97 protein-coding genes, 2 tRNA genes and 1 pseudogene (2 of these 100 running past the window's edge) are annotated in these 115,343 nt (G+C 42.9%); 56 read left to right on the top strand and 44 right to left on the bottom strand.

From position 1 onward, the window contains the following. From ACEN82_RS19755 to ACEN82_RS19740, 4 genes are all read left to right on the top strand, one after another. A protein-coding gene (locus ACEN82_RS19755) for an RNA polymerase sigma factor (RefSeq protein ID WP_090534056.1) crosses the window boundary here: on the top strand, window positions 1–475 show its 3' portion. 110 nt of this gene lie to the left of the window's left edge; 475 of the gene's 585 nt are visible here — the last part of the coding sequence; its start codon lies off the left edge, out of view; the stop codon is at window positions 473–475. Window positions 476–548: 73 nt separating this feature from the next. After that, the gene (locus ACEN82_RS19750) at window positions 549–1,505 is read left to right on the top strand and encodes a family 43 glycosylhydrolase (RefSeq protein WP_413322006.1); all 957 of its coding nucleotides are present in this window, start codon (window positions 549–551) and stop codon (window positions 1,503–1,505) included. A gap of 277 nt (window positions 1,506–1,782) precedes the next feature. After that, window positions 1,783–4,230: a bifunctional YncE family protein/alkaline phosphatase family protein gene (locus tag ACEN82_RS19745; RefSeq protein ID WP_413322007.1), complete on the top strand. Its 2,448-nt coding sequence runs from the start codon at window positions 1,783–1,785 to the stop codon at window positions 4,228–4,230. A 372-nt stretch (window positions 4,231–4,602) separates the two neighbouring features. Then, complete coding sequence (locus tag ACEN82_RS19740) at window positions 4,603–5,784, top strand: acyl-CoA dehydrogenase (protein WP_413322008.1); 1,182 nt, start codon at window positions 4,603–4,605, stop codon at window positions 5,782–5,784. Between the two features lie 280 nt (window positions 5,785–6,064). On the opposite strand, the gene ACEN82_RS19735 is transcribed toward ACEN82_RS19740, so the two are convergent. Beyond that, complete coding sequence (locus ACEN82_RS19735; RefSeq protein ID WP_413322009.1) at window positions 6,065–6,979, bottom strand: PfkB family carbohydrate kinase; 915 nt, start codon at window positions 6,977–6,979, stop codon at window positions 6,065–6,067. Window positions 6,980–7,295: 316 nt separating this feature from the next. On the opposite strand from ACEN82_RS19735, the gene ACEN82_RS19730 reads away from it, so the two are divergent. Then, window positions 7,296–7,369, top strand: a tRNA-Asn gene (locus tag ACEN82_RS19730). A 155-nt stretch (window positions 7,370–7,524) separates the two neighbouring features. Here ACEN82_RS19730 and ACEN82_RS19725 read toward each other — a convergent pair. From ACEN82_RS19725 to istA, 5 genes and pseudogenes are all read right to left on the bottom strand, one after another. Then, the gene (locus ACEN82_RS19725; protein WP_413322010.1) at window positions 7,525–9,216 is read right to left on the bottom strand and encodes a recombinase family protein; all 1,692 of its coding nucleotides are present in this window, start codon (window positions 9,214–9,216) and stop codon (window positions 7,525–7,527) included. A 267-nt stretch (window positions 9,217–9,483) separates the two neighbouring features. Next, window positions 9,484–10,719, bottom strand: a complete 1,236-nt coding sequence (locus tag ACEN82_RS19720; protein ID WP_413322011.1) for a hypothetical protein — start codon at window positions 10,717–10,719, stop codon at window positions 9,484–9,486. Between the two features lie 132 nt (window positions 10,720–10,851). Next, window positions 10,852–11,600 (bottom strand): annotated as a pseudogene (istB, locus tag ACEN82_RS19715) (IS21-like element helper ATPase IstB). A gap of 20 nt (window positions 11,601–11,620) precedes the next feature. Further along, the gene (locus ACEN82_RS19710; RefSeq protein ID WP_495644006.1) at window positions 11,621–12,169 is read right to left on the bottom strand and encodes a Mu transposase domain-containing protein; all 549 of its coding nucleotides are present in this window, start codon (window positions 12,167–12,169) and stop codon (window positions 11,621–11,623) included. Further along, entirely contained in the window at window positions 12,126–13,154 is a 1,029-nt protein-coding gene (istA, locus tag ACEN82_RS19705; RefSeq protein WP_495644005.1) for an IS21 family transposase, read from the bottom strand. The genes ACEN82_RS19710 and istA overlap by 44 nt, the downstream gene beginning before the upstream one ends. Here istA and ACEN82_RS19700 point away from each other — a divergent pair. The 3 genes from ACEN82_RS19700 (at window position 13,153) to ACEN82_RS19690 (ending at window position 15,596) form a co-directional block, all read left to right on the top strand. Next, window positions 13,153–13,449: a hypothetical protein gene (locus ACEN82_RS19700; protein WP_495644004.1), complete on the top strand. Its 297-nt coding sequence runs from the start codon at window positions 13,153–13,155 to the stop codon at window positions 13,447–13,449. The two genes, istA and ACEN82_RS19700, sit on opposite strands and share 2 nt — an antisense overlap. Window positions 13,450–13,983: 534 nt before the next feature. Then, the gene (locus tag ACEN82_RS19695) at window positions 13,984–14,730 is read left to right on the top strand and encodes a type IV toxin-antitoxin system AbiEi family antitoxin domain-containing protein (protein WP_413323107.1); all 747 of its coding nucleotides are present in this window, start codon (window positions 13,984–13,986) and stop codon (window positions 14,728–14,730) included. After that, on the top strand, window positions 14,730–15,596 hold the full coding sequence (locus ACEN82_RS19690) for a nucleotidyl transferase AbiEii/AbiGii toxin family protein (protein ID WP_413323108.1): 867 nt from the start codon (window positions 14,730–14,732) through the stop codon (window positions 15,594–15,596). Before ACEN82_RS19695 ends, ACEN82_RS19690 begins: the two co-directional genes overlap by 1 nt. 144 nt (window positions 15,597–15,740) lie before the next feature. On the opposite strand, the gene ACEN82_RS19685 is transcribed toward ACEN82_RS19690, so the two are convergent. Together ACEN82_RS19685 and ACEN82_RS19680 are read right to left on the bottom strand one after the other, a co-directional pair. Further along, the gene (locus tag ACEN82_RS19685; RefSeq protein ID WP_413323109.1) at window positions 15,741–16,457 is read right to left on the bottom strand and encodes an abortive infection system antitoxin AbiGi family protein; all 717 of its coding nucleotides are present in this window, start codon (window positions 16,455–16,457) and stop codon (window positions 15,741–15,743) included. A 33-nt stretch (window positions 16,458–16,490) separates the two neighbouring features. Next, the gene (locus tag ACEN82_RS19680; protein ID WP_413323110.1) at window positions 16,491–18,350 is read right to left on the bottom strand and encodes a DUF262 domain-containing protein; all 1,860 of its coding nucleotides are present in this window, start codon (window positions 18,348–18,350) and stop codon (window positions 16,491–16,493) included. 244 nt (window positions 18,351–18,594) lie between these two features. Between ACEN82_RS19680 and ACEN82_RS19675 the strand changes: the two genes are divergently transcribed. From ACEN82_RS19675 to ACEN82_RS19660, 4 genes are read left to right on the top strand one after another with little or no spacing between them, the layout of a single operon-like run. Continuing rightward, window positions 18,595–20,505, top strand: a complete 1,911-nt coding sequence (locus tag ACEN82_RS19675; RefSeq protein ID WP_413323111.1) for an N-6 DNA methylase — start codon at window positions 18,595–18,597, stop codon at window positions 20,503–20,505. A gap of 2 nt (window positions 20,506–20,507) precedes the next feature. Further along, entirely contained in the window at window positions 20,508–21,749 is a 1,242-nt protein-coding gene (locus ACEN82_RS19670) for a restriction endonuclease subunit S (RefSeq protein ID WP_432329360.1), read from the top strand. Beyond that, entirely contained in the window at window positions 21,740–22,291 is a 552-nt protein-coding gene (locus ACEN82_RS19665) for a uracil-DNA glycosylase family protein (protein ID WP_413322013.1), read from the top strand. The genes ACEN82_RS19670 and ACEN82_RS19665 overlap by 10 nt, the downstream gene beginning before the upstream one ends. A gap of 27 nt (window positions 22,292–22,318) precedes the next feature. Beyond that, window positions 22,319–25,594, top strand: a complete 3,276-nt coding sequence (locus tag ACEN82_RS19660; protein ID WP_413322014.1) for a type I restriction endonuclease subunit R — start codon at window positions 22,319–22,321, stop codon at window positions 25,592–25,594. Window positions 25,595–25,819: 225 nt separating this feature from the next. Here the strand turns inward: ACEN82_RS19660 and ACEN82_RS19655 are convergent, their stop codons facing one another. Then, window positions 25,820–27,061 (bottom strand): tyrosine-type recombinase/integrase, encoded by a 1,242-nt coding sequence (locus ACEN82_RS19655; protein WP_413322015.1) that lies wholly within the window; start codon window positions 27,059–27,061, stop codon window positions 25,820–25,822. 588 nt (window positions 27,062–27,649) lie between these two features. On the opposite strand from ACEN82_RS19655, the gene ACEN82_RS19650 reads away from it, so the two are divergent. The 4 genes from ACEN82_RS19650 to ACEN82_RS19635 all read left to right on the top strand — a co-directional run bounded on the left by ACEN82_RS19650 (window position 27,650) and on the right by ACEN82_RS19635 (window position 34,446). After that, the gene (locus ACEN82_RS19650; RefSeq protein WP_413322016.1) at window positions 27,650–28,756 is read left to right on the top strand and encodes an acyltransferase family protein; all 1,107 of its coding nucleotides are present in this window, start codon (window positions 27,650–27,652) and stop codon (window positions 28,754–28,756) included. A 225-nt stretch (window positions 28,757–28,981) separates the two neighbouring features. Next, window positions 28,982–29,791 (top strand): 3-keto-disaccharide hydrolase, encoded by an 810-nt coding sequence (locus ACEN82_RS19645; protein WP_413322017.1) that lies wholly within the window; start codon window positions 28,982–28,984, stop codon window positions 29,789–29,791. A 342-nt stretch (window positions 29,792–30,133) separates the two neighbouring features. Continuing rightward, window positions 30,134–34,282 (top strand): hybrid sensor histidine kinase/response regulator, encoded by a 4,149-nt coding sequence (locus ACEN82_RS19640; protein WP_413322018.1) that lies wholly within the window; start codon window positions 30,134–30,136, stop codon window positions 34,280–34,282. An 87-nt stretch (window positions 34,283–34,369) separates the two neighbouring features. Further along, window positions 34,370–34,446 (top strand) — tRNA-Asn (locus ACEN82_RS19635). A gap of 175 nt (window positions 34,447–34,621) precedes the next feature. Here ACEN82_RS19635 and ACEN82_RS19630 read toward each other — a convergent pair. From ACEN82_RS19630 to ACEN82_RS19620, 3 genes are all read right to left on the bottom strand, one after another. Then, window positions 34,622–35,563 carry an NAD(P)-dependent alcohol dehydrogenase gene (locus tag ACEN82_RS19630; protein WP_413322019.1) on the bottom strand — a complete coding sequence of 314 codons (942 nt, stop codon included), beginning with the start codon at window positions 35,561–35,563 and terminating at the stop codon, window positions 34,622–34,624. An 18-nt stretch (window positions 35,564–35,581) separates the two neighbouring features. Next, window positions 35,582–36,652, bottom strand: coding sequence for an alkene reductase (locus ACEN82_RS19625; RefSeq protein ID WP_413322020.1), 1,071 nt, complete (start codon window positions 36,650–36,652; stop codon window positions 35,582–35,584). Window positions 36,653–36,730: 78 nt separating this feature from the next. Beyond that, the gene (locus ACEN82_RS19620) at window positions 36,731–37,714 is read right to left on the bottom strand and encodes a helix-turn-helix transcriptional regulator (RefSeq protein WP_090534044.1); all 984 of its coding nucleotides are present in this window, start codon (window positions 37,712–37,714) and stop codon (window positions 36,731–36,733) included. Window positions 37,715–38,349: 635 nt separating this feature from the next. Between ACEN82_RS19620 and ACEN82_RS19615 the strand changes: the two genes are divergently transcribed. Then, entirely contained in the window at window positions 38,350–38,766 is a 417-nt protein-coding gene (locus ACEN82_RS19615; protein ID WP_112657540.1) for an acyl-CoA thioesterase, read from the top strand. 150 nt (window positions 38,767–38,916) lie between these two features. On the opposite strand, the gene ACEN82_RS19610 is transcribed toward ACEN82_RS19615, so the two are convergent. Continuing rightward, window positions 38,917–39,312: a DoxX family protein gene (locus ACEN82_RS19610; RefSeq protein WP_413322021.1), complete on the bottom strand. Its 396-nt coding sequence runs from the start codon at window positions 39,310–39,312 to the stop codon at window positions 38,917–38,919. Between the two features lie 421 nt (window positions 39,313–39,733). Here ACEN82_RS19610 and ACEN82_RS19605 point away from each other — a divergent pair, with 421 nt between their 5' ends. Together ACEN82_RS19605 and ACEN82_RS19600 are read left to right on the top strand one after the other, a co-directional pair. Beyond that, window positions 39,734–40,525: an alpha/beta hydrolase gene (locus ACEN82_RS19605; RefSeq protein WP_413322022.1), complete on the top strand. Its 792-nt coding sequence runs from the start codon at window positions 39,734–39,736 to the stop codon at window positions 40,523–40,525. A gap of 32 nt (window positions 40,526–40,557) precedes the next feature. Beyond that, window positions 40,558–40,698 carry a hypothetical protein gene (locus ACEN82_RS19600; RefSeq protein WP_413322023.1) on the top strand — a complete coding sequence of 47 codons (141 nt, stop codon included), beginning with the start codon at window positions 40,558–40,560 and terminating at the stop codon, window positions 40,696–40,698. Window positions 40,699–41,102: 404 nt separating this feature from the next. Here ACEN82_RS19600 and ACEN82_RS19595 read toward each other — a convergent pair whose 3' ends face one another. Beyond that, a complete protein-coding gene (locus ACEN82_RS19595; protein ID WP_413322024.1) occupies window positions 41,103–42,164 on the bottom strand; it encodes an alpha/beta fold hydrolase in 1,062 nt (353 codons plus the stop codon). 328 nt (window positions 42,165–42,492) lie between these two features. Here ACEN82_RS19595 and ACEN82_RS19590 point away from each other — a divergent pair, with 328 nt between their 5' ends. The 3 genes from ACEN82_RS19590 to ACEN82_RS19580 all read left to right on the top strand — a co-directional run bounded on the left by ACEN82_RS19590 (window position 42,493) and on the right by ACEN82_RS19580 (window position 46,900). Further along, the gene (locus ACEN82_RS19590; RefSeq protein ID WP_413322025.1) at window positions 42,493–44,784 is read left to right on the top strand and encodes a GH92 family glycosyl hydrolase; all 2,292 of its coding nucleotides are present in this window, start codon (window positions 42,493–42,495) and stop codon (window positions 44,782–44,784) included. A gap of 446 nt (window positions 44,785–45,230) precedes the next feature. Continuing rightward, window positions 45,231–46,349, top strand: a complete 1,119-nt coding sequence (locus tag ACEN82_RS19585; protein ID WP_413322026.1) for a Gfo/Idh/MocA family protein — start codon at window positions 45,231–45,233, stop codon at window positions 46,347–46,349. A gap of 284 nt (window positions 46,350–46,633) precedes the next feature. Beyond that, window positions 46,634–46,900 carry a DUF4342 domain-containing protein gene (locus ACEN82_RS19580; protein ID WP_090534028.1) on the top strand — a complete coding sequence of 89 codons (267 nt, stop codon included), beginning with the start codon at window positions 46,634–46,636 and terminating at the stop codon, window positions 46,898–46,900. Between the two features lie 52 nt (window positions 46,901–46,952). Here ACEN82_RS19580 and ACEN82_RS19575 read toward each other — a convergent pair whose 3' ends face one another. After that, a complete protein-coding gene (locus ACEN82_RS19575) occupies window positions 46,953–47,840 on the bottom strand; it encodes a dienelactone hydrolase family protein (RefSeq protein ID WP_413322027.1) in 888 nt (295 codons plus the stop codon). 332 nt (window positions 47,841–48,172) lie between these two features. Between ACEN82_RS19575 and ACEN82_RS19570 the strand changes: the two genes are divergently transcribed. Further along, window positions 48,173–49,210: a hypothetical protein gene (locus ACEN82_RS19570; protein ID WP_413322028.1), complete on the top strand. Its 1,038-nt coding sequence runs from the start codon at window positions 48,173–48,175 to the stop codon at window positions 49,208–49,210. 36 nt (window positions 49,211–49,246) lie between these two features. On the opposite strand, the gene ACEN82_RS19565 is transcribed toward ACEN82_RS19570, so the two are convergent. The 7 genes from ACEN82_RS19565 to ACEN82_RS19535 form a co-directional block, all read right to left on the bottom strand. Beyond that, window positions 49,247–49,849, bottom strand: a complete 603-nt coding sequence (locus tag ACEN82_RS19565; RefSeq protein ID WP_413322029.1) for a DUF1684 domain-containing protein — start codon at window positions 49,847–49,849, stop codon at window positions 49,247–49,249. 532 nt (window positions 49,850–50,381) lie between these two features. Next, window positions 50,382–50,783, bottom strand: a complete 402-nt coding sequence (locus ACEN82_RS19560) for a nuclear transport factor 2 family protein (protein WP_354486263.1) — start codon at window positions 50,781–50,783, stop codon at window positions 50,382–50,384. A gap of 17 nt (window positions 50,784–50,800) precedes the next feature. Continuing rightward, the gene (locus ACEN82_RS19555; RefSeq protein WP_354486264.1) at window positions 50,801–51,340 is read right to left on the bottom strand and encodes a carboxymuconolactone decarboxylase family protein; all 540 of its coding nucleotides are present in this window, start codon (window positions 51,338–51,340) and stop codon (window positions 50,801–50,803) included. A 20-nt stretch (window positions 51,341–51,360) separates the two neighbouring features. After that, window positions 51,361–51,933: a DUF417 family protein gene (locus ACEN82_RS19550; RefSeq protein ID WP_413322030.1), complete on the bottom strand. Its 573-nt coding sequence runs from the start codon at window positions 51,931–51,933 to the stop codon at window positions 51,361–51,363. Window positions 51,934–52,000: 67 nt separating this feature from the next. Further along, complete coding sequence (locus ACEN82_RS19545) at window positions 52,001–52,858, bottom strand: helix-turn-helix domain-containing protein (RefSeq protein ID WP_413322031.1); 858 nt, start codon at window positions 52,856–52,858, stop codon at window positions 52,001–52,003. A 417-nt stretch (window positions 52,859–53,275) separates the two neighbouring features. Continuing rightward, window positions 53,276–54,478: an aminotransferase class V-fold PLP-dependent enzyme gene (locus ACEN82_RS19540; RefSeq protein ID WP_413322032.1), complete on the bottom strand. Its 1,203-nt coding sequence runs from the start codon at window positions 54,476–54,478 to the stop codon at window positions 53,276–53,278. 5 nt (window positions 54,479–54,483) lie between these two features. Beyond that, the gene (locus ACEN82_RS19535) at window positions 54,484–54,951 is read right to left on the bottom strand and encodes a GNAT family N-acetyltransferase (protein ID WP_413322033.1); all 468 of its coding nucleotides are present in this window, start codon (window positions 54,949–54,951) and stop codon (window positions 54,484–54,486) included. A 91-nt stretch (window positions 54,952–55,042) separates the two neighbouring features. Between ACEN82_RS19535 and ACEN82_RS19530 the strand changes: the two genes are divergently transcribed. Together ACEN82_RS19530 and ACEN82_RS19525 are read left to right on the top strand one after the other, a co-directional pair. Further along, the gene (locus tag ACEN82_RS19530; RefSeq protein WP_413322034.1) at window positions 55,043–56,488 is read left to right on the top strand and encodes an aminotransferase-like domain-containing protein; all 1,446 of its coding nucleotides are present in this window, start codon (window positions 55,043–55,045) and stop codon (window positions 56,486–56,488) included. A gap of 178 nt (window positions 56,489–56,666) precedes the next feature. Further along, on the top strand, window positions 56,667–58,949 hold the full coding sequence (locus ACEN82_RS19525; RefSeq protein ID WP_413322035.1) for a histidine kinase dimerization/phosphoacceptor domain -containing protein: 2,283 nt from the start codon (window positions 56,667–56,669) through the stop codon (window positions 58,947–58,949). A gap of 6 nt (window positions 58,950–58,955) precedes the next feature. Here the strand turns inward: ACEN82_RS19525 and ACEN82_RS19520 are convergent, their stop codons facing one another. Genes ACEN82_RS19520 through ACEN82_RS19510 form a run of 3 tightly spaced genes read right to left on the bottom strand, consistent with a single transcriptional unit; the run spans window position 58,956 to window position 61,290 of the window. Continuing rightward, on the bottom strand, window positions 58,956–59,378 hold the full coding sequence (locus ACEN82_RS19520) for a DUF1801 domain-containing protein (RefSeq protein WP_413322036.1): 423 nt from the start codon (window positions 59,376–59,378) through the stop codon (window positions 58,956–58,958). 41 nt (window positions 59,379–59,419) lie between these two features. Beyond that, window positions 59,420–60,160: a LytR/AlgR family response regulator transcription factor gene (locus ACEN82_RS19515; protein ID WP_413322037.1), complete on the bottom strand. Its 741-nt coding sequence runs from the start codon at window positions 60,158–60,160 to the stop codon at window positions 59,420–59,422. Next, a complete protein-coding gene (locus ACEN82_RS19510) occupies window positions 60,157–61,290 on the bottom strand; it encodes a sensor histidine kinase (protein WP_413322038.1) in 1,134 nt (377 codons plus the stop codon). Before ACEN82_RS19510 ends, ACEN82_RS19515 begins: the two co-directional genes overlap by 4 nt. 772 nt (window positions 61,291–62,062) lie before the next feature. Here ACEN82_RS19510 and ACEN82_RS19505 point away from each other — a divergent pair. Further along, window positions 62,063–64,528 (top strand): TonB-dependent receptor, encoded by a 2,466-nt coding sequence (locus ACEN82_RS19505; protein ID WP_413322039.1) that lies wholly within the window; start codon window positions 62,063–62,065, stop codon window positions 64,526–64,528. A 60-nt stretch (window positions 64,529–64,588) separates the two neighbouring features. Here the strand turns inward: ACEN82_RS19505 and ACEN82_RS19500 are convergent, their stop codons facing one another. Then, entirely contained in the window at window positions 64,589–65,485 is an 897-nt protein-coding gene (locus ACEN82_RS19500; RefSeq protein WP_413322040.1) for an AraC family transcriptional regulator, read from the bottom strand. Between the two features lie 239 nt (window positions 65,486–65,724). On the opposite strand from ACEN82_RS19500, the gene ACEN82_RS19495 reads away from it, so the two are divergent. The 4 genes from ACEN82_RS19495 to ACEN82_RS19480 all read left to right on the top strand — a co-directional run bounded on the left by ACEN82_RS19495 (window position 65,725) and on the right by ACEN82_RS19480 (window position 73,791). Further along, complete coding sequence (locus ACEN82_RS19495) at window positions 65,725–66,759, top strand: aldose epimerase family protein (RefSeq protein WP_495644003.1); 1,035 nt, start codon at window positions 65,725–65,727, stop codon at window positions 66,757–66,759. Window positions 66,760–66,823: 64 nt separating this feature from the next. Then, window positions 66,824–68,209 (top strand): sugar porter family MFS transporter, encoded by a 1,386-nt coding sequence (locus ACEN82_RS19490; protein ID WP_262892461.1) that lies wholly within the window; start codon window positions 66,824–66,826, stop codon window positions 68,207–68,209. A gap of 14 nt (window positions 68,210–68,223) precedes the next feature. After that, window positions 68,224–71,562: a DUF5107 domain-containing protein gene (locus ACEN82_RS19485; protein ID WP_413322042.1), complete on the top strand. Its 3,339-nt coding sequence runs from the start codon at window positions 68,224–68,226 to the stop codon at window positions 71,560–71,562. A gap of 15 nt (window positions 71,563–71,577) precedes the next feature. Next, complete coding sequence (locus ACEN82_RS19480) at window positions 71,578–73,791, top strand: alpha-galactosidase (protein ID WP_413322043.1); 2,214 nt, start codon at window positions 71,578–71,580, stop codon at window positions 73,789–73,791. Window positions 73,792–74,019: 228 nt separating this feature from the next. Here ACEN82_RS19480 and ACEN82_RS19475 read toward each other — a convergent pair whose 3' ends face one another. Continuing rightward, a complete protein-coding gene (locus ACEN82_RS19475) occupies window positions 74,020–75,021 on the bottom strand; it encodes a hypothetical protein (protein ID WP_413322044.1) in 1,002 nt (333 codons plus the stop codon). Between the two features lie 298 nt (window positions 75,022–75,319). Between ACEN82_RS19475 and ACEN82_RS19470 the strand changes: the two genes are divergently transcribed. Then, the gene (locus tag ACEN82_RS19470; protein WP_090533985.1) at window positions 75,320–76,108 is read left to right on the top strand and encodes a helix-turn-helix domain-containing protein; all 789 of its coding nucleotides are present in this window, start codon (window positions 75,320–75,322) and stop codon (window positions 76,106–76,108) included. Between the two features lie 19 nt (window positions 76,109–76,127). On the opposite strand, the gene ACEN82_RS19465 is transcribed toward ACEN82_RS19470, so the two are convergent. Continuing rightward, complete coding sequence (locus ACEN82_RS19465) at window positions 76,128–76,622, bottom strand: DUF6265 family protein (protein ID WP_495644002.1); 495 nt, start codon at window positions 76,620–76,622, stop codon at window positions 76,128–76,130. 212 nt (window positions 76,623–76,834) lie between these two features. Here ACEN82_RS19465 and ACEN82_RS19460 point away from each other — a divergent pair, with 212 nt between their 5' ends. After that, window positions 76,835–77,269, top strand: coding sequence for a pentapeptide repeat-containing protein (locus ACEN82_RS19460; protein ID WP_413323186.1), 435 nt, complete (start codon window positions 76,835–76,837; stop codon window positions 77,267–77,269). A 220-nt stretch (window positions 77,270–77,489) separates the two neighbouring features. Here ACEN82_RS19460 and ACEN82_RS19455 read toward each other — a convergent pair whose 3' ends face one another. Beyond that, complete coding sequence (locus ACEN82_RS19455) at window positions 77,490–79,367, bottom strand: M1 family metallopeptidase (RefSeq protein ID WP_413323185.1); 1,878 nt, start codon at window positions 79,365–79,367, stop codon at window positions 77,490–77,492. A 147-nt stretch (window positions 79,368–79,514) separates the two neighbouring features. Between ACEN82_RS19455 and ACEN82_RS19450 the strand changes: the two genes are divergently transcribed. Then, the gene (locus tag ACEN82_RS19450) at window positions 79,515–79,751 is read left to right on the top strand and encodes a hypothetical protein (RefSeq protein ID WP_090533977.1); all 237 of its coding nucleotides are present in this window, start codon (window positions 79,515–79,517) and stop codon (window positions 79,749–79,751) included. Between the two features lie 157 nt (window positions 79,752–79,908). Here the strand turns inward: ACEN82_RS19450 and ACEN82_RS19445 are convergent, their stop codons facing one another. Then, window positions 79,909–80,916, bottom strand: a complete 1,008-nt coding sequence (locus ACEN82_RS19445; protein ID WP_495644001.1) for an IS110 family RNA-guided transposase — start codon at window positions 80,914–80,916, stop codon at window positions 79,909–79,911. A 313-nt stretch (window positions 80,917–81,229) separates the two neighbouring features. Between ACEN82_RS19445 and ACEN82_RS19440 the strand changes: the two genes are divergently transcribed. The 5 genes from ACEN82_RS19440 (at window position 81,230) to ACEN82_RS19420 (ending at window position 85,153) form a co-directional block, all read left to right on the top strand. Beyond that, a complete protein-coding gene (locus ACEN82_RS19440) occupies window positions 81,230–81,808 on the top strand; it encodes an NUDIX domain-containing protein (protein WP_413321418.1) in 579 nt (192 codons plus the stop codon). Between the two features lie 39 nt (window positions 81,809–81,847). Further along, window positions 81,848–82,579 carry a lysophospholipid acyltransferase family protein gene (locus ACEN82_RS19435; RefSeq protein ID WP_413321419.1) on the top strand — a complete coding sequence of 244 codons (732 nt, stop codon included), beginning with the start codon at window positions 81,848–81,850 and terminating at the stop codon, window positions 82,577–82,579. A gap of 553 nt (window positions 82,580–83,132) precedes the next feature. Beyond that, window positions 83,133–83,606, top strand: a complete 474-nt coding sequence (locus tag ACEN82_RS19430; protein ID WP_090533971.1) for a ribonuclease H-like YkuK family protein — start codon at window positions 83,133–83,135, stop codon at window positions 83,604–83,606. A 59-nt stretch (window positions 83,607–83,665) separates the two neighbouring features. Further along, complete coding sequence (locus tag ACEN82_RS19425) at window positions 83,666–84,502, top strand: sulfurtransferase (protein WP_413321420.1); 837 nt, start codon at window positions 83,666–83,668, stop codon at window positions 84,500–84,502. A 177-nt stretch (window positions 84,503–84,679) separates the two neighbouring features. Continuing rightward, window positions 84,680–85,153, top strand: a complete 474-nt coding sequence (locus ACEN82_RS19420) for an SRPBCC family protein (RefSeq protein ID WP_413321421.1) — start codon at window positions 84,680–84,682, stop codon at window positions 85,151–85,153. Between the two features lie 32 nt (window positions 85,154–85,185). Here the strand turns inward: ACEN82_RS19420 and ACEN82_RS19415 are convergent, their stop codons facing one another. Next, window positions 85,186–85,935, bottom strand: a complete 750-nt coding sequence (locus ACEN82_RS19415) for a DeoR/GlpR family DNA-binding transcription regulator (protein ID WP_413321422.1) — start codon at window positions 85,933–85,935, stop codon at window positions 85,186–85,188. A 66-nt stretch (window positions 85,936–86,001) separates the two neighbouring features. Between ACEN82_RS19415 and ACEN82_RS19410 the strand changes: the two genes are divergently transcribed. Continuing rightward, window positions 86,002–86,562: a 5' nucleotidase, NT5C type gene (locus ACEN82_RS19410; protein ID WP_413321423.1), complete on the top strand. Its 561-nt coding sequence runs from the start codon at window positions 86,002–86,004 to the stop codon at window positions 86,560–86,562. 81 nt (window positions 86,563–86,643) lie between these two features. Here ACEN82_RS19410 and ACEN82_RS19405 read toward each other — a convergent pair whose 3' ends face one another. From ACEN82_RS19405 to metK, 13 genes are all read right to left on the bottom strand, one after another. Further along, window positions 86,644–87,492: a hypothetical protein gene (locus tag ACEN82_RS19405; RefSeq protein WP_413321424.1), complete on the bottom strand. Its 849-nt coding sequence runs from the start codon at window positions 87,490–87,492 to the stop codon at window positions 86,644–86,646. 20 nt (window positions 87,493–87,512) lie between these two features. Next, entirely contained in the window at window positions 87,513–88,889 is a 1,377-nt protein-coding gene (locus ACEN82_RS19400; protein WP_495644000.1) for an acetylxylan esterase, read from the bottom strand. Then, window positions 88,864–90,096 (bottom strand): acyltransferase family protein, encoded by a 1,233-nt coding sequence (locus ACEN82_RS19395; RefSeq protein WP_413321426.1) that lies wholly within the window; start codon window positions 90,094–90,096, stop codon window positions 88,864–88,866. The genes ACEN82_RS19400 and ACEN82_RS19395 overlap by 26 nt, the downstream gene beginning before the upstream one ends. A 396-nt stretch (window positions 90,097–90,492) precedes the next feature. Then, complete coding sequence (gene mnmL / locus ACEN82_RS19390) at window positions 90,493–91,443, bottom strand: tRNA modification radical SAM protein MnmL/YtqA (RefSeq protein WP_413321427.1); 951 nt, start codon at window positions 91,441–91,443, stop codon at window positions 90,493–90,495. A gap of 478 nt (window positions 91,444–91,921) precedes the next feature. Continuing rightward, a complete protein-coding gene (locus ACEN82_RS19385) occupies window positions 91,922–92,713 on the bottom strand; it encodes a DUF5995 family protein (RefSeq protein WP_413321428.1) in 792 nt (263 codons plus the stop codon). Between the two features lie 562 nt (window positions 92,714–93,275). Further along, window positions 93,276–93,509 carry a hypothetical protein gene (locus ACEN82_RS19380; RefSeq protein WP_413321464.1) on the bottom strand — a complete coding sequence of 78 codons (234 nt, stop codon included), beginning with the start codon at window positions 93,507–93,509 and terminating at the stop codon, window positions 93,276–93,278. Continuing rightward, entirely contained in the window at window positions 93,410–93,820 is a 411-nt protein-coding gene (locus ACEN82_RS19375) for a transposase (RefSeq protein WP_413321429.1), read from the bottom strand. Before ACEN82_RS19375 ends, ACEN82_RS19380 begins: the two co-directional genes overlap by 100 nt. Before the next feature lie 255 nt (window positions 93,821–94,075). Continuing rightward, on the bottom strand, window positions 94,076–94,525 hold the full coding sequence (locus ACEN82_RS19370; protein WP_413321430.1) for a hypothetical protein: 450 nt from the start codon (window positions 94,523–94,525) through the stop codon (window positions 94,076–94,078). Window positions 94,526–94,564: 39 nt separating this feature from the next. After that, complete coding sequence (locus ACEN82_RS19365; protein ID WP_413321431.1) at window positions 94,565–95,095, bottom strand: hypothetical protein; 531 nt, start codon at window positions 95,093–95,095, stop codon at window positions 94,565–94,567. Window positions 95,096–95,102: 7 nt separating this feature from the next. After that, complete coding sequence (locus ACEN82_RS19360; RefSeq protein ID WP_413321432.1) at window positions 95,103–96,695, bottom strand: hypothetical protein; 1,593 nt, start codon at window positions 96,693–96,695, stop codon at window positions 95,103–95,105. Between the two features lie 221 nt (window positions 96,696–96,916). Beyond that, complete coding sequence (locus tag ACEN82_RS19355; RefSeq protein WP_413321433.1) at window positions 96,917–97,993, bottom strand: AAA family ATPase; 1,077 nt, start codon at window positions 97,991–97,993, stop codon at window positions 96,917–96,919. Window positions 97,994–98,572: 579 nt separating this feature from the next. After that, complete coding sequence (locus tag ACEN82_RS19350) at window positions 98,573–99,091, bottom strand: hypothetical protein (RefSeq protein ID WP_413321434.1); 519 nt, start codon at window positions 99,089–99,091, stop codon at window positions 98,573–98,575. 454 nt (window positions 99,092–99,545) lie between these two features. Further along, complete coding sequence (gene metK, locus ACEN82_RS19345; RefSeq protein WP_188834572.1) at window positions 99,546–100,796, bottom strand: methionine adenosyltransferase; 1,251 nt, start codon at window positions 100,794–100,796, stop codon at window positions 99,546–99,548. A 217-nt stretch (window positions 100,797–101,013) separates the two neighbouring features. Between metK and ACEN82_RS19340 the strand changes: the two genes are divergently transcribed. From ACEN82_RS19340 to nuoH, 17 genes are all read left to right on the top strand, one after another. Then, complete coding sequence (locus ACEN82_RS19340) at window positions 101,014–101,901, top strand: diacylglycerol/lipid kinase family protein (RefSeq protein ID WP_090533934.1); 888 nt, start codon at window positions 101,014–101,016, stop codon at window positions 101,899–101,901. A 5-nt stretch (window positions 101,902–101,906) separates the two neighbouring features. Next, window positions 101,907–102,242, top strand: a complete 336-nt coding sequence (locus ACEN82_RS19335) for a translation initiation factor (protein ID WP_129571484.1) — start codon at window positions 101,907–101,909, stop codon at window positions 102,240–102,242. A 431-nt stretch (window positions 102,243–102,673) separates the two neighbouring features. After that, on the top strand, window positions 102,674–103,507 hold the full coding sequence (locus tag ACEN82_RS19330) for a MotA/TolQ/ExbB proton channel family protein (protein WP_274986920.1): 834 nt from the start codon (window positions 102,674–102,676) through the stop codon (window positions 103,505–103,507). Between the two features lie 87 nt (window positions 103,508–103,594). After that, window positions 103,595–104,218 carry an ExbD/TolR family protein gene (locus tag ACEN82_RS19325; protein WP_112654858.1) on the top strand — a complete coding sequence of 208 codons (624 nt, stop codon included), beginning with the start codon at window positions 103,595–103,597 and terminating at the stop codon, window positions 104,216–104,218. Window positions 104,219–104,224: 6 nt separating this feature from the next. Next, entirely contained in the window at window positions 104,225–104,770 is a 546-nt protein-coding gene (locus tag ACEN82_RS19320) for an ExbD/TolR family protein (protein WP_091175771.1), read from the top strand. A 40-nt stretch (window positions 104,771–104,810) separates the two neighbouring features. Then, window positions 104,811–105,641, top strand: coding sequence for an energy transducer TonB (locus tag ACEN82_RS19315; RefSeq protein ID WP_090533925.1), 831 nt, complete (start codon window positions 104,811–104,813; stop codon window positions 105,639–105,641). Window positions 105,642–105,644: 3 nt separating this feature from the next. After that, window positions 105,645–105,875 carry a hypothetical protein gene (locus ACEN82_RS19310; RefSeq protein WP_090533924.1) on the top strand — a complete coding sequence of 77 codons (231 nt, stop codon included), beginning with the start codon at window positions 105,645–105,647 and terminating at the stop codon, window positions 105,873–105,875. Then, on the top strand, window positions 105,865–106,785 hold the full coding sequence (locus ACEN82_RS19305; protein ID WP_413321435.1) for a PstS family phosphate ABC transporter substrate-binding protein: 921 nt from the start codon (window positions 105,865–105,867) through the stop codon (window positions 106,783–106,785). The genes ACEN82_RS19310 and ACEN82_RS19305 overlap by 11 nt, the downstream gene beginning before the upstream one ends. A gap of 23 nt (window positions 106,786–106,808) precedes the next feature. After that, complete coding sequence (locus ACEN82_RS19300; RefSeq protein WP_223266286.1) at window positions 106,809–108,497, top strand: tetratricopeptide repeat protein; 1,689 nt, start codon at window positions 106,809–106,811, stop codon at window positions 108,495–108,497. 176 nt (window positions 108,498–108,673) lie between these two features. After that, on the top strand, window positions 108,674–109,045 hold the full coding sequence (locus ACEN82_RS19295; RefSeq protein ID WP_090533920.1) for an NADH-quinone oxidoreductase subunit A: 372 nt from the start codon (window positions 108,674–108,676) through the stop codon (window positions 109,043–109,045). Between the two features lie 123 nt (window positions 109,046–109,168). Next, window positions 109,169–109,711, top strand: a complete 543-nt coding sequence (locus ACEN82_RS19290) for an NADH-quinone oxidoreductase subunit B (protein WP_090533918.1) — start codon at window positions 109,169–109,171, stop codon at window positions 109,709–109,711. Next, window positions 109,711–110,214 carry an NADH-quinone oxidoreductase subunit C gene (locus tag ACEN82_RS19285; RefSeq protein ID WP_413321436.1) on the top strand — a complete coding sequence of 168 codons (504 nt, stop codon included), beginning with the start codon at window positions 109,711–109,713 and terminating at the stop codon, window positions 110,212–110,214. Before ACEN82_RS19290 ends, ACEN82_RS19285 begins: the two co-directional genes overlap by 1 nt. Window positions 110,215–110,352: 138 nt before the next feature. Beyond that, window positions 110,353–111,564 (top strand): NADH-quinone oxidoreductase subunit D, encoded by a 1,212-nt coding sequence (locus ACEN82_RS19280; RefSeq protein ID WP_413321437.1) that lies wholly within the window; start codon window positions 110,353–110,355, stop codon window positions 111,562–111,564. Beyond that, window positions 111,557–112,081 carry an NADH-quinone oxidoreductase subunit NuoE family protein gene (locus ACEN82_RS19275; protein ID WP_413321438.1) on the top strand — a complete coding sequence of 175 codons (525 nt, stop codon included), beginning with the start codon at window positions 111,557–111,559 and terminating at the stop codon, window positions 112,079–112,081. Before ACEN82_RS19280 ends, ACEN82_RS19275 begins: the two co-directional genes overlap by 8 nt. A 3-nt stretch (window positions 112,082–112,084) precedes the next feature. Next, window positions 112,085–113,443, top strand: a complete 1,359-nt coding sequence (nuoF, locus tag ACEN82_RS19270) for an NADH-quinone oxidoreductase subunit NuoF (protein ID WP_413321439.1) — start codon at window positions 112,085–112,087, stop codon at window positions 113,441–113,443. Between the two features lie 113 nt (window positions 113,444–113,556). Further along, a complete protein-coding gene (locus tag ACEN82_RS19265) occupies window positions 113,557–114,546 on the top strand; it encodes an NADH-quinone oxidoreductase subunit G (RefSeq protein WP_413321440.1) in 990 nt (329 codons plus the stop codon). Beyond that, on the top strand, window positions 114,546–115,343 hold the 5' portion of the coding sequence (nuoH, locus tag ACEN82_RS19260) for an NADH-quinone oxidoreductase subunit NuoH (protein WP_413321441.1). Its footprint extends 234 nt past the window's final position; the window shows 798 of its 1,032 coding nt (coding positions 1–798); the start codon lies at window positions 114,546–114,548; its stop codon lies beyond the right edge, outside the window. The genes ACEN82_RS19265 and nuoH overlap by 1 nt, the downstream gene beginning before the upstream one ends.

Below are 115,343 nucleotides of genomic sequence, written 5' to 3'. Positions count from 1 at the left end.
CTATAAAATTATCAAAGATGAGGATGCAGCCCAGGATGTTTTACAGGAACTGTTTATAAAAATGTGGGAGCGGAGGATAACATTTGGGCCTATTAAAAATGTTAAATACTATTTCTTTAAATCGGCACGGTCACTTGCCATTAATTTTTTAAAGGCCTCGCGGCCCGAGTTTGTAGGCTTATCCGCAAGCCATGATATCGATATTGTTTTTTCGAGGGAAGATGTGCTTGTTTTGGAAGAAACCGGGAGAGAAGTAGAGCACATGCTTGCCCTTGCCTTGAATACCTTGCCAAAGCGCCAAAAGGAGATGATCTTTTTAAGATATTTTGATAATTGGAATTACGATCAGATTGCTGAAGTAACGGGGTTACAATATCAGTCGGTAGTTAATCATGTACACAGGGGTATCAATCAACTGCGTATTAAACTTTCTGAAGGCAGCAAGATAGCCACAACCGAACTGGTGCTTTCATAAAAACATTATATAAGATTTCCTGACTTTCAAAAAACACCGAATGATTAAAAAAATACTTTTAAAAAGAATAACCATGGCTGTTATGACTTTGCTGATTACAGGCCAGGTATATGCACAGCATCAAAAAATCATAAACCCCGGAGAAGTTTGGCCCGATAACCGGGGAGAACATATTCAGGCGCATGGCGGAGGGATTATAAAAATAAAGAACACATACTATTGGTACGGCGAAGAAAGACGTCGGGGGCTGGATTCAAATAAACGTTATGTTAGCTGTTATGCGTCAAATGACCTGACGAACTGGGCATTCAAAGGTGATGTTGTTCAGATGACCGATCCCGAAAACCTGGGGCAGCGCTGGGTACTGGAAAGGCCCAAAGTTTTCTACAGCAAAAAGAGCCGGCAATATGTTATGTATTTCCATCTTGACAATGCAACTTATAAGTTTGCCCGGGTTGGCATCGCCGTAAGCGACCGCCCCGATGGTAATTTTAAATACCTGAAAAGCTTTAGGCCCCTGGAGCATGAAAGCCGCGACATTGGGCAGTTTATAGATGATGATGGTACGCCATATCTTGTTTTCGAAGACCGTCCGCTCGGGTTTCATATCGTCCGGCTTTCGGAGGATTGCCTCAGCATTGACCGGGAAATGTGCCTGATAGCTGAGCATATGGAAGGGGGGGCTATAGTGCATTATAAGGGCCTTTATTACGCAATAGGCTCCGCGCTTACCGGATGGAAGCCCAATCCTAACCGGTATGCCACAGCAAAAACCCTGCAAGGCCCGTGGTCGGAGTTTAAAGACATAGCGCCGAAGGAAAAAAACACATATGGTTCGCAATCTACCTTATTGCTCAAAGTTAGCGGGAAGAAGGATACGACAGTATTGTTCCTGGGGGATATCTGGAAGCCGAAAGAACAATGGGATTCCCGGTATTTATGGATGCCTGTTCAGATCGGGGATGGCAAGCTTTGGCTTCCTGAGCCGGCTCCGTTTAAGATCGACGTGAAAAACGGCATTGCAAATTAATCAGGCATTTTCATGCAATTCATTCTTCATAAGGTTAGTTAATAGATTAAGGGGCAGGGGTGCCCCTTTTTTCGTTCCATCAGGGTGTCTCGCAGATTTAAATGGACTTCACATTACCCGGTACCAATACCGCGCCGTTTTTTGATCGGTAAAGTTGGTACCGGTTAGCGCCCGCTGATTTCCATTCATTTTGTTACAATCAAGCTGGTGATCTTCGCGCATGATTTAATAATGTATTAATATTGGTGGTCTACTTTTACCGGCATATCATTATCTTATGTCACTAAAAAAAATGCTCTGCCTAATCGTTTTGCTGCTTATCTGCAACAGGTTCGTTCGGGCGCAAGACCTTGCCGCTATTGAAAATAAACGGGTAAAATTGCCCAATGGGTGGTCATTAACGCCTGTTGGCAAGAGCCTTCCCCTGGGCGATCTGCCGCTGAATATCGCGGTGAGCAAAAGTCATCATTATGCCGCGGTTACCAATAATGGGCAGAGTGTTCAAACCATTCAGCTTTTAGACGCACGTACAGATCGTGAACTGGACAAAGTACTGATCAGCAAAGCCTGGGGAGGCCTGGTTTTTAGTGCAGACGAACAATCACTCTACGCTTCGGGAGGTGACAATAACTGGATTATTCGTTACGCCATCAATAATGATAAGCTGCTGGCGGCTGATACCATAAAACTGGGCGAAGCATGGAGCAAAAAGCCTAATTCGGCGTCCATTTCACCTACCGGGCTGGCGCTTGACGATAAGCGCGGTGTTTTATACGTGGTTACCAAACTGGATAACAGCCTGTACCTTATCGATCTCAAAACAAAAACAGTCATGCGGCAGGTTAAATTGGGCACAGAGGCTTATACCTGCCTGTTGTCGCCCGATATGTCAAAATTGTACATCAGTCTTTGGGGTGGCGATAAGGTAGCTGTATTTGATACAAAAGAAAATAAACTCACAGATGCAATTGCGGTAGGGGATAACCCCAATGACTTGTGTATTTCCCGGAATGGAAAATACCTGTATGTAGCCAACGGCAACGACAATACAGTATCGGTAATTGACGTGCGCAAAAGTAAAGTACTTGAAACCCTGAACACGGCAGTATCACCTACGCAGCTTAGCGGTACCACCAGTAACTCGGTAGCCCTGAGTAAGGATGGCAAAACATTATACATTGCCAATGCTGATAATAACTGCCTGGCCGTGTTTAATGTAACAAAGCCAGGTGCCAGTCAATCGCTTGGTTTTGTGCCCACGGGCTGGTATCCCAGCGTTGTGCGTGTTATTGATGATAAGTTGTACGTAGCCAATGCTAAAGGCTTTTCGTCGCTGCCTAATCCGCATGGGCCTAACCCCGCAGCCAAAAGTCAAACCGTTGTACTGCATGGAGGCGATCCGTTCAGGCCCGCGCGTACAGAATATATCGGCGGCGGTTTATTAATGGGTACTTTGAGCATCATCCCCACGCCAACAGACAAGCAACTGGCGGTTTATTCGCAGGCAGTAGTTCGTAATACACCTTATCACCGGGAACAGGAAACAGGGGCTTATAGCGAAGAGGGCAATCCCATTCCGGCTAAAGTAGGAGCTGCATCGCCAATAAAGTATGTTTTTTATGTTATCCAGGAAAACCGGACCTATGACCAGGTACTGTCAGATATGCCGAAGGGCAATGGCGATACAAGCCTGCTGCTGTTTGGCAAACGGATTACGCCCAATCACCACGCTTTGGCCGAAAACTTTGTGTTGCTGGATAATTTTTATGTAGACGGCGAGGTTAGCGCCGACGGGCATAACTGGAGCCTGGGCGCGTACGCTACTGATTATATGGAAAAAAACTGGCCTACCAGTTATGGCGGCCGCGGTCCGGGTGCTGTAGGCCTCACTGCAAAAAATAAGCTCTACATCTGGGACCAGGCCAACCGGTTCAACGTAACTTTCCGTACTTACGGCGAGTTTATCAATGCAGATAATACGCCGCAGATACCTATCCTGAAAGACCATTTTACAAAAGCCTATCCCACCCGCGACCTGCGTGACCCTGACACCTTGCGGTACCAGGCCTGGGAACATGATTTTGACTCGCTGATGCACAACAATGCCTTGCCGCGGCTAAATACCATCCGGATGCTATCAGATCATACGGAGGGCACCACTCCGGGCAGGCCGACACCCTTTGCCCATGTGGCGGATAATGATCTTGCTGTTGGCCGGCTGGTGGAGCATATCAGTAAAAGCCCGATATGGGAAAACAGCGTGATTTTTATACTTGAAGATGATGCACAGAATGGTCCTGATCACGTTGACGCTCATCGTTCGCCTGCCTATATGGCGGGGGGATTTGTAAAACGTAATTTTGTTGACCACACCATGTATTCCACTTCGTCGGTTCTGCGTACTATCGAGCTGATTCTCGGGCTGCCGCCTATGACCCAGTATGATGCATCGGCTACAGCCATGTGGCGTTGTTTTAATAAAACGCCCGATACCAAACCATTTAACAGCCTGCGTTCAAATATTAACCTTAATGAACTTAATCCTAAGGGCACAAAGCTTGCAGCAATGGCCAGGGGGCTTGATTTTTCGGCAGTTGATCGGGTACCCGACCAGATCATGAACAACATGATATGGAAAGCGATTAAAGGAGAAAATACAATTGTGCCCACGCCGGTACGGGCAGCCTTTGTAAAGGCCGTTCAAAAAGCAGACGATGATGATTAACATAAGAAAAGCCTGATAAGGATGAATGAAAAAATTGTCCAGTCATTTTTATCAGGCTTCCCGCCTCATCAGAGGTTGGAAGATTTAAGTTAGCTCATAAAAATTGACGGTATTTCACCTGCAAAGTGATTTACCACCTGGCCTGTCGGTTGACTTAAAGCTTCAAAAGCCCCGATGGAACTGCCAGGTTAGTCCCTCCTCCAACAATTCCTGAAAAATATTTTTCATCAGTTTCCTCTCCCCCGAAACCACTCTATTTTAACTAAACCTATAATTCATACCCAATACCAAACTGTTCTTGATTTGCAGGCTTTTACGGGCAAACCAATCTCGTTTTTTATGCGTTATTTTGTAGTAACCAATTATAAATGTATGGATACTTTGTTAACCGATACCCCCTCAACAGGTGGGTATGATTTTGCTATGAACGAAAATCAGCAAATGGTTGGCCAGATGGCCAAAGACTTTGCCGAACGTTATATCAAACCTCATGTAATGGAATGGGACGAAGCCCAGGTTTTCCCTATCGACTTATTTAAACAATTGGGCGAGCTTGGCATGATGGGCGTTTTTGTGCCCGAACAATATGGCGGCTCCGGTTTCGGATATTTTGAATATGTAACCGTGATCAGTGAAATAGCCAAAGTTTGCGGTGCTATAGGTTTATCAGTTGCCGCCCATAATTCACTTTGTACGGGACATGTCCTTGCCTTTGGCAATGAAGAGCAAAAGCTGAAATGGCTGCCCAAACTGGCCACTGCCGAATGGCTTGGCGCCTGGGGATTAACCGAGGCCAACACCGGTTCGGACGCGCTGGGCATGAACACCACCGCCGTTTTGGATGGCGACCATTATGTAGTGAACGGCTCAAAAAACTGGATAACCCATGGTAAATCGGGCGATGTGGCGGTAGTGATGGTGCGTACAGGGAACAAGGGCGATTCGCATGGGATCTCGGCGCTGGTGATTGAAAAAGGTACGCCGGGTTTTACTCATGGCAAAAAAGAAAACAAGCTGGGTATGCGTGCCTCAGAAACCACGGAGCTTATTTTTGATAACTGCCGTGTGCCAAAGGAAAATTTGCTGGGTGTTGAAGGAGAAGGCTTTAAACAGGCTATGAAAGTGTTAGACGGCGGCAGGATCTCGATAGCGGCGCTTTCGTTAGGGATTGCAAAAGGTGCTTTTGAAGCGGCGGTTGCTTACGCCAAAGAACGCCGCCAGTTTGGGCAACCCATTGGTAATTTCCAGGGGATAGCATTTAAACTGGCCAATATGGCTACCGAAATTGAAGCAGCCGAACTGCTGATCATGCAGGCAGCCGATCTGAAAAATCGCCACTTGCCGGTCACAAAACAATCGGCTATGGCCAAATATTTTGCCTCAGAAACGGCAGTGCGTACGGCCACAGAGGCTGTTCAGATCTTCGGAGGATACGGTTATACCAAAGATTTCCCTGTTGAGAAGTTTTATCGTGATGCCAAACTTTGTACCATAGGCGAAGGCACGAGTGAGATCCAGAAGATAGTGATTAGCAGGGAAGTGTTGAAAGGATAGGGAACCCGGTTATTCTGCCTGTAGTTATTGATTTACAATTATATTATTTGTAAACCCTCTGTATGTAAAACATATAGAGGGTTTATTTTTTGTATTTTAGAGATTCTTCTGAACATACTCTAAAATGCTTTATAAAAGTTCTTTTTTGTAGAGACGCATCACATGCGTTTCTCATAGGGCAAGCTGCTTTTAAGAGCGTTACTATTCATCTTGAATTGCAAAGGGAGACGCATGTGATGCGTCTCCACATTAAAAAAATTGATGTTTTTAAGCAGCTATCTTACAATTCAAATTTAGATAAGCCTACAAACTCCTGGATCCGGGCGGCTATTTCCTCTTCGCTAAGGTTTCTTAATCTTTCTGAACCAAATTTTTCAACACAGAATGAAGCCAGGGCCGAGCCAAAAATGATGGCGTTTTTCATGTTGTTGAAATTAATAGTGCCTACTTTGGCCATGTAGCCAATAAAGCCACCTGCAAAAGTATCGCCCGCGCCTGTGGGGTCAAATACTTCAGCCAACGGAAGGGCGGGGGCACTAAAGATCTTATCTTCATGGAACAGCAATGCACCGTGCTCGCCTTTTTTAATGATAATGTATTTAGGGCCCATGGTTAATATTTTGCGGGCGGCTTTAACCAATGAGAATTCGCCGGATAACTGGCGGGCTTCGGCATCGTTAATGGTTAACACATCCACCAGTTGGATGGTTTTTAAAAGCTCATCACGGGCAATATCCATCCAAAAGTTCATGGTGTCCATTACAATAAGCTTAGGACGGTTTTTAAGGCGCGCTATAACAGTTTGCTGCACTTGTGGAGAAAGGTTGCCCAGCATCAGGTATTCGCAGTCCTGGTAACTGTCAGGGATAATTGGATCGAAAGCTTCCAATACATTAAGCTCAGTTACCAGGGTATCGCGGCTGTTCATGTCGTTATGGTAACGCCCGCTCCAGAAAAATGATTTCTCGCCCTGTTTTACCTGCAGCCCTTCGGTATTAACGTTGTGCTTTTGAAGGTCCTCAATCTCGTGCTGCGGAAAATCATCGCCAACAACCGCAACAATTTTTATTTTATCATAAAAGTAAGAAGCGCCCAAACTTGCAAAGGTTGCAGAGCCGCCTACTATTTTATCGGTTTTACCAAAAGGGGTTTCAATGGCATCAAACGCCACAGTGCCAATAACTAACAAACTCATGTAAAGATATTTATATTTTTTGCCGCAAATATTGTGAAAATTAAGGGATAATCATTCATTGATGCCGGTTTGCGATGCCAATTTTCATTGGAGAAAACATAAATTAACCAGTTTCAGAAACCTGGCGGCGGAAAAAAGGGGCTCTGCAGAAAGAATTGCCATCGCTAAAAAAATGCCGCAATGTGTCTTTGGATTTTAAGTAGCACGTAATCAGGGGCTAAAAAAGCCTGTGAAAAATATTTTAAATTTTTTTTAATAAAAATTGTGAAATATCCGATGAGTTTTTACCTTTGCCCCACTCCAAACCGGATTAGATTCCTGAGTAGCTCAGCCGGTTAGAGCATCTGACTGTTAATCAGAGGGTCGCTGGTTCGAGCCCAGCCTCAGGAGCTTAAGGAAACGCAAATATCACGCGTTTCCTTTTTTTATGCCCGTAACTTTTTGGCAATAAGATAGTTAGCCAATTCTAAAATCGGTTCGATAATTTCCTTTAAGATTTACCCTTTCATTGACTTCAAACCTCAAAAATGCTGATTCTACGTAATCTATGCACTTTTTCTGCGGTTCGATTTTTCGTTAAAGGTTGAAGCACTTTCTGAGTCATCCAGGCTGTTGTAGGCAGTAGCGATTTGATACAGAAAATTCAGTATAGTAGATGCCTCTTCATCATCTACTTCAATCTCGTTTTTGGCTAATATGGCCACTGCTCTTTTTATAGAAACTCCCTTGTCTTTAAAATTACGTGGCGTGTAGATTGTTTCCTTTATCTGAAAATATTTTGATTCTTTTTGTATTAATATTTTTGACAGGGTTTTATTTAAGATCAGGGAAAAATCTCCTGTATAAGTATCGATACTGGATGGTTGGATATGATTGATGATATGCTTTTTATCAGCAATGTCCAAATTTGAGAATTTCTGAAAGATTTGTGTAATCGGTCTATTTGCAAATTTCGACTGCCTATCAATACTTTTTAGTTTATTAATAACGGTGTCCAGTTCCTTTTGAAGATATCCGGTACTTGTTCCGTGTTCTTTTTTTATTTCCCTGTAGTCATCATATTTCAGCACATCAGTTACAAATAGCTTTCGAGCTTTGGCTATAAATAGTTTTTGCTCGTCCATTTGTTTCAACAACAATTGGCGCTCGCTCAAATAATCGATTTTCCGGATATTAATATTGATATCATCCAAAATTAGGGAAAACAACTCAACAGCTTTAGGTGACAGCGCCAGGTGTTTGAGTTTGTTTTTATAGACGTTATTGACTGCATCTGCTTTGAATCTTATTTTACATTTGCTTGAGCAATGATAATAAGGATATTTCTTATGTCTACCCTGAGAGTAGCTTCCGCAAAGTTTACGGCCACAAACCGGGCATATCAAATAGCGTTTAAGCGGGAACAGGTCATTGGAATCCGTGCGTTGCCCCACAAGTCTTTTCTTTGTGTTAACGATGTCTTGTACTTCGTCAAATAAATTCTCCGGTATGATCGCTTCATGCAATCCCTTTATTAATTGTACCTCTTCCAGACTGGATTTGAGCCTGACGAAACCACAGTAAACAGGGTTGCGAATTAGTTTCCAAAAATTGGCTCGCGAACATTGTACACCTTTAGCGTTAACCATTTTTCTAACTTCTTCCACCCGGTATAAATTTTTTGAAAGAAGTTGAAAGGCCCATTTTACAATATCAGCTTCGGGTTGTTTAGGAACAATACGTTTTCTACCATCCAAATCTGCTGAGTTAGTATATCCTAATGGTGCTTTGTTAGGATATCTGCCCATTTGTTTGGCTCTGCGGATACCATTAGCTGTGTTTAGTCCTCGTCGTTCGTTCTCGGCTTCAGACATCGATAAGTAAATGGAAAAAATGACCGTGTTTTCTGGGATAGAAAAATCGATAGGTTGATCAATCGCCGCTACTGTTGTATTATACTCACGCAGCAAACCAATCATCTCGTAAGCATATCCGATGTTACGACTAAAACGGTCCCATTTCACAAATAAGATATTGTTATCCTCTTTTGCCTTCTGTGCTTTGATTAGCGCAATTAACTTTTTCCATTCGGGCCTGTTGAAGTTTTTAGCCGAGTGATCTTCCCGAAAGATGCCTTTGACTGCTATCCCATTATAATGGCAATATTTTAATAGCCGATCCTCCTGTTCAGGAAGCGAATAGCCTTTTCTTTTTTGTTCGTCTGTACTGACTCGGATGTATAAATAAGCTGTTTTCATAAATTAGTATGTTTTTTAATTTGAACATCTAATTTACTTAACGAATAGGACTGTTTATTCAGGTGCTATCTTGTCACATAAGCTTCGTTACGATTATAATAAATAGTTATCTAGTGTTGGTTATTAATATCAAGATATAGCTTGGCACTAAAAGAATATCATTTATTTGTTGTCTTAAATGAAATTTTCAGAAAAAAAAGTTGATGCCAGTTAAAATGAGCAGAAGATTGTGAGTGGTTGAGTTAGTTCGGATGGGCAACTGTATGATTAGGGGTTATTTTCTATATATAATTGTTTGAATTGGTGATTTCCGAGTATTACTAACTTATTTACAATGTTGTTGGCGGCCTCTTTTTCACCGTTTTCATATAACATCATAATTAAAGATTTAAGCTGATCGATGTGATAAAAAGTGTTGTAATTTAATTCTTGGGAAAGGCTCGCTGTTTGCTTAATTGATTCTGTATTTTTATTTAACCTAATGAGTTGTTTGATAATGAAGTCGCCACGTCCATGCGTAAGATCAACGTTAAGCGTTTCTTTTAAAACTTGGGCTGTGCGCGTGTCCAATGTCTGGAATGCGGTGATAAATCGAACAATGCCTTTTAAAGGTTCGCGATCTTCATCGTTGGCTGCACCAGAAAAAAGTTTCAATAGATGTTCCCAAATTTGTGTGAGCTTTGTTGTAAGCCTGAGGTGTTCATCGCCTTCCAGATCGTATATTGATTTTGCTTGGGTGTTGAGAAATTGAACGAGGGAACGGGCATATTGTATCGGGTAACGGTCGATTAGTTTATAGAGGAAAGTATTTTTATAGTTCACCTCATAATCCCAAAAATAAAATGCAACAAAATGCCGTAACAAGCCCTGCTGATAATGAAGGTCAATGATATTTTCATCCAGCGCGCGCTGGTAGTGTGGTTGCATTAGTGGGTAGTATTCGCCGGAGATAGGTTTGCCAAACGCCACACCAGCCATGAATGCTGTCCAAGGTAGTTTAACTAACTTTTCATGCTCTGTAATTTCATTTTTTAGCCAGGCGTCATCCAAAAACATAAATTGAGATAGATACATGCCTTGTAGCGTATAACCATCAAATATTTCCGGCTGTAGTTTGGCAGCAAAAGCAGTTTTAAGATTCGGTGACCAATTTTGCCCTCTTAGCGGTGCATTGGCGTCGCGGGCAGTTTGTAAAGAACAATCCAGAACAGCGCGGAGGACTTTGCCTTGGGTGGTATTAAGCGAAGACATGACGAAATCCGGGGTGGGTTCGTTTGGAACGTGCTCATTTTTAGTTAGGCTTGCCGCCAATGTTTCTACGATTTTGATTGCCTGTTGTAAATCATCTTTATCAAAACCAAGTGTTTCGTTACGGGTACCTTCTGAAATTAGATAGGCAATTTGGCCGGCAACAATATCTCGGGAGGTTCGCATATCATCTTGTGCCGTGAGCTTGTCAGCAATAAAGTCAGGATGCTGAATATAAGCGATGGTAAAAGCCAAGACTTGCTGTATATTATGGAGATAGTGACCACCCTATTTCGGGCCAAATTGACCCAGGGGTTAGCTGACTTTTGGGTTGCAGCAAATGCTATAAAAGCACGTACAAAAATAGTTATTTAAAAGGTAATTTCATTAGTGGCTGTTTTCCGGTTCTACGTTACGTTTTCTTCTCATAGATTCTCCCTTTAGCTCGATACGGTGTGCATCATGAACGATCCGGTCCAGGATAGCATCAGCAATCGTTTTTTCACCGATCACCTCAAACCATTTACTGACCGGCAGCTGCGAAGTAATGATCAGCGAGGTCTTTCCGTGCCTGTCTTCAATGATCTCCATTAGTGCCGCCCTATTTTGTGCATCAAATGGCTGGATACCAAAGTCGTCGAGTATGAGCAGTTGCTGGCGTTCGATCTTAGCCAGCTCTTTCATATAGGAGCCGTCGGCCTTGGCCATCTTGAGCTTGGCAAATAGTTTGGGCGTACTGGTGTACAATACCCGGTAGCCCAATACACAGGCCTGGTAGCCCACAGCAGAAGCAATATAGCTTTTACCGATACCTGTACTCCCGGTGATCAGCAGGTTCTCGAAGCGGTCAACAAACGTACAATCCGCCAGGCGCATGATCTGGTTGCGGTCAATACTTCGGTCAGCATGATAGTGAACATCTTCAATTGAAGCTTTATAGCGGAACCGGGCATATAGGATGGTGCGTTCAATACGCCTGTTCTGCCGGTCGTCCCATTCTGCATCTACCATAGGTGGGCCAGCAGTTCATCTGCCGTGTAATCGTTTGTTTTACCGGTTTCCATGCTGCTTTTAAAGGCATGGAACATGCCGAAGAACTTCATCTTCCGCAGTTTGTCTAAGGTGCTTGTGTTCATGTTATTGTTGTTTTAAATGGTTATTTGTAATAGTCTTTTCCCCGGATATTACCATGATCAGGCATGGGCAGCTCATCGGCAAATATGCTTTCCTCATAGTTGTCCATCTTGTTTTCCAATATGGTTTGTATCGTTTTATAGCTATAAAGGCCATAACTGAGCCCTCGCTGACAGGCCATTATTAACCGGTCGTTCCCTGCTTTTTTTGCAAAGCCAAGTACTCCCTGGCAGGACTTGTAAGCCTGTTCGGGGTGTTGTTTACGCTCCAGTATCTGAAGGATATATAACCTGACATCCTCGTGGATGGAGGCCGCCCAATTGAGGAACATATCTGGCGTCCAGTCGCTTTTGAAGCGGTGGGCACTGGCCATGTGTTCTTTGTCGGTCGTATAACCATAGGGGTTCTTTTCGCGCGGGTGCAAAGCGATACGCTCATAATTGGAGTAGATCTCTACAATGGTACGGGAATATAACAGCTTAACCCGCTTGCCAATAAAGCGGTAAGGCACACTGTAATAGTGCTTATCAGGGCCGAGATTGACATGGCCGTTTTTGATCACCCTTAGCATAGAAGTGCTTTTTGAACTGGTAACGCAATACCGGCAGCGGTGCTAGTGTCTGGCGCTCGATCTCTTCAAACTGTAGTTTCCTGCTGTAATTGCGCCCCTTGAGCAACTGGCTGTTATGAACTTCCAGAGCTTGCCGGATCGCCGTATTGAGTTCTGATAAAGAATGATAGATATGCTTGTTTAAAGGGGCGTATACCTTGGTATAAATGATCTTAACGGCGCCTTCTACTAATGCCTTGTCACGCGGGCGGTACGCCCGCGCTGGTAATATGGTAGTCCCATAATGGTCGGCGAAGTCCTCAAACGTTTCGTTAAGGGTTGGTTCATAGCGGCTGCTTTTGGTTACAGCCGCTTTCAGGTTATCCGGTACAATGGCGGCAGGAACGCCGCCGATAAAGTGCAAAGTATTCTCGCAGGCCGCGATAAAGTCTTCCTTTTGCTGGCTCATAACAGCCTCTACGTAGGTGAGCTGGCTGGCACCAAGGATTGCTACAAAGACTTCTACTTCAATGACTTCACCGGTTTCCTTGTCCGTATAGTTCATCTTTTCACCCGCAAAATCGACGTATAGCTTGTCCCCGGCCTTGTGATCCATGTGCATGGTCGGGTTGACCCTGGTCTTCCATTGGTTGTAATACGTGCAAAACTGGGTATACTTATAGCCGTCGGGAAACTCTTTGATATAAGCTTCCCACAGGAGCTGCCGGTTCATGCCAGTCTTTTTGAGCTCTTTATCGACGTGTGGAAAGCAGCGCAGCATGGATTGCATACGGCTGCTTGGCTGGTTGTTTTCCCTGGTCTTGCCGAAAAGGTCTTCCAGTTCCTTATCATTCAGGTTATTAACTTCTTCAAAGGTAAAGCCGCTCTTCTTAAGGACCGCCAGGTACTTTCTTACGGTATTCCGGGATGATTCAATCTGGGCAGCTATAAATCGCGTGCTGCGACCCTGGCTGTTCATCCTTAAAATCTTTCTAATCTTACTCATGCTGATTGTCAAATTGGCCATCTTAGAACGGGTCTTTTGCCCTCAAAAGATGGTTGCTTCTACAGCATTTGCTATGCGTTTTGGTGGGTCAGTTTGCCCCGAAATACCATGGTCAGTTTGCCCCGAAACAGTGGGTCAGCTTGCGCCGAAATGGTGTGGTCTCATTCATCATAATCTCCAAACCAAAATAAAGGGGTTAATTGAGGCAAATATTGAAAAAATTGCTTCGGAGTTGGGTCATCGAAACAATACAGAAGGCAAGATTATGGCATTATCACAGCCAGTCTTTCTGTAAGGCCCAAAACAAACTTTACAAAGTTTGCTATCTTGCGGGCTGCAAATTATATTGCAAATATAATAATAGGTTACTAATAAATTTCAGTAAAATTATTGTAATGGTAAATTTTGTGTCAATTTATTTTAATATCACTCCAATTTAAAACCGATATAAATAAGTTATTTAAAAAGCTAGGTCAAATAATAGGGATGTCTGGGGTCAGATGCTAAAAAAACTAAAATCGGACTTTTCAGTCATGGTTGTTTTGTAACTATACTCGCTGGCTATGTGGCAATTGCCCTATCACCCCTATGAGGTTTCTTTTGCCCCTATAGAAGGTGTAATATATCGCCTGAGTAACAAGCAGTCACAAAAGCGGCAGCTTATTATCAATGACTTCTCTAAATAATGTTTGGTATTTAAAAGAACTTTGTATATTTACTTTTAATGTAACGATAAGACCCATTTTTTAGGTCTTATAATGACACTAGAAGTAATATGGCACATAGCGTTTACATATCATCCAACCTTACGCAGCAACAACTTGAATTTATGAAGTTGCTGGATGACTATGAAATTGAGCTATTTCAATTTGATGAAATTGAGGGTCAAATCAATAGAAAATTTGCTAACCTCAATGAGGTTCTTGAAAATTTAGTTCATAAAGAACTGCTTTCCCGAATAGAACGGGGGAAGTTTTGCAAGGCTAATTTCCGGGATGAAAATGTGATCGGCACGTTTGTGGTAAAAAACAGTGCAGTTGCTTATTGGTCGGCTTTAAATCTACACGGGTTAACCGAGCAATTTTCTAACACAATATTTATCCAGACCACGCAGAGGAAAACCGATAAGGCCCTTTTAGGAACCTCTTATAAATTTGTCACAATAAATCCTGGTAAGCGTACTGGCATTATGTACAACGGCTATGGCAATACAAAATATCCTATAACGGATATTGAAAAGACCATCATAGACTGTTTCGATCAACCACAATATTCCGGTGGTTATGCTGAACTAATAAGGGCTTTATCTCAGGCAGAAATTACTGCTGATAAGATGATCAATTATTGCCGACAAGTTGGCAATAATGCTGCTACTAAAAGAATAGGTTTTTTGGTAGAGCTATTTGAAAAGCCGTTGATGGATAAATTTATTGATTTCGCAAAAGAACAAATCAATGATAAGTATAACCTTTTTGATCCGCAGGGAACAGAAAAAGGCGAATTTGTAGCAAGTTGGAGGCTGAGATTAAATATCAGCAAAGATGAATTACTTAATCTAATAGACAAACAATATTAATGATACTAAAGAAGGAAATAGAGAAAATTGCGCTGCATGAGAATGTATCCCGTAGTACGGTGGATAAGGATTGGGTATTAGGTCATTTCATTGATGCCATATTCTCTATCCCATTATGCCGGGATAGTCTCGTATTTAAAGGCGGCACTTGTTTGAAAAAGTGTTATATACCTGATTATCGATTTTCAGAAGACCTCGACTTTACGTCTGTAAACCCTGACTTTGTATTAGACCGGGAATTATTACGGGAAATAACCGAACTGATAACACAAAGGACAGAAATTCCTTTATTTATTGATTATATAAAAGAATTGAAACATAAGGACATGCCTACCGGATATGCAGCGATCATTAAGTTTTGGGGTGCAGATCATTTAAAGAACCAGGCACCACCTCCCCCGGAAAGATGGGCAACCAGTGTAAAAATAGAGATCATTCTATATGAAAAAATGCTATTTCCGGTTAGCTTTCGGCCTATAACACATACGTATTCTGATAAATTGGCTTTGGCGGATCAACCCATTCCCTGTTATGATTTGCAAGAAGTAATGTCAGAAAAATTGAGAGCGTTAATACAACGTTCCTATTCTGCACCCCGAGATTATTTTGATATATGGTATCTATCCCATAAGCTTACAGCTGTTGAATGGCCAGTAATAGTTGGTGCATTTCATGAGAAGATGAAATTTAAAAATTTGGAATTTACCGGCATAGACCAATTTTTAAATGATGATGTAGATAAAAAACTTACAGGAGCCTGGAAAAATAGCCTTGCTCATCAAATACCACATGAACAATTGCCGCCATACAATCAGGTGAAAGAAGAGTTATCATTGCTGTTTAAAAGAATATTTAATATCAATTGAAGCCAAGTGGCTGCGGCAGGTGGCTTCATTGCACCACGCGCTACCGCGCCGGGTTCCATTCCGCCGCCAGCCTCGCCGCCCTTGCAGGAATGAAATTCGCTATCGCTCACATCATACCTTTTTTGAGAAACATCGTTATACTATCTAAAAATCTGACTTTATCTGCTTCGAGGTGATAATACGAGATGTCAATATTTTGACATCATTTTGGTTATCGGATAAGTAATTACTTTCAAAATATTCTATAATTTCTAAAATCTCATCATCGTCTTTTACTATTATGTAAGAAATGTCTTTAATTGAAAACTTTAGTCCTAAAAAAAGAAGTCGCTCATTAACTAATTGCTTATTATCCCTGTAGTAATGAGTATTATGAATAATCAATTCATTTTCTCGCAAATCTGTTCTTTTAGGGCAAAAGCGCCATTCTCTCTCATCATGAAATCTATATTTCTTTTGCGTAACATGATTTTCCCTTATTAATTGCCCCTCGTAGTTCTTTGTGTAACGTAAAAATTCCTGTACGACAGGATTATTGCTACCATCAAATTTGGCTTTTATCAATACGTCGTTTAAAATTGTTGAATGCTTTTCCAAATATAAAACAGGATTTAACCCCCTTCTTTTGGCCCAACGCTTATGCAAACCAATTCCATATCCACCATATTTATCTATATGACTTGTAACTTGGGATAAAGGTATATCGCAAAATGACACCATTGGAACAGCATATTGTATTACGCCACTTTTAGATTCAATTTTTTCGATGCAGTATTTAATCCGAAAACTCGAAGCCAATATGCTCTTAATAGATTCTATACTTCTTGTAAAATGGAATACCGAATTAGTACTTAATGGCATGTTAGAATATTTAAAAGGGATAATTTATCAGAATTATGATGGCCATATTTTTTTTGCCATTTCGTATAATAGAAAGTGTCTTTCTTCAATTTCTTCCTTCCCGAAGGTTTTATAAGCTTTAAAATTTAATCCCTCTTTTTCTATAAATCTTGAAAATGCCACCTTTTTATGATACATATCAGGTAGTAATGTTCGGGCGAAATATGTTCCAGTAACGTTATATGTTTTTAGCTTCTGTGAATACAACTCCATACCGGAGGATTGATTATCCCGCCCTTTAAGCAATAATAAACCACCTAATCGATTGCGTTGAAAATTGAAATCCTCTTCATCCTCAAAAATTTTTAAGTTCTTTTCGTTATTTGTAATTATATGCTCTATGTGGTATACATCGCCGCCTCTTGACTGTACAACAAGTTGATAATAATTTGCATACTCACTTAGATCAGAAGAGTCACTTATATAGTGATCTATACGAGCGAAAAAGTATCGTAAAAAGCTATTTCCCAAATTGTTATAGCCAACATTTTTAAAAAACTCATATTTAAATGCCTCATCAAGAGTGTCTCTGTCATACTTCTTTTTTAATATGCTTAACAACTGCTTGTTAAAAGCATCCTGGGCATCACCTATCTCAATATGCCTTACAATAGGTGTTAACGTCATCACATTCACGTTAAACTCATTAGACTTATAACTGCTTGTAAGATTTACTAGAGAAAATAAAGCATCAAAAAATTGCGGAATTTTTTTCATTTTTTCAATGCGATTCGGATCATTTAATTTTATAGACGATAGTGTCAATACAAATTGACCATCCATGTTATTTAATTGATTGAAATATATTGATTCAAAATCCTCTCGGTAATTGTTATAATAATCAAGCATTTCAACATATACATCGGTAAAATACGGCAATGTTTGTTCAACAAAAAATCTTGCATTTTGCTCGTTATCTTTCAATTCTATCCTGGCATTATACTCTTCTAAAAATATTGTTTTATGATAGCGATTCTTATCTAGCTTGGTATAGTGTTCGGCAGTGTCCGCGTATTTACTCCTAAAATAAAACCCGAAAAACTCATCAATCTCATTTTCGCCATAGGCTTGAATTTTTTCAATTTGAGCTTCCCATATATTTATATACTTTTCCCTATCTGCTATATCAATCTGGCTAAGAATTTTACCCTTTAATATTTCATAGGGTTTCAAAGGAATACCCCTGTCATTTATAACTTCAAATACCATAGCAACGTCCTTGTCCTTATCAATCTCTACCTCAATAAGGTAAATTCTATGTCGGAAATATGAAATAAAAGTCTGTAGCTTATGTGGAGTTGGTAATCTGGCATCTAGCTGTTCAAGTATAACTGCATAGTTTTTATGAATATTTCGTTCTGAAACATTTTCTGGAGAATGCTTAAAATCAACACTATTAAAGAGTACATCATTTAGCGCATTATGGCGGTCCTTAAAGCCCATCCAAAATGTTTTTCCAAACTCCGTGTTGCCTACAATAGAGTTCTTTAGGGCATCCACCAGATGATCTGCCAAGTCATGTTTTAAGCTCAGATGATAAAGGCCTATAGATATTAGTGTTAAAGTGGTGAGGCGTTGTTGGCCATCAACTATGTATTTTTTACCTTTAATTAAGTTGGTCATGAAGGTATTTAAATAATACCATTCTAGTTTATCCGTACTTTCTTGATTAATTTCCTGAGATGGATTATACTTTTCAAGATCAAACCGGTAAAAAATATCCTTTAATAAGGATGAAACTGGTTTATATTCTAAATCATCGTTCCATTTATATTCTCGTTGATAAAAATCAACATCATATTGGATGTTATTAAATATCTGACTGATTTTTCTGTCATAAGGTTTTAGTCCCATTGTTAAATTGAATGATTGTAAATTAAATCGGTTGTTTGCTTAACTCGTAATACATTCAATAAAAATCAGCGATAAAATTCCAATCGAAATATTCCTTGATTGAATTTTGGGGGTGATTAGATTGTACATTCGAGTGATAAGGTTTATAAATGTACAATATCTAATATTTAATTCAATATTTTTCATTGCATTCCGCCCTTCTAAACAAGTAATCTTTTTGTTTAACTTGGTATCCTAAATATTTATGACAGCAGAGCAACTTAAACAACTGGAAGACAGCCTTTGGCAAGCAGCCGATAAACTACGTGTAGACAGCGGATTGAAGGCAAGTGAGTACGCTACACCCATTTTGGGTTTAATTTTTCTTCGCTTTGCCTCAATTAAATACAATAAGGTAAAACCTGCTATTGAGCAGGAATTGCTAGCGCAGCAAAATAGTCGGAGACAGAGAGAAAAGCCGGAGATAGCTATTGAGAAGTGTGGCTTTTATTTACCACCCGAGGCCGAGTATGATTACTTACTTAACCTGCCGGAGAAAGAAGATATAGCCAAAGCCATTAAAACGGCAATGGAGAAAATTGAGCTTTACAAGCCTGAACTAAAGGATAGCTTACCTAAAGACGAATACTTTAAGCTGGTTAACGACAAGGATAAAACCCTACCTAAAACGCTTTTGAAGTATTTTAAGGATATACCAGAAGATGCTACTGGCGATGTATTCGGTAAGGTGTACGAGTATTTCTTGGCTGAATTTGCATTAGCTGAAGGGCAAGGTGGCGGCGAATTCTTTACACCTGTCAGTGTAGTAAAGCTGATGGTGGAGATCATAGAACCTTACCGTGGACGGATACTCGACCCTGCCTGTGGTAGTGGCGGTATGTTTGTGCAAAGCTCCTACTTTGTTGACCGTCGGCGTGAAGAGTTGCATGATACCGATAGTAAAGATCTGGTAGTTTATGGTGTTGAGCGCACGCCGGAAACGGTAAAGCTTGCCCGGATGAACCTTGCGGTAAACGGTTTACGTGGAGTAATAAGCCCTGCTAATAGTTATTATGACGACCCACATGATAGTTTTGAGAACTTTGATTTTGTGATGGCCAATCCGCCTTTCAACGTGAATGATGTAAATCTGAACCGGGTAAAAGATCAGCGGCGTTTTAACACCTATGGCATACCTCAAAACAAAACTAAAAGCAGCAGTAAGCAAAAAGAAAAAGAAGTAGATACAGTACCCAACGCAAATTACTTATGGATTAGCTTATTTGCATCTTCATTAAAATCACAGGGAAGAGCTGCGTTGGTTATGGCCAATAGTGCCAGCGACGCGCGTAATAGTGAGGCTGACATACGGCGAAATTTGATAGAAGACGGCGTGATTGACTGTATGCTAACGCTGCCTAAAAATATGTTTTACACCGTTACCTTGCCGGCAACGCTTTGGTTTTTCGACAAGTCTAAGCAAGGTGCTGAAGCAAAAGTGTTGTTTATTGACGCCCGAAACATATTCAGGCAGGTTACCAGGGCATTGCGGGAATTTACTGAAGAGCAAGTACAAAACATCGCTACAATTGTAAGGCTTCACCGAGGTGAAACGGAGCGATTAACGGAACTGCTGGCCAAATACCAAAAGCAGGTAGAAGATTTCGGTGCACAAGCGGATGACTTAGCACCATTAGTAGCAGATGCTGTAGAGGTATACGAGGAAGCTAAACAAGTGTGGAATGACCTACAGGAACAGATATCGGCAGGTGTAGGTGATGCTAAACGGTTAAAAGCGGATTTAGGTAAAGCAGGCACTATACTCACTAAAGCGCAACGGGAAAAAGAAGAAAAAGAAAAGGCCTATAAAGAATTGACAGACAAAGCCGGGTATTATCAAAGCCATATCATCTGGTTAAATGAACGTTTTCCAAACGGTGTGTATGAAGATGTAATTGGTCTCTGTAAATCTGCTAGCTTGGAAGAAATTGCAGAGCAGGATTACAGTTTAAACCCAGGGCGTTACGTTGGGGTGGTAATTGAGGAGGACGGACTGACCGAAGAAGAATTTATGGCTGAAATTAAAAAAAGACATAAGACATTGGAAGCTTTGAATCACCAGGCTAAAGATTTAGAAAGTTTGATTGATATTAACATTCTATCGTTATTTATTTAGGTATGCAGTCACAAGAAAAGCTCGGTAACAAATGCTTAGTCGGTGATGGTGCACATATTAGCATTAAAAGAGTCACTGAAGGTATTCCATACTTGTCCTCAAAAAATTTCAAGCAAGAAGGAATAGATTTAACGTCGGTAAATTATATATCAGAATTTGACTATCAGAAGTACTTTAAGGCATCTTCGAAAGCATTGACTAAACCAATGCCAGGAGATTTAATATTAAGTATTATAGGTTCAATTGGCGCTCCTTACTTAGTTACTGAAAATGACAAATTCGGAATTTCAAGTAGCGTAGCTATTATAAGACCTGACGAAGAAGTTGATTCACATTTTTTATACTATTATCTGAAAACTGATGCAGTACAAAATTATGTGGACGCAATAAAAGGAGGCTCTGCACAAGGTTTTTTAAGTTTAGAAATGATTCGGTCAATTCCGCTCAATTATCCAGATAAAACAGCACAGGAAAGTATAGCATCTATTTTACGTTTTTATGATAACTTAATCGAAGTCAACAACCAACGCATACAATCCCTTGAAAAAACAGCACGGGAACTTTACAAAGAATGGTTTGTGAGAATGCGATTTCCTGGTTATAAATCAACAAAGTTCGAGAAAGGTATACCTGATGGCTGGGAGATAAAAAAGGTTTCTCAAGCTTTTGACGTTGTCGGTGGAGGCACTCCTTCAACGGATAAAGAAGAGTATTGGAACGGAACTGTCAACTGGTTTACCCCAACAGATATTACCAGTTCTAACGGCATTTTTTTAGAAAGATCTAAAAGCACTATTTCAGAAAAGGGATTGAAAGGAAGTTCAGCAAAGCTGTTTCCCCCATACTCTATAATGATGACGAGCAGGGCAACAATAGGTGCTGTTGGGATTAACTCGTCTGCGGGATGTACAAATCAAGGTTTTATTACCTGTTTACCCAATGATAGGATACCTTATACTTTTTTATACCACTGGATTGTTTCAAATAAAGAGACGTTTGAATTACTTGCCAGTGGGTCAACTTTTCTCGAAATTACTAAGGGGACATTTAAAAAAATAAATATTCTATTGCCTAAAAAAGATATCCTTAATCGATTTCACATTATTGTAAACCCAATATTCAAACAGATTGAAAACCTACTGCAAAAAAACACTCAACTCAACGAGATTCGTGACCGGTTATTGCCTCGTCTAATTAGCGGCAAATTAAAACTTAAAATAGCCGAGGAGGTACAATGCCTATAATATTACATAAGTTTAGAGATCATCAGGCCAGCCCGAGAACCGAAATCTTGATGTTAGGTACCTTTAACCCAGATATCGCTGCCGGTCCAGATTTCTTTTATGGCCGTCAGCGCAATTTCTTATGGCGCTTATTGCCTATGTGCTGGAATTTGCCATCACTTAAGGATGAACCGTTGTTAAGCAAAAAGCAGTTCATGGAAACTTATAAAATAGACTTTGCAGACATTGTTCATAGCCTTGACATTCCCGAAGGCATGCAAGGTAACGTGGATGATGATTTTATTGATGGTCGTGTAAGCGAGTGGAAAGATATCATTCGGCTGATAAACGGTCTGCCCAACTTAAAGGCTATTTATTTTACCCGAAAAACCTTTAATGGCATACCTAATATGCGGGCGCAAATTACTTTGATTGCCAACTATTGCCGTGAAAGAAGCATCAGATTTTGTAAACTGGAAACCCCTGCTCGTTTTTTCAGCGAAGCGAAACAACAGCAGTGGATCGACACAATCGTTGCGCAAACTACTTGTTTACGGCCTTAATTACTGAACAATAAGCAACCTCAATCAATGGCAAAAACTTACATCACTAATTTTATTTCTGAAGATCAAATAGAAAAGGCCATTATTGATGTGTTCGTTAATCAGCTTGGGTACAGGCATCTAAACTGCTTCATTGAAGATATAACGGGTCGTTCAATGGAAACAGAAGTTGTTATTGAATCAATCCTAAAGCAACAGCTCATAAAATGTAATTCTGATGCACCTGCGCACGCCATTGATTTTGCCGTTGAACAATTAACCAAAACACGGGCTGACCTCAGTCCTTTCCAAGCGAATCAGGAACTTTACTACCTGATGCGCGATGGCATTCGGCTGAACGTTAAAAATGATCAGGGCCGTGAAGAACCTATTACCATTAAAGTTATCGACTTGGTTGATGAAACGCAAAATGATTATCTGATCGTTTCGCAGCTTTGGCTACAGGGGCAATATATACGACGACGCCCTGATCTAATACTTTTTGTGAACGGCCTTCCACTTATATTTATTGAGTTAAAAAACAGCATAGTGGCCGTACGCAACGCCTATGAAGATAATTTAACTAATTACCGCAAGGATATTCCACTAATGTTTAATTATAACGCGCTTTGCATTTTAAGCAACGGACTGGAAACCAAAGTCGGTAGTGCTACATCTGGCTACGGCCATTTCTTTAACTGGCTACGGGTTAATGACGAAAAGGACACCCCAGACAAAGAAAGAATTGAACGTTACGGCGTCAGCCTGGATTATGCTGTATTGGGCTTATGCCACAAAAAGCGTCTGCTGGACTACTTTGAAAACTTTTTGATTTACTATAAAGACAGCTATAAAATTGCCGCTAAAAACCACCAGTTTTTAGGCGTAAACAATGCCACTAATAATTTTGCTACCCGTTTGCAACATGATCAGAATAATACTGATGTAGAAAATAAGGGCAAGCTGGGTGTTTTCTGGCACACCCAGGGCAGCGGCAAAAGTTTCAGTATGATATTCTTTACCCGCAAAGTCTTCAGAAAGTTTACAGGCAATTACACATTTCTGATAGTAACGGACCGTGACGATCTGGACGGTCAGATATACAAGAACTTTTTAGACGCTGGAGCAATAAAGAAAACGGATAAATGTCGTCCTAAAAATAGTGAAGAATTAAGGGAATTATTGCAAACCAACCGCCGTTATATATTCACGCTCATTCAAAAATTTAGGTATGCTAAGGGGAAGGTTTATCCCATTTTAAGCACTCGTAATGATATTATAGTTATCGTAGACGAAGCACATCGCACCCAGTATAAAGATCTGGCCGAAAATATGCGTACCGGCTTACCTAACGCTCAATATATGGCGTTTACAGGTACGCCTTTATTAGGTAGTAAAACGCTTACTAACAATTGGTTCGGAGACACCGTTTCTGAGTACAACTTTAAACAAAGCGTAGACGATGGATCAACTGTTCCATTATTTTACCACAAACGTGTGCCCGAAGTACTACTACAAAACGACGACTTAGATCAGGATTTGGCAGACATTGTGAGCGAGGAAAATTTAACTGATGCCGAACAACTGCGACTTGAACAAGAGTTTGGACAAGAATTGTCCATATTAAAGAGTGATGACAGGCTAGAAACAATAGCTAAAGATATCGTATATCACTTTCCACGTCGAGGCTATCTTGGTAAAGGTATGGTGATTACACTCGATAAGTTTACCGCGGTGAAGATGTATGACAAAGTAAAACGGTTATGGGAAGAAGAAAAGCGCTCGCTGCTTACACAGATCAACTCCTCCGCCACTGATCAAAATGAGAAAGCAGCGCTAAGGCGAATTCTCGATTGGATGCGCAAAACAGATATGGCCGTTATTGTGAGCGAGGAAGCGGGCGAAGAAGAGAAGTTTGAGAGAAACGGCTTAGACATTACAGCACATCGTAAGCGCATGAACGCGGTTGATGACAATGGTTTTGATTTGGAATGGAATTTCAAACAACCTGAAAGCTCACTGCAACTTGTGTTTGTATGTAGTATGTGGCTTACCGGTTTTGACGCGCCAACTGTTTCTACCTTGTACATTGATAAGCCTATGAAGGATCATGCCTTGATGCAAACAATTGCCAGGGCTAACCGCGTTACAGACTATTTAATAAACGACAAGCCTAAAAAGAACGGACTAATCGTTGATTACTATAATGTATTTAAAAATCTTAGAAAAGCATTTGCTTCTTATGGAGGCGGCTTTAATGACGACAAACCTGAAGAGGATGCCCCGGTGCAAGAAAAAGATCAATTGTACGTATTACTACAGGATGCCATTGATCAGTGTACCCAGTTTTGTTTAAGCATTGGAGTCGATTTAAAAGATATAGTAGACTCTAATCAAGTGTTTGGTCAGTTAGCTAAGTTTGATGAGTATGCAGATATTATTGTAGCTAATGATGATCGTAAAAAGCAATTTGTCGTCTACAATAATACCATTGAGGCATTGTATGATGCTTGTCGTCCAGAGATATTAGGCAAAAGAAAGGACTTCCCATTAGTTGCTGTCGTAACCTATTTACGTCTTGTAGTAGATGGAAAAGTCGAACGTGGTAATTTAGATAATGCAAAAAGAAGGATTGGACAATTACTTGATGAGAGCATTGTTGCTAATGAAGAATTCAAAAATATTAAAAATGCGGTAGCTGAGCCTGAATCTACCTACGGAATCAAAGCTTGGAAACAGATTGACTTAAGTAAATTAGATATAAATAAACTTAAAGAACAGTTTAAAGATGCTGTCTATAAGCACATCGAGATTGCCGACCTCCGTGACTTTATTTCGAAAAAGCTAGAAATGATGATGTCGATGAACATTACCCGAATAGGCTTTGCCCAAAAACTCCAACAAATTATTGACCGGTATAATTCAGGAGGCGCCTTAACGGAAGACTACTTTAATGATTTGATGGACTTTGTTGAGCAGCTTAAAGCTGAAGAGTTAAGGGCAACTAAAGAAGGCTTATCAGAAAGTGAGCTTGAAATTTTTGATCTCTTGAAAAAGGAAAACTTGACTAAGGATGAAGAGCAGAAGGTGAAACTTGCCGCCAAGCACCTTCTAACCAGGCTATATGACGAGAAGCCAACAGTACTCTTACAGGATTGGCACAAGGATTATCAAACACAGCTACAAGTAAAGTCTGTGATTCAAGATATACTGGATAAAAACCTGCCCGATAGCTACGATAAAATGGTTTACGATCTTAAGTGCAAAAATGTATTTAATCATTTGTTTGTGCAGGCAGCAAATGGTGGCAGGGCTGTTGCATAGCAAATTCCATATTCACCACATCCGCGAATATAGCCCACCGCCGGGATGAAAAGTAAAGGCCATGGAAGCGGGCCAATGTGTTTTTCTTTTCAGCGGTGGCCCGGCCTTGACTATTTACCCGGCTCGCGCTGTTGGTTGTTTAAGCGTTAAATATAGCATGGTGGGTTCATTCCCCGACTAAGGGACTTATGCGGATGAAAAATAAAAACCGCACTGCGCGGGGGGCTATCTAAAATCCATCAGCTTATCAGCGATTTCCTGCTTTACATTATCCTCAAAACCAGCCCAGTAGTTTTGCGTGGTATTCAAGCTGCGATGGCCTAAACTTTCCTGTATCAACTCCATTTTAGCACCATTACGAATAGCAGCCGTTGTAAAAGAATGCCGTGCGTAATAGGTAGATATATCGGCATCCAATTCCAAGTCCTTCGCCAGTTTTTGAATATGCTGGTTGACAAACCGAATAAAGTTTTGGTTTACCCTTAACTTCTCCGCCTCATCCATTTTTTTAGTTAAAATTGGAAATACATAATTGTCGGGTAAAAAAGGACGGGTACCGTAGCGTTCTATTACTTCTTTAATCGTTTCTGTTAAAGGAATAATAATGGGCTTCGGCTTGTCTTTTGTGGTATGAAGCGTTTTGTGTCGCAAAAAGGAAATAGACTTTTTGTTAATGTTTTTATACCTCAATTCTGCAATATCCCGGAAATTCATGCCATTACATTGATAGCTGAAGAACCAAAAGTCCCTTGCTTTTTCTTTCGGGCTGCCTGGCTCAACTGGAGCAGTATATAATTTTTTTAATTCCTCTTTACTTAATGCCTTCTTTATGTTTTGGCCTGTAGGGATCTTGTATTTTTTGAAAGGATAAAGTTCAGCCGCTATGTTGCCTTCTTCCATAGCTTTATTGAAGATAGCTCGTAATGGCCGTAAGTATATACCTACAGTAGTTTTGGATTTGTCGGCGGCTACCATCCAGTTCTCATACCTGTTCAAAAAATCAACTGTAACCCGGGAAAATGAAAGGGTAGAGGCTGGCCTATTATCCTTACCCGCAAACTCCAATAGAGACTTTAGGCTTAATCGGTAATTCGAGGCCGTACCTGCACGGCCATTTCTCATCAGTTCATCTATATAGTCCTGATAGTAGGCGCACACGTCTGTAGTGGCGGCTTGAGAGCGAAACATTTCCCGTTCAAATTTATCAAGGATAAACAAGCCATCCATTTTAGTAATAATTCTATTCGCCTTTGCTTCTATGGCATCTAAAGTTATTTTAATCTCCTGAAATGCTTTCTTAGGTTTTTCGGTTAGATAGGATTGTTGGAACTGTTGAGCCGTCAGGTGTATGTCGGTATGGTAGTGCCTAATATCGGTACGGGAGATATATAACCTGATTTTTACCGGTGCTTTTTTCCCGGTTTCAACCTTCCGTTCATCTAAACATAAGTTAACTTTTACTGCCATTTCTATCAAAGTTAGGTAAAATGCCCTTTTTCTCACACACTTTTTTTGAAACATGCGAATTTAGCGAAATTTCCCATAAAATGGCGTTTTTTTTCTCACACATTTCTCACACAAATGAGCAAAAAACGGCAAAAAACAGCAAAATAGCGCAAAATGGTTTTTTTGTAAATAATTGATATATAGTTTTTTAAATATAAAACAAAGCATCGAAAAGCACCTCCCATAGACTGTTAATCAGAGGGTCGCTGGTTCGAGCCCAGCCTCAGGAGCAAAAGCCTCACATGTCTGTGAGGCTTTTTTTATATCTGATATTCTGCAGATCACTTTGCAGGCGATGATCCACAAAACATGCGAAAATGAGACGATATGCGTCTATTTTGACACGATATGAAGATATCCCGGCATCACTTTCACTTATTTTTACGATCTGAATAAGACTTCAATTATATACTGTTCATGAACCAATCTAACCGACTTAAGTCATTGGTCACACCGGCCTGTACATGCACAGGAAAAAAAATACCCGCTGAACATCGGCAACGCCTGCTTTAGCATGCGGCCAGATATCTACCAATTCTAATCTTATACATGGACAATAATAAACTGATCACCAAACCGCATTACCCGATACTGGATGGCTTACGCGGTGTTGCAGCCATTATCGTAGTTACCTTTCACCTAACCGAACCATTGGGGAGCGGTCATCTGGATATCATAGTTAACCACGGGTACCTGGCTGTCGATTTCTTTTTCCTGCTATCAGGTTTTGTTATCGGCTATGCTTATGACGACCGCTGGCATAAAATGACAATCGGCAGTTTTTTTAAACGCCGTATCGAGCGACTTCAGCCTATGGTAATTCTCGGGATGACATTGGGTGCCATAGGTTTTTATTTTACAGATTCTACGCTGTGGCCGCTCATTCATACTGTACCAATTTGGAAGATGCTGCTGGTAATGCTGATCGGTTATACCATCCTGCCGGTACCGCTGTCTATGGATATTCGCGGCTGGCAGGAAATGCATCCTCTTAACAGCGTAGGATGGTCATTGTTCTTTGAATACATCGCCAACATTCTTTATGCGGTTTGGATAAGGAAATTTTCAAAAACTACATTGTCGGTTTTAGTATGCGTTGCAGCTGTAGCACTTGCGCACCTGGCTATCACCAATGGAGATGTCAGTGGCGGCTGGACATTTAACGTGGAACAGGTGCGCGTTGGCATTACCCGCACCATATATCCATTCTTTGCCGGCCTGTTGCTTTCGCGTGTTGCGAAACCCGCCCGCATCAGGCACGCATTTTTATGCTGCAGTGTTTTAATAGCAATAATATTGTATATGCCGCGCATCGGCGGTGCTGCCCATCTTTGGATGAACGGGATCTACGAGTCCGTTTGCATTATTATCATTTTTCCGCTTATCGTTTATCTTGGCGCCGGCGGTAAGGTCCATACCCAAACGGAGAGCAGGGTATGCAGGTTTCTCGGCGATATATCCTATCCTCTTTACCTGGTGCATTATCCGTTGGTTTATTTTTACGTGGCATGGATCAGCAATCATAAAGGCGTAACCATAGTACAGGCCTGGCCTTATGCCTTAGTTATTTTGATTGGTGCAATTTTCCTGGCGTATATTACTTTGAAATGGTATGATGAGCCGGTTCGTAGCTGGCTGCGAAAAAAACTTGGTTAAAAAGAGATCTTGAACAAAAGCGACCTCAGCGTACCTTGACAGGCAAAGCATTAAAGCATTAAAACATGGCCTGAATTTCTTAAATTCGTAGCACAGGAGATAAAACTTCCTGTAAGGCGGGATCAGCAAATTAATATTGAGCGAACTTTCGAAATGCGAGTTAGCAAAGTGTTAGTGAACAAAAGCATTCAATTTATCTATAAAAAGCATAATACCTTACCACCTATGAAAATAACACGCATTTTTATGTTTTCCTGCCTCCTCATATTGGGCTGCGCCGGGCCGAAAAAGCTGGCTGACGCCGGCAATGCCGACAAGGGCTGGACGAAGCTGTTTAACGGGACCGACATTAACGATTGGTTTGTAAAGATCAATCACCACCTGGTTGGCGAAAATTATGGCAATACCTTTCGGGTAGAAGACGGCATGATCAGAGTTAGCTATGATCAGTACGGCGATTTCAACGATCAGTTTGGTCATTTGTATTACAAAACGCCGTTCTCTTACTATCACCTGCGGTTTGAATACCGCTTTGTTGGTAAACAGCAAAAAGGCGCGCCAGACTACACGCTCCTTAACAGCGGCGTCATGTTTCATTCACAGGATCCCCGAACTATGCTAAAGGACCAGGATTGGCCGATATCGATAGAAATGCAGTTATTAGGCGGCCTGGGCGACGGGAAACCAAGGCCAACAGGGAATATGTGCTCACCCGGCACTGATGTTGTTTATAAAGGAAAGGTTTCGCCCGATCATTGTATCAACTCTACTTCAAAAACCTATGACGGTGACCAGTGGGTAAAAGGCGAACTGATTGTTCAGGGCAACAAATTAATTACCCATATTATCAACGGCGATACCGTACTGCAATATTCAAGGCCTACCATTGGCGGCGGCGTGGCACATGGCTACGATCCGAAGTATAAGCAGGATGGCAAATTACTAAGCAGCGGCTTTATCGCTTTACAAAGTGAAGGACAGCCGGTTGATTTCAGGAATATAGAGATTAAACAGCTGCCTGATTCTGACCGGTAGGTTGTAAACGAAAGCCAGGCTCGTTAATATTTCTTCTGAGTTAACAACAGCCGTTAATTGGGCGAAAATAACACGTTATACGAAACTATTTCCCGTAAATACCGTATCACTGGCAAGCAGGACTAACTTAAAACAAGCTCCTGGTAACCCGGAATTATCATGAACGTTAAAGGCGGTTTGGTCAAATAAATTCTTACCCAATAGAACTTATTAAGACTGAATTTCTGAAACCAAATTAATAAGTTCCGCAAGATAAGAGCATTTATTTAGCCGCTTCAATGCTTGTTTTGGCTTATAACATCAACCGATTAGAAATACGATAAAACTACCAGCAAAATAATAATGAGGCCAATATTGCTTTTTATCTGGTGTTTATACCTGCTTTTTCCCGGATTATCCTATTCGCAAACACCCGCCCTTAAATTTAAACAGCTTAGTACAAATGAAGGCCTGTCACAGAGCCATGTAATAACCATTATTAAAGATAGCCGTGGTTTTATGTGGTTTGGCACCGAAGATGGCCTTAATAAGTACGACGGTTATAAGTTTACGCATTATAAGCACGACCAGAATAATAAAACAACCATCATCGATAACTATGTATTAGCTATAACGGAAGACAGTTATCATAATTTATGGATTGGAACCGAAAGCGGGCTTGACAGATTTGACCGGGCCTCAAATACATTTATCCACTATCCCAATCATTTAACTTTTGCTGTACAGTCTGTTTTTTTGGATAGTAAAAAAAGGATGTGGTTGGGCACCAGCAAGGGTTTATATCTGTTTAATGCTGCAAATGGTTCATTTAAAAGATTCACACATGCCGCAAATGGCACAAACAGTATAGCTAACGATTTCATTTACCAGGTTACTGAGGATAATAATGGCTGGTTATGGGTAGGTACCGACGATGGGCTTTACCACTTTAATCCGCAAAACGGTAAGTTTATTGGTTATGTTCATGATCCTGCAAACCAAAACAGCATCGGCGCCAGCTGGGTAAAGGCGGTATACAAAGATAGCAAAGGCAATATTTGGGCAGGTACACATGGAGGAGGCCTGGCATTATATAACAATAAAAATAATTCGTTTATAAATTTCAAACACGATCCTAATAACAGCAACAGTATTTGCCATAACGATATTCTTTCGATACTCGAAAACGGCGACGGGAAGCTCTGGATAGGGACCGAAAATGGCGGCATAAGTGTGCTCGATTATCCGGCCAATAAATTTACTTGCTACAAATTTGATGCAAACGACCATCACAGCCTGAGCAGTAACTCGGTTTATTGTTTATATAAAGATGATACGGGGAATACCTGGATAGGCACTTATTCGGGCGGTGTTGATTTTTTGCCTGGCTTTGGCGATAAATTCAGTTCCTACAGTCAAAACCCCAACAACCCGAATAGTTTGAGCAACAACAACGTGCTGGCCATCTCCGGTGATGATAGTGACGAAAATATTTGGATAGGCACCGATGGGGGCGGCCTTAATTTATTTAATCGCAAGAAAAAGACCTTCGTTCATTACCTGCATAGTGATAATAACAGCAACACCATAAGTAATAATTATGTAATGGCTATAGTACCAATAAATAAAGATGTTATTGGTATTGGTTATCACATTGGCGGGTTTGACTTGTTTGATAAAAAAAAGGGAGCCTTTACACATCACATGCCCCAGGCAAATAATCCGCATAGCCTCTCTCTTTCAGATATCAACAATATGTATAAAGACCGTGACGGCAATATATGGTTAGGGACCTGGAAAGGGGGCCTTAACCACTATAACGTAAAAACCGGTCTCTTTACACGGTACAGGAACAACCCGGAAGATAACAACAGCATAAGCAGTGATATTGTTACATCGGTGTTTCAGGATAAACAGGGCAATATGTGGATAGGCACTGATGATAACGGGTTGAATGTATTTAACCCTAAAACAGGCCGCTTTACGCACTACGGGCACGATGAGAGGGATAAACACAGCTTATCAAACAACACTGTCGAGTCGATTATCGAAACCGATAAAGGTGATATATGGATAGGCACCAACGGCGGCGGCCTTAACCTGTTTAACAAGCATAACCAAACATTTACTATATACACCGAAAGAGAGGGTTTGCCTAATAACGTGATCTATGCGATTTTGAAAGACCGCAAAGGTAACCTCTGGTTAAGCACCAACAAGGGGATCTCGCGGTTTAATCCCAAAACAAAAGCCATCAGAAACTATGACATTTCTGACGGGTTGCAGGGAGATGAATTTAAAGGCCATTCGTGTTTTCAAACTGCCGACGGGGAAATGTTTTTTGGCGGCGTAAACGGCTTCAGTACTTTTTATCCCGATAGTTTAAAAGATAATGACTTTGTCCCTCCTGTTTATATTACCGGGCTGCAGATTTTCAATAAGGAGGTAAACGCCGGGGCTAAAAACTCCCCGCTTCAAAAAGATATCAGCGTAACGGACTCCATAAACCTATCGTACAAACAATCGGTACTTACATTTGAGTTTGCGGCCCTGAATTATACCATTCCCGAAAAAAACCAATATGCCTACAAGCTGGAAGGGTTTGATAAAGATTGGAATTATGTTGGCAATAAAAGAACGGCCACTTATACCAACCTTGATCCGGGTAGTTATACATTCAGGGTTAAGGCATCAAATAATGATTGCAAATGGAATAACAAAGGCACATTTATCATCATCAACATTCAGCCTCCTTTTTGGCTTACCTGGTGGTTTAAATTAGTTGTAGCATTAATTTTTATAATCAGCGGCCCGGCATTTTATCTTATCCGCACACGTACTATATTAAAGCAAAAGGCCGAGCTTGAGCGCCAGGTAAAAGAACGTACCGGGCAGCTGGCCCGTGCCATAGAAGTTGAAAAAAAATTAGCCCTCGAGGCCGAGGAGGCTAACAAGGCTAAAAGCATATTTTTGGCTACGATGAGCCATGAGATCCGCACACCTATGAATGGGGTAATCGGAATGGCTTCATTACTGGCCGAAACTCTTTTGGATGAGGAACAGCGCACCTTTGCCGAGTCTATACAAACCTGCGGCGAAGACCTGCTGGCGGTGATTAACGATATTTTAGATTTTTCGAAAATAGAATCGGGCAATATGGAGCTGGAGGAAAAGGATTTTAGCCTGCGCACCTGTATTGAAGAGGTTTTTGATGTTTTTGCCCTAAAAGCCGCCCACCTGAAGCTGGACCTGGTTTACCAGATTGACTATGATGTACCGGCGCAAATTATTGGCGATAGTTTAAGGCTTCGCCAGATCCTGATCAATTTAATCAGTAACGCTATTAAGTTTACCAAAAAGGGTGAAATTTATGTAGCCGTGCATTTGCTCAGCATATCGGATGATAACCACATCGAATTAGGCTTTGAGATAAAAGATACCGGCATTGGTATTTCTGCCGATAAGCTGCACCGGCTATTTAAAGCATTTTCGCAGGTTGACTCATCAACCACCCGGCAATACGGAGGTACAGGTCTTGGCCTGGTTATCAGTGAACAACTTGTAAAATTAATGGGCGGCAAAATCAGTGTAGAAAGTGAAGTTGACAAAGGAAGTACGTTCAGGTTTTCTATTCACTCGCAAAAAAGTTTACTACAGGACCCTGTACAAATAAACCATACCATGCAGGGTTTTGAAAAGAGCGAAATTTTGGTTGTTGATGATAATGATACCAATTGCAGAATTTTAAAGGCTCAACTGGAGCAGTGGCAACTAAGCCCGGTAGTAGCCAAATCAGGCGAACAGGCTCTTGAGATCCTGGCGCAGCAGCAGCATGATTTTAAGCTTGTTATTACCGATATGCAAATGCCCTTTATGGATGGGATTGAACTGGCAACCTTAATACGGGCCAAATACCCCGAATTACCTATAATGCTGTTGAGCTCCATCAGCTATGTTTTCCATAAAGATAACCCCGGTTTGTTTTGTTCTATACTAACCAAACCTGCAAAACAGCATAACTTATACAAGCACATTATAAAGGAACTTGGCAAGCATGTAAATTCTGCCACTCATGAGCCGCTGCACAGCGATACTGCAAATCATAAACTGCCTGATAATTTTTCGGAAAGCTACCCATTGAGGATTTTGGTTGCCGAAGATAACCAGATGAACCAAAAGCTGATCATGAAGATATTGAGTAAGTTAGGATATGAAGCCGCTTTGGCAGCAGACGGCCTGGAGGTATTGGATTTGGTTAATAAAAAAACATTCGATGTTATTTTAATGGATGTACAAATGCCCAAAATGGATGGCCTGGAAGCCACGCGAATAATAAAGAAACGTTTTCCTGAACGGCCTTTTATTATAGCGATGACGGCCAATGCCCTCCAATCCGATCTGCAAATTTGTATAGATGCAGGTATGGACGATTATATAAGCAAACCATTTAAATTGGACGATCTGGTTAAAAAACTTATAAAATGGGCAGGGAAGAATACAAGTACCACGTAACCCTGAAACAGCAGAATATAACAAGTTGAATAAAATTGCAAAATATCAATGAAAATTATACTTTTGCAATCCCCAACCGGACAACACTCCTGAGTAGCTCAGCCGGTTAGAGCATCTGACTGTTAATCAGAGGGTCGCTGGTTCGAGCCCAGCCTCAGGAGCCATAAAATCAATGACTTAACCCAACTCTGGCGAGTTGGGTTTTTTTTATTTGCATAAAATTTGAATACTTTTTCGATAGTCGCTGGGTAGTGAAAAAAATGGCTTGTCGGAATCGCTATTTTGCCGGTAATTATGACCTTTTATTTCAGTGATCATCCCCTATCGGTTTGACTTTTTTCAATTAACCCTGATTACTGATTTTCCGACGATGTGCGCTTTAGGAGCCTCAGCGTAAGCAGTTTTAAATGAATCAAAGGAATAAGCCTTGCTGACTAAGACAGAAAGTCCCGCTTCTATATATCTTTTAAGGTCTTTTAAATATAGCTGCGAAGGTTTAAGCATGAGGACCTTATATTTTTGGGGTGAAAAAAGACTGATGAAAAAAGCGGAGACGATCTCTTTTGGCCCCGGAGCAGTATGCACATAGACAGAAGAAGTCTTCATAATCTTTTTTGCAACACTATAAGACATTTGATTAGACAGATCGATCACCACATCGTAAAGCTTTCCGGCTTTAAGAACATCTTCCTTGCGGTAGTTAATTACAAAATCACTGCCCCAATCTTTTGCTGCCTTTAAGCCACCATCACTTACAACGGCTGTAATGGTGGCTCCTTTCGTTTTGGCAATCTGTATGGCGAACATGCCTATTCCTCCGGAAGCACCATTGATCAGCACCTCCGAGCCGGTTTGAATATTGACTAAGGTATCGAACAGCTGGATCGCCGCAGAGCCTACCACCGGCGCGGCGGCCGCCTGCTCAAAAGAAATTCCCATGGGTTTAGTTGCAATATCTTTTTCCTCTGCAATAATATATTCAGCTAAAGCCGCCCCTTTAAAAACATCAAGCAGGCCGTATACTTCGTCTCCTTCTTTATAGTTTTTAATGGAACTACCGGTTGCCTCAACTATACCTGAAAAATCGATACCGGTGCCTCTTGGAAATTTGCTGCCTGACATTAATTTCATTTCGCCGTTTCTTATCTTCCAGTCCAAGGGATTGATGGAGACTGCTTTGACCTTGATCAGGATTGTTGTTTCACTGACCTCTGGAATAACTGTATCGGTCATTTCCAACACATCGGCGTTGCCGAATTTATGATAAACTATCTTTTTCATTTTTGATCTCTTATTGAATTAATTAAATAATACCGGATAATCTGTATAGCCTTTAGCGCCCGGTGTGTAAAGGGTGGTAAAGTCAGGGGCATTCAGTTCTGAGCCATGGATGATTCGCTGTTCCAGATCGGGATTGGCCAGGAATCCCCTACCAAATGCGATCAGGTCTGCATCTCCTTTATCCAGTTCGGCTTCAGCCCCTTCGGCAGTAAAGGTATTGCAGTAAATGAGCGTTCCTTCGAATTCGGTACGGATGGCGTTTAAGGTTTGTGCTGGAACCTGCGGGCTGAGACTGATGTGGATATAGGCCAGGCCAATCCGGTTAAACTCCCGGCTTAAATAAATGTATGTTTCCTCGGTTGTGTCTGCGTCATAGGCCTGCAGGTCGCCAAGGGTAGAGTTAGGCGAAATTCTTACACCTGTTTTTTCTTTACCTATCGCTTCTGCTACTTGTTGTGCAACTTCAATAGCAAATCTGGACCTGTTTTCAATACTTCCGCCATAAACATCGGTACGGTCATTAACGTTAGGGTTAAGGAATTGTTCGATCAGGTAGCCATTTGCAGCATGCAGTTCCACGCCGTCAAAACCCGCAGCTATTGCATTTTTTGCGGCGGTGACATACTGGCCAATCACCTCTTTTACCCCTTGTGTTGATAATACTACAGGCACAGGATAATCCTGCATACCTGCGTTATCGGTATACATTTGCCCCGCTGCCGGAATAGCAGACACACCAATCACATGCGCACCTTCCGGCAGATTAGCCTGGTGGCCGATACGACCTGTATGCATCAGCTGCACAAATATTTTTGTATCGTTTTGGTGTACGGCACCGGTGGTTAATTTCCAGCCTTCAATTTGTTCATTGGAGAATATGCCGGGGATACGGGCATAACCAAGGCCTTCGGGTGCCGGAGCAGTCCCTTCGGTAATGATCAGTCCGGCCCCGCGGCGCTGGCTGTAATATTCGGCCATAAGCGCGTTAGGCAGGTTGTCAATAGCACGGCTGCGGGTCATGGGTGCCATCACTAAATGATTCTTTAAATTCAGTGCCTGGCTGGTATAGGGCTTCAGTAACTTTTTCATATCGTTTGTTTTATTTGATAGGTCAAATGTCCGCAGGATATGACGGTTAAAATAGCGCCTCAAGCCCGAAAAATAGTCCTATCCGACAAGCGTGTATTTTTTGGGGGTGGTTCCAAAGTGTTTTTCGAAAAGCCGTGAGAAGTGGCTGAGGTTCGAAAACCCAAGCCGGTAACCAGCCTCAGAAACGGAGTAACCCGCATGTTTTAATAAAAAGCCGGCTTCCTGCATCCTTTCATTCTGGTAAAAGTTATAAATAGTATCGCCAAAGGTCTGCTTAAACAAATGCTTCATTTTTGTTTCGCTCAGGCCGGCATTGGCTGCAAGTTCGCTTAAATGAGGTGGCTGACCCAAGTCAGCCAGTACAGCAGTCCTGATCAGGTATAATTTATCTATATCAGCTTTGTTAACAGGACTTTGTTTGTCGCTGTCCCTTTCCAGCAGTTTATCAAACAACAGGTAGATCATCTCATGCGCCTTGTTACTATAAAACAGCTCGCTCAATTTATTTTGTTCGTTGATCTCCGAAACAAGCTTCAAAACCCTCGCCACATCCGGGTACATCTTTTCATGATAGAAGAATAGATTATCGCTATTTAAAATAGTTTCCAAAGGACCATTAACCTGGTCTACCCGCAGGATGTCGGAAAGCAATTGCCTCTTGATGCCGATGACACCAAAATAGACCTCGACATTGGCGGGAAAAATAGTTTCGGTGGATATAGCGGTGGAGGCGATTTGGATTGACGACCCATTCTTCTTTAAAAATTCTACCGCCGTTTCCCGGTCAATAGCAGATCCTGCAGGTAGCTCATTACTGTTGAATACAATGGAGATCAAATCACTGACTTCAGCGGGGGACTTACGCTTTAAATGAAATTCCTCTTTCAAAGTATAATGATGCAATACGAACTTAAAGCCGGGTGCTACATCAATCGCCTTAATGTGACCTTCGCCCATATGCGGCGGAATTTTCAGTTCATTCTTGAAAACGGGAATATTAAAATGGTTGCCAAAGCTTTTGACAAAATTAAAACCTGCCTGCACCGTAAATTCAAAAGTCATGTTTAAAAATATGGATTTTATATCTTAATGTTTTTAACAAGGTAGATAGCGACACGTTTTTTTTAAAGCCTAAATCCTCAACATTATTAATTAATTGAATTAGTCGGGCATTGTATATTTAAATTAAGGCTTAGGTATTCTATTATTTTTACCCATCATATTTTGTTACACTCAGATTTTATTTAGTTCTCAACTATCAAAATCTAATTATTTCTTTTATTTTTTTGTGTCCGACTCGGACATTCCCGGAGTGATGTCCGGATCGTCATAATTAATTTACATCTATAACCACCCAAAAAAGCTGTTATGGAAATATTAACTTTTTGTAATTGATGTTTTGTATCAGTGCCTCGTTAGCTATTATATCAATAGTGCAACGCATCGCTAATGCGGTTATGGGATTGGAATCATTGATCTCCGATAAGAGCGCGGAATTGAATTACCTGTTTTCAATGACATTAAGCCTAACAGTCAGAGGGTCGCTGGTTCGAGCCCAGCCTCAGGAGCAAAGCCTTACAAACAAGAGGGGCTTTTTATTTGATACAGCCCGGACTGATCCATTAAAATTCAGATCTCTCATTTCCTGAAACCAAAAGGTTCAATAGCTTTGCAATCCAACAAAAAGGTTAATTATTATGGAATACTCAAAAACCTATATTGCCAAAGATGAGCATATAGATGTACAGGAGATCATGGATGGTTTATATTATCCGTTTTATATGGAATATTGCAGGCATGATTATATCAGGGAAATATTGGGGTTTGATTTTGAAACCGAAGCTAAAAACGGCATTTACATGGTACTTTCAAACTATAGCATCAGCTTTCTCAGATCACTGAAAAAGGGCGATGAATTTAAAGTTACCTGCACCTTGTATACTGATAAAGGGGGCTTGCCCAAGCTGCACTTTAAACAATCTATAATATGCAACAATAAGGTAATGACCAAAGCTGTATTTACGGGCACCTGTGTGCCGGCAACAGGCGGCAGACCGTATTTACCGGCCTCTGTATTAGAAAAAATAAAGGATGCCCCTGTTCTTGAAGATTAAGCGACCGGCAGAGCACCTGCCCCTGCCGGATAATTATGCGGCAAGGTAATATTATACAAAAGAGGCCACCTGTGGGATAGCCTCTTTTGGGATTGCTTAAAGCCTGAAATAACCGATGTATTATGAACCGGCCTGCTGCAACTTAGCATTTTATACAACGGCAGGGGCTGCGTATGTAGCCGGATAAAGTTTACGGAACATCAGGTAGGTTACTGTTACCATGATAAATGCAACAATGGCATCTATGGTGGCGGGAAAACCGAGTACAGCGATTTTAGACAAAAAAGCAAATATAATATCGAAGAAAATACCTGCAAATACCCATTCTTTTAATCTAAGCAATCTGTTAGGTGTTAAAAGAACTGCTACTCCCGATAGTTTAGCGACACCAAGAATATAAATAAAGTGCGGAGGATAGCCCAGTTTTAAGGTGATATCCCACACAAACTGGTTTTTGGTCAGCTCGCCAAATCCGCTTGCTGCAAACCATAATGAAGTCATTGCTGTTCCTATCCAATAGATTGTTTTTACTGTTTTTGCTGTCATGATATGTAGTTTTGAGTTGTTTGATGGCTCAAAATTGTAGCAAAATCAACGGATATCTAACCACTTTTGGGATGAAGCAGACAAACCGAGCTGCCGGCCGGACAATCCGGGCCCCAACTTCCATATGTCATTGATGCAAACTGTTTCAATACGTTAATTAAAGCCTGCCAAAAAGTTTTTTTGTTCCTCAGATAATAATTGCTGCGGTCACGGTGACGGGCGTATAAACTAAACGCGATTGTGGCGGAAAGACGGGTTTTATGCTGCAGTTAAATGGATTAACATGCAATGCCTAACCTTAATTTTTTCAATGTTTGAAATGTCCGGTTCAGGCACTTCTTTGTCGGGTTAAGGCACTTGAGCGCGGTATGCGGCAAGTTGAAAGATATTTTTGGGAGTAAATCAATAAATACTTAACAAAATGAAAACTCAAATCAACATTACCAAACTAACAATAGCTGCTGCCGCAGTCTTTTTGTCTACTTTCAGCCCAAAAAACAGCTTGGCTCAAACTACACCTGCTGTAAAGAACATTGTTATAGTACACGGCGCTTTTGCCGATGCATCGGGATGGGAAGGCGTATATAAAATATTAAAAAAGGATGGATACAACGTAACTCTTGTGCAAAACCCGCTTACTTCGCTCAATGATGACGTTGCCGCAACCAATCGTGCCCTGGAAAAACAGGACGGCCCCGCGGTGCTGGTAGGGCATTCTTGGGGCGGTTCGGTAATTACCGAAGCCGGCGTATCGCCCAAAGTAGCAAGTTTGGTGTATGTTGCGGCTTTTGCGCCGGAAGTTGGCCAGTCGACCCTGGATGTTTACCAGTCGGGCCCGGCACTTGCCAAAAATGGTATCCTGCCTTCCGATAAAAATGGCTTGGTATATTTTGATAAAGCGCTCTTTCACGAATGTTTTGCAGCTGATTTGACTGAAGCGAAAGCAGATTTTATGTTTGATTCACAACAGCCGATTGTTGGCTCAAGCTTTGTAGCCCCATTAACACAGGCCGCCTGGAAAACCAAACCAACTTATGGCATTGTGGCCACCATGGACAAAGCCATCAACCCCGAACTGGAACGTACAATGTATAAACGTGCCGGTGCTGTAGTTACAGAGGTTAAAGGCAGTCACGTTATATTTATATCGCAGGCTGCCGCTGTGGCCCGTGTAATTGAAACTGCTGCAAAAAATGGTTCTGAAAAAAAATAAGGTGATCTTATTTTAATTCATTTACTAAAAAGATGGAAAGGGGCGACCGTTTTAACGGCTGCCCTTTTCCTGTTGAAGAGCGGTATGCAATCTTTGCCATGATGGTATTGGATACTGCTACGAGTTCCACCAGGTTGTTCCGCAGATTTAAGGTAGCCCGTAAAACCAATTGATAAAGCCAGTCTGGTAAAATATATAGTATAGCAAGCGCAGGTCAAACCCATAGCGGTTTACATGACGCAAATGCGTTTATATTGTCTGCTGTCCTATAATAGATTCTCGAAGATTTAATTAGCTTATAAATAAAACGATCAGTTTCAAGGAATCAATTTGAGTTGCCGCCTGGCGGGCTTCAGGCATTGAAGGGGGCTATTTCTGCAGCCTTGCCCTTTGTAGGATTTGATTGCCGGTAACAGATTTTAATGATAGAGCTCAACGATGATTGCACCAGAGGTGCAAAAGGGTTTTAGAAAGACAGACAGGTGTGAGCACCTGCTTTTAAGTAAACAAAAAACCAGGAAAGGAAATGCATTTTAACATTTCCTTTCCTGGTTACCGTGTTATTTAAAAAGAGGGGTTATTTATCTGGCAAAGCTTCGGCCTCTATAATGGCGTCAGCAAAAGCTTTAGGGGCTTCCTGGGGCAAATTATGGCCTATGCCTCCGTTAATAGTATGATGTGCATATTTACCTTTAAAGCGCGCGGCATAATCAGCAGGCTTAGGATGAGGAGCGCCATTGGCATCGCCTTCAAGAGTTACAGAAGGTACGGTGATAGGAGGTGCGGTTGCTAATTTTCTTTCCATGTCATCATATTTTGCCTCACCTTGGGCAAGGCCCAGGCGCCAGCGATAATTATGGATCACGATAGCAACATGGTCGGGATTGTCAAAAGACGGGGCGGTTTGGGCGAAAGTAGCGTCGTCAAATTTCCAGTTGGGTGATGCTGTTTCCCAGATGAGCCTGTTAAAATCGCGCCTGTTTGCCTCGTAGCCCATTTGGCCGCGTTCGGTACTAAAATAAAACTGGTACCACCATGATAGTTCTGCTTTGGGCGGTAATGGTTTTTTATTTGCTTCCTGGCTGCCTATCAGGTAGCCGCTTACCGAAACCATTGCTTTGCAGCGTTCAGGCCATAATGCCGCCACGATATTTGCTGTACGAGCGCCCCAGTCAAACCCGCCGATAATTGCACGGTCTATTTTCAGGGCATCCATTAGTGCGATAACATCAGTAGCTATTGCTGCCTGCTGTCCGTTCCTGAAAGTTTGCGCCGAAAGGAATTGCGTTGTGCCATGGCCGCGCAAATGAGGTACAATAACCCGGTAGCCGGTTTTGGCAAGTATGGCTGATACTTCAACATAGCTATGTATATCATATGGCCATCCGTGAAGCAGGATAACAGGCTGTCCGTTTGCCGGGCCGCTTTCTGCGTAGCCAATATTAAGCAGGCCTGCATTTATCTGTTTGATCGAGTCGAAAGAAGCTGTAGAAAAAAGAGTATTGTTTTGCCGCGCCCGTGAATCTGCCTGTTTGGTTTCGGCTTTAAGTAAACCGAGACCGCCTAACTCTGCTGCTGCAACTGTTAATGCGGAGATGCCAAGAAAGCGGCGACGGCTGAATGTTGTTTCGTTGTTCATGTTTTTCGGATTAGTTTGATTAATAATTCGCCTTCAGATGCTTTCCTCATCATCGGGCATAACAAAAGTACACCGGCACCAGGATTATGGAAGTGGTTGATGCATGAACCGGACAAATGGTGACTTCAGTTAGACATATTCCCCGCCAGATTTGCCATTATCTGAAATAGTCGGAAGTGTCAGTGCTGGTTGGAAGGGAGTAACAACTAATCCTTACGGTTATCAGTATAGCCAGGTGTTTATACATCATTATTTTACTCGTGCATGTAACAATTAGCAATGATTGCTGTATTTTGCTGAAATTTTTTTGTTAATACGCTGTCCGAAAATGAACTTCATCTCCAAAATTGCAAACCGGTTTATTTATATCATTTTCTTGTTATTTCCGTGGCCGGTTTTTGCCCAAAACCTGGTTAAATATGTACAGCCCATGGCCGGTACAGCTATTGCCACTACAGCTTCGGCACTAAAACATGGACAGGCGGCTGATACACGGTTTGCCAATACCATTCCCGCGGTTACTGCCCCCTTTGCCATGACACAATGGACACCCGAAACCGAGAGCGGCGAAACCAAGTGCGTACCTCCATACTATTATAAAGACAGCCTGTTCAACGGCCTCCGTGGTTCGCACTGGCTAAGCGGGTCATGCACACAGGACTATGGCAGCTTTACCATCATGCCCATCACAGGCAAGCTAAAAACAGCTCATTATAGTGCAGCATTTAAACATGTTGATGAACTGTCGTCTCCTCACGTTTATAGCGTCAATCTTAACCAATATAAAGTGAGTGCCGCGGTAACCTCTACGGAGCGTTGCGGCATGATGCAGTTTACCATGCAGCAGGCTGACAGTCTTTATTTATTGATCAAAGCCAATAGCGATTATCATGAAGGTTTTGTAAAAGTGGATAAACGAAAGGGCGAAATCTCAGGCTATAATCCTGCTCACCGTATTTACCAGGGCTGGGGGAAAAGCGCGGGTTTCAGCGGTTTCTTTGTGATCAGGTTTGAACGGAGTTTAAGTAAAACGGGCACTTTTGCAGGCGATAAAGTATTTACTGCGGATAGCATCAAAAACGATGCAGGTACAGGGATTTATGCCGGATTTAAGCTCAATAAAGGCGAAAAGCTAACTATCAGGATTGGCACTTCATTTACCAGCCTGGATGGTGCCCGTAAAAACCTGCAGGCCGAGATGCCGGGATTTGATTTTGACAGGATTGTAGAAAGCAGCAGGGTAAAATGGGAAAAAGCCTTAGGGCAAATCAACATTTCAACTAAAAATGAGCAGGATAAACGGATCTTTTATACATCGTTTTACCATGCCATGCAGCATCCGCGCCTTTTTAATGATGTTGATGGCAGATACCCGCGGTTTGCCGGTGATTATCAAATTGAAAAGTTATCAGGCGGCAATTATTATGATGATTTTTCGATGTGGGATATTTACCGGGCACAGTTGCCGCTGTTTGAGATCCTGAACCCAACTTTGATCAATAACCTGGCAAAATCACTGATCCTAAAAGGTAAACAAGGTGGGTGGATGCCTGTATTCCCCTGCTGGAACAGCTATACATCCGAAATGATCGGCGATCATACGGCTTCTGTAATCAGTTCGGCATATTTAAAGGGGATCACTGATCTTGACGCTGAAGAAGCTTACCAAATTTTAAGGCATAACGCTTTTGAACTACCCGCCAATCGCGCCGATTATGTAGAAGGCAAAGGCCGCAGGGCGTTGGATAGTTATTTGAAATATCAATACATCCCGTTAGAAGATAGCGTACGCGATGCCTTTCATAAAATGGAACAGGTGAGCCGTACAATGGAGTATGCTTATGATGATTACGCGCTGGCGCAATTTGCAAAAGCTTTAAAAAAATCTGCCGATTATACCGCACTCACCAAACGGGCAAAATATTATGCCAATGTATTTGATGCTGCAAGTGGCTTTGTTCGCGGTAAACATGCTGATGGCACGTGGGTATCTCCCTTTGATCCTGATAAAAAGGCGACTTATATTACAGAAGGTACCGCACGTCAATACACCTTTTATGTACCGCAGGATGTCCCCGGCTTGGCAAAGTTGATGGGTGGAACGAAGAAACTGGAACAGTCGTTAGATAGCCTGTTTGAAAAAGGTGAATACTGGCATGGCAATGAGCCGGGGCACCAGATCCCTTTTATGTATAATTACACACCATCGCCATGGAAAACGCAAGCCGCTGTACGCAAGATCCTGGCTGCGGAATACAGTGATGGTCCGGGTGGTTTGGGAGGAAATGATGATGCCGGCCAAATGTCGGCCTGGTATTTGTTCGCTGCTATGGGTTTTTACCCGGTAAACCCGGTTTCGGGCGAGTACCTGTTGTGTTCACCTTTATTTGATAGAATTACGATCATGCTTCAAAACGGCAAAAAGTTTGAGATCATCTGTCATAAACCGGGCCTCAAATCAATGTATATCCGCTCGGTAAAATTGAATGGTAAAATGATGCCCAATAATTTTATCCGTTATAGGGATATCAGCAACGGCGGTAAGCTCGAAATATATCTGAACGATCAACCGGGAAATAACTGGGCAGTTAAACCATTAAATCAACCTAAGGGTATGTGATATAATGGAGCTTAGCATCGGAAGGTATTTAAAAACAGATCGAAAAATGTAATGATGTATAAACCATATTTTAGGGGGGGGCGCGCAGGGGCTGCGTTAGGGATAGAAGCGTAAAGCCCACAGCGCGGGTTAGGTTTGTGCGCAGGCAAGGCGAGGACTTGTAGCGGATAGCCCGGGCCGCAGGCAACGCCCATGTTATAAAATAGATTAAAAAAATACCTGATAATCAATAACTTATGATAGTTTCATTGTGGTGGGCAAAGCAATCCCAAACAATGAAGAGCTACTCTATAGGTCGGGCTGGGCTTCATTCCTCGCAATTACGATTTTCTTATTTGTTTTTAACTTCTTTTAGAAGGAGGCCCCTCATTCCCTGTAAAAATCAGATGACTTAAGTGTATTTTACCCGGAAATATGTAAATTGTCATAAACCAAAAAACATACCTATGAATTCTCGTCGTGATTTTTTACAAAAGTTGGGCTTATCGGCCCTGGCCCTGCAACTTGTACCATACTTAGGATGTGCAGCGGGAGCAGACAAAACTGAACAGGTTTATGACGGCCCGGTATTACGTGTGGCTATTATGGGACTTGGAGGCTATGGAACCATAGTTGCAGAAGCTATGCGGAAATGTACCAAAGCTAAACTGGTTGGGGTAATTAGCGGAACCCCATCAAAAGTTAAAGCATGGCAAAGCAAATATGGCATCCCCGAAAAAAACTGCTACAACTACGAGAACTTCGATAATATTAAAAATAACCCCGATATCGACGCGGTATATGTTATTACACCCAACGGCTTGCACCGCGATTTTGTGATCAGGGTAGCTGCAGCCGGTAAACACGCTATATGCGAAAAGCCAATGGCCGTGAATGCCAAAGAGGGGCAGGAGATGGTTGATGCCTGTAAAAAGGCCAATGTAAAATTGTTGGTTGGCTACCGGATGCATTTTGAACCAAAAACACTTGAAGTGATCAGGATGAGGCAAAACGGTGAGTTTGGGAAGGTCAGGTTTTTTCAGGGGCAATGCGGGTTTACCATCGGCGATCCCACACAATGGCGGTTGAATAAAAAGCTTGCCGGTGGCGGCTCTATGATGGATATTGGGATCTATGCCATCAACGGATCACGCTATATGACCGGTGAAGAACCGATATGGGTTACAGCCCAGGAAACTAAAACCGATACGGTGAAATTTAAAGAAGGGGTTGATGAAACCATCCAGTTCCAGTTCGGCTTCCCAAGCGGGGCCGTCGCGTCTTGCCTGTCAACCTACAATATGAACAATCTCGACCGGTTTTTCCTTGATGGAGAAAAAGGCTTTGCCGAAATGCAGCCTTCTACCGGCTACGGGCCAATTAAAGGCCGCACCCACTTGGGCGAGCTTAACCAGCCCATTACCACACATCAAACCGTACAGATGGATGAAATGTGCGAGATTATATTTAATAATAAAAAGCCGGTAGTACCGGTAAACGGTGAAGAAGGAGTGAAAGACCTTAAAATTATTGATGCCATTTACCTTGCTGTTAAAACCGGGAAGAAGGTGGAGATAAGTGTTTAATATTGTTCAAAGGTAAAAACATACGTATGTGCCGAATTTATTTCGGCACCTCACTGGGTATTCACGCTTGCCAGGTTTCACAATTAATTCTTGCAGACCTGTCCATCGCTTACTTTGGAAATGGGTGCCGAAATAAATTCGGCATGACGGGTTTGCTTTTTTTGTAACCAATTGAGAAGCCTCTGCAGTAAGGAAATTAATATTCCACCTACTATCTGCATATTTAGCCAAACCTGTAACAAGCCGCTGGTATGCTCATCTAAATATAAAAACTTAGAAAAAACATGAGCACCAAAGAAACATTTTCAATTAACGGTGAAGCGTTATTGGGAAAGATAAAAGAGATAATTAACGAAGGTAAAGCCAGCAGGATCACCATTTCGGACAAGCACGGTAAAGAGCTAATGACTTTTCCGTTAAGTGTTGGCCTTTTCGGGATGATCCTGGCACCGGTTTTTGCTGCCGTAGGTACCCTGGCCGCGTTGGTTACAGAATGTACCATAACGGTAGAACGGGAAGAGGAAGATAAAGAAGATACCCCCAAAGAATAAGGTATCCTCACAATATGCCCCTGCGAAACTAAAGACCTGAAATTTCAGGTCTTTAGTTTAAATTATCATTAAAAAAATCAATGGTCCGTTTCCAGGCCAGTTCTGCCGCAGCTTTGTCATAACGGGGAGTTGTATTATTATGAAAGCCGTGGTTCGCGTTTTCATAGATATAAGCCTGGTATTTTTTGCCATTTTCTTTAAGCGCTTTTTCGTATGCCGGCCAGCCCTCCGTAATCCGGGTATCCAGGGCCGCGTAATGCAGCAACAGCGGCGCTTTAATTTTAGGGACATCCTCAACAGCCGGCTGACTTCCGTAAAATGGAACGGCGGCAGCCAAATCGGGAACACGTACAGCCATCATATTGGCAATTCCTCCGCCAAAACAAAAGCCCACAACACCCACCTTACCATTGCAATCCCTATGGTTTTTAAGGTATTCATAGGCAGCTATAAAATCTTCCTCCATTTCGCCTTTATTTCGTTTGGCCTGCATGGTACGCCCTTCGTCATCGTTGCCGGGATAGCCGCCAAGCGGCGTTAATGCGTCGGGTGCAAGGGTAATAAAGCCGGCCAGGGCGGCGCGTCTGGCCACATCTTCGATATAAGGGTTCAAGCCCCGGTTTTCGTGAACAACCACTATGCCGCCCAATTGCTTCTTTGCATCTGCGGGCTCTGATAACAAGCCTTTAATTGTTCCGCCGCCTTTTGGCGAAGGGTAATTAATGTAGCCCGATTTTAAACGCGGATCATCAGATTTAATCTCTGCTGTCGACTGGTAATCGGGCATTAGGAAACTCATTAATGCGGTTACGGTAAGGCCGCCCACTGCATACATGGAGAGCTTTTGCACAAATGAGCGCCTGTCGAGGCGGTTATGTGCGTAATCATCATACAGGTCAAACACTTCCTGTTTGATATCTTCTTTGCTGATTTGGTTCATATTTCCGGAGGCTTTGTTCAAATTTACCGGTTAGGTTTTGTTTGGGGTGTAACAGTCTCGTTACCGGTAATGTTTTGTGTGTTGGATTGCAAGAATTTCTACCTGGTATATTTTTATTTCCTTACAACCTGGAAACTGTCAGACCGGTAACCACAAACTTTGAAAGCTTATTTTAACTGCCGGGCTGCTTTTTGTTTTCAGAGGTAATGTTTGATTATATTTTTGATTCCGGCGTGATGAAACTTGAACAAACTTGAACCTGTTATGAATATGCGGACACCTTCTGCTCTTTTACATTTGTTTACCAGGCAGCATGCCTTATAGTTTAACTCATGAAACCCACTGCATTAAAATTTTTAAGCTTTATAATATTATTGATTTGGAGCATTCCGCTGAACGCGCAAACACTATATGTAGATGTAAGCCGGGGTAGGGATGATGCCCCGGGTACGCAAAGTGAACCGCTGGCAAGCCTGGAAAAAGCGGTTGTCAAGGCAAATACGTTTAGCGGTGAAGAGCCCATTACCATTAAGATTGCGCCCGGCCTTTATATCATTAAAAGTGCATTGGCAATTCGTGATGAAAGTAACCGGCAGGTTGCTGAAAAATACACTTTCGAAGCGATGGTCATGCCCGGTGATCCCGACTGGGCACCGGCCAAAATGCCGGTTATCCAATGCGTGGCCGATTCCAACAGGGCCGGTAAATTAAAGCATGCCAGTTCCGCTTTCCAGATCGCCCGGAATCATGTAGTAATTAAAGGACTGAAGTTCACCGGTAACCCAAACCCCGCATCAGAGTATTATTACGTTATAGAAAGGAGGGACAGCACATTGACCGGGCTGGAAATCTCCCAGTGTTATTTTATCGGGGAAAAGAATTCTGCACCTATACAAGGAGGGGTTTTTGCCCAGGGTGCCGGTATCCGCGTAGACCATTGTATATTTTATGGGGTAAAAAACGCCGTTATGGTATTTCTCGGGATCAGGGATTTTTCACTCACTCATTCTATTATTTACGGGGCCTATGAAGGTGCTGTTTGGTACGGCTACGGCCAGAGTTCCAATATGCCGTTTACTTTCAGTGATAATATCGTTACCAATTGCAATTATTTTTGGATAGGTTACCGTGGTGCACATGCTAACTATGAGTTTGCCAATTCGCTTATCTCCGAAAACGCTTTTTATTTGGGCTTTAACGAAGAGGACGTAAAGCCAGACCGGCTAAATAAGCCTATAGAACAGAGTATCCAAAAAGTTGGAAAAGTAACCCTGAGCGAAGTGCAAACCAAAGGCATACCAAAAGATTACCTGAACCTTTCATCTTCATCACCAGGGGCGCACATAGATGCCGGTATTTTTGTAAGGTAAAAAATATTTAATGTGCTTGTTTAATTCAGATTTAGATCAATGCCCTTTCCCAAAGTTTTTTTCACCCGCTTCAACAGCAATATCGACCCGGTTTTCGTCGGGAGGTTTAGGGCATGAATAGCCGCTGCTGAAAGCGCAGTATGGGTTATAGGCTTTATTGAAATCTATAACAATCGAGCCGTTTTTAATGTCTTTGGTGGTAAGGTCGATATAGCGGCCTCCGCCATAGGTTTCAGAGCCGTTTGTAGCATCAGTAAAAGGCAGGAACAAGTAATTGCTGAACGCCGGGTTTTGCGACAGGGCTATGCTTTTGTAAATGGTTAACTGCATAGGTTTACCCTTTAGCGTAAACGAAAGCTGGGCGTAACGCACATACTGGCTACCTGTGCCGCTGAAGGTAGGTATAATAAAAGTTGGTTGATTAGTCAATAATTCAGCTTTAGCAGTTACGCGGTAGGTGCTGTCGGCATCATAAAACCTTAGAAATTGCAGGTCATCCTGTTTAAGCGGCGATCGCGGATCTTTTAAAAAATCATCCTTATAATTTTGCCTGAAGGCAGCAATTTGCTCTTTATGAGTTTGTGCAAAACTGTGTTGGCCAATGAAAAAGATAAATAGAAGGACAATGAAATATTTCATGTGTATTGCAGGGATTAGGCCCAAAGATAACGTAGATGCAACTCAAAAAAAAGCGTCTTTTGCGAGGCCCGAAGCAATCCCAGGCTTCTGTCCCACCAGGGCCTCTCGTAGAGGACCCTGATGTTCATAACTGACAGGAGACTGTATAAACGCGCGAAAACCAGGCTTACCTGCTTGGGGAAGCCATCAGGGTCCTCTGCGAGTTTAAGTTTACCCACAAAATTGCTTGTCGTTTAAACAGCAAGTCGTCGTGTTTTTCCCGTCTGGGGCAAAGGGTATTCTATAACTTTACGAGCTACAAACCTTTTGCACCTCTGGTGCATCTGTCCCTGGGCAATTAATACATGTTTATTAAATTGTAAAATCCCCCAGAAGGAGAACAGGTTTGTACAAAACGTCACACCCCTTACCCGAACCCGAGAGTGGTTCAACTTATCAGGATTACCCAATTTGACTATTGATTTATAGGGAAACTTAAATCTGCGAGAGATCCTGATGGAACGTAAATGAGTTTATAATATGCTGTATGACGTTAAATCACCCCTTCAATAAAAAACTTATTGATCCCTTCAACATCACTCAAATGGGTAGTTATCCGGCTAATCTTATTATCAGTAATATCGCAAACTATGGCTACCTGCTCATCCAGTATCAAATCGCCACGGCTGGCAGTATTGTGAAGCGACAGGGCTACACTATCCAATCCGTATAGAATGTGGTTTAATTGAACCATTACCCCAAAATCACGCAGCTGACCGGCACGTTTAATCACGGCATCGGCACCAACAGCAGGACCCGAAAGCAAACTTGTTCCCGGCAGGGTCCAGGTAACATCATTGGCAAGGGCCGGGCGCATGAGCTCCCAATCACGATTTTTTAGTCCTGTTAAAAACTTATTGGCTAACTGGCCTTTTACTTCTTCGGTGGTTTTCATGATGATATGTTTAGCTATTAGTTAAGAGGCTCAGCGGCAGGAAAATCTATTGGTACTTCGGTGTTGGCAAATACGTAGTTAGTGTACACACGTATGGTAATAAAGGCAATAAGGTCCATCAAAGCGACTTCATCAAAACCGGCTTCGAAAAAGTTATTTAGTAAGGTTTCATCGCCTTTACCTTTATTTTCAACAATTGATTTGGCTAAACCAATAATGGCGTCCAGTTTATCATCAGCTGTATGGCCTCTCCTGATATCCAGGGTTTGTTCTTTAGTAAAGCCGCGTTTCATGGCCAGCATACTATGACCGGCTAAGCAATAGGCACAACCGTTTAGCTCAGAAACAATTAGGGCAATGGCTTCCCTTTCTTTGGAGGTAAACACGCTTTTGCTCATGTCATCCTCCATATCCATAAACATTTTAAGTGCAGGTGCCGAATAGCCCATGGTGGCATAAAGGTTAGGTACCTTACCAACGCGTTTTGTGAAGATATCAAACATTACCTGCGCTTCGGCACTTACCTGTTCGCGGGTGGGAACATTTATAGTTTTCATGATTATATTATGGTTTAAGATTATTTACTTGCTGTTTTACGTTTTAGATAAAGTTGCGCGGTTTCGCTCATAGTGATGATGGCACCGCCAAGGATCACGACATCTTTAATAACCAAACGACCGCGGCCTGACAGGTATGGGAAGCCCCATTGGTTGTCGGTTAAATGTGGTACCCAGCTTTCGGGCGTAGTGACCAGGAAGGAAAGCGTGCCCAAAGTCATGATAAATACCAGGATACTGGCAATCATACTTGGCATTGGTACAACTTTATAAAGTGCAACCAGTATGCCCAGTGTTACCAGGAAAATACCCAGGCCAACAGAAAAGCCGTAAGTGTTGTTTTCGATATGCCATTGGTGGTTGGCAGCAATCAGTTCGCCTTCTTTATTGATGTGTTTTTTGTATTCTGTTGGATGGTTGTAAAAGAATGACATCACCGGACTGTTGGCCACAAAGGGTACAACGCCATCGGCTTCGTAAGTGAAAAATTTAAGCCCGCCTATCCAAAGGAATACGACTACGATGCCGAAACGGACTGCTTTTTTACCAAGCTGATCAAGGCCGGCTATGGTATTTATGATTGAAGTTTTCATGTTGTTGTCTTTTGATAAAGCAAAACTACAACGCTATGAGCCCCGCAAACATGGACGAAACGGGGTTTTATTTGTACAAATCCGCGACGATGGAGATGCCTGTTTTATCGCGAAAAGTTTGGGGCGATACTTTGGTGAACTTTTTAAATACCCGGCTAAAATAAAACTCATCCTGAAACTTCAGGTTGTAGGCAATTTCCTTAATACTTTGCCGGGTTAAATGCAGCTGTTTCTTGGCTTCGAGGATAAGCCGTTCCTGGATAAGTTGTGATGGTGATTTGCGGAAGTATTTGGTACAACGCCGGGTTAAATTATCAGAAGATATGGCGAGTAACGAGGCATAATCTGATGGTTTATGCAGATCAAGATAATGCTGGTTAAGCAACGTCCGGAACTTTTCCATTATTTCATCTTTTTGGGGTTTATCCTCACCGGTACTGATGCTATTTATTTTTATGCTGCTGGCCTTGGCCAAAAAAAGCTGCAGGTAGGCCCGCAATACAATTTCGGATGGTTGCGGCTGCATAAATTCGTCGTTCATCTGCATCAGTAACAGCTCAAACACTTTTACATCCTGTGGGGTAAGCGCAACTATTGGATCAATATAGATGTTGTTAAATAATAACCCATTGCAGGCTACTTCTTCGCGGTGGTACTCGATACAATAAAAATCACTGTGAAATTGTAAGATATTGCTTTTTATGGCGCGGCACTCGTCTACATAAATAATCTGCAGCGGGGTTGAAAACAACAACACCGGGCCCGTAAAAGGGAATGCCCCAAAATCTGCATGAAAGACACCCGATCCTTCAGGAACGAGGTAAACGGTATATTCAGAAAACTGGGCAGGCGTACATAAAATATCTTCCCGTACATCCTGTAACCCAAGTAAAAATTCACCTGCTTTATCGCGGATCGCTTTCAATGGCCAATAATTTATGGCACTAATATAAATATACTCTGCTTTTTAAAGCGACAACGAGTTTTATAGCGGAGTTTGCGCTCAAAAATTACAAAACATCAATAGATGCAGCTGTTTTGTTGGCAACTTTTATCAAACAAGTTTAAGCGTTTTTCGCTTGAACTATAACCCGCTGTTGTTGGTGACAACACCATAGATGTTCGGAAGAAATAAAAAAAGCGAGGGATTGTGCGATTCCCTCCCCTGGGGCGGGTGTAGGGAGGGAGGCATTCACAGACCTATTCGCCTGAAACGACGTATAAACCCCTCCCCGCCACCACGAAATCCAACCGCACCCCTCCCAGGGGAGGGAATTAAAAATCTTCCGAACACTTCTGGTGACAACACGAACAATAGCGGGGGCGCTTAATCGTGCGAATGTTAAACACTCACTCTAACCAACTCCTCTAAAACTCCGCATAAGGTATCAATCTCCTCCTCAGTATTATAATAATGCACGGAAGCCCTTATAATATTATTTAAGTGGTTTTTATTCATGTAAATGAGGGTTGAAACCGCCTTGCCAACTGATACGTTGATGTGCTTTTCGGCCAGCTTGTTTTTTACCGTTGCGGCCTCCATGCCATCTACCGAAAAAGTTACGATGCCGCATAACTCATCGCCAAAATCATGAACGCTTACGCCGTTAATATTTTTTAGTTTTTCGCGTAATAAGCCGGCTAAATATTGCACCCGCTGCCAGGTACGCTCAATGCCTATTTTGAGTGCATATTCAACCGCCTTGCCAAGGCCAAGTGTTAAGGCGCGGCTTTTTTCATACACCTCAAAACGGCGGGCATCATTGCGCGGTTTAAAATCAGTTTCGGTTACCCATTGGGTAGTGAAGCCATCCAGGAAAAACAGCTTCAGCTTATCCTGAATTTCTTTGCGGACATACAGAAAGCCGGTACCCCTCGGCGCCCGCAAATACTTCCTGCCGGTTACGGCCAGCATATCGCAGCCAATGGCCTGTACATCCAGCGGCACATGGCCTACGCTTTGGCAGGCATCAAGCAGGTACAAAATATTGTGTTTGCGCGCTATCCTGCCTATCTCTGCTACCGGGATCATGCCCCCTGCGGTTGAGGGGATATGGGTTACGGCTATCAGCTTTGTCCGGTCAGAAATAGCATCTTCCAAAGCCTGCAGCCGGAAATTACCTTGCTCATCATTGGGGATCACTTTAAACTCAACACCCAGTGTTTTTTTAGCGTGCAGCAAACCTATCAGGTTGGTTACATATTCCATTTCGCAGGTAATGATCTCATCGCCGGGTTTAAAATCAATGCCGTTAAAGGCAAGCCACCAGCCGATACTGGCGTTTTCAACAATGGCAATTTCATCCTTGCGGGCGTTGATGAGTCGGGCTATGAGGTTGTAGGTGTTTTCAAGCTCTTCGCGGTATGTGTACTCGGTTTCGTAGCCGCCGTTTTGCGCTTCTTCGTACAGGTAATCTATCACGGTATCAACCACCACATCGGGGTGCAGGGACGAGCCTGCATTGTTGAAATGGATGGTTTTTGTTGTGCCCCGGGTTTCGGACCTTAGTTGCTGTACTTCCTGTTCGCTTAGTATATTTTCCATCAGGTTTAGTTATTTGTAAAGTTTATTTCCATCATGATATCCGCCCGTTTGTAGGTGCCGGGCTCAACTGGGATTTCGGTAAAGCCCAGTTTGCGGTAAATGTGGATGGCATTTTCAAGCACTCTGTTTGAAAACAGTACCAGCTTTTTTATACCCAGTTCACGCGCTTTATCAATACCGGTTTGACATAGAAACTGACCGGCGCCAGCTCCGCGACTGTCTTTATCCACCGCCATTTTGGTAAGCTCGTAAACACCGTCTTCTATATATCGCAGTGCTACCGTGCCAATAATTTTTTGGTTCGAAGTGATAAAGTAAATGCTGCCGCCTGTTTTAATGATGGCCTCGTCGGGGTTTTCCAGCACCCATTTATCAAAAGGTTCAACGCTAAAATACTCTTCAAGCCATGCTTTGTTAAACTTTTCAAAATAGGGGGCATGTTGTGGCTGATAATCGATAACCTGTAGTTCCATGTGCTTAATTATTTGATCATTACAAAATAAAAACATCCGGCAATAGAAAAACAGATGCAGTTTTATTAATTTTGAGCATAACAGATTTTGCATGGAAAGTCCGGTACTCAATACAGACAACGATTTTTTATACTCGCAGATAGCCGCCCGGATCGAAAAGCAGATTAAACAGAACCTGCTGAAACCCGGCGACAAGCTGCCGTCGGTAAGGGCGCTGAGCCAGGAACAGGGCATCAGCATGAGTACGGCTTATAAAGCTTATGTTGAGTTAGAGAACCTGGGCTTGATAGAGGCACGTACCAAATCGGGCTACTATGTAAAATACCTGCCCGCCCGTTTTACCAGCGTGCCCGAAACCAAACCACCGCTTAAAAAGGTTAAACAGGCCAGCGTTGCCGAAATGATTGCGATGGTTTACCGCAACATGTCGGAAGACAGCGTTTTGCAGCTCTCGCGCTCATCGCCGCCGCTCAGCCTGATCCCGCTGGCCAAGCTCAGTAAATCCATGATGGAATCTATCCGTAATAGTCCATCGGGTAATATCACTTATGAAAACCCGCAGGGTAATATCGCTTTGCGCAAACAGGTGGCTAAAAACGCTTTTAACTGGGGTGGTAATATTACCGAAGATCATGTGATCACAACGCAGGGCTGCCTGGAAGCTTTAATATTTTGCTTAAGGGCGCTCACCAAGCCCGGCGATACCATTGCCATTGAAAGTCCCACCTATTTCGGGATTTTCAATGTGATGCTTAGCCTGGATTTGAAAGTATTGGAAATTCCGGTGAATCCCGATACCGGCCTCGACCTGGAATACCTGGAACGGGCCATGAATGAAGTGCCCGTAAAAGTATGCCTCTTTGTTACCAACTTTAGTAACCCAATAGGGGTTTGCATGCCCGATGAGCGTAAGCAGCAACTGGTGCGCCTGCTTGCTGAAAAGCAAGTTCCCTTAATTGAGGATGATATTTATGGTGAGATCTATTTTGGAAAAAGCCGTCCGCGCACCTGCAAAAGTTATGATAAGGATGGCTGGGTGATCCTTTGTTCATCGGTATCCAAATCAATAGCGCCCGGTTACCGGGTAGGCTGGTGCATTCCGGGCAGGTTTAAAGAACAGGTGCTGAATATTAAAATGATGCATTCCATAGCCTCGGCCACACCTACACAGGCAGCCATTGGTCATTTTTTTGAAACCGGGCGATATGACCTGCACATGAGGCATTTGCGGAAGGCATTATATACCCAATGCCTGCGGTATACGCAGGCTATCGCAACATACTTCCCGGCAGGTACAAAGATCAGCAGGCCACAGGGCGGCTATGCGCTTTGGGTTGAGCTGGATAAAAAGGTAAATGCCTTTGAACTGTACCAATTAGCAATAGAGCAAAACATCAGCATAGCTCCCGGCCAGATCTTTAGTGTGGACGGGCGGTTTACCAATTTTATCCGCATTAGTTTTGGGTTAGCTTTTGACGAGGTGGTTGAAGAGAGTTTTAAGGTGTTGGGGGAATTAGTGAATGACCTTATATCTTGAACTACAACACCACCCAATAAACTTAATTTTTTCTGAATGGATGATTAGTAATAAATTAGCATTTTATCTGTGGTTGTGTCAAATAGTTATCTATGAGGGATTTATTGAAATTTTTATTGTATTTTAAGTTCTGTTTTTAAAAGACGGCAGCAACGTTTTAATGATTATCCCCTTTATCATGAAATTTAAATTTTTACTGCTATGTGTTGCTGTTGTGTGCATAACTGGACATCTGCATGCGCAATCTTCGGCCTCGTTGCAATCGCAAATTCAAAAAAGCAAAGCTGATACCGGCAAAGTGAAGCTGTTGCTTGCTTTAAGCCGTGTTATTCTGCTCAAGTCGGGCGCGGGAGCAAATGAAACAGATAGCTCTTACCGGTTTATGAAACAAGCCGAACAATTAAGCATTCAGCTTAATGATGTTAAAGGGCAGGGGAACGCTGCGTTGATGGCAGCAATGATAAGCAATAAAAAAGGCGATCATAAAGCCGGTGCTGCATTGGCCCAGAGGGGGTTTGATTTTTTTAAGTCGATACATGATTTGCCGGGTATGGCCGAAGCTTATGTCATTATTGGGCAGCATTATGGAAATGAAGGCCAGGACCTGGATAAAAAAATAGCCTATTATCAAAAAGCCATTGATATTTTTCGGCAAGCAGGTTTAAAGGACAGGGAAGCTACAGCTATCGTAGATATGGCCGATCTGCAAAGCATAAAAGGATCATATGATATTGCTGTTAAAAACCTGCGCACAGCATTGGCTATATACGAATCGATAGGGAAAAAAGACCTGGATGGTTTGTATAACCTGCTTGGCGGCTGCCTTACCTTCCAGGGAGATGCTGATAACGCCCTGAAGTATCAGCTGAAAGCGGTGAGGCTTGCCGAAGGCCGCGGCGATACCAGTTTGCAAATGTGTACAATATACAATCGGTTTGCCCTTTCATACTATACGCTGCATAAATTTAGTGATGCGATAATTTATTTTGATAAGGCTGTAAAAATTGCCCAAAAATATAATGACACAGCTTCAATAGTTGTAATAAACGGTAACCTGGCCATGAGCTACTATAAAATGGAACAGCCCGAAAAAGCGCTTGCACGACTGCAATTGCTCAAAAATATGAACCTGTTTACAACAACGCAGGAAAGATTTGAAAACTACTATGATTTTTGCCTGGTTTACATGAGGCTTAAACAATATAAAATGGCCAAAGTGTACATCGACAAAATGGAGGCGTCAAAAAAAGATGCAGGGGCAAATTATACCGAGATGTTAAGGTCATATATTAATTATTATATAGCCATAGGGCAGTATAATAAAGCGTATCCCTACTTGCAGGAAAATGAAAGTTTTTATCAAAAAACAAAGGTGCTGCCTTTTTTGGCACAGAACCAGCTCAACTGGTTTAAGGCCGATTCGGGGATGGGCAGGTACCAAAGTGCTATTAAGCATTATCAGCGCTACAAAATGCTTACCGATTCGGTTTACCTGGTTAACAATGCTAAGCACACGTCCTTTTTGCAAATTGAGTTTGATACGGATAAGAAGAATAAAGACCTGCAACTGCAGGCTAAGGATATCCAACTGCTTAAAAACAACGAGCAGTTGCAGCGCAGCCGGTTTTTAGCAGCACAGGCCGATCGTAATTTGCTTATTGGAGGCTCGGTAATGCTATTGCTTTCATTGGGGGTTGGCTATAATCGTTATCGTTTAAAGCAGCGCAGCAATGTACGGCTACAGGCACAGCAAAACGAAATTAACAAGCAAAACCAATCATTGCAGCTGTTGAACAGTAAACAGGAAAAATTACTTAATGAAAAAGAATGGTTGCTCAAAGAGGTACATCACAGGGTTAAAAATAACCTGCAAATTGTGATGAGCCTGTTAAGCACGCAATCGGCATACCTGGAGAACAACGCGGCCATCGAAGCCATCACTGAAAGTCAAAACCGGGTGCAGGCCATAGCGCTTATACATCATAAATTGTATAGTGCTGATAATGTGGCCAGTATTTATATGCCATCATACGTAACCGATCTGATCCGCAACCTCACCGATTGTTTTGACTCGGTTACCCGTCGTATCAGGTTTGAGCAGGTGGTTGAACCCATTTATCTCGATCTGACCCAGGCTGTTCCGTTCGGCCTGATACTTAATGGAGCCATAACCAACGCTATCAAGTGCGCCTTTAGCTGTGAAGGCGGGCAGATCGTCGTCGCGTTGAACCACGTAGGCGAAGACGGTGTGATACTAACCATCGCCGACAACGGAAAAGGGCTGCCGGCCGGATTTGATCTTAAAACAGTTACCTCATTAGGTATGGAAATGATGAAGGCTTTAAGTAAACAGCTGCAAGGCATCTTTAAAGTTCAAAATAAGGCGGGCGTTACTATCAGTGTTGAATTTAAAATTGAGAAAGTAAGGCACCATAGCGAGGCAGAAAGCAATTTCTTATAATGATCTCTATTTGCAGTGCGTTGTTTCCGCGTGTTTAAATGATTCGTCGAGTAATTGCCTGAGCACAGTATTATCTACATCGGTCAGTTTAACAATATGCGTACAGCCGCCGCTTTGCTTGTGCTTACCCAATTTTTGCAGCAATTGTTCCTTGCTTTCAAAGCCTGGAAGATAGAGTGTTAAAGAACTTTTACGAGGCGAAAAGGCTATAAGCGGCGCGTCACCTTCACGGCCGCTTTCATATTTGTAATGATAACTGCCAAAGCCTATAATGGCCGGCCCCCACATTTTTGCTTTATGACCGCTGGCTTCTTCCATCAATTCGCTAAGTTTAAAACTGTCGGCGCGTTTGGTCTCATCTGTAATGGTGTTGATGAAATCGCTTACGCTTGCTATGGTTTCCGTGGTTTTATTGGTGTTTTTGGCCATGGTTTAAGCAGGATAAAGGTTAAAAACGATATATAAATATATCACGAAAATTTTATTTTATCCCACAGTTTATTGGCGACAACCTGTCGGATTACCTGTTCGCGGTAATTGCGGCTTATAGGGATGCGGTGCTGACCGATAAAAATATCATTCCCTTCAATACCATCAATTTTACCGGTTGATACAATGTATGATTTGTGTACGCGGATAAAGAGCTTGCTATCTAAATTTTGTTCAAGGCTTTTGAGGTTAAGCAGCGTGATATATTTGCCTTTGGCAGTAAATATGGTAACGTAATTTTGCATCCCCTCCACGTACAGGATCTCATCAAAGTAAATCTTTTCGTATTTATTACCGCATTTGATAAAGAAGTAGCCTTCATCCGCTTCCGTTTTTGGTGCACCGGGCTGGGCCCAATTGTTAAGCAGGCGGTGATAATCTTTAGCCTTATTGGCCGATTTAAAAAAGCGGTCGAATGTGATCGGCTTCAGCAGGTAATCGAGCACATTGAGCTGGAAGCCTTCAAGCGCATAGCTGGGGTAGGCTGTGGTGATAATTACCATCGGTGGTTTCTGCATGATCTTTAAAAAATCAATACCGTTCATTTTCGGCATCTGGATATCCAAAAATATCAGGTCGATAGCCTGGTGATCAAGTAGTTTGATCAGTTCGAGCGGGTTTTCGCAGGTGCCTGCCAGGTTCAGAAAATCAACCTCGCGTACATAGCTGGCTAATCCTTCGCGGGCTAAGGGCTCATCATCTATTATTACACAGTTCATCATAGTGAGGCCATTTGGAAGGTTGCGGATGATTGTTCCAGTTCGGTTAAAGTTAATTGCAGGTGTACCTCAAAGCGGTCTCCGGTATTTTGGATCTCCAGCTTATGAAGGTCGGGGTAAATCAGGTCGAGCCGGCGCTTTACATTTTTCAGGCCGATACCGCCATAGTTCATAACCGCGGTTCCCGGGTCGTTTGATGCGCTGTTGGCAACATAAAAATCGAGCTGATCGTCTTTCAATCCCAATCTAATCGCAATCCAGTTAGGGTGTTCCGCCTCTTTGGATACATGCTTGAACGCGTTTTCTACAAAGGTCATCAATATAAAGGGGGCTATGCCTAAATGGCCGGGCAGGGGCTCATCTGCCTCAAAGGTAACATGCACATTATTGTTTTGCCGAAGCTTTTCCAGCTCGATAAAGTTTTGGAGATAGCTAAGCTCTTTTCCTAAAGAGATTTGCTGGTCGTTGCACTCGTACAACTGGTACCGCAGCAATTCGGAAAATTTGGCCAGTGATGCCGACGCCATGCCGGGGTTTTTATGGATCAGGAAAAATATGGAGTTGATACTGTTGAATAGAAAATGAGGGTTAAACTGGTATTTCAGGAATTTAAGTTCGGTTTCCAGTTTCTCTTTTTCGAGCAACTGCTGGCGGTGCTGGGTTTGCAGCCAGTTTTTGGTGAGTTTAATACTCATTCCCAAAGTCATACTGGCTACGGTAGAGGGGAAGGAGGTATTATAGAAGCTCATGAAATTGCCCGGATCAACGCCAAACATTTTTTTTACTGAGCAGCCTGCAAAAAAAGCACTTAAATAATAGCCGCCGTTAATAAGCGATGATGTGCCGATGATGGTTAGCGAAAGATAAATTACATATTGGGTAAGCCGCTCTTTTTTCATAAACCGCGGCATTAAGAAGTAAAGGTTAAAATATACTGCCAGCGCCTGGAAAACTACATAAGCCAGGATTTTGACACTATAAGCCGAAAAAAACATGGATTTGGCCGCTGCCACAGGGTTAGCCACCGCTATGGTAAACCAAAAATAATGGTACACACACCAAAAGGGGATGTGGTACAGCTTGTATTTAAACAGCCAGTTTTGGTTTAAAGTATCAACGGATAAACTGTTCATATTCTCGTTTAATTGTTTGAGATGCTATATCTCTGCCACTGTAAGTGCCGGTACTGCCTACTTTATAAGAAAAAAAACCGTCATTGCGAGGTACGAAGCAATCCCCGATAAGCAGAGCAACCAAGCAAGTTCCTCTGTATAGTTTGGGATTGCTTCGTTCCTTATAATGACGTGATTGTAAGTTATTGATTATTAAGTGTATTTTTCTTGATGGATTTTATAACATTGGGCGTTGCCTGCGGCCCGGGCTTTCCGTTGCAAGTCCTCGCCTTTCCCGCCCGCAACCCCTTTGCGCGCTCCGGGCTTTACACTGCAATCCCTAACGCGGCCCACGCGCAACACCGTTAAAATATATTTTACATTTCATTTCATTTTTTTCAGGTTCCCTGATGGGTACTCGCAATGACGGCCGTTATATAGTGCCCCGTACCTGTAGGGGCTCGCAACAACGGCTGCTATAAACTGTTTCCCGTCCCATCAGGGTCTCTTGCAGAGGACCCTGAGGCCCAGCGCGTTCCAATATCCTACCTAAAGATACAGCAATTGCACTGATTTATATTTCGTTATTGTATCAACCTGCACAAATAATTGACCAAATGCAGGCTTTAACTTATAAGCCGTAAAAAGGCAGTATAGTTTTGGTTTTAAACCGATTAATTTGTTTCTGTGTATCTCATCAATTATCTCATGTCACTCATCATTCACGTTTTTTAAAGTTTAAAGCACCGTTTTTATTTGCCGGTATAACCATCAAAAAGGTTACAAACGCCACATGAAAACTTTATGTATCAGCCTGTTACTTATTTGCCTGGCACAAATAGTAAATGCCCAGGTGTCGGGCAGGGTTACCACAGCCGGCAGCCAGCCCTTGCCATATGTCACTGTATCGCTTGTCAGAACTGCAGATTCATCTTCAGTTAAAAGTATGCTTACCAATGAACAGGGAGGCTATAATATTGCGGATGCCCCTTCCGGAAATTACCGGTTGCGGTTAAGCAGTATCGGCTATCAAACCTGGTTTTCATCACCTTTTGAAATCAGCGGGAACAAGAATGCAAAATATCTTGCTGTTATTGTGATGAAGGAGGACACCCGGCAATTGGGCGAGGTGGTAGTGCGTGCAAATAAGCCATTGTACCAGCAGCGCAGCGATGGCTTAGTGGTAAATGTTGAAAGCAGCGTGCTTACCAAAGGCAGTACGGCCCTGCAGGTGCTGGAACGATTGCCGGGTGTAACTATCGATCACCGGGATAATGGTATTGCCCTGAACGGTAAAAGCGGGGCTACAGTAATGATCAACGGCAAACTGGTGCGTATGCCGCTTGCCCAGGTCATGAATTTGCTTAATGGTACCAGTGCCGATAATATTGAAAAAATAGAACTGCTGAGCACCCCGCCCGCCGGATACGATGCTGAAGGCAGCGCCGGCATCATCAATATTGTAATGAAGAAAAGCAAAAAGCAGGGAACAAACGGCTCTTATTCCTTAACCGGCGGTTACGGCATGGGCGAGAAAGGCACGGCCGGCATCAACCTCAACCATAACACTAAAAATGTTAACCTGTATGGATCCTACACTTTCCAGCACGACCGGACCTATACCGATCTTTTTATCACCGGAAGTCAGTACATGCCTTTTATCGGAGGTAATGCCGAGGTAGAATTTTACACAAAAACTAAAAGGATCAGCAATAATCATAACGCCACCGTGGGTACTGATATTAAGCTGGATCCTAAAACTACCCTAAGCGGTAACCTGAGCTATAACAACAGCCATTCGTCAACGTATACCTACAGTAACGCGGGGTATAAGATCCTGCCCGATTCATTGCTCAGGTATATAGGTCATATCAACGGGAACGGGCACTGGGATAACCTCACCAGTTCGCTCAATATTGAACATGTGCTGAAGGAAGGGGAGAAGATAAGCATGGAAGCCGATTATATCCATTATGGAAATAACAGTCCAAGCGAAGTTAATACGTCCTTTGTAAACAAATATGGCGAGCAGGTGTACGCCAACAACAGTGTAAGCGCGCAAAAGCAACGCGGATTTGCCAAAACGGCCATCAACGTAGGCGTGTTTAAAGCCGATTATGCCAACCAGCTATCACCCTTACTAAAACTGGAAACAGGTATTAAAGGAACGCATACCGGCAGTTCAAGCTCATCGGGTATCGAAAGTTTTAACAATGGGGCCTGGGAACGCAATATGCAAACCGCTGCGAACATATACATGAAGGAAGATATTGGCGCGGCGTATCTGTCCCTTAACTGGCAGCTTGGTAAAAACATAAGCCTTAACACAGGAGTACGTTATGAATATTCCTATACCAATATGGATAACCCACAAACCGGCAACAACATTGTAGACCGTAAACTGGGAAAGCTGTTCCCGACAGTGCTGTTTACCAAAAAGCTGGGCGACCGGTCCGAACTGCAGCTGTCTTACACCAAACGGATCAGCCGTCCATCATATGACGACCTGGCATCATACTTTGCATACAGCGACCCTACGGCGGTTTACACCGGCAATCCTTTTCTTAAACCAACCATCACCAATAATATAAAACTGGGCTATAACTATGGCGACTATAGCTTTTCCCTGCTTTACAGCCGGGATGATAATGCCATAGCCCGCTATCAGCTCAGCGAAAGCCCCGCGCACGATATTTTGTTCATTTCGCCACAAAATCTGCCGTATCAAAACTACTTTACCTTGCAGGCCAATGCGCCGTTTAAAGTAAGTAACTGGTGGGAGATGACCTATAGCTTTGTTGGCGGCCTAAGGCAGTTTAAGGAGGATTATACTTTACATCCATTAACCAAATCGTACTTCGGATATTCCTTTAATTTTAACCAGTTGTTTAAGCTGCCCCGCAGCTTGTCGGCAGAGGTATCGGGACAGTACAATTCCCTGTCATACAATGGCACAACGAGGGCTGATGGTTTTGGGGTGATCAATGCAGGGATCAAAAAAGAACTGAAAAATAACGGGGGCAGCTTGCAGTTATCAGTGGCCGATGTGTTCAGTGCCGCACAGATCCATGTGCGGTACGGCACACTTACACGTGAGGCTTTTGACATAAAGAGCAATGTACTTGTTAATACCGAAACCAGACGTTTCCCGGTAATTAAACTTACTTATTCAAAGTCGTTTGGTGGTACAAGACCGGCAAACCGGGGGAAACCGGAAAGCGGTTCAAAAGAGGAGAGTGAAAGGATGAGGAGTAACTAAGTCATCTGTTTTATTCGCTGGCATTCCTCGCCGACGGCTTTAACCCGAACCTGCGTCGGCCTATCGCTTATGTGTTTTCCTGTACTTTGACGGCGACATGCCAATCAGCTTAGTAAACAGCCTTGAAAAATAATAAGGGTCGTCAAAGCCCAGTTCTGAGCAAATTTCCTTAATGCTCCTGTCGGTAAAGTACAGGTACTGGCAGGAGGTTTGAATCTTGAGCAGGTTAAAATAGTTAATAGGTGATGAGCCCGTTTTTTGTTTAAACAGCCGCAAGTAATGTGATGCTGAAATTCCCTGCTGTTTTGCCAAATGCATCACTTCAAATTTTTGACTAATGTGTTTTTTCATATAAGCGATGGAGTTGCTCACAAAATCGTTATCATAATCAACCGGGTTGGTTTGCTTATAATACACCATCGAGGAGATAAAATTGAGCAGGTTGATGTTAACGATCTCCATTTCTTTTTCATGATAGCTGTGTTCAAGCACGGCGTAGATCTGTTCGTAAAGCTTGATCCGGCTGCTGTCGTACGGAACGGATTGTACCACGGGCTGCCCGTTTTCGAGCGAGCGCTCATAGATCAGGTGCGAATTTAGCCCGCTGAAGTGTACCCAGTAAATGCTCCAGGGATTGGTTTCCGAGCTTTTATAACGGTGTGCCACGTTACGTGGGATAATGAAAAAAGTATTGGGTTTAAGGGTGTGGCCCTGGCCCCCTAAATAAACATAGCCTTCTCCATCAACGCAATAAAGAAAAATATATTCGTTACTGCCTGTACGGCGTTCACGGTCATGAAAGGCCGCCTTGGGATAATAGCCGATAGCGGTAAGGTAAAAGCCTTTGATCAAAGCATTGCTGGTGATGGCTTTTTTTATGTTTGGTGGCAATACGATCATTTTTTGACCGATAAAGCCTTCTTTGATCCGTTTTTTAGGTTCGGCTATCACATTCATAACGCTGCTGTATAACTGGCGATTAAAGGTATTTATTTTTTTTATCCCGGCAAGGTTTTAATAGCTGCCAATAAATGATAGTATTATCCATCACTTTTTAAAGAATATCCATTTTTTTAACACCTGTTTCATAGTAGGTTTACCAAAACCAATTAGGGCTAAAACAAGTCAGGCAAATTACCTGGCTGTTTAATGAAGCTGATAACTTATGAACAAACAATTTAAATACCTGAACGTACATGGCTGTTAACACCACAACCCGTTTATGGGGGCAGCATAACGGTCATAACGTTTATCTTTTCAAAATTGAAAACGAGAGCGGGGCATATGTTGAACTTACCAATTACGGCGCGGCTATTGTATCAGTTGTGGTGCCCGACAGGCTGCAGCACTTTGAAAACGTGGTGGTTGGTTTTCCTGACCTGAACGGGTATTTAACCGATAGCTGCTACATCGGCTCAACCATAGGCCGGTACGCCAACCGTATCAGCAGGGTAAAATTTCAGCTCGAAGGCGAAACTTTTCACCTGGATGCCAATGAAGGTAAAAATTCCAATCATGCCGGTAAAAGCGGTTTTAACTATAGGGTGTTTACTGCCGAAGCTTTTGATAATGGTGTAATGATGACCCTGACCAGTCCTGATGGCGATGGGGGTTATCCCGGTAAGTTGGAGCTTATGGTTATCTATACCTGGAGCAATGATAATGAGTTGCTGATCAATTATAAAGCTACTACCGACAAAGCTACGATAGCAAATTTTACCAATCACGCTTACTTTAATTTATCGGCATTTAAAAGTAAGATCTATAACCACAAACTTACCCTGTTATCGGATAGTATTGTGGAATTGCACGAAGATTATACGCCGAGCGGGGCAATTATACCAGCCGGGCAAAAGGCTTTCAATAATAACAAGCTGGGCGATAAATTTAATATAGATGAAAACCATGTTGAGGGCCTTAACCTGTTTTACATTATCAACACAGGAGCGAGGGAGAACGGCTTAACTTATGCCGCTCTTTTAACCGACGAAGCATCGGGCCGTGCCCTTAAAGTTTATACGGATTATCCCGGCGTGTTCCTGTACACCGGTGATTATTTAAGCAGCACTACGGCTACGCATACTGGCCAGGGGGCGAAACCTTTTGATGCGTTGTGCCTGGAGTGTCAGCATTATCCGGATAGCATCAATCATCCTGATTTTCCGCAGGCTGTATTACGGGCAGGCGATGTATATAACCAAAGCATTTTATACAAGTTTGGCACCCTATGAGCTGAAAGCAAAAGGCAGAAAGCCCAAAGCTTGTTTAATAACGGACTTTAATTAAAGTAAATTTATACAGAGAGAAGAAACTAACCAGTATCAAATGACCATCGATTTTAAAAAAGAAGTAAAATTTAACAGCGGCTATATTATAGGGATCTCCTTTATATCGGCACTGGGCGGTTACCTGTTCGGCTTTGATTTTGCCGTAATATCGGGTGCGCTGCCGTTCCTCCGTAAGGAGTTTGCGCTTGACCCTGTTTGGGAGGGCTTCCTTACCGGTTCCCTGGCGCTGGGCTGTATCGTGGGCTGTATCATAGCCGGCCGCATTGCCGAAAAATACGGCCGTAAACCAGGCCTCATGGTTGCGGCGTTTATTTTCGCGGTATCGTCACTGGGTATTGCCTTTTCAACCGGGCTCACCTATTTTATCATTCTGCGTTTTGCAGCGGGCATAGGGGTAGGGATGGCATCAATGCTTTGCCCCATGTACATTGCCGAAATTTCTCCGGCACAGGTGCGCGGGCGTAATGTAGCTATCAACCAGCTTACCGTGGTATTGGGCATCCTGATCACCAACCTGTGCAACTATTTTTTAGCCGACAGCGGCGATAATGCCTGGCGCTGGATGTTTGGTTTGGGCACGGTACCTGCCGCGGTATTTTTATTAGGGGTTATAGCCCTGCCCGAAAGCCCCAGGTGGCTGATCAAGGCCGGTCGGCACGCTGATGCCGAAAAGGTGCTTTACAAAATAGGCTCCGAAGGTTTTGTGACTTCAACACAGCAGGCCATTGAAAAATCGCTTAGCGGCGTAAAAAAGCAATCGTACCGCGCCGTATTTGAAAAAAGCGTACGCCCCGCCGTATTGATAGGTATTACACTGGCTGTGTTTCAACAGTTTTGTGGCATCAATGTGGTGTTTAACTATACTTCAACCATTTTTGCCTCGGTGGGTTCAAGCTTAAACCAGCAATTGTTTGAAACTGTATCCATTGGTATTGTTAACCTGGTTTTTACCCTGCTGGCTATGTGGCAGGTTGATAAGCTCGGCCGTAAGCCGTTGATGCTCATTGGTTCATTGGGCTTATCCATATTTTATATTGTATTGGCTTACCTGCTGCAAAATCACCTGGCGGCCGGGCTGGTATCCATATTTGTGTTGCTGGCCATCAGCACTTACGCGCTTTCACTTGCGCCTATAACCTGGGTACTTATTTCAGAGATCTTCCCTAATAAGATCCGTGGCGCTGCATCAACAGTGGCCATTGTATCGTTATGGGCTGCCTATTTTATATTGGTGTTCACCTTTCCTATACTGGCTAAGGTGCTGGGCACTTACGGGCCATTTTATATGTACGCGGTGATCTGCTTTTTAGGCTTTTTGTTTGTGCTTAAAAAAGTGAGAGAAACCAAAGGCCAAACCCTTGAAGAGTTAGAAGAAAATTTAATAAGACATTAATAATCATAAGCCACATGAATAATTTGTATGTAAATGTTTGGGAAGAGAAGGTAGTTATCCCAACCTACGGTATAGGGAAGCCCGATAAAAACCCCATGTTTTTTGAAAAGCGCGTTTACCAGGGTAGCAGCGGCAAGGTGTACCCTAACCCGGTTATCGAAAAAATTTACGACGAAAAAGAAGATAAAGAATACGCAGGCCTTTACCTCGAAAATAAATACCTTAAAGTGCTCATCCTGCCCGAGCTTGGCGGCCGTATCCAGATGGCTTATGACAAAATCAGGGACCGTCATTTCATCTATTATAACCAGGTGATTAAGCCGGCACTGGTAGGGTTAACCGGCCCCTGGATTTCGGGCGGTATTGAATTTAACTGGCCACAGCACCACCGCCCAAGTACTTTTGAGCCGGTTGATTATAAAATTGAAGAAAATGCCGATGGCAGCAAAACCGTTTGGGTTAACGAGGTTGAGCGCATGTTCCATACCAAAGGTATGGCCGGTTTTACGCTGCACCCGGATAAGGCTTACATCGAAATAAAAGCGAAGCTCTATAACCGCTCGGCCCTGCCGCAAACCTTTTTATGGTGGGCTAACCCGGCTGTAAAGGTAAATGACGATTATCAGTCGGTTTTCCCGCCTGATGTGAACGCGGTGTTTGATCATGGTAAGCGTGACGTATCAACATTCCCAATTGCTACCGGTACTTATTATAAAGTTGATTACTCGCCGGGAACAGATATCTCAAGGTATAAAAACATTCCGGTGCCAACGTCGTACATGGCTATCAACTCCAATTACGATTTTGTAGGCGGATATGAACATGACAGTCAGGCTGGTTTGCTGCACGTAGCTAATCATCATGTATCGCCCGGCAAAAAACAGTGGACCTGGGGCCACAGCGATTTCGGCCTGGCCTGGGACAGGAACCTAACCGACGAGGATGGCCCTTACATTGAGCTCATGACAGGTATGTTTACCGATAACCAACCCGATTTTACCTGGTTGATGCCGCACGAGGAAAAACATTTTACCCAATACTTTATGCCATACCGCGAGCTTGGCGTAGTAAAAAATGCTACCAAAGATATCCTGCTGGCACTTGATTATAAAGAGGGCAAACTACTATTGAAAGTTTACGTAACCGGCGAGCAAAACAACCTGAACATCAAATTGCAGCATGATGGCAAGGTATTGTTGAGCGAAAAAGTTTGCATTGTACCTGAACAGATTTATACCCGCGAGATAACTGTTAAAGATATCAACGAAAATCTTTTACTGCTTACTGTACATTCTGAAGCAGGCAAAGAATTGATCAAATACGATGCATCAAGCAATAAGCTTAACAACATTCCTGAAGCTGCTAAACCGGCCCTGCTGCCTGCCGATGTGGAAAATAACGAGCAGTTGTTTTTAACAGGCCAGCACCTGGAACAGTACCGCCATGCTACTTATAGTCCGGTACCTTATTATGAAGAGGCCCTGCGCCGCGACCCCAAAGATATCCGCAATAATAATGCTTTAGGTTTATGGTATTTGCGTCGCGGACAGTTTGCTAAAAGCGAGCCTTATTTCCGCAAGGCGGTTGAAACCATCACCCAGCGTAACCCTAATCCTTACGATAGCGAGTGTTATTACAATTTAGGTTTGGCGTTGAAATTCCTCGGCAAAAAAGAGGATGCGTACAAAGCGTTTTATAAAGCTACCTGGAGCAATGCCTGGAAAGATAGCGGCTATTTTTCGGTAGCACAGATCGACCTGGAAAATGGCGATTATGAACTGGCGCTTGATCACTCGCTGTCGTCATTAGATAGAAATGCCAATAACAGTAAAGCCTATGTTTTGCGCTCGGCGGCTTTCCGTAAGCTCGGGCGTTTTGAAGATGCTGTCGCGGTAGCTACAGCGGCAATAAAAAGTGATGCGTTTAACCTGGGCGCTCTGTTTGAGCTGGTTTATGCTTACAAAGCTTTGGGTGATGAAGAAAAAGGCACTGCCACCCTTAATGAACTCATTAAACTATCGCGCGGTTATTACCAAAATTACATTGAATACGCACTTGATTACGCCAATGCCGGCCTGTACCAGGAAGCTGCAGATTTGTTGAATTATGCGGTGGACGGTGATGCTACCAGTCCGATGGTGTATTATTACCTGGGCTACTTTGCGTACAGGTTAGGCAATAATGAACAGGCTTCTGCATATTTTAAACAGGCCTCAGCTGCCGATTCGTACCTGTGCTTTCCCGATAGGCTGGAAGATATCAGCGTACTGAAACTGGCCGCTGAGCTTGTACCAACCGATGCAAAAGCACCATACTATTTAGGTAACCTGTTTTATGATAAGCTGCAATATGATGATGCCATTACAGCCTGGGAAACATCGGCACAACTGGATGATACTTTCCCAACCGTGTTCAGGAATTTGGGTATTGCTTATTATAACAAGCGCAACGATCCGGCAAAAGCTTTAATTTGTTTTGAAAAAGCCTTTGCGTTGGATCCCGCCGATGCCCGCGTACTGATGGAACTCGACCAGCTTTACAAAAAGCTGAACTATTCTGCAGAAGCACGACTGAAATTTGTTGAAGCTAACCTGGAGACTGCCAAACTTCGTGATGATGTTTATTTAGAGCGTGCAACGCTGTATAACTTTTTAGGCGAGCACCAAACCGCGTTTGAACAGGTGATGCAAAGAACATTCCACCCATGGGAGGGCGGCGAAGGCAAAGCTTCGGGGCAATATGTTGCCGCCCTCGTTGAAATGGCCAAGCAAAACATCCGCGATGGTAAATATCAAAAAGCTGTTGAACAGCTAACCCAGGCGCAAACCTACCCACATAATTTAGGCGAGGGCAAACTATTTGGTACGCAGGAAAATGATATCTTTTACTGGCTGGGCCAGGCCCACGAAGGGTTGCAGCAAACTGAACAGGCTAAGGTTTATTTTGAGCAGGCAGCCATAGGTTTGGAAGACCCGACAGCGGCTGTTTTTTATAACGATCAGCAGCCGGATAAGATCTTTTATCAGGGTTTGGCAAAAAAATGTCTGGGTGACAGTACAGCGGCCGAACGAATCTTCAAAAAACTGCTTAATTATGGTATCGGGCACATGGATGATAACGTAAAAATTGATTACTTTGCCGTCTCGCTGCCAAATTTGCTCATTTTTGAAGATGATCTGCAGGTAAGGAACCGCGTGCACTGCTATTTTTTACAGGGACTGGGATACCTCGGTTTACGTGATTTTGAGCAGGCACAAAAGGCCTTTACCGAGGTTCTGAAACTGGATGCCGGGCATTTTGGGGCGAGGATACATCAAAACATGATAAACCAAATTACCGAAGCAGCCGGTTAAACCCAAAAATCACACGTGAGAACTACTCAAAAAAAAACTTTACCACTGGGCCTGCTTTTCGCAGGCTCAATGCTGTTGGCCGGCAGGGCAGCAGCGCAGGATGTAACCATCCCTGTTGAAACACAGCACAATGCTATTGTATTACAAACCGATGCCGAAAAGCACCTGAACATGGTATACCTGGGTGCAAAGCTTGCCAATACAGCCGAGTATGCAGGCATCTCAAAAATGTACAAACAAGCCGATGATTCGGGCGTACAAAACGATGCTTACACACCATCAGGCTCAGCCAGTCTGGGTGAGCCGGCTATTACAGTTACCCATGCCGATGGTAATAAATCATTAAACCTAACCTACGTGAACCATACGGTTAGCAAGGTTGACGATGATATTTCATTACTGGTAGTTACCATGAAAGATCCTGCTTATGATTTTGAGGTGAAGCTATACTACAAAACCTATTTTAAAGAAGATGTAACTGAACAATGGTCGGTTATTAAACATAACGAAAAGGGGGTAGTGACACTTGATAAATATGCATCTGCCAATTTAAACCTGAAGGGTAATACTGCCGGCGGTTTCTGGTTAAAACAGTACCACGGTAACTGGGCTATGGAAATGCAGCCCGAAGAAGCCCGTTTAACCCACGGCATTAAAACAATCGACAGCAAACTGGGTACCCGTGCCAACCTGTATGAGCATTCGATGTTCGCCATATCAATGGATAAACCTGCTACCGAAGATGAAGGCAAAGTGCTTTACGGGGCTATGGAATGGTCGGGCAATTTCAGGATTGATTTTGAGCTGGATGTGGCCAATAACCTGAAAATTATTGCAGGGATCAACAATGCCGCTTCCGAATATCATTTAAAACCAGGTGTTGAATTTACTACGCCAGCGTTCCTGTATACTTACTCTGATCATGGTAAGGGCGACGCCAGCCGCAAGCTGCAAAGCTGGGCCCGCAAATATAAAATTGTTGATGGCGAGGGTTCAAGGCTTACGTTGCTCAATAACTGGGAATCAACCTATTTCGATTTTAATGAAAGCAAGCTGGCCGGCCTGCTAAAAGATACCAAAAAGCTGGGTGTCGACCTGTTTTTATTGGATGACGGCTGGTTTGGTAACAGCCATCCGCGTAACGGCGATAACGCTGGTTTGGGCGATTGGCAGGAAAACAAGCAAAAGCTTCCAAATGGCATCAGCTCGCTCGTGAAAGAAGCGCAGGCCAATGGCGTAAAATTCGGCATCTGGATTGAGCCGGAAATGGTTAACCCTGCCAGCGACCTGTATAAAGCCCATCCTGATTGGGTGATCAAGCAACCAAACCGCCCAGAGAAATACTTCAGGAATCAGTTGGTGCTTGATCTGGCCAACCCTAAAGTACAGGATTTTGTATTTGGCGTGGTTGACGGCTTGTTCACCAAAAATCCTGATCTGGCTTATATCAAATGGGACTGTAACGCAGTTATTTACAATGCTTATTCAGCTTATCTGAAAAAAGACCAGTCGCACATTTACGTTGATTATGTGAATGGTTTATACAATGTATTGAAACGCGTTCGTGCCAAATATCCTAAAGTGCCTTTGATGCTTTGCTCGGGCGGCGGCGGCAGGGTTGACTATGGTGCACTGCAATACTTTACAGAGTTTTGGCCAAGCGATAACACTGATCCGCTGGAGCGTGTATTTATCCAGTGGGAGTATTCATTCTTCTACCCGGCTATCACCAGCTCAAACCACGTTACCGATTGGGGCAAACAACCCATCAAATTCCGTGTGGATGTGGCCATGATGGGTAAAATGGGTTTTGATATTGTGATAGGCAAATTAAGTGAGAGCGAACTGAGTTTCTGTCAGTCGGCGTTGAAAAATTATGATGCTTTAAAAGATGTGATCTGGCACGGCGACCAGTACCGCTTAGCTTCGCCATGGGATAATGACGCGGCATCTATCATGTATGTAAGCGACGATAAATCAAAGGCGGTAATGTTCAACTACCTGGTGAATAACCGTTACGGATCAGGCAGCAAAGTACCTGTACGCCTGAAAGGCCTCGACCCTAATAAAAAATACCGTGTAAAAGAGATTAACCTTTATCCGGGCGCGGGTTCGGTTTTAGGCAAAGAGGATTTAACTTTTACCGGCGATTTCCTGATGAATGTGGGTATTAATCCCGGTAACAGTGCTTATCACACCAGTGTGGTGCTGCAGTTGGAAGCGATTTGATAAAATCGATTTGATATTATAAAGAAGCCCCGGAGCATTAATTGTTGCGGGGCTTCTTTTATTTAGGGGGGTGCTCAAAGATATGTCATCCATCGCTGCAGCAAGGCTTTGCCCCGTGCCCCCTTTTTTGTTTGTCATGTTGAACTTGTTTCAACACCTCACTCGCTAAGCAATCGCGCTGAGCAAATCGGCTACTTGTCCTGTGGGGTGCCGAGGATTTATAGCCTGTTACCTCAACTTCTTTGTTATATCAAAATGCTCAACACGTGTTGCGGCGCCCAGCGGCAGTTTGCTGCAGGCAGAGTAGAAAATATAATCCTTATCCTCAGTAATACCCGGTAGTAGTTTGTTAATAACCTTCCCGATCTGCATGTTCTCGCTTTTTACCGCGTTGGTATCGGCAACGTTTACTTTGGTTGTATAATAAATTACCGGGAACCAGCCGTGGCTGTTTTTTTGATTGCCTATCCGGAATACCCGTGGTTCGCCTGCAACGCCATCAATTACTACCGGGAAACGGTATTGCTTTACTGTTGCCTCGGCAGCATCCTGGAATAATTTGCCTGCATCGGTATCGTGTTCGTATTGCCAGTAGTCGTTAGGGGCGGTACATTGTAAAGCAAGCTCAAGGGTTAAACGGGCATCGGCAAAATGCTGTTTATTGTATTTCTTTTTTCCCAGCTCATAAAGCTCCGGGGCTGTTTTGCCATTAATTTTATAAGTATTTACATTTACCGAGGTTAGTTTCCAGCCATAATCGTATTTGGCATACAGGGCGGTAATCATTTCCTGGTTAGGCAGGTTTTTATCCTTTGGCAAAAAAAGCGCCATGTACATTTCATGGGTAATACCATTATAGATCATTTTATAACTGTTAATTCCTGCCGACGGATTGCCTATGGTATCTGTACTGCGATGTTTATTTACAATGTAATATTCATCGTAAATATCATAGTCGGCAGTTTTAACAGCGTTGCCTACCAACTCTATTTGCCTGAGATTTGACTTGTCGTCCAGCATCTCCCGCGATTCCATGTTGCTGATATCATCACTGTTGCCGGTACGGAGGTCATGGAGCAGTTGTTCGTTAAGTTTGTGGAAATCGTCGCGTTTACCGCCGGGAATCTGGTCGTTTCGCCATGCTCCCGGCTGTTTAATACAGCTTTGTAATGATATAGCCAGTAAAGCGAAGGGAATGAGTTTAATTGTGTTTTGGTATAGGGTTTTCATATTATCCGTAATAATATGAAAAAACACTCAATTGTACTATCGCCACCGGTTTATGAATAATCAAGCTTTTGCATAACGGGATATAGCGGTTGGCTGTTTCACTTTAAGCAGATAAAATCCGGTTTGGAAAAGTTAACATTACTGACATTTTACTAAAGAATCCTGCCAGTTTATGTTAAATATTTATGGGTATCATAAAAAATGGTTTCTTTTGAATTTGCCTTTTCACAACCTGTGGCTATATTGCTTTTAATTACCAAATGTGTTGCGTTCCCTTACAAGAGGAACTGAAATTTATATGGAAAACTTCAATGAGATTTTTGATCTGGAATACTTCTTTCGCTTGTCGCCCGATTGGTTATGTGTTGCCGGGTTTGACGGTTACTTTAAAAAAATTAACCCGGCTGTTTCCAAAACTTTAGGTTATACCGAAAGCGAACTGTTTGCAAGGCCTATCGATTCATTTGTTTATCCCGAAGACAGAAGCATCACTGCCAGTAAACGTGAGAGTATAAAGAAAAACAATCCGCTGTATAATTTTGAAAACAGGTATGTAACCAAAAGCGGAGAAATAGTATGGCTTTCATGGATCTCGATGCCAGTACAAAAACAGCAGCTGGTTTTTGCTATTGCCAGGAATATTACCGACAAAAAGAAACTGGAAGAATTTAGCAAAGTATCACTCGTATCGGTAAAAAATAACGAAATTGAAAGAGGGGCGGAGTTAAGTACACATAATCTAAAGCCAATCAGTGAACTTTCTATTGCCGATCAGCTTTGGCTTTATGAGCTTGAAACGCTGGTAAGAAAATATATTGGAAAAGTTGATTTGATCATTGTATTGTTAAGTAATGAAATGGGTTTAAGTGAAAGACAACTGCACCGGCGCATAAAAAACACCACGGGCATTACGCCAAATAATTATATCCGGCGAATCCGTTTACTGATGTCGATGGAGGCAATCAATAGTGGTAAATACCGTACCGTGGCCGAAATATCTTATATAGCAGGGTTTGAAACCCCGGCTTATTTCCGGAAACTGTTTAAAGAATTTTATGGTCGTGATATAGCCGAATTTTTGCAATAGATATAAAGCCACTCCTCTCTTATTTGACCCTTTTCATTGGGAATTGTATTGCCTTTTGCCTGCCTTTCCTTGTCCCCGATATTTCGGCCACCAACGAGTCGTTGGTGATTTGGGTATAGGTTATTTTTTGCGGAAAATCATGCTCCGGATTTTCAAAAACGAGGTGTTTGTTGTTAGATGAGGTAAGCGTAAAAGTTACCGCTTTGCCGCCATTTTGATTTTTTACCGTTGGGATATAGTAAAGCTTGCCTATATGTTGCTCCAGTTGGATATGTTCGGATGATACCGTATCTGCACCAGTCAACGAATAGCTTCTGCCGATAAAGGTGCTGTCGTTAAGCTTTTTCCATGTTTCAATATCCACTGTTTTTGCCGATTGATTTTTCCAGCTGCCGATCAACCATTTAGCGTGTGAAATAGGATTGTATTTTTGTTGCGCATAAGATGAGGTATGAGCAAGTGTAATAAAGGCCACAACAAGCAGTAGTGATTGGATATAACGAAGCAGGATCATGGTATTTTGATAAAGTATTTGAATTTACGAAATTATATATCAGTATGTATTCAAATTTCAGGCAAAGGCACTAAGCCGCAAAGATTTTAACTTAGCGCATTTGCGACTTAGCGACAGCACAACCTTGTCGCAAATACACCCGTTATTTGTCGCGTGTATAACCTTGCTTTGGCGTTCATTTTCAGCATCTTTGAATAAATCAATAATGAATCATGGAAAACTCAACAGCTAACAGCCCCGAAGTTATTGTTATAAAAGAAACTCAAAAGGTACTTGATGTTAAATGCGCTCTGCTTAATGGTTCAAGCTTTGAGCAAACGATGATGAACAATGCAAGCTTTAAGGATGTTTGTATAACCGGGCTTAAAATTGAAGATGCCAATTTGAGTGACCTGGAAATAAAATACGCCCAGCTTGGCGGTGCTTATATCCATGATATAGGTATGCCGCCCGAAGGTCATCCGGCTTATGATCCTGCTGCAAAACAACGCCCCCTTAAATTTGAGAACTGTGACTTGCAGGGCAGCTCAATAACTGATTGCAACTTAAGTGGTGTTGATATTACCGATTGCGATTTGAACGGTATGAAAATTAATGGGATTGATGTGGATGAACTGCTGAGGGCATATCAGAAACAGGGGATATAGTAAATCTGCATGGCGCATACATCAGGGGTCCTCTGCGAGAGACCCTGATGGGACGGTAAGAAGATCGTCATTGCGAGGTACGAAGCAATCCCCGACTTTACAGGGCAAATCTGCATAGCTGCTCTGCTTATTGGGGATTGCTTCGTACCTCGCAATGACGCTTTTTTTATTTATCACATTATTAGCTTTCGGCTTTCGACATTTAGCATTTAGCTTTCAATTATTTAGGAGCCACCCACACATTATCCTTTTTATTGCTATCAGGATCATAGGTAGTACCAAGTACAATCTTTTTAACCGCTTTTTTTGCAGTGAAATTAACTGTGGTTGTTTTGTTACCGGTAGACCAAACAGCTATGCTTTTGTGTATCAGTTCGGTAGTGCCATCGGTATAACTAATGGTTAGGTTAACGGGGATGGGTTTACTGCCAACTTTAGTTATTGTGACAGCATATTTTAACCCGGCATTAGTTACTTTGCTTATCGCGAGATCGGTTATCCCACTATCAAAGAACCATGCTTTCCAAAACCAGTTAAGGTTTATGCCCGAGCCGGTGTTCATACAATTAAAAAAGTCGTACGGCATAGGGTGTTTGCCCTGCCATTGTGCAATGTAGTAATGCAGTGCCTTGGTAAACAGCTCGTCGCCAAGCATGTCTTTTACATATAAATAGCCCAGGCCTGGTTTGGGATAACTGTCGGTAAAACCGGCAGGGCCTGTGAGCATTGGTGTAAGGGTCATTACCGGCACATCAACCTCGTGGCCGGCGCTTTGTTCAACAGCGGCAACACCATATGGATCTACTATGGAAGGATCAATCTCCGGACTTACCAGCCATTCGCCTATGGTTGCCCAGCCTTCGTCCATCCAACCGTATTTGGTTTCGTTAATACCCATATAAAAGGGAAACATGGTATGGAAAATTTCATGATCGGTAAGCTCAATGGCATCGGCCTTATCTTCCAGCGGATTATCATTCACCATCATCGGGTACTCCATCTGGTCCAAACCATCAAAAACGGTTTCATGCTGGTATGGATACGGCCATTTCGGAAATTTGTAGCTCATCACTTCCACCGTTTTACGGGCGTAATCAACTACCGCATAATAGTCTTTATGCTTTTCGTTAAATACCGCATCAACGCGGGTACGCCTGCCGGTTTTCGGATCAACCACCAGGCTCGATGCTTTCCATAAATAATGGTTGCTGGCAGCAAAAACAAAATCGGTAACGCTATCAGCCTCAAACTTCCAGGTGTTTGTTGGATTGTTTTTGGTGATGTTGCCCGCTTTAATATCATCTTCGGTAATAATATCAGTTACCTTATCACTTGCGCCGGCATCGGCAATGCGTTTAACGATCCGGCTGTCGTAAACGTCGCCGGCGTTTTTCAGATCGCCTGTTGCCCAAACTTTATAGTCGCCGGGTATGGTGATCTCCGCGCTGAAATGGCAAAAATCGTTATAAAATTCCTGTGAGCCAACGTATGGATAATCGTTCCATCCATCAATATCGTCATAAACTGCTACGCGCGGGAAGAAATAGGCAATGAAGAATGCACCGGTATCAACTTGACCAGTACGGATATGTGAGCCCTTGTTTAATGTATAAGCATAGCTGATATCAAAATGTACTTTTTGTTTTGGAGCGATAGGGGAAACCCTTTGCGTCATGTTGGTACCATTGATGCGGCGGGTTTTAGCGCTGTCGGGCGTTTTATTATCTATGCTAAGGCTTTTGATCTGTACCCCATCGGTAAGGTCACCTGCCGAAACCTGCATTTGACGTGCCGAACCCTTTTTATATAAGTTGGGGTACAATTTAAATTGTACCCGCTTTAATGTATCGGGACTGTTGTTAACATAATCGATTCCAACTGTACCACTTAACAAGCGGGTTTTAGGGTCGAAATTTACCTTTATCTTATAGTCGGCCGTGTTTTGCCAGTAATTTTTGCCGGGCGCCCCGGTTGTGGTGCGTGTTCCTTTGGTGTAGGTTTTTTGCAAGTTTACAGCTATGGGTAGGCTTTGCTGGGCCAATGCTGCAGTACCGCTCAATAATAAAGCAAAAGGCAATAATTTTTTAATACTGATCATTTATGCGGATATATATAAGTTATATTTGATGTAAATATAATAAACCGTTACAGAACCCGGTAAGCGATAATTTCGTATCGCCGGTATGTTACAGGGCAAATCAACTCACGGTTTTGAGTAGTTTATCCATTTATATAAATAGTATCCATGACTGCCGAAAAAATGATCATTGTAACCGGTAAGCAATACCTTGAGCTAAAACAAAGTTTAGAAAGCGGCGAGGGGCTTACCTATAATATAGGTACTGATAAGCATCCCGAAATGGTTAAGATCACCAACATTTATATGGACACTGATCCCGACTTTACCCGCAACCCGCGCCAGTTTGCCCGGATGCACGAAGACCTGAACGTGCAAGTGAAACTGGAGTATGTAGTGGAGTAGATAAAAAACAAACGAACCAGGGATTGGTTTTTTGCGTCAGCGGTGAGGAGAAATCTTCTACGCCCTGCTTTTACAGGTTTAGTTGTAGGGCCTGATATAGAAGATCTCTCTTTCGCGCCATTGCCCGCACCTGCGCAGCTCTATCGATTTCTATGATTTAAGCAACTAATTTTTGATAATTTTTTTCGTAAGGTCTGTTTTGGTTGACGCAGGCGAAAAGGCGTAATATGAGTTTGTTCCTAACTGCATTAATGACACTCATTTTATTCTTTTTCTCCTGCAATACCTTACGTTCGTAAAAGCGTTTTAGATCTTGGTTATGCTGTATGGCAACTATAGCGGCAAGATGTAGGAGCGTTTTGACTTTTTTGTTGGCCATATGCGATACCCTTGCCTTTTTAATAAGCTTACCGGAGTCATCTGTAAACGGTGCTACGCCTGAATAGCAAGCGAACTTTTTAGGGTCGCTAATATCCTTGAATTCATTGGTAGTAACAATGACCTGTACGGCGGTTACTTTGCCAATGCCACTTACTGAAGTTGCCAGTTTGAATATCCGGGTTAATTCTTTGTCCGCTTTAATAATTTCCTCAATAGCCCGCTCTGTCCTGGCTATGTCCCCTTCGATCGCCTTTAAGGAATGGCTACAGGCTTGTATGTTCTGCTTGCTGGTTTTGCTGGTACTAAAAGATACATGCTCTTTTAGTGGCACTTTCAACTGTTTTTTAACAGTTATTAACCGTAACCGGGTAGCTGCAAGATGGGCAAGTTGCTGCACAGCTTCGCGCTTAGGCTCCCATAAACGCAGTCCTTCCCGCTCCTTATAAGCATACCAGGCGATGCGCATGGCATCTACCTTGTCATTCTTGCCCCGGATATTCCCTAATGAGTTCTTGATCTGGGTAGCTGCTTCTAAGCAAATGTGTGCCTTCTTTTTATGTAGGCAAGCCAAAGCATGGTTGTTATAAATACCAGTATGCTCCATGCAGAAAATAGCTTTGCTTAAGCTGAACCCAAGAAGCTTTCCCAACTCCTTGAGAAATGTATTGATTGCTGCCGGAGCGTTAGCAATTTCCTGGTGGAATAAAAACCGGCTGCCTTGCTGGACAGCAAAGTCCAATTCGTTTTTGGACACATCGATGCCAATGAAAAATTCAAATTCCATATCTTTACCCTGTTTATGTTAGTAAACAGTTAACATGTTTTAAACTACATCAATTCCTTACTAATGAGCCTCGTAAACTCTAATTTCTATTTGATGCCACAGTTTAAAACAAGCGGTAAAGGAGTAAATCGAACGATAGGCCTACAAGCCTGGAAATGACAATAATGCGCCTTTACCGCTGTTAACTTTATCCACAAAATCTAAGGTTATTAACAAAGAAAAAGAAGCAAAAAGAAAGCTTCAACAATAATAATAACCCTTATTATTTTGTTGAAGCTAATCTAAAGGAAATGACATTTTTTTTAATAAAAAGATGTCTATTTTTAGGGCCATGCATCATCCTGAAGATAATCCCTGGAAAATAACATCTCAAAAAGACATTTACGATAACCCATGGATCAACCTAACCGAATACCAGGTTATTAACCCTTCCGGTAACCCCGGTATTTATGGTAAAATACATTTTAAAAATGTGGCGATTGGTGTTTTACCCTTAGACGCTGAACTAAATACTTATCTTGTAGGGCAATTTCGCTTCGCATTAAATCAGTACAGCTGGGAAATGCCGGAAGGTGGTGGCCCTGAAGGTAGGGATCCGCTCGAATCGGCCAAACGTGAATTGCTTGAAGAAACCGGGTTAAAAGCCTCTCAATGGACGGAGATCCAGCGCCTGCACCTCAGCAATTCGGTAAGCGATGAGTTGAGCATATTGTACCTGGCCCGAGGCCTTGAGCAGTTTGAAGCCGAACCCGAAGAAACCGAACAGCTGATTATCAGAAAAGTGCCTTTTGCTGAAATTTACCGTATGGTTTGCGATGGCGAAATTACTGATTCCATGACTGTGGCCGCAGTGCTTAAAGTACAGTTGTTATTAATAGAAAACCGTTTGTAAGTTACCGCTTTGCCGAAAAAAATATAACTTCGCCTACTGATGAAAAAGTTATTAGGATATATCCTGTCGCCTATTGCCATAATTGCCTTTTTTTTAGCCCTGGTTATTTTTCAGCCCATCCAGTGGATCTGCTTTCGTTTTTTTGGCTATGCCGCGCACAAACGTTCGGTCGATATCCTGAACTTATGCCTGTTCCGCACTTTTTATATCATTGGCGATACGGTAACTTTTATCAATAAGCAAAATTTGCCGATGGGCAGGCCAATTATATTTGTGGCCAATCATCAAAGCCTGCTCGATATCCCCCCGCTTATTTATTACCTGCGTAAGTATCACGCCAAGTTTGTTTCTAAAATAGAGCTTACCAAAGGAATCCCCTCTATCAGTTACAATCTGAAACACGGCGGCGGTGCTAATATCGACAGGAAAGACTCCCGCCAGTCCATGACCGAAATGATAAGTTTGGGTGAGCGCATGAAAGCCAATAACTGGTCGGCAGTGATCTTTCCGGAAGGCACCCGCTCTAAGGATGGTGTAGTACGGTCTTTTCAGCCGGGAGGTGTTGCCATGCTGCTAAAAAAATGCCCTGAGGCATTGCTGGTGCCTATCGCCATAAAAAATAGCTGGAAAGTTGTACAATATGGCTTTTATCCGCTTAATACTTTTATATCCATGACCTGGACGGTACTTGAACCGATTGAGCCCGGTAAAACCCCGATTGGCGACCTGGTATTGGAAGCCGAGAACAGGATCAAGGCTGCGTTGTCCTGATTTCGGAATTCGGAGTTTCGATTTCGGATTTTTTATTTTTGGCTTGCGCGGATAAAAAGCGCGGGATTGAGCGATTCCCTCCCTTGGGAGGGTGTAGGGAGGGGTTTCATAAACTTGTTTACATCGTCAAAATAGCGGATAAACCCCTCCCTGCCACTACACTTCTCCAACGCACCCCTCCCCAAGGAGGGAATTCGAACCTCTTCCGAACATCCCAACTGGTCGAAGTTTAGCGTCAGCGTAACTTCGTCCCAAAACAGGGCAAGCATTCTGCTTGCGGAAGCGGAAAATTAAATTGATAGTATAGTTAAGCTGAAAGCTTAACACATTTTAGGACGAAGTTACGCTGACGCTAAACTTCGACCAGTAAAAAAACTCCTTCCTCTTTAATTTCGAAATCCCAAATCCGATATTCGAAATGCAACCAACCTGTTAATAATCAGGTAAATGTTAACAAATAAATCACATGTTATTTACGTTAATATGAAACGTTATCGCTTATTTTTATAGACCCATAAAAGAGGTCGCCTAAAATTTACCTAAAATAATTTTTATGACCTGGAGAAAATTCAGCGGCGAAGTAATCCAATCGCCCATTATGGAAGAGGTTGAAAAGGCAATTGAACGCGAAGCCCTCCTTGGCAACAAGCTAAAAGTATGCATCGGCACTGACTCACAAGTTAAAGGATCTGTAACAGATTTTGCAACCGTGATCGTGTTCCTGCGCGAAAAACGCGGCGCTTTCATGTTCATACACCAGGAACGCACTTCGCAAAAAATGAGCATTAAAGAAAGGATGCTGAGCGAAGTACAGAAGTCTATCGACATTGCTTACAAGCTTTGTGATTTGCTCGACCTGTATGATGTAGAGCTTGAGGTACATGCCGACATCAACACCAACCCGATGTTTAAAAGTAACGCGGCCCTGCACGAGGCTATGGGTTACATCCTGAGCATGGGTTTTGTGTTTAAGGCCAAGCCCGAGGCTTTTGCAAGCTCATACTGCGCCAACAAAATAGTGCAGTAAATTTGCCGAAACCCAAAGCGTGTATCTATATTTGATATTAAAACATATCAGATATACCTATGTCGCCACTTATTGAAATCAACGACCCGGCTTTAGCCGCACAGGATACTATTCTTATTGATGCCCGCGGTGGGCAGGACTCTTACCAGCGTTACCTGGCAGGCCATTTAAACCACGCCATCTACGCCGACCTTGATCAGCACCTTACCACTAAGCCCGATGACCCCGCCTTTGGCGGCAGGCACCCGCTGCCTAATATACAGGAGTTTGCTGTATTGTTAGGTAACTGGGGCATCACACCTAAGAGCCACGTAGTGGTTTATGACGACAAGTCGGGAGCGTTTAGCGCATCGCGGTTATGGTGGATGCTGCGGGCAATTGGTCATGAAAATGTACAGGTATTGAATGGCGGCTTACAGGCTGCTAAAGACGCCGGTGTGCAATTGAGCACAGAAGCTTATACGCCGGTTGCGGTTGATCCGTATCCGGTAACACACGAATATGCAAATACTGTTGAGATAGCGGAGGCTGGAGAAGCTGCACAGGATCCCTCACGACTGGTAATTGACGTACGCGAAACGCCACGCTACCTGGGCCAAACGGAGCCTTTGGATTTGATAGCCGGCCATATCCCCGGTGCTTTAAACCTGCCTTATATCAACAACCTCGGCGCCGACGGTAAGTATTTACCCGCCGATGAGCTGCGTAAGGCTTACGATGCCGCCATTGGCGATGTAGCGCACAGCGAAGTGATAGTTCACTGCGGATCGGGTGTTACAGCCTGTCATACCCTGTTGGGCATGGATTACGCGGGCATCAGCGGCCCGAAGCTTTATGTTGGTTCATGGAGCGAATGGTCAAGAAGGGATTTGCCGATAGGAAAGGAAGAAAGGTAGGATAACGTATTCTGCCGCCGCTCGGCTCCAGCCGAGTGGCAATTATCCCCAGGCCTCTGGCCTGCGTATGCCGGCGGTCGGGAGGCCGCTTGATAGTTACCACCCGGCTGGAGCCGGGCGGTGGCGTGTGGGACGAGCCCATCAAAACACTTACCCATCCACCCTTGTTACCCCATAGTGAAAACATACGTTTTAAAAAGAGAACAGTCTATCCCCATCACTCTTAACGAGGCCTGGGATTTTTTTTCCTCGCCCTTAAATCTGGCCAGGATCACTCCGAATGATATGCGTTTTGTGGTAACATCTGATTATAACGCAGATACTAAAATGTATCCTGGCATGATCATTACCTATAAAATATCACCGTTGCTGGGCATCAAAATGGACTGGATGACGGAGATCACCCATGTTGATGATAAAAAGTATTTTGTTGATGAGCAGCGTTTTGGGCCATACGCTTTATGGCATCACCAGCACCATTTTAAAGAAATTGACGGTGGAGTGCACATGACCGACCTCTTACATTACGCTATCCCTTATGGTGCAATAGGGAGATTTGCTAATGCCGTTTTCGTTAAAAGCAAGGTTGAACAGATTTTTGATTATCGTACTAAGGCTATTGAGGAAATGTTTGGGAAGTACAAGTATTAAACCACGGGTTGAAAGCCAGCGGTAGTGTTATATTAAAAGATATTAATGCCTGCTTCCCTGTATGTCGAAAGTTCTTCATTGTCGGGAGAAACATCGGTAATGATGGTATCCAGTTCTGTTACCGGGCCTATGTAATAAGAATCGGCCTTGTTTATTTTTTCTAAGGTGGATAAGGCGATGGTTTCTTTAGATACTTCGATCATTGTTTTCTTGATCTCGGCCTCTTCATAATCCCTTGTTGTGATACCAATGGCAGGGTGCACACTGCAAATCCCGAAAATACAAAGATCGGCCCGGATATTCCTGAAGGCATTGATGGTTTCATGCCCGATGGTAGTAAAGGATGATTTATAAAGGCGACCGCCTGCAAATATTACTTCAACCGTTGGATGATCTTCAAGCGCGCTCGCTACCGGAAAGCTGTTGGTAACCACAGTGATCCTTAAATCATCCGGCAGGCTTTCAGCCACAGCCAAGGTTGATGTACCGCCGTCAAAAAGTACAACCTGTCCGTCTTTTAAAAAGCTCAACACTTTTGATGCGATGACTTTCTTAGAGGCAATGTCATGCTTTTCTCTCGCGCGGTAATGGTGCGGAATGGGAGAGTGGGCGACCGCGCCGCCCCTTACTGCTGTTAATAACTTCTGATCGGCCAATACTTTAATGTCCCGGCGTACAGTATCTTCCGAAACATTGAGTTTTTCGCTCAGTTCGGCAAGCATAACTTTGTTATCTTTTGATACGTGATCTAAAATGATCTGGAGTCTTTCTTCTCTTACCATGTTTGCAATATAATGCAAAGTTATAATTTATTTGCAAAATGTTGCAATAATGTTTTGCTTTGTTGCATGAAAACGCAAACCAAGAAAACTATCGCCATTGATATGGATGGTGTTATTGCCGATGTTGAGCCGCAGCTTATCAAATATTATGAACAGTTGTATGGCATTACTACAACCCTTGAAGCTATTGATGGCTTATCACATGCCGAGGCTTTTCCCTTAGATGCTGCAACGAAGGCTTCGTTGAACCTGCCCGGATTTTTCCGTACGCTGCCGGTTATGCCGGGCGCTATTGAGGCAATTAAAAAGCTGATGGAAGATTACGAGATATACATTGTATCGGCCGCTACGGAATTTCCGCTGTCGTTATTCGAAAAGCTGGAATGGCTTCAGGAGCATTTCCCGTTTATCAGCTGGCGTAATATTGTGCTGTGTGGCGATAAAAGTATCATCCATACCGATTACATGATAGATGACCATTGTAAAAACCTCGACTATTGCAGCGGCAAGGCCATCATGTTTAACGCGCATCACAATAAACACGAACACCAGCATGTGCGCGTTTACAATTGGGATGAAATATTGAACCTGTTTGAAATGGAAAAAACTTCTGCAGATTTAGCATAGCAGAATCTAAAGAAGTTTTTTGATAACGATAACTATTGCTTTAAGCTTTATGCCTTCTGCTTTTAGCTTTTTATAAGGCTATTATTTCGTATCTATCCGGTAATTAAGTGATGCCGAAAAGCTGGTGCCCGCGCCGGTATTTCGCCCGGTAACAAAGGTGCCGCCGGTTAAAAACAGCGAAAGGCTTTTGGCAAATGCATGACCGTAGCTTAGCGATACCTGGTTAAAGGCAAAGTTTTTACTGGCGCTTGGGTTTACGTTAAAATCTTTATTGATACTGGTGGCATAAAAGCCGCCTACACTTAAGGAAATCTGCTCGCGGAACTTTTTATCAAGTGTTAAGCCGTATGTGGCGTTGTACCTGTCCTGAAAAACGCTTTCATAGCCAAAATATTCGCGCACGCCGTTTTCAAGGATAAAGAACGAGTTTTTGCCGAATAAATGCCCGCTGCCTGCAAAGGCCAGTTTAAGTTCGGCCCCTTTTTGGTTATAGCCCAGCGCGGTGTTGGTATACATAGGTACAATAGCTGTGCCCTGTAGGCTGAAATAATATTTATAATTGATATTGGCCAGGTAATACCTGATCCCCACTTCCAGGTCCTGGAAACCTGAGCTTTTGCTGGTGCCCAGATCTGTACTAAAGGTATTCATCACATACGGTGCCAGCACCGACAGGGTAAACCTGCGACTTAATCCAACTTCCGAATATAAGGAATAGTTCCATGAACTGAACTTGCCGTTATTGGCAAATGCTCCTTTATGGCTGTCGGCATCCCAGGCTTTATTGGCAAAAAAGTAAGTTGCCGAGGGCGACAGCGAGATCCTGCCCGGCCTTACCGGGAAACCTCCTGCATAACTTTTACCTGCGGCTAAGGCAAATATTACTATCCCCGCAAGTAAATATTTTGATAAAGTATTTTTCAAGGTCATGTGTGTAGATTTTAATCGTTTTAAAATAAACCAAAGGTGTCGCGCATCCAACGGCCTTCATAATCCTTATATACCTGGCTTACCTCGTGCCCAAGGTTTTTAAATACCATTAAGTGCTTATCGCCATGCATCGAATTGAACACCGCGTAACCATTGCCTGGTGGTACATAGGGGTCCAAAAGGCCTAAGCCCAAAATAGTAGGACATTTTATGGTTGTTACAAAGTTTTTGGTGTCGTAATAATCAAGGTTGTTGAGTACCTGGTTAAACGTTACGCCGGGCTTGCTTAAAACATATTTTTTAATGTCGTTAATGGGCCATTCAACGGTGCCAACCAGGTTCCGGATATCGCTCATGATAGGGTTTTGTGCCGAGCAAAGTGTAACCCTATGATCAAGGCCGGCAAGCGCCAGGGATAAGTAACCACCCATACTGCCGCCGGTAGCCAGGATCTGATCGTGCCTTAAATTAGGCTGCGCATAAATAAAATCAACCGCGCGTACGCAATCCATAATCACGCCGCGCATTACGTACTTGTTTTTATCCTCAATGCGATAGGAGATAAAAGCATCGCGCTCGGTATGGATCACATCACGGCTGGTACCTTGCCCACGGGTATTAAGGGTAATGATCACCAGGTCGGGATCGAGGCCTACTATAGGGTATAGCTTTACCTGGTAACCGGGTAAGCCAAGCAATACCGAAAACTTCTTGTTTTTATTTTTGCTGATAGGCACCGTCATGTAACCGCGGATGGTAAGGTTATCCAGCGATTTCATCTCTATTTCGTAAACCTTGCGGTTTTCCGTGTTCATGGATGGTACTTCGGTGATTTTGTAATTGGGTTTCACTTTGGCCAGCTCATCTTTGGCGGTTTGCCAAAACTGGTCAAAGTCGGCCGGCCTGGCATATTGCGACCGGATTTCCTCCGGCCTGATGCCAAAAGCGCGGCGGGTGGTATCGTCATAATCGCTCACATTGATCATCATGTTAACCTTGTAAAAACCTGTTTTTAGGTTGGGTACCTCAAAATCATATTTGGAAGTGCTTTTTTTGCCCAGGTTTACCGGCTTTGACAGGGTTTTAACAATTTGCCCATTTTCGGTAGTGATATTGTATGATATGCTGCCTTCCTGGTTAGTGTCATAAGTGTTTTTAATTTCAAAGCTGAATGAGGCTGTTGAACTGAATATACCATCCTTATTATTGATAGTTAATACCGTTGATACTTCATCATCACCACCGCTTTTGTTGGTGGTCTCCGCCGGGTCTTTTTCGGTTTCCTGTGCCATGGCCGGTAGGGCGGCACACCAGGTCAGTAAAGCGAAAGCAATAATCAGTAATTTGTTGGCGTTTTTTAGCATGTTGTAATTAGGCTTTAATCTTAGCTGATTCATTTTCGGGATTGCGTGCTTTGTTTTTAATCAGGAAATCAGACTTGCGGATATAATGGTTAAGCGGTTCTTCAATTAATTTAAACAGCGTTATGGAAACGATATTTAAAACGATAAAGGCGTACAAAAGGTTTAAACTATCATACTCAAAAGGCGAATGCCAGTCGACACCCCATTTATCATAAAGCTCAAAAACATAATCGTTAAGATTATTCATGCCCTGATGGATAAAATTGTACATAAAGCCTAAGTGGATCAGGTAAAATATGTAGGAGCTTTTGCCCAGCAGTTCAATAAAAGGGTGCGCTAAAAACTTTTTAAGGAGGGTAGTTTCGGTGAGCAGGCCATAAAAGAAAATGGCAATCGAGGTAGCCAGCAGATAGTTATTGGTTACAATGCCCCAGGGATTATGCAAACCGGCTTCATATCCTTTCGGGATGGTCAAGGTGGACATGATCCACACGCAAAAAAAGATCAGGAAAAAGCCCAGGTAAGTGAACTTCTTTTTGCTTGTACCATCCAATTTTTGTTTGCGTACTATGAGCGCCAGCTGAATGCCCGCATAAAACTCAAAGCACCGGCCTAAAAAGGTGTACAGCATCATAAACGTAAAGTTGCCGAAGAAACCGAACCAGTTTACATGACTAAAGATGAGTACAAGCAAAACCCCTAAACCGGTAACCGCAATAGGCTGGATATAAAACTTTTTGTATTTAGTGGCGATAAGGAAAATAAATGGCGCCGAAAAGTAAAAGCATTCTTCAACCGTGAGCGACCAGCCCTGTGCAATGCCCGTAAACTTAAACTGGTCAAAAAATCCGCGCACAAAAACGATATTCATGAAAAACATAACCACCGGGTTTTGCCCTGCTGTTACTGTTTGGTTTTGGGTAAAATGATAAGCTATGAACGCGCCAATGGTAAGCAAGGCATACATGGGATAGATGCGCGCCACCCGGTTTTTAAGGTATTGCAGAAACCAGGCTTTTGTTAATTTAAAACTATCAAAATAGCGAAATGCGATCAAAAAGCCCGAAAGCACAAAGAAAATGGTAACCCCGATATGGAACTCGTTAAAGAAACGTTGCACAGAGTGGGGAAATTTCTCATCAAACACATAGGCAAAATGCGAAATGAAAACCAGGTAGGCCGCCATGGCCCTTACACCGGTTAATGCCGGGATATAATTGGATTGTGCTCTTTGTGACAAAATAGACGTATTTAACTTTCAGATCAATTTAATTATACGTAAATGTTTGCAAAAGGGATACCAATGTTTAGGAAGTAACAGCTAACAAGTGTGATATTTTAAGTTGCAGTGGCAGCTTTTAGTTGCAGGGAGAAGAGCATTGATTTGCTTATTCGTTAAACCAGAACCGGGATTTGGGGAGATTTGCCGGATTGATGGATTTTGGTGTTTAATTCCCTCCCCTGGGAGGGGTGCGATTGGCATGCGTAGTGGCAGGGTGGGGTTTATGCGCTATTTAAACGATTGGTTCTATCGGTGAAACCCCTCCCTACACCCTCCCAAGGGAGGGAATCGCACAAACCCTCGTTTTTTCTGAAAAACTACCACGGTATAAAAAATCCTGACAATCCTCAAATCCTATAAATCAAGGTTCAGACCACTTCCCTGCACCACACCTCGGCTCAAAATCCTTTGATCAATATAATACTGGATCTCTGATTTTTTCAAACCCCAGTTGGGGGCGATGAGCAGTTCGCGGTCGCTGAGACCGAAGAGGCGCTGGATCACGATATCCGGGCGAACAAGCGGTAACAGCTCGCACAGAAAATCGGCATATTCGTCAATACCAAACAGGTGAAATGGTTCGCGTTTGTATTTTACGCCCATTACCGAGCCTTCAACAATATGAAGGTGGTGGAATTTTACAAACTTGATCTGTTTAAAGCGGTTGATCTCGTCGGCATATTTCAGCATCATTTCTTTGGTTTCCCAGGGGAAACCGAAAATGGTATGCACACAAATGTCCAGTTTCGAGTTTTCGACCAGGCTCAGGGCTTTCACCAGCTCTTCATGGCTGCAGCCGCGGTTAATCTGGTTTAGGGTATCATTGTAAATGCTTTCCATGCCCATTTCCAGGTCAACATCAAAACGGTCGGTATAGCTTTCCAATAAGGCGATTTTTTCCGCATCGATACAATCGGGCCGGGTACCTACCGAAAGGCCTACAATATCTTCGGTACCGTAGCTTAGGGCTTCATCGTACAGCATTTTGAGGTAATGCGCCGGGGCATAGGTATTAGTATTGGGCTGAAAGTAAATAATAAACTTATCGGCCTTATTACCTTTACGGGCGCGCTCCATGCCCTCCTCAACCTGTTGGCGTACCGTGGGGGCGTTGCGGCTTACAGAAGGCGTAAATGAATCAACATTACAGTAAGTGCAACCGCCGTAACCCTTCGACCCATCCCGGTTGGGGCAGGTAAAACCACCATCAACAATTACTTTAAACACGCGATGGCCTTTGTATTTTTCCTTAAGCCATGGCCCGTAATTGTTATAGCCTTTTTCCCAGGTTGTTATTGTTTGCATTTATGATTTCACCGATTTTTGGATGAAGGCACCGATTAACTGCTGCTTTCACCGATCAGGTGGCAAAGATAATGAATTTTGATGAGGGAGGGGTTTATTGTTAGGAAGGCTTATATAGTACGTTATGTACTTTATATTTAATTGACTGCCCGACGATACACAATATTAATTATTATTGTATTATAAATAATCTAAATTCCAAAGCGTGTTACACATAGGCTCAACGCTCGAAACAATTGGTTTACTTGGTGTATACCTGTGTAATATTCCGCTATATATTTATAAGATACTGCGTGCAGTATTTACAGGGCAACACATTCCCAGCTATCGGTATCTCTTTTATATACCTCAATGGCTTAACAATTATGTGAAGTTTTTTGGAGGAGGAATGCTGGTATTGTTTTTTGTGCTGATCGCAATTTACAAATAGGATTTCCCGCTCCTTCTTGCAATTCAGCGTTTACCCAGCGCTAAACATCTAATTCACCTTCAAATAAGTCTTTTTATAAGTGCTCAAAATCTCAGTTATTTTGGATGGATCACGTTTTTCAAACAGGTGAATGATCCATACGGTAATACGCAGCATCCCAACAGGGTTAACAATGCCTAAACCCAACTTGTTGATGTCATTATCCCTGCTGGCTATCTGCTTAGGATAAGCATCCCCGGTACGGGTAAACAGGTCTTCGGCAAAGCACCAGGCACCATCACGGGCGTTGCTAAGGGCAAACTGGATGAGGATAGAATTATTTTGCGCATGCAGGCCCGCCAGTGACAGCAGCGGCGAGATCCGGTTCAGCTCGCTGATCACCTCGTAAGTAAGCGCCGAAAGTATAGTATTAATGGAATTAAAATCATTATGGACCTCGGTTAGCGGCTGGTTAAGGTTGCGGGCTACTTCTACAACAGCAACACCCAAATCAAGGTTGATATGCGCGTTCATGCCAATGAGCAGGTGCTGCAGTACCAGTCTCGACGGTTTATCAAAAATGCTAAAAGCCAACTCCCACGACTGTGAGCAGGGCTGTTTTTGCTGCCAGCAATGATAAGCCATAATATACCTGTTAGCGAAGATCACGTCCAGCTGTTCCATGCGGGCAGGGTTTTCAAACTCACCGTTCTGGATGCCTTCCCTCACCTTGCAGGTAACTTTGTGGTACAGGGCCGCGAAATACCCCGCCCTACTGTCGGTTTTTATAGCGTCGGCAATAATAGCTTCTAATTGTTCAATAATCTGGTTAATAGTTTGGGCTGGTGCAATAGGTTCCATAGCAGGCAGATAAGTCCAGGTAAATTAATTATTTTAAAGATATGATTTTTGTTGATGGCTTAAATATCCGGTTTCATACCTTTTTTTGTTGCGGTTATTGCCTTTGCCGCTCAAAGCAGTGCTATTTCGGCCCGGGCGAGGGAAATAAATAGGACAAAAGGATTTCGATTTTATTGCTGGTTTGCCTTTATTGCTAATAATATCCTAATTTTTTAACCTGAAAGAAATAATAATTGTAAAAGTGCCTCCCCGGTATCAAAAAACGACTATTTTATAAAACCATAGCCAGTTTTATTCGTACTAATTATAGTATTAATTAATTATTCACCTAAAATTAAACACTATGATTACGTTATTATTGGCATTAAGCGCAAGTGCATTATGCGGTTTTTTTGTTGCGCACAGTACAAAGGAAAATGAATGTTAAATGTAATAGACTAAACGGTGTAATTATGTGAAAAGGCTGATCAGAGATGATTAGCCTTTTTTGTTGAGGGCTTCTTTCGCTACCGAATGCTGCTGCACGTGTGCCGCGTGTATCCTGACTGCAAGTATGTACTATTTATAAAAACTCAATATCAATTAAACCCTTGCCATCTGCATAATCTATCGCGCTTGAATATTGCCAATATGAAGGTTCGGTAACAAAACCGGCTTCCACAGGGTTATTATGGATATAATTGGCCTTTTGTTCAATTACCGCTGCACTCCAAAGTTCAATAGGCTTATTATGATGCTGCCAAAATTGATTCTGTTTAACATTACTGCTTTTTGAAGCTGCGCGTTTAACATCCACAACATCCAGTCTCTTCGTGATTCCTGGATGTTTGATGTAATTGTTGCTATAAGTTGTTTAGCCGTGTATTCTTTAAACCGACCTAATATAATTTCAGGATTGTTGTTCTTTGCGCTGTAAATTAAATGGATATGACTTGGCATAATACACCAGCAGTATAGTTCCATGCCTAAATTCTTTTGACAATAGGTAAGGCTTTCAATAATAATTTGATTGTATATAGGTCGGATAAATACATCAATCCAATAAACTGTGGCAAAACTTACAAAGTATAATCCTTCTTTGTTCAAAAACTTGTATTTGCGACTCATGGATGTGTTTTAGGTGTATAAAGCTACAATAATAAGGTTCAAATATTAATACGCTTAATTGATTTGTTGAAAGCATGTTTATGGCTGGTGCACGCGTGTCGCGTGTACCTAATTTGCTTATAAAGATATGCAGATGACGAGGGATAATGGATTATCGAGCATGCAGGCACATATATAGGCAAGCATGACGTGTTACTTAGCATGCGGGACACACGCGACACGCGTGCGCCAGCGAAGGGGAGGCATGGAATAGACCTAATTTACCTTTTCGAACAGCGCTCCATACACCTCAACACCATCTTGCAACACCATCTCTCTCCTAAAGCAGATCAAATCAGCAATTGACCCCTCCAATCGATTCGGATTTGCTTTATTAACAGTCAAGAATCCAAGGAGTTTTCCGTTCCCGTCGACAACCTTCGGCGGATACTTTGCCTTTGGATTATATGGCGAATAATTGCTTTTTACAGAACCATATTTCCCCAATTCATTCCAAATTGACGTTGGACTATGAGCAGTACCGTAGTCTGAAAACTGGTTCCATATTGAATTGGGTGTTTGGCTGTCACAGTCAAAACACCCCAAAAATTGGCCGTAGTGTTCCCCTCCGTATATTTTTGTTTTTCCTTGCGCCTTTACTCCATTGGAACTAACAACAACCAAGAATAGTAGTATCGCCAACCGCTTCATAGTATGTCTCTTCATTATGATCTCCGAGGGCTTCACCAAAGCCTTTTTACAACATTACCTATTACCTTTGGTGAGCACCGGTATGAAGATTGGAGACAACATAACGGCTTTTCCGGTAAAGTCTTTATTGTTAAACTTCAAATAAGACTCAAGGTACCCATTCGTGTAATACTTATTGGAATTAGGTAATTGGGGTTCATAACTCACCGGAATCAATAAAGAAACGTCTTTATAGGATTTTATCCTGGCATACTTTTCAAGCGTCGCCTTGTCATCATGCCATTTTTTCCTGTTATCGAATGCCTTAACAAAGGTAGAATCTGCACTGTCTGAGAACCGCATGTCTGCCACCTTTCCATTCTTGTCAATGTCAATTTTCAACACGGCAAACGTCGGTGTTGTGGTAGACATATACGATGGATTATAAAAGGAGTTGTACACGGTACCGGAGAATTCAGTTAAAAGACTATCAGACAGGGTATGTTTATATTTGCCTTCACCCAGCATTTTGTCTTGTGCGTTCACGGTATTTATCCCAACACAAAAGGAAATTAAAACAGCAATACTTTTTAATGAATTTTTCATATCAAATTTATTTACATCTTGTACCTAAAGCACCAATTGAATAGGCCATTTGAGTAAAAGTATAATCGCCCTGTAACCCCATATCCCTTGCCACCGTGTATAGAAAGGTGGTTGTCTGGTCGAGCCCACCTAAAGATAGGTTTTTTGCATCATTAGGAGGTATTCCAGGAAACATCGTTGTTAGCGACGCGCTCATTTTGTTAACGTAATCAATAATTATGTTCTCATGCTGATTCTTAGGATCGACCCCCTTCGCTTCAAGATAGGCATGCAGGGCCTCGTGCATAATGACTGTTGCGACAAATTGTTGTGAGTAATTAGGCAACGTACTTTTATTTAATTGAATGGTGACATTGAGGTTCCCGTATGAATCAAAGCCGCCGTTCATTTCTGTATGCCCCTCAACGCCGGACGCAAGCGAAACATTGTCAACAAATGTCAAGTTCAATTTTTCTGTTCCTTGAAATACTGATTTTATTAACGTGTTTATCTGATTGCTTACGCCAGCCAATATAGTTGCGTCTACCATGTTTTTCAAGCACGAGTTGGTTGTTTGATTAGTAATAGTATTACTTGAAGTTACCACAGTTGGGCACGGGGTGGTGCCTCGAGGTGGAGGAAAGCCATCTCCAGGAGGATCGGTCGGTAGTGGTTGTAGCTGGTTCACCGTCACACTATTCACAGTGATCTTGCCCGCGTTATCAATCGCGTTTGTTGGCACGCATGGTGCAGGAGAAGGAGGAGTTGTCGTCCCTCCGCCGCCGCCTCCACCACCGCCAGTTCCGGGAATAGACCCGCCACCACCGCCACCGCCTGAATCCCATGTGCCCGAATAGCTGGTGACACAATAGCTGTCAAGCACGACGCTTCCCGTGCTTTGCCCGTTATAGGAGCTTGTTTGCGTCCAGGTGTAGCAGGTTGTAATCTCCGTTAAGTTGGCTTTTATCGCATCAGTCTGGGTTTTGCCGGTAGAAGCTGAAGTAGCCGAAGCACTGTCAGGCGATATCTGCCCGCTGATCGTACCGTTTTTGTATGTCCATGCATTCACAAACTTGCCTTTTGGAGTGGAATAGAGCACTACGCCGGTGAAGGCGCTGTCCCGCTTGTTGTATTTGTTGCGATCAAGTTTCGTGAGATCACCTTTGAGATACGACGGGTCGCCGATAATAGTCATAATGTAGGCTTGATAGACGCCGAGCGACTTTATCAAGAGGAATGAGCTTTTACTGTTCGCCGCTTTGTATTCCGTCCCGGTGGTTTGTTCTTTCAACCCAATGTTGAGTTTGCCTGATATCGCCGCGTTTACTGGCATTTCGAGCACCTCGTCATCAAAGCGTGTATACGTTGCGCCGCTGTTCCAATCGGGTTTTAGGCCCTGGCTCCAATCTTGACCGACAGATGCTGTTTGCGTCGCAAGCTTGGCATTTGTTGGGTACGCTTTTTCGTACCAGTTTTTTGCTTCGGTAACGGCGGCGGGATTGGCGACAGGCGGAGCGGTCACATGATTATCTTTCTTACAGCTGCCGATGATGAGGGCAGTAAGCGCAACGGGGGCGCATAGGAGGAGGAGCTTTTTGAAAACTGGTTTAGGTTGTTTCATTATTAAAGTAGATTATCTTTATGTAAGATAATAACTAAATAATAAATTAAAGAATATTTAATATTTTATTTATGCACATAGAGCCTATTAGGGGAAGGCATTAAAAATGGTATTACCTATGCGCTACCATGATTTTGCTAAAATATTGTAGTTTTATAGTAAGTATTTGCTAATGATATCGATTAACGAGAATACCCTTTGCTGCAATATCCCAAACCACTCTATCCCCCCGCCACCCCCAACACCCTGTTCACCGCCGATAAACTCATTTCCAACCGCCCGGCAATCTGCCTTTGGCTTAGGCCCTGTTTATGGAGCGAAAGTACATCTGCGGCCCGGCGTTGCCGTTCTACCTGGCTGTAGCGGCGCAGGTGTTTAACCTCGTTATCGGTATGGGAAAATACGAACTGTAAAAAGCCGTTTTGCCTTTCCAGCCGGCCAAGGCATACGTTATGGCTGCCGTACATTTCGGCGGTGCTGCGTTGTTTTACCTGCTTGAGGTAGCGGTAGCCGGGCAGGGTCTGACTTTCGGCCATGGCGAAAGCGCTGTCGGCAAAGTTGATGAGCATTTTGCTGCCCTGCAGGTCGTTGCGGGTAATGGGCAGTGAAGGGTTGCGTTTAGGGGTGTGGGCCAGCACCAGGATGCTGAGGCCATGCCGGGTTTTTAGCAGTTTGAGCTGTTTCATGAGCGAGAGCGCCTGGCTGCTGCGTTCGGTACCATTGCGCAGGCAGGTAATATTATCAATAATGAGCACCCTGGCATCGGTACGTTTAATAGCGCGACTAAGCGCGTGGGTAATAAATTCATCAAAAGTTTTAAAATCTTGCGGCAGGCCGGTCATCTGGTCAAACTCACCGCGGTAAAAATTTTCGTGAAAGGTGTGGGTGGCGCTGCCGTCGGTATAGCGCTGTTCAAATTGTTTGCCGGTTAGTTCAAAATCGATGTAGAGGACCGGGCAGGGTTCTGCATCCATTTTAAAAGGCGTAATGGCCTGTCCGCGGGTAATGCTGTCGCCCAGTTGTACGGCTAGTAAACTTTTGCCCATGTTGGTATCGGCAAACAGAATGCACAGCTCGCCCTCAAGCCAAAACTCGCCGAACAGCATCCGGGGCGTTTGGCGTTCGCGTTCCATCTCCATCCATGTACTGGCCTGGTGAATAATAAAAGCATCGGGAATAATAGCGTCAGGGTCATAAACCCTCGGGCGGATCCCTCTTTTAGCGTCTCTTCGCGCCGCCTCGCGCACATCGGCGCGGATCATTTCCACAACCAGTGGTCGTCCATTTTTTTCAATCATAGCGTTATGTCGTTGATAAATTAATGCTTGGTGTTTAGGGCAAACCATAAGGCCCGGGTAGTGGAGAAGTGTTCGGAAGAAATAAAAAAAGAGGGATTGCGCGATTCCCTCCCCCCGGGAGGGAATTAAAAATCTTCCAAACATTTACGGCATAACGGGAAGGACCCCCGACTTATGGCCTCCGGCTTAGTACTCCTGACTTAATTGCCCCCGGGGAAATTTTCATAAGCCCTCTCCAAAGGAGAGGGTTGGGTGAAGGCCAAATTTAGCTGTAGGTTTTTGCAATATTGGTGGCGCTGTTTTGTCAGTACCTGCCGGTAAAATGGAGGGTTCAAATAAAAATCCCCAGAAAACAGCAAAAAAATGAAAAAAATAGAAAATGAAAAACGCGGTTGAACTGCTGCTTTAATGAGCGGTTAAATTTACCGGTAAAAAGCTTTAATTGTTGATAATCAACTATTTAGCTATGTTTTACCAAAAAGGTTAAACTGTTGATTTTTAAGGTGTTTCAGAAAATACCTGTTTCGCGTTTCGGCTCTCAAAAAATGGAACACTTGTGATTTTTAAAAAAAGAACCTATCAGGAAATTTCACTTTTTTTTCGGGAATCAAAAAAATGGGACACCTCATTTGTTACAATTCCGGGGTGCAGGCTAAACACCACTTTAACTTGCAGTACCATACTTATAACAAGGCAAACCAACCATGCCGCAAACCATTTAAGTGATAGCCGGGTGTTTATAACGGCCTTAAAAAAGAATACGGTCATTACCAGCAAGGCTAAAGCTATAGCATACGTAAACTGCTCCCAACTGCTCACCGGTATATACCTGAACACATACACAGAAAACATGGCGCAGCTGCCCGCCAGGCTGGCAAAGCTCATACGCCTGATGAAGACCCATTTGTTGGTTTCGAGCAATATGATAGCCGCTATAACCATCACAACCCATTTACCGCACGCAACAAGGTTGGATAACAATATGGCCTCGGGTGTAACCACATAGCCAAACTTTTGTTCAATGAACCATGCGGTTACCATGACTGATGCGGCAAAGTTTATGATGGCGGTTATGGCGTTTCGGGTGTTAGCAGGCATTTAAATTGGGCTCGGGGATTTTGGGTGATAAATGTATGTATTTAAAATTTAATTAGGAAAGCGGGAGTTTGGTTCGAATGGTGTTGTTTTTGTCAGCAGGAAAGCTTTGGGCGAAACCGGGCAGAACAATGCGGGGGTTGCGGGTACGGAAGGGCATAGCAAGTTTTTGCAGAAGCAGTGGCTGGAGGGAGCGAAGCAGGGCAAAATAATTGCAGCCCGTGGTTCTGGCTGGTTTGCAGGGTAAAGGCCCGTGCGGCAAAAAAGCCTCCCTGCTGACTTGATGTTTGGTTACTTTGCATCTAAGGTAAAGTAACAGCCCCCGCGGCAACTGAGCGGGCCAATGATTTTTGTTATTACTAAAGTACTTTCCTGTCTTATAAACAGGATGGCCCCAAAACAACAATAGCGACAGGTAAGCCCGTCGCTATTGCATATATTATATAGGTGTAATTAATTACAACCCGAAGGCTGCTTTAACCTGGTCAACATGATCAAGCTTTTCCCAGGTAAACAGCTCAACTTCGCGCTCCAGCTTGCTGCCGTCGTGGCCAACAAAAGTTTTGGTAACTATTTCATTAGGCCTGCCGAAATGGCCGTAAGCCGCGGTTTCGCTGTAAATAGGGTTACGCAGTTTAAAGCGGGTTTCAATGGCGTATGGGGTCATATTGAAAATGCCTTCTACCTTTTTGGCAATGTCACCGTCGTGCAGGTCGACCTTGGCGGTGCCGTAAGTATTTACGTAAATACCCATTGGCTGTGCAACGCCGATAGCGTATGATACCTGTACAAGCACTTCATCGCACAAACCGGCGGCAACCAGGTTTTTAGCGATGTGTCGGGTAGCGTAAGCGGCCGAGCGGTCGACCTTTGAAGGGTCTTTACCCGAGAAAGCGCCGCCACCATGTGCACCTTTACCACCGTAGGTATCTACGATAATTTTGCGACCGGTTAAGCCGGTATCGCCATGCGGCCCGCCGATAACAAATTTACCGGTTGGGTTAATGTGGTACTTAATATCGTCGTTAAAGAAATGGGCGTATTTAGGATATTTAGCTTTAACACGCGGAATCAGGATACTGATGATATCGGCGCTGATTTTGGCAAGCATGGTTGGCTCGTCGTCAAAATCATCGTGCTGGGTTGAGATAACGATGGCATCAATACGCTGCGGTTTGTTGTCGTCGCTATACTCAAGCGTAACCTGCGATTTTGCATCCGGGCGAAGGTATTTGATCTCATTGTTTTCGCGGCGGATAGCTGCAAGCTCAATTAATAAAGCGTGGGCTATATCAAGGGCAAGCGGCATATAGTTGTCGGTTTCAACAGTAGCATAGCCAAACATCATACCTTGGTCGCCGGCACCTTGTTCTTCTTTGGCGGTGCGGTCGACCCCCTGGTTAATATCGGGCGATTGTTCGTGGATGGCCGATAGCACACCGCATGAACTGCCGTCGAACATATATTCGCCTTTGGTATACCCGATCCTGTTGATCACCTCGCGGGCAATCTTCTGTACGTCGAGATAGGCTTTTGATTTTACTTCGCCGGCTAAAAAAACCTGGCCTGTGGTTACCAGCGTTTCGCAGGCAACTTTCGATTCGGCATCAAATGCTAAAAAATGATCAATCAGCGCGTCCGAGATCTGATCGGCCACTTTATCCGGGTGACCCTCTGATACAGACTCTGAAGTAAATAAATATGACATAAAATTTAAATAAGTAAAGTAAAAATCGACTGGGAGGGTTTTAAGACGGATCGGGCGGTAAAAAGAAGCATGGTTTTAGCACTTTTTTACGTGGTTGCAATCCGGCTCCGGTGTAAAAGGGAGCATTAAATCAGTCCACATTCGGGCGGTAAAAATAAAACAAATTTCACAAAGCCGAAAATACATTTACTTTTGACGATTGAAATAATATATATAGTTGAAACGGAAAGCGTTATTTATAATAAACCCAATTTCGGGCGGGAAGAAGAAGGACGGGGTGCCTGAACTGATTAAAGATACTGTTGATGCCGGTGTAATGGAACCGGTTATAGCGTTTAGCGATGGCATAGCCCATGCGCGGGTAATAGCGGCCGAGGCTGTAGGCAAATTTGATACTGTAGTGGCCGTTGGCGGCGATGGCACGGTTAATGAAGTGGCTTCGGCCATTGTAGATACGGATACGTCGCTTGGCATAGTGCCATTTGGCTCGGGCAACGGGCTTTCGAGGTTTTTAGGGATTCCTATGGATACACGGGATGCTATTAAAAACCTTGCCTCGGGCCGTACCGAAATTATTGATTCGGCCAGGATTAACGGGCAGCCGTTTTTTAATATGGCAGGCATGGGGTTTGATGCCCACATCAGCGAGATCTTTTCGCATGGTAAAAAGCGCGGTTTTATCAGTTATATAAAATCGTCGATAAAAGAGGTGGTTGGCTACCAGCCGCAAAACTATCACCTGGATATTGACGGAAAGAAATATGATTATAAGGCATTTATGCTCAGTATAGCCAATTCTTCGCAATATGGCAATAATGTGCATATATCGCCCAAAGCAAGCCTGCAGGATGGGTTGCTGGATGTTTGCGTGATAAAGCCTTTTCCGTTGTGGAGGTTTCCGGAGATGAGCATGCGCATGCTGATTAAAGCAACCGAAAGCTCAAAATACGTAGAAATTATCCGCGGTAAGCAGATCTTGATAAAAAGGGAGCATACCGGCCCTATTCACCTGGATGGCGAACCGCAAGTGGCGGGTACGGGCATAGATATTACTATATTGCCAAAATCATTAAAGGTTATAGTTGGCCCGTCATTTAAAAATTGATCAATATGGCTAAGAAAAATTTTACAGGCGTAGTTTACTCAACCGACCCCGATTTTCAATACCAGGAAACCGGTGGGGGAGGGGCCGAAACATTGCCACCACAGCAGCAAAATCTCAAAATATATCTTGACCGTAAAGGAGGCAGCAAACTGGTTACCCGCATTGCCGGGTTTATTGGTGCCGATGCTGACCTGGAAGCTTTGGGAAAAAAGCTAAAATCGAAATGCGGGGTTGGAGGTTCGGTTAAAGATGGCGAAATACTGATCCAGGGCGATTTCAGGGATAAAATACTGGTATTATTACAAACCGACGGGTATAAAGCTAAAAAAGCCGGCGGGTGATCTGAAAAAATAAACAATTATAAACCGGTAGTTTAACAGACTTATTTGAAAGATGCACTTTTAAACAAAATGTACAACTATCTGTTACAAAGCTTGCATCATAGTTAAAAGGTACAGATACCTTTTATAAACTTAAAAAAAACGGGCTATTTTAGCTTGGTAACACAAATTTTATGTGTTATCACTTGCTATTTTTAAAAAAAATGGTTTTCATTGCATATAATTGTGTTGGTAACACACAATAAAATTGTAATGTTGCGTTTATATTCACCAACAATACACAGAATGATATTTTGTATTAAAAAATTGTAAAGAATAACATAAATGGTTTTTTTAATTCAATAAAATTCTATTTTTGTTATTCCCAACAAACAGCGCATTTTAACTAACTTATAAAATAAACAAAAACAAAAACTAAAAATTCAAAAGTAATGGCAAACGCACCAACAAAACCAACTACTCCTGTTAAGAAAGAAAGCTCAAGTGCATCGGGCATGTTTGCTTCTTTAACCATTCCAATCTGTCTTATTGTTACAACTTGTATCTTTATATTCATTTTAGGCGATCCAAGCCACTTTAAAGGTGGTGATGTTAACGCTTATCCAACAGACATTTTCGGCACAGTTCACAGTGGTGGTGTTATCGTACCGGTGATCATGGGTTTCTTATTAATGGTTATCGTTTTCTCTATCGAGCGTTTCATCGTTATCAGCAAAGCTTCAGGTACTGGTAGTGTTGACAGTTTCGTAAGAAAAATTCAGGCTCTTTTAAATGCCGGTAACATTGCAGGTGCTTCTGCAGAGTGCGACAAACAAAAAGGTTCTGTTGCTAACGTTATCAAATCAGCATTGAAAAAATATGGTGAAATGGAAGCTGAACCAAACCTTGACGTTGACCAAAAAACTTTAGCTATCCAAAAAGATATCGAAGAAGCTACAGCTTTGGAAATGCCAATGCTTGAGCAAAACTTAACTATCATCGCTACTTTGGTATCTATCGGTACATTAACCGGTCTGTTAGGTACGGTTGTGGGTATGATCAAAGCGTTCTCTTCATTAGCAACTGCCGGTGTACCTAACCAGGTTGAACTATCGGCTCACATTTCTGAAGCCTTGATCAACACTGCATTCGGTATCAGTACTTCAGCTATTTCAATTGTTATGTACAACGTATTTACATCAAAAATTGATAAGTTGACTTACGCTATTGACGAAACCGGATTTAGCATTGTACAAACATTTGCTTCATCTCACAAAAACAAATAAGAATATATTAGTGCTATGCCTCATGCACAATAAGTTAGGGGCAAGATAGTTAATACTGAAACACTATATATTTTTAAGAAATTTAACATGGCAAGGATAAAAGTTCCAAGAAAGAGCACAGCAATTGACATGACCGCTATGTGCGACGTGGCGTTTTTGCTGCTTACTTTCTTCATCATGACCGCAAAAGTAAAAACCGAGGATCCGGTACCTATTGATATACCAAAGTCTTCAATCCAGCAGCCAGTGCCTGAGTCTGATTTTGCTACAGTATCTGTAGGTAATCAAAAAGCTTTCTTTGGTGTTGAAGGTGTTGATATCCGCAAGGAAATGTTGAACCAGATGGGTTCAATATATCATATGACCTTTACACCTGAAGAACAAACAAGGTTTTCTTCTATCAATTCATTTGGCGTACCAATGAACCAGTTGAAACAGTTTATCGCTTTATCTGCTGATCAGCAAAAGAAATATGCACAGCCGGGTATCCCGAGAGACTCTGTTTCGGCAGAGCTTACCAACTGGATTCGCCAGGCCCGTATAGCTACCAAAGCCTTACACAACAAGGAACTTCGTTTAGCTATTAAAGGTGATAGCAAAGAAGAATATCCGGTTATAAAGGATGTTATCGGTATTTTGCAAAAGCAAAAAGTTAACAAGTTTAGTTTAATTACGGATTTGGGCAGCGCCGGTGGTGCTCCAAAAAAATAAAAGACCATGGCAGAATTAGATACCTCCGGGGGAGGCAAACATAAAGGCGGTAAGGTTCGCAGTAAGAAGCAATCAACCCGTGTAGATTTAACCGCGATGGTTGACCTGGCTTTCTTGTTGATCACCTTCTTCATCATGACCACTACACTCGCTAAACCAAAAGCGATGGACTTGGCCATGCCTGATAAGGATGAGAAAACAAAAGATCAGATGGATATTGCCGCTTCTCGTTCGATGACCATTTTATTGGGAAGCGACGATAAATTGGAGTGGTACATCGGCGAGCCGGGAAAATCAGCGCCCACAATTGACAATTTTGGCCCTAATGGGTTACGTAAAACGTTAATTGAAAAAAGCAAAGAAGTACAGCAAAAAACAGGCAAATACATGTTTGTTGTGATTAAACCAAGCGATAAATCAAAATATAAAAATATGGTTAGCACGCTTGATGAGATCAATATAGCCAATATCCAAAGCTATGGTATCGTTGATATAACGGCGCCGGAGATTGAGTTGCTTAAAAAAGACGGCTTGTACAACGATAATAAATAATATTAAATAACGTTATAAACTTCCATTAAAGCCTTAACAGATGTTAGGATCAAAATTAGACATACTAAAGCAGGAATGGATCGACGTTGTTTTTAGTAATCGTAATAAAGCCTATGGCGCTTACGAGCTAAGGAAAGAGAATTCAAAAAACACCAGCAGGTCGTTGATCATTGCTATCGTGGTTTTTGTATTTATAGTTTCTTTGCCAACTATCATCAACAAGATCAAAGGTCTTATCCCAGCGAAAGACGAAAAAGTGAAGATAACAGACGTGGTTCTGTTGCCTCCGCCACCGGTTGACCAAACCAAAAAACCACCTCCGCCGCCACCTGAACCGCCAAAACCAAAGGTAGACCAGGTACGTTTCCCTCCTCCGGTTGTAAAACCAGATAACGAGGTTAAGGAGAAAGATCCACCAACAGTAAAAGAGCTTGCTGTTGCCGATCCGGGTCAAAAAGACCAAAAAGGTGATCCTAACGCCGACATTAGAATTGATGAGCCGGTAGGTAACTCAGACGTTAAACAAGTTGTTGAAGCCGATCCTAACCAGATCTTTACTTCAGTTGAGCAGGTTCCTGAATTTGCCGGCGGTTTGGAGAAATTTGGTCAGTACCTGAGCAAAAACATCAGGTATCCGGCTGTAGCTCGCGAAAACAATACGCAAGGTCGTGTAATTTGTACATTCGTTGTGGAAAAAGATGGTTCTTTAACTGACATCAAAGTTGTTAGGGGAATCGGCAGCGGTTGCGACGAAGAAGCAGTTCGTGTATTGAAAAATTCACCAAAATGGAAACCAGGTATACAAAACGGTCGTCCGGTTCGTGTACAATACAGTGTTCCAATCAGCTTTACTTTAGCATCTGAAGAATAAGTAATGCCATTTAATTACAATAAGGAGCAAAAATCGCCCAAAAGGCGGTTTTTGCTTATTTTAGGAACTGCTGCATTTATTTGCTTTGTGGTTTTAGGTCTCATGATCATGTTTTGGGACGCGCTCCCGCTGCAACTGCAACATTATCAACGTTTACTTTTCGGTGCGTTTATTATAGGATACGCGATTTTGAGGTTTTCGAGATTGTTTAAGAAGGATCAGTATGAAGATTAAATTAGGGGTTGTATATGTATTGGTTTTAATTGTTTTAACAGCCGGTTTACAGGCTTGTAAGCAAAAACAAGTAAAATCCGTACCAACCGACAGCTTCAACGCCGGAAGAGCAACTTTCGTAGCCGATGAATCTTTTTCGCCTATAGTAGCACAGGAAGAATATGTTTACAGAAGCCGGTACCCCAACGCCGACCCGGTATTTATTTATAAAACAGAAAACCAGGCTGTAAATATGTTGTTAAACGACAGTGTTAGGCTTGCGGTATTATCGCGCACGCTTGATACCGCGGAGCGTAATATAATAACGCGCCGTACGTTGAGTGTTGAGGTAGTACCTTTTGCGGTTGATGCAATTACATTAATAGTTAATAAGTCATCAAATGATACCGCTATTACTGTCGCTCAATTAAAAAAGGAGCTTAAAGGCCAGGGGAACGGAAATAAAACTATAGTTTTTGATAATCCGAACTCAAGTTTGGTAAGGTATTTGAAGGACTTCTCTGGTAATAAGGAGTTTAAGCAAAAGAATATATACGCGCTTAAATCAAATATCGAAGTTATTAAGTATGTAAGCGAACATCCTGACGCATTAGGCATTATAGGCTTTAGCTGGATTAATAACCCGGAAAAAGAGTATGCGGATTATGTTGAAAAAGTGAAAGTTGTAGGGGTTAGAGATGAAGGAAACAAACAGTATCCTAATGAATATTTTAAACCTTCGCAAGAATCACTTGTCTTAAAACAGTATCCCTTGAGCAGGAGTTTATATTTGATCAATTGCTCAAGTAAGAATGGTTTGGCAGCGGGATTTGTTACGTTCCTGGCCAGTGATGTGGGGCAACGGATAATACTGAAATCGGGTTTACTGCCTGATTCAATTCCCCCGAGAGAGATAATTTTAAAAAAGTAAACTATAACTAAATAAAGATGAAAATGATCAGTAAAATAGCTAAGGCTTCATTAGGACTGGTATTTTTAGGTTCATCATCAGTTTTTGCGCAAAGTCTTGCCGACGCCAAAAAAGCTATTGACGCCGAACAATATCAGAAAGCAGAGTCGATGCTCAAAACGCTTACTACTACTCAGCCAACCAAAGATGAGAATTTCTTTTATCTGGGTTGGGTGTACATTAAACAGGACTATGCTGATTCGGCGAAAGTCGTTTTCAATAAAGGTATTGCTGCAAATCCAAAATCAGCATTAAATTATGCCGGTTTAGGTGCTGTTGCCCGTTTGGATAAGGATAATTCCGGAGCAACAACCAACTTTAATCAGGCTGTAGCTTTGGCAGGTAAGGACGCAAAACCTTACACGTATGTAGGTTTATCATATTTGCTGCCTACTACCACCGATAAAAAAGTTGCGCCCGCTGATGCAGATGCTGCTATTGCAGTACTGACTAAAGGAAAAGCTATTAATGCGAAAGATGTTGATTTGCTTATCGCTTTAGGTGATGCTTACCGCTCTGTGTTAAAAAGTAACGAAGCGTACTCAAACTATTCTGACGCTTCTACGCTTGATCCTAAAAACCCGGCTGCTAAGGTTGCAACCGGTGTATTGTATAAATTTGCTAATAACTTTGATGGCTCTGAGCAGCAATTTAAAGATGCATTGGCTATTAATGCAAATTACGGCCCGGCTTACCGCGAATGGGCTGAAACCGATTTGCGCTGGTCTTTAACAGATCCTAAAATGGCTTCTGCTAAAATTAAAGAAGCTGTTGATCACTACAAACAATACCTGAGCTTAACAGATCAATCGGTAGAATCTCAAATGCGTTATGCCGACTTCTTGATCCTGGCTGGTGATTATAAAACCTTACAACAGGTAGCTACTGATTTGTCAAAATCAGCAAGCACCAATGCAAGGGTTTATCGTTACCTGGCTTATGCCGCTTACGAAAACAAAGATTATCAAAACGGTTTAACTGCAATCAACACTTGGTTCCAGAAAGCTGACCCAAAACGTATCATCCCGCGTGACTATTTATATCAGGGTCGTTTGCAAATGGCTACAGGTCAGGATTCGGTTGGTATCAATACTTTGAAAAAAGCGTTAGAGCTTGACAGCACTCAAACTGATGTTTACGGCGAAATTGCCAAAGCATTATATCACCAGAAAAAATATGAGCAGGCAGGTGATGCGTATCGCCAGGTTACTTTGAAAGCTGGCCGTAACGTAAAATTGACTGACTATTTTTACGAAGGTATCAGCTACTACTTTGGTTATGATGAAAAGAAACCAAATGCCGATTCGTTGCTTGTAAGGGCAGATTCAGCGTTCAGCTATGTAAATCAGAAAAGCCCAACCACAGCCGACGGTTACCTGTACCGCGCTTATGTTAACGATATGAAAGAAAAAGATCGTAATAACATTGCCGGTTACGCTAAACCGTTCTACGAAAAATACATTGAGCTGGTAATTGCTAAAGGTGCCCCGGACGAAAAAGCTAAAAAGAGCCTTGCCAATGCTTATGCTTACTTAGGTACTTACTATGAGTACAAAGAAAAAGACGATGCTAAAGCGACGGAAAATTTTACTAAAGCCAGAGAAAATGATCCGACCAACAAGCAGGCGGTAGCCTTCTTCCAACGCAAAGGTGGAGCCGGTAAAAGCAAGTAAATAAACTTTAAATGATATGAAAGGCCTCTTTAAAAGGGGCCTTTTTTGTTTACCCAATTTGAAAAATTGACCTGGAACGATAAATTTGTTATCAAGATTAGTACTGAATTGCAGAAATGATTAACAACCTTATAAATCACACTTTTTTATTATTAAGGCATTAGTATATTTGCAGCATGGAAGCACAAAGTTTACCGGTTAATTATTTACCCATCATATTTCAAATGGTGGTTGCTTTAGGGTTTGTGGTAACAACAATGTTTGTAACGCACAAAATAGGGCCCAAAAGAAAAACAAAAGATAAGCTGACCCCTTTTGAGTCGGGTATTGAGGTAGTGGGTAATGCCCGGACACCAATCTCTATTAAATATTTCCTGGTAGCCATTTTGTTTGTGCTGTTTGATGTGGAGGTTATTTTTATGTACCCCTGGGCGGTAAATTTCAAGGCGTTAGGTACTACCGGTCTTATTGAAATGTTTATTTTCATGGCGACACTTCTGCTGGGTTTTATCTACGTAATAAAAAAGGGAGCTTTAGACTGGGATTAAGTTTAGATTGATTCTAAATATACCCCCTCTATACCCGTAGTGTACTTTTTACATCGTTATTATTGTAAATTTGCTGCTATTATCCACATTTAGTGGTGATGGTTTTTCTATCAATTTAGTTCAATGAGTGATATTCAATTAGTTGATGCCCCTGCCGGAGTTGAAGGCGCCGGGTTTTTTGCTACCTCGCTTGATAAAGTAATAGGCATAGCACGCTCAAATTCATTATGGCCTTTGCCGTTTGCCACTTCATGTTGCGGTATTGAGTTTATGGCCACCATGGCATCTCATTATGATCTTTCGCGTTTTGGTGCCGAGCGTTTAAGCTTTTCACCCCGCCAGGCCGATTTATTAATGGTTATGGGTACTATAGCCAAGAAAATGGCTCCCGTACTGCGCCAGGTATACCTGCAAATGGCCGAGCCACGTTGGGTAATGGCTGTTGGCGCCTGCGCTTCAAGCGGTGGTATATTTGATACTTACTCCGTTTTGCAGGGCATTGACGAAGTTATCCCGGTTGACGTTTACGTACCTGGTTGCCCGCCGAGGCCAGAGGCTATTATAGATGGTTTTATGAATATTCAGGAGCTGGTAAAAACGGAATCCCTGCGCCGCAGGAGCGAGCCTAAATACCAGGAGTTATTAGCTAAATACGGAATTCAATAATGGCTAAGATACCTAACGAAGAGCTTATTAAAGCTATAGCCGATAAATTTGATACTTCAGTAACGGTTATTGGTGAGCCGTATGAACTGCTTACCGTTGAAACTGGCCGTGAAACAATCATCGATCTGCTTACTTTTCTGAAAACGGATCCGGCCCTTAAATTCATTTTCCTGACAGATATTACAGGTATTCATTACCCTGAACAGGAAAAGCCGATAGGCGTTATTTATCACCTGCATAGCCTCACTACTAATACCCGTATCAGGATCAAGGTATTTTTGGCCGATGCTGATGTGCATATCCCAACTGCTACGGTGCTTTGGGATGGTGCAAACTGGATGGAACGCGAAACTTATGACCTTTTTGGGGTGCTATTTGACGGTCACCCGGATTTGCGCAGGATTTTGAACGTAGATGATATGACCGCTTTCCCAATGCGTAAGGAGTTTCCGCTGGAAGATCCTAACCGTGTTGACAAGAAGGATTTCTATTTTGGAAGATAATACATAGATAGAAACAAGAAATTGAGACATAAGAAACAAGAAATAGGAAAGTAAGAAAGGGGGAGGAAGTTTCCCGTCTTGACTCTTTATTTCTTGATTCTTGACTCTAAAAATTCCTGACTCTAATTAATAATACTGATGCAAAATCATCCTGTATATACAGATAACGATCCGCAAAGCGAGCTATCAACCCTTAACCTGGGGCCAACTCACCCTGCTACCCACGGGGTGTTTCAAAATGTGCTCCAGCTTGATGGCGAACGCATCGTTAGCGGTGTATCAACCATTGGTTATATACACCGCGCATTTGAAAAAATTGCCGAGCACAGGCCTTTTTACCAGATAACCCCGCTTACCGACCGTTTAAACTATTGCTCATCACCCATCAATAACATGGGCTGGCATATGACAGTTGAAAAGTTGTTAAATATCCAAACTCCAAAGCGCGTTGATTACCTGCGCGTAATTGTGATGGAGCTTGCCCGTATAGCCGATCATATCATTTGTAACGGTGTATTGGGTGTGGATACCGGCGCGTTTACAGGCTTCCTGTACATGATGGAGCACCGTGAGGCTATTTATGAAATATATGAAGAAGTTTGCGGTTCGCGCCTTACAACCAACATTGGCCGTATAGGTGGTTTTGAGCGTAACTTCAACAGCCGTGCATTCGATAAACTGCGCGCATTTTTAAAGAACTTCCCTAAAACCCTCAAAGAGTTTGAGAGCCTGTTTAACCGTAACAGGATCTTTGTCGACCGTACCAGGGACGTAGCTGCTGTTAGCGCCGAAACTGCTTTGAGCTACAGCTGGACCGGGCCGCTTTTACGTGCTGCCGGTGTTGATTACGACGTAAGGGCTATGAACCCATATTCATCATACGAAGATTTTGAATTTGAAGTTCCGGTAGGCGACAATGGTGATGTTTACAGCCGTTTTTTGGTTCGTAACGAAGAAATGTGGCAAAGCTTAAGGATCATTGAGCAGGCCTTAGCCAAACTTGATAGGGAACCAAGCGATATTTTCCACGCTGATGTACCTGAATTTTACCTGCCTCCAAAAGAGGAAGTATATAATAACATGGAAGCTTTGATCTATCACTTTAAAATCGTGATGGGCGAAATTCCAACCCCCAAAACCGAGGTTTATCATTCGGTTGAAGGTGCTAACGGCGAGCTGGGCTTTTACCTGGTTAATGATGGTGGCCGCTCACCGTACCGTTTACATTTCCGCAGGCCAAGTTTCATCAATTACCAGATGTATGCGCCAATGAGCCGTGGTATGTTATTATCAGATGCTATTATTAACATGAGTAGTTTAAACGTTATAGCCGGAGAGTTAGATGCTTAGAGTTGACGAAGCTCAGGAACCGGTTGAATTTTCGCCGGCACTGATCAGCAAATTTGATGAAATAGTTAGCCGTTATCCGCAGGGAAAACAAAAATCGGGCCTACTGCCGATCCTTCACCTGGTACAGGCCGAATTTGGCTGGGTTAGCGCGCCCGCGATGGATAAGGTTGCCGAATATTTAAGCATCCTGCCTATTGAGGTATACGAGGTTGCTACATTTTATACCATGTATTTTTTACGCCCGCAAGGCAAGTACGTGCTGGAAGTTTGCCGCACAAGCGGTTGCTACCTGGTAGGTGCCGAAAAGATCATGGATCATATAGAGGAAACCCTTGGTGTAAAAGAAGGTGAAGTTACTCCCGACGGCCTATTTAGCTGGAGAGGGGTAGAGTGCCTTGCCGCCTGCGGTTTTGGCCCCGTATTGCAAATTGGCCCTGAATACACTTTTTATGAAAACCTGACCAACGAGTCGGTAGATAAATTGATCAGTGATTTAAAAGCGAAAGCTAAGAATTAAGTTATGGGACGGAAATTACTTTTAGAACATATAAACGTACCCGGCATCAATACATTTGATGTTTACCGTTCAAAAGGTGGCTATGCTTCTGTTGAGAAAGCATTGAAAACCATGTCGCCTGAAGAGATCGTTGAAGAGGTTAAAAAATCGGGCTTACGCGGTCGTGGCGGTGCGGGTTTCCCTACCGGTATGAAATGGAGCTTTTTGGCTAAGCCCGAAGGCGTTGCGCGTTACCTGGTTTGTAATGGTGACGAATCGGAGCCCGGTACTTTTAAAGACCGCTACCTGATGACTTATATCCCTCACTTGTTGATTGAGGGCATGATTGTATCAAGCTTTGCGCTTGGTGCTAATACATCATATATCTACCTGCGTGGCGAAATGATGCCGCAGATAAGGATCCTGGAAAGAGCTATCGCTGAAGCAAAAGCAAAAGGTTTCTTAGGAAAAAACATCTTAGGTACCGGTTACGATCTTGAGCTTTACGTTCAGCCAGGCGGTGGCGCTTATATCTGCGGTGAAGAAACCGCTTTATTGGAATCATTGGAAGGTAAACGTGGTAACCCGCGCATCAAACCTCCGTTCCCGGCTATCGCAGGTCTATACGGTTGCCCTACCGTTGTAAACAACGTTGAATCTATAGCGGCGGTTGTACCTATCATTAACGAGGGTGGCGACGAATATGCTAAAATAGGTATCGGTCGTAGTACAGGTACCAAATTGATCTCCGCAGGTGGTAACCTGAAAAAACCTGGGGTTTATGAAATTGAACTCGGTGTACCTGTTGAAGAATTTATATATTCTGATGAGTATTGCGGTGGTATCGCCAATGGCAAACGTTTAAAAGCGGTTGTTGCGGGTGGTTCATCAGTACCAATTTTACCGGCTAACCTGATCCTGAAAACCATCAATAATGAAGCCCGCCTGATGAGCTACGAATCATTATCAGATGGTGGTTTCGTAAGTGGTACCATGTTAGGTTCGGGCGGCTTCATCGCTTATGATGAGGATGCCTGTATTGTACGTAATACCTGGAACTTTGCCCGTTTTTATCATCACGAAAGCTGCGGACAATGTTCGCCTTGCCGTGAAGGTACCGGCTGGATGGAAAAAGTATTACATCGCCTCGAGTATGGTCATGGCAAAATGAGCGACATGGACCTGCTGGTAGATGTATCTAAAAAAATAGAAGGAAATACCATTTGTCCGCTGGGTGACGCGGCAGCATGGCCTGTGGCCAGTGCTATTCGCCATTTCAGGGATGAGTTTGAATGGCACGTAACTAACGCGAGCGAAGCAACTTCAAGAAACTACGGTTTGGCACATTATGCTGATCCGTTGAAAGTTGCAGAGACGGCGTAAAGCACTCCTCTAAATCTCCCCTAAAGGAGAGACTTTTGATTTGCATATTTATCCATATTTCATTTTCGAAATCAGGATTGAGAATTTATAAACGACGTTATTATTAAATGTCAATGAAAGTAACAATAGACGGAATAACCGTTGATGTAGAACCCGGAACAAGCATCCTGAACGCCGCAAGGCAAATAGGAGGTGATATTGTTCCGCCTGCAATGTGCTATTACTCTAAGCTGCAGGGTAGCGGCGGTAAATGCCGTACCTGTTTGGTTAAGGTTACCAAAGGATCAGAAAAAGATCCGCGCCCTATGCCTAAACTGGTGGCTTCATGCCGTACCGGTGTTATGGATGGGATGGAGGTACAAAATATTACTTCGCCGGAGGTTATTGAAGCCCGTAAAGGCGTGGTAGAAATGCTGCTGATCAATCACCCGCTTGATTGCCCTGTTTGCGACCAGGCCGGCGAATGCCACTTGCAGGATCTGGGCTTTGAGCATGGAGCAGCTAAAACGCGCTATGAATTTGACCGCCGTACATTTGAAAAGATAGACATAGGTGACAAAATTCAGCTGCACATGACCCGTTGCATCCTTTGCTACCGTTGTGTGTTTACTGCCGATCAGATCACCAATACCCGTTTACATGGCATCCTGAACAGGGGCGATCATTCTGAAATTTCCACTTACATCAGTAAGGCTGTTGATAACGATTTTTCGGGTAACATGATTGACGTATGTCCGGTAGGTGCTTTAACTGATAAAACTTTCCGCTTTAAAAACCGTGTTTGGTTTACCAAGCCTGTTGAAGCATACCGCGATTGCGATAAATGCTGCGGTAAAGTAACACTTTGGTACAAAGGCGAAGATGTGATCAGGGTAACTGGCCGTAAAGATGTTTACGGTGAAGTTGAGGAATTTATCTGCAACACTTGCCGCTTCGACAAAAAGAAAACTGCCGATTGGGTTATTGAAGGCCCACGTAAAGTATCTCACCACTCTGTGATCAGCGCTAACCATTACGAGTTTACACCGCTGCCGGTTGTTAAAACCAACCCGGTGCTGATGGAAGCTAATAAAGAACAATTTGAAAGGGAGACCCGCTTATAATGGAAACTACCGATTTAATATTCAGGATCGTACTGATCGTTGTGATTTTCGCTATCAGCCTGGTTGTGGCTATGTATTCAACCTATGCCGAACGTAAAGTTGCTGCATTTTTCCAGGATAGGATAGGCCCTAACCGTGCTGGTCCATGGGGTATTTTACAACCCCTTGCCGATGGTGGCAAGATGTTTTTGAAAGAAGAGATCATCCCTACCAATGCAACCGGCTTCCTGTTCATTGTGGGCCCTTCACTGGCTATTTTAACTGCTTGCATCGGTTCGGCTGTTATTCCATGGGGATCGGCTATCCAAATTGGCGGTCGTACGTTTGATCTGCAGGTTACCGATATTAACGTAGGTGTACTCTACATTTTTGGTGTGGTATCATTGGGGGTTTATGGTATTATGATTGGCGGCTGGGCTTCCAACAATAAATACTCATTATTAGGCGCTATCCGCGCGGCATCACAAAATATCAGCTACGAAATTTCGATGGGTTTATCCATCATCGCATTGCTGATGCTTACCGGTACTTTAAGCCTTAAGGAAATCGCGGAGCAACAACATGGTTTTGCCTGGAATGTTTGGAGGCAGCCGCTTGGCTTCCTGCTGTTCCTGGTGTGTGCTTTTGCCGAAACTAACCGTTCACCATTCGATTTACCTGAGTGCGAAACCGAGCTCGTGGGTGGTTACCACACCGAGTATTCATCAATGAAATTAGGTTTTTACCTGTTTGCCGAGTATATCAATATGTTTATCTCATCGGCAGTAATGGCTACTTTATATTGGGGTGGTTACAAC

The sequence above is a fragment of the Mucilaginibacter sp. Mucisp73 genome (assembly GCF_059491465.1).
This window is presented reverse-complemented; position numbering and strand designations above follow the sequence as displayed.

Bases quoted from the DNA above. Each gene is read 5' to 3' on its own strand.
- ACEN82_RS19540 (WP_413322032.1), bottom strand. From the start codon at position 54,478: ATGGAAAATATACTAAGCGAACAGGAAGTACAGCAACTAAGGTCCGAA.
- ACEN82_RS19685 (WP_413323109.1), bottom strand. From the start codon at position 16,457: ATGCCATTAAGTACTAATTCGGTATTCCATTTTACAAGAAGTATAGAA.
- ACEN82_RS19650 (WP_413322016.1), top strand. From the start codon at position 27,650: ATGGACAATAATAAACTGATCACCAAACCGCATTACCCGATACTGGAT.
- ACEN82_RS19330 (WP_274986920.1), top strand. From the start codon at position 102,674: ATGGCAAACGCACCAACAAAACCAACTACTCCTGTTAAGAAAGAAAGC.
- ACEN82_RS19460 (WP_413323186.1), top strand. From the start codon at position 76,835: ATGGAAAACTCAACAGCTAACAGCCCCGAAGTTATTGTTATAAAAGAA.
- ACEN82_RS19495 (WP_495644003.1), top strand. From the start codon at position 65,725: ATGGCTGTTAACACCACAACCCGTTTATGGGGGCAGCATAACGGTCAT.
- ACEN82_RS19690 (WP_413323108.1), top strand. From the start codon at position 14,730: ATGATACTAAAGAAGGAAATAGAGAAAATTGCGCTGCATGAGAATGTA.
- ACEN82_RS19385 (WP_413321428.1), bottom strand. From the start codon at position 92,713: ATGGAACCTATTGCACCAGCCCAAACTATTAACCAGATTATTGAACAA.
- ACEN82_RS19285 (WP_413321436.1), top strand. From the start codon at position 109,711: ATGGCTAAGATACCTAACGAAGAGCTTATTAAAGCTATAGCCGATAAA.
- ACEN82_RS19450 (WP_090533977.1), top strand. From the start codon at position 79,515: ATGACTGCCGAAAAAATGATCATTGTAACCGGTAAGCAATACCTTGAG.
- ACEN82_RS19595 (WP_413322024.1), bottom strand. From the start codon at position 42,164: ATGAACAACGAAACAACATTCAGCCGTCGCCGCTTTCTTGGCATCTCC.
- metK (WP_188834572.1), bottom strand. From the start codon at position 100,796: ATGTCATATTTATTTACTTCAGAGTCTGTATCAGAGGGTCACCCGGAT.
- ACEN82_RS19475 (WP_413322044.1), bottom strand. From the start codon at position 75,021: ATGAAAACCCTATACCAAAACACAATTAAACTCATTCCCTTCGCTTTA.
- ACEN82_RS19520 (WP_413322036.1), bottom strand. From the start codon at position 59,378: ATGGCCAAAAACACCAATAAAACCACGGAAACCATAGCAAGCGTAAGC.
- ACEN82_RS19365 (WP_413321431.1), bottom strand. From the start codon at position 95,095: ATGAAAAATTCATTAAAAAGTATTGCTGTTTTAATTTCCTTTTGTGTT.
- ACEN82_RS19700 (WP_495644004.1), top strand. From the start codon at position 13,153: ATGCTGATTGTCAAATTGGCCATCTTAGAACGGGTCTTTTGCCCTCAA.
- istA (WP_495644005.1), bottom strand. From the start codon at position 13,154: ATGAGTAAGATTAGAAAGATTTTAAGGATGAACAGCCAGGGTCGCAGC.
- ACEN82_RS19560 (WP_354486263.1), bottom strand. From the start codon at position 50,783: ATGAAAACCACCGAAGAAGTAAAAGGCCAGTTAGCCAATAAGTTTTTA.
- ACEN82_RS19665 (WP_413322013.1), top strand. From the start codon at position 21,740: ATGCCTATAATATTACATAAGTTTAGAGATCATCAGGCCAGCCCGAGA.
- ACEN82_RS19655 (WP_413322015.1), bottom strand. From the start codon at position 27,061: ATGGCAGTAAAAGTTAACTTATGTTTAGATGAACGGAAGGTTGAAACC.
- ACEN82_RS19305 (WP_413321435.1), top strand. From the start codon at position 105,865: ATGAAGATTAAATTAGGGGTTGTATATGTATTGGTTTTAATTGTTTTA.
- ACEN82_RS19740 (WP_413322008.1), top strand. From the start codon at position 4,603: ATGGATACTTTGTTAACCGATACCCCCTCAACAGGTGGGTATGATTTT.
- ACEN82_RS19375 (WP_413321429.1), bottom strand. From the start codon at position 93,820: ATGAGTCGCAAATACAAGTTTTTGAACAAAGAAGGATTATACTTTGTA.
- ACEN82_RS19505 (WP_413322039.1), top strand. From the start codon at position 62,063: ATGAAAACTTTATGTATCAGCCTGTTACTTATTTGCCTGGCACAAATA.
- ACEN82_RS19275 (WP_413321438.1), top strand. From the start codon at position 111,557: ATGCTTAGAGTTGACGAAGCTCAGGAACCGGTTGAATTTTCGCCGGCA.
- ACEN82_RS19430 (WP_090533971.1), top strand. From the start codon at position 83,133: ATGACCTGGAGAAAATTCAGCGGCGAAGTAATCCAATCGCCCATTATG.
- ACEN82_RS19470 (WP_090533985.1), top strand. From the start codon at position 75,320: ATGGAAAACTTCAATGAGATTTTTGATCTGGAATACTTCTTTCGCTTG.
- ACEN82_RS19335 (WP_129571484.1), top strand. From the start codon at position 101,907: ATGGCTAAGAAAAATTTTACAGGCGTAGTTTACTCAACCGACCCCGAT.
- ACEN82_RS19290 (WP_090533918.1), top strand. From the start codon at position 109,169: ATGAGTGATATTCAATTAGTTGATGCCCCTGCCGGAGTTGAAGGCGCC.
- ACEN82_RS19465 (WP_495644002.1), bottom strand. From the start codon at position 76,622: ATGATCCTGCTTCGTTATATCCAATCACTACTGCTTGTTGTGGCCTTT.
- ACEN82_RS19615 (WP_112657540.1), top strand. From the start codon at position 38,350: ATGGAATACTCAAAAACCTATATTGCCAAAGATGAGCATATAGATGTA.
- ACEN82_RS19455 (WP_413323185.1), bottom strand. From the start codon at position 79,367: ATGATCAGTATTAAAAAATTATTGCCTTTTGCTTTATTATTGAGCGGT.
- nuoF (WP_413321439.1), top strand. From the start codon at position 112,085: ATGGGACGGAAATTACTTTTAGAACATATAAACGTACCCGGCATCAAT.
- ACEN82_RS19620 (WP_090534044.1), bottom strand. From the start codon at position 37,714: ATGACTTTTGAATTTACGGTGCAGGCAGGTTTTAATTTTGTCAAAAGC.
- ACEN82_RS19410 (WP_413321423.1), top strand. From the start codon at position 86,002: ATGAAAACGCAAACCAAGAAAACTATCGCCATTGATATGGATGGTGTT.
- ACEN82_RS19425 (WP_413321420.1), top strand. From the start codon at position 83,666: ATGTCGCCACTTATTGAAATCAACGACCCGGCTTTAGCCGCACAGGAT.
- ACEN82_RS19680 (WP_413323110.1), bottom strand. From the start codon at position 18,350: ATGGGACTAAAACCTTATGACAGAAAAATCAGTCAGATATTTAATAAC.
- ACEN82_RS19435 (WP_413321419.1), top strand. From the start codon at position 81,848: ATGAAAAAGTTATTAGGATATATCCTGTCGCCTATTGCCATAATTGCC.
- ACEN82_RS19530 (WP_413322034.1), top strand. From the start codon at position 55,043: ATGGAAAGTCCGGTACTCAATACAGACAACGATTTTTTATACTCGCAG.
- ACEN82_RS19265 (WP_413321440.1), top strand. From the start codon at position 113,557: ATGAAAGTAACAATAGACGGAATAACCGTTGATGTAGAACCCGGAACA.
- ACEN82_RS19510 (WP_413322038.1), bottom strand. From the start codon at position 61,290: ATGAACAGTTTATCCGTTGATACTTTAAACCAAAACTGGCTGTTTAAA.
- ACEN82_RS19580 (WP_090534028.1), top strand. From the start codon at position 46,634: ATGAGCACCAAAGAAACATTTTCAATTAACGGTGAAGCGTTATTGGGA.
- ACEN82_RS19600 (WP_413322023.1), top strand. From the start codon at position 40,558: ATGGAAAGGGGCGACCGTTTTAACGGCTGCCCTTTTCCTGTTGAAGAG.
- ACEN82_RS19445 (WP_495644001.1), bottom strand. From the start codon at position 80,916: ATGGAATTTGAATTTTTCATTGGCATCGATGTGTCCAAAAACGAATTG.
- ACEN82_RS19575 (WP_413322027.1), bottom strand. From the start codon at position 47,840: ATGAACCAAATCAGCAAAGAAGATATCAAACAGGAAGTGTTTGACCTG.
- ACEN82_RS19670 (WP_432329360.1), top strand. From the start codon at position 20,508: ATGCAGTCACAAGAAAAGCTCGGTAACAAATGCTTAGTCGGTGATGGT.
- ACEN82_RS19660 (WP_413322014.1), top strand. From the start codon at position 22,319: ATGGCAAAAACTTACATCACTAATTTTATTTCTGAAGATCAAATAGAA.
- ACEN82_RS19320 (WP_091175771.1), top strand. From the start codon at position 104,225: ATGGCAGAATTAGATACCTCCGGGGGAGGCAAACATAAAGGCGGTAAG.
- ACEN82_RS19415 (WP_413321422.1), bottom strand. From the start codon at position 85,935: ATGGTAAGAGAAGAAAGACTCCAGATCATTTTAGATCACGTATCAAAA.
- ACEN82_RS19370 (WP_413321430.1), bottom strand. From the start codon at position 94,525: ATGAAGAGACATACTATGAAGCGGTTGGCGATACTACTATTCTTGGTT.
- ACEN82_RS19310 (WP_090533924.1), top strand. From the start codon at position 105,645: ATGCCATTTAATTACAATAAGGAGCAAAAATCGCCCAAAAGGCGGTTT.
- ACEN82_RS19300 (WP_223266286.1), top strand. From the start codon at position 106,809: ATGATCAGTAAAATAGCTAAGGCTTCATTAGGACTGGTATTTTTAGGT.
- ACEN82_RS19570 (WP_413322028.1), top strand. From the start codon at position 48,173: ATGAAACCCACTGCATTAAAATTTTTAAGCTTTATAATATTATTGATT.
- ACEN82_RS19525 (WP_413322035.1), top strand. From the start codon at position 56,667: ATGAAATTTAAATTTTTACTGCTATGTGTTGCTGTTGTGTGCATAACT.
- ACEN82_RS19675 (WP_413323111.1), top strand. From the start codon at position 18,595: ATGACAGCAGAGCAACTTAAACAACTGGAAGACAGCCTTTGGCAAGCA.
- ACEN82_RS19500 (WP_413322040.1), bottom strand. From the start codon at position 65,485: ATGAATGTGATAGCCGAACCTAAAAAACGGATCAAAGAAGGCTTTATC.
- ACEN82_RS19735 (WP_413322009.1), bottom strand. From the start codon at position 6,979: ATGAGTTTGTTAGTTATTGGCACTGTGGCGTTTGATGCCATTGAAACC.
- ACEN82_RS19315 (WP_090533925.1), top strand. From the start codon at position 104,811: ATGTTAGGATCAAAATTAGACATACTAAAGCAGGAATGGATCGACGTT.
- ACEN82_RS19360 (WP_413321432.1), bottom strand. From the start codon at position 96,695: ATGAAACAACCTAAACCAGTTTTCAAAAAGCTCCTCCTCCTATGCGCC.
- ACEN82_RS19565 (WP_413322029.1), bottom strand. From the start codon at position 49,849: ATGAAATATTTCATTGTCCTTCTATTTATCTTTTTCATTGGCCAACAC.
- ACEN82_RS19640 (WP_413322018.1), top strand. From the start codon at position 30,134: ATGAGGCCAATATTGCTTTTTATCTGGTGTTTATACCTGCTTTTTCCC.
- ACEN82_RS19355 (WP_413321433.1), bottom strand. From the start codon at position 97,993: ATGATTGAAAAAAATGGACGACCACTGGTTGTGGAAATGATCCGCGCC.
- ACEN82_RS19440 (WP_413321418.1), top strand. From the start codon at position 81,230: ATGTCTATTTTTAGGGCCATGCATCATCCTGAAGATAATCCCTGGAAA.
- ACEN82_RS19645 (WP_413322017.1), top strand. From the start codon at position 28,982: ATGAAAATAACACGCATTTTTATGTTTTCCTGCCTCCTCATATTGGGC.
- ACEN82_RS19750 (WP_413322006.1), top strand. From the start codon at position 549: ATGGCTGTTATGACTTTGCTGATTACAGGCCAGGTATATGCACAGCAT.
- ACEN82_RS19400 (WP_495644000.1), bottom strand. From the start codon at position 88,889: ATGAATCAGCTAAGATTAAAGCCTAATTACAACATGCTAAAAAACGCC.
- ACEN82_RS19725 (WP_413322010.1), bottom strand. From the start codon at position 9,216: ATGAAAACAGCTTATTTATACATCCGAGTCAGTACAGACGAACAAAAA.
- ACEN82_RS19585 (WP_413322026.1), top strand. From the start codon at position 45,231: ATGAATTCTCGTCGTGATTTTTTACAAAAGTTGGGCTTATCGGCCCTG.
- mnmL (WP_413321427.1), bottom strand. From the start codon at position 91,443: ATGCAAACAATAACAACCTGGGAAAAAGGCTATAACAATTACGGGCCA.
- ACEN82_RS19515 (WP_413322037.1), bottom strand. From the start codon at position 60,160: ATGATGAACTGTGTAATAATAGATGATGAGCCCTTAGCCCGCGAAGGA.
- ACEN82_RS19695 (WP_413323107.1), top strand. From the start codon at position 13,984: ATGAAGTTGCTGGATGACTATGAAATTGAGCTATTTCAATTTGATGAA.
- ACEN82_RS19625 (WP_413322020.1), bottom strand. From the start codon at position 36,652: ATGAAAAAGTTACTGAAGCCCTATACCAGCCAGGCACTGAATTTAAAG.
- ACEN82_RS19590 (WP_413322025.1), top strand. From the start codon at position 42,493: ATGAACTTCATCTCCAAAATTGCAAACCGGTTTATTTATATCATTTTC.
- ACEN82_RS19605 (WP_413322022.1), top strand. From the start codon at position 39,734: ATGAAAACTCAAATCAACATTACCAAACTAACAATAGCTGCTGCCGCA.
- ACEN82_RS19610 (WP_413322021.1), bottom strand. From the start codon at position 39,312: ATGACAGCAAAAACAGTAAAAACAATCTATTGGATAGGAACAGCAATG.
- ACEN82_RS19280 (WP_413321437.1), top strand. From the start codon at position 110,353: ATGCAAAATCATCCTGTATATACAGATAACGATCCGCAAAGCGAGCTA.
- ACEN82_RS19325 (WP_112654858.1), top strand. From the start codon at position 103,595: ATGGCAAGGATAAAAGTTCCAAGAAAGAGCACAGCAATTGACATGACC.
- ACEN82_RS19535 (WP_413322033.1), bottom strand. From the start codon at position 54,951: ATGGAACTACAGGTTATCGATTATCAGCCACAACATGCCCCCTATTTT.
- ACEN82_RS19295 (WP_090533920.1), top strand. From the start codon at position 108,674: ATGGAAGCACAAAGTTTACCGGTTAATTATTTACCCATCATATTTCAA.
- ACEN82_RS19485 (WP_413322042.1), top strand. From the start codon at position 68,224: ATGAATAATTTGTATGTAAATGTTTGGGAAGAGAAGGTAGTTATCCCA.
- ACEN82_RS19405 (WP_413321424.1), bottom strand. From the start codon at position 87,492: ATGACCTTGAAAAATACTTTATCAAAATATTTACTTGCGGGGATAGTA.
- ACEN82_RS19710 (WP_495644006.1), bottom strand. From the start codon at position 12,169: ATGCTAAGGGTGATCAAAAACGGCCATGTCAATCTCGGCCCTGATAAG.
- ACEN82_RS19745 (WP_413322007.1), top strand. From the start codon at position 1,783: ATGTCACTAAAAAAAATGCTCTGCCTAATCGTTTTGCTGCTTATCTGC.
- ACEN82_RS19555 (WP_354486264.1), bottom strand. From the start codon at position 51,340: ATGAAAACTATAAATGTTCCCACCCGCGAACAGGTAAGTGCCGAAGCG.
- ACEN82_RS19630 (WP_413322019.1), bottom strand. From the start codon at position 35,563: ATGAAAAAGATAGTTTATCATAAATTCGGCAACGCCGATGTGTTGGAA.
- ACEN82_RS19350 (WP_413321434.1), bottom strand. From the start codon at position 99,091: ATGCCTGCTAACACCCGAAACGCCATAACCGCCATCATAAACTTTGCC.
- ACEN82_RS19550 (WP_413322030.1), bottom strand. From the start codon at position 51,933: ATGAAAACTTCAATCATAAATACCATAGCCGGCCTTGATCAGCTTGGT.